The organism is Bradyrhizobium sp. USDA 327, assembly GCF_041262065.1.
Taxonomy (GTDB): Bacteria; Pseudomonadota; Alphaproteobacteria; order Rhizobiales; family Xanthobacteraceae; genus Bradyrhizobium; species Bradyrhizobium liaoningense.
The window spans coordinates 1,946,246-2,060,340 of sequence record NZ_JBGCCW010000001.1 but is presented as its reverse complement, the minus strand read 5'-3'; the positions used below and the strand labels follow the sequence as shown (position 1 = coordinate 2,060,340).

Annotated in this window: 104 protein-coding genes and 3 pseudogenes (2 of these 107 running past the window's edge); 39 read left to right on the top strand and 68 right to left on the bottom strand. The window is 64.6% G+C overall.

Annotation, left to right across the window (positions count from 1 at the left end; translation table 11 throughout):
- Positions 1-440: the 3' portion of a GntR family transcriptional regulator gene (locus ABIA42_RS09310; protein ID WP_370114074.1), read on the top strand. Its footprint begins 271 nt before the window's first position; only the last 440 of its 711 coding nucleotides appear in the window; its start codon lies off the left edge, out of view; it ends in the stop codon at positions 438-440.
- 3 nt (positions 441-443) lie between these two features.
- Complete coding sequence (locus tag ABIA42_RS09305; protein ID WP_370114076.1) at positions 444-1,193, top strand: aspartate/glutamate racemase family protein; 750 nt, start codon at positions 444-446, stop codon at positions 1,191-1,193.
- Here ABIA42_RS09305 and ABIA42_RS09300 read toward each other — a convergent pair whose 3' ends face one another.
- Entirely contained in the window at positions 1,194-2,573 is a 1,380-nt protein-coding gene (locus ABIA42_RS09300) for an amidase (RefSeq protein WP_370114078.1), read from the bottom strand.
- 88 nt (positions 2,574-2,661) lie between these two features.
- Between ABIA42_RS09300 and ABIA42_RS09295 the strand changes: the two genes are divergently transcribed.
- Genes ABIA42_RS09295 through ABIA42_RS09280 form a run of 4 tightly spaced genes read left to right on the top strand, consistent with a single transcriptional unit; the run spans position 2,662 to position 6,515 of the window.
- A complete protein-coding gene (locus tag ABIA42_RS09295) occupies positions 2,662-3,756 on the top strand; it encodes an ABC transporter ATP-binding protein (RefSeq protein ID WP_271526142.1) in 1,095 nt (364 codons plus the stop codon).
- Between the two features lie 30 nt (positions 3,757-3,786).
- Entirely contained in the window at positions 3,787-4,833 is a 1,047-nt protein-coding gene (locus ABIA42_RS09290; RefSeq protein ID WP_370114080.1) for an ABC transporter substrate-binding protein, read from the top strand.
- A 3-nt stretch (positions 4,834-4,836) separates the two neighbouring features.
- Positions 4,837-5,700: an ABC transporter permease gene (locus ABIA42_RS09285; RefSeq protein ID WP_370114082.1), complete on the top strand. Its 864-nt coding sequence runs from the start codon at positions 4,837-4,839 to the stop codon at positions 5,698-5,700.
- On the top strand, positions 5,700-6,515 hold the full coding sequence (locus ABIA42_RS09280; RefSeq protein WP_370114084.1) for an ABC transporter permease: 816 nt from the start codon (positions 5,700-5,702) through the stop codon (positions 6,513-6,515). The genes ABIA42_RS09285 and ABIA42_RS09280 overlap by 1 nt, the downstream gene beginning before the upstream one ends.
- Here ABIA42_RS09280 and ABIA42_RS09275 read toward each other — a convergent pair whose 3' ends face one another.
- Positions 6,516-6,851 (bottom strand): hydroxyisourate hydrolase, encoded by a 336-nt coding sequence (locus ABIA42_RS09275; protein ID WP_271526146.1) that lies wholly within the window; start codon positions 6,849-6,851, stop codon positions 6,516-6,518.
- 26 nt (positions 6,852-6,877) lie between these two features.
- Between ABIA42_RS09275 and ABIA42_RS09270 the strand changes: the two genes are divergently transcribed.
- Together ABIA42_RS09270 and ABIA42_RS09265 are read left to right on the top strand one after the other, a co-directional pair.
- On the top strand, positions 6,878-8,074 hold the full coding sequence (locus ABIA42_RS09270; protein WP_370114086.1) for an MFS transporter: 1,197 nt from the start codon (positions 6,878-6,880) through the stop codon (positions 8,072-8,074).
- Positions 8,055-9,422: an amidase gene (locus ABIA42_RS09265; RefSeq protein ID WP_370114088.1), complete on the top strand. Its 1,368-nt coding sequence runs from the start codon at positions 8,055-8,057 to the stop codon at positions 9,420-9,422. Before ABIA42_RS09270 ends, ABIA42_RS09265 begins: the two co-directional genes overlap by 20 nt.
- A gap of 129 nt (positions 9,423-9,551) precedes the next feature.
- On the opposite strand, the gene ABIA42_RS09260 is transcribed toward ABIA42_RS09265, so the two are convergent.
- Entirely contained in the window at positions 9,552-9,806 is a 255-nt protein-coding gene (locus ABIA42_RS09260; RefSeq protein ID WP_271526149.1) for a hypothetical protein, read from the bottom strand.
- Positions 9,803-10,357, bottom strand: coding sequence for a helix-turn-helix domain-containing protein (locus ABIA42_RS09255; protein WP_370157129.1), 555 nt, complete (start codon positions 10,355-10,357; stop codon positions 9,803-9,805). Before ABIA42_RS09255 ends, ABIA42_RS09260 begins: the two co-directional genes overlap by 4 nt.
- 712 nt (positions 10,358-11,069) lie before the next feature.
- Here ABIA42_RS09255 and ABIA42_RS09250 point away from each other — a divergent pair.
- The 6 genes and pseudogenes from ABIA42_RS09250 to ABIA42_RS09225 all read left to right on the top strand — a co-directional run.
- Positions 11,070-11,717: pseudogene (locus tag ABIA42_RS09250) on the top strand (PAS domain-containing protein); the annotation flags it as partial.
- 271 nt (positions 11,718-11,988) lie between these two features.
- Positions 11,989-12,981, top strand: a complete 993-nt coding sequence (locus ABIA42_RS09245) for an ATP-binding protein (protein ID WP_370157128.1) — start codon at positions 11,989-11,991, stop codon at positions 12,979-12,981.
- The gene (locus tag ABIA42_RS09240) at positions 12,978-13,649 is read left to right on the top strand and encodes a response regulator transcription factor (RefSeq protein WP_271526152.1); all 672 of its coding nucleotides are present in this window, start codon (positions 12,978-12,980) and stop codon (positions 13,647-13,649) included. Before ABIA42_RS09245 ends, ABIA42_RS09240 begins: the two co-directional genes overlap by 4 nt.
- A 106-nt stretch (positions 13,650-13,755) precedes the next feature.
- On the top strand, positions 13,756-14,133 hold the full coding sequence (locus tag ABIA42_RS09235) for a response regulator transcription factor (RefSeq protein WP_194388129.1): 378 nt from the start codon (positions 13,756-13,758) through the stop codon (positions 14,131-14,133).
- A 170-nt stretch (positions 14,134-14,303) separates the two neighbouring features.
- The gene (locus tag ABIA42_RS09230) at positions 14,304-14,906 is read left to right on the top strand and encodes an FUSC family protein (protein WP_370157127.1); all 603 of its coding nucleotides are present in this window, start codon (positions 14,304-14,306) and stop codon (positions 14,904-14,906) included.
- Positions 14,907-14,913: 7 nt separating this feature from the next.
- Positions 14,914-15,141: a hypothetical protein gene (locus tag ABIA42_RS09225; protein WP_370157125.1), complete on the top strand. Its 228-nt coding sequence runs from the start codon at positions 14,914-14,916 to the stop codon at positions 15,139-15,141.
- On the opposite strand, the pseudogene ABIA42_RS09220 reads toward ABIA42_RS09225, so the two are convergent.
- The 7 genes and pseudogenes from ABIA42_RS09220 to ABIA42_RS09190 form a co-directional block, all read right to left on the bottom strand.
- Positions 15,126-15,347 (bottom strand): annotated as a pseudogene (locus tag ABIA42_RS09220) (triphosphoribosyl-dephospho-CoA synthase); the annotation flags it as partial. The gene ABIA42_RS09225 and the pseudogene ABIA42_RS09220 overlap by 16 nt on opposite strands.
- A gap of 11 nt (positions 15,348-15,358) precedes the next feature.
- A complete protein-coding gene (gene mdcG / locus ABIA42_RS09215) occupies positions 15,359-16,039 on the bottom strand; it encodes a malonate decarboxylase holo-[acyl-carrier-protein] synthase (protein WP_271526158.1) in 681 nt (226 codons plus the stop codon).
- A complete protein-coding gene (mdcE, locus tag ABIA42_RS09210; protein ID WP_370114095.1) occupies positions 16,014-16,736 on the bottom strand; it encodes a biotin-independent malonate decarboxylase subunit gamma in 723 nt (240 codons plus the stop codon). The genes mdcG and mdcE overlap by 26 nt, the downstream gene beginning before the upstream one ends.
- The gene (locus ABIA42_RS09205; protein ID WP_271526160.1) at positions 16,723-17,661 is read right to left on the bottom strand and encodes a biotin-independent malonate decarboxylase subunit beta; all 939 of its coding nucleotides are present in this window, start codon (positions 17,659-17,661) and stop codon (positions 16,723-16,725) included. Before ABIA42_RS09205 ends, mdcE begins: the two co-directional genes overlap by 14 nt.
- Positions 17,658-17,975: a malonate decarboxylase acyl carrier protein gene (gene mdcC, locus ABIA42_RS09200; protein ID WP_370114097.1), complete on the bottom strand. Its 318-nt coding sequence runs from the start codon at positions 17,973-17,975 to the stop codon at positions 17,658-17,660. The genes ABIA42_RS09205 and mdcC overlap by 4 nt, the downstream gene beginning before the upstream one ends.
- A gap of 9 nt (positions 17,976-17,984) precedes the next feature.
- Positions 17,985-19,631, bottom strand: a complete 1,647-nt coding sequence (mdcA, locus tag ABIA42_RS09195) for a malonate decarboxylase subunit alpha (protein WP_370114099.1) — start codon at positions 19,629-19,631, stop codon at positions 17,985-17,987.
- 173 nt (positions 19,632-19,804) lie between these two features.
- Entirely contained in the window at positions 19,805-20,590 is a 786-nt protein-coding gene (locus ABIA42_RS09190) for an alpha/beta hydrolase (RefSeq protein WP_028179439.1), read from the bottom strand.
- A gap of 730 nt (positions 20,591-21,320) precedes the next feature.
- Between ABIA42_RS09190 and ABIA42_RS09185 the strand changes: the two genes are divergently transcribed.
- The 5 genes from ABIA42_RS09185 to ABIA42_RS09165 are packed head-to-tail and all read left to right on the top strand — an operon-like array spanning position 21,321 to position 28,165.
- Positions 21,321-21,848 (top strand): hypothetical protein, encoded by a 528-nt coding sequence (locus tag ABIA42_RS09185; protein WP_370114101.1) that lies wholly within the window; start codon positions 21,321-21,323, stop codon positions 21,846-21,848.
- 20 nt (positions 21,849-21,868) lie between these two features.
- Positions 21,869-23,041 carry an efflux RND transporter periplasmic adaptor subunit gene (locus ABIA42_RS09180; protein WP_370114103.1) on the top strand — a complete coding sequence of 391 codons (1,173 nt, stop codon included), beginning with the start codon at positions 21,869-21,871 and terminating at the stop codon, positions 23,039-23,041.
- Positions 23,038-26,181 (top strand): efflux RND transporter permease subunit, encoded by a 3,144-nt coding sequence (locus ABIA42_RS09175; RefSeq protein ID WP_370114105.1) that lies wholly within the window; start codon positions 23,038-23,040, stop codon positions 26,179-26,181. The genes ABIA42_RS09180 and ABIA42_RS09175 overlap by 4 nt, the downstream gene beginning before the upstream one ends.
- Positions 26,168-26,626, top strand: a complete 459-nt coding sequence (locus ABIA42_RS09170) for a thioesterase family protein (protein ID WP_370114107.1) — start codon at positions 26,168-26,170, stop codon at positions 26,624-26,626. Before ABIA42_RS09175 ends, ABIA42_RS09170 begins: the two co-directional genes overlap by 14 nt.
- 57 nt (positions 26,627-26,683) lie before the next feature.
- Positions 26,684-28,165, top strand: coding sequence for a sensor histidine kinase (locus ABIA42_RS09165; protein WP_370114109.1), 1,482 nt, complete (start codon positions 26,684-26,686; stop codon positions 28,163-28,165).
- A 23-nt stretch (positions 28,166-28,188) separates the two neighbouring features.
- Here the strand turns inward: ABIA42_RS09165 and ABIA42_RS09160 are convergent, their stop codons facing one another.
- A complete protein-coding gene (locus tag ABIA42_RS09160; RefSeq protein WP_370114111.1) occupies positions 28,189-30,474 on the bottom strand; it encodes an FdhF/YdeP family oxidoreductase in 2,286 nt (761 codons plus the stop codon).
- A 249-nt stretch (positions 30,475-30,723) separates the two neighbouring features.
- On the opposite strand from ABIA42_RS09160, the gene ABIA42_RS09155 reads away from it, so the two are divergent.
- Positions 30,724-31,971, top strand: a complete 1,248-nt coding sequence (locus tag ABIA42_RS09155) for an oxalate decarboxylase family bicupin (RefSeq protein WP_271526169.1) — start codon at positions 30,724-30,726, stop codon at positions 31,969-31,971.
- Positions 31,972-32,068: 97 nt separating this feature from the next.
- Here ABIA42_RS09155 and cydB read toward each other — a convergent pair whose 3' ends face one another.
- The 9 genes from cydB to ABIA42_RS09110 form a co-directional block, all read right to left on the bottom strand.
- Positions 32,069-33,055 (bottom strand): cytochrome d ubiquinol oxidase subunit II, encoded by a 987-nt coding sequence (gene cydB, locus ABIA42_RS09150; protein ID WP_370114113.1) that lies wholly within the window; start codon positions 33,053-33,055, stop codon positions 32,069-32,071.
- A 2-nt stretch (positions 33,056-33,057) separates the two neighbouring features.
- Positions 33,058-34,458 carry a cytochrome ubiquinol oxidase subunit I gene (locus ABIA42_RS09145; protein WP_271526171.1) on the bottom strand — a complete coding sequence of 467 codons (1,401 nt, stop codon included), beginning with the start codon at positions 34,456-34,458 and terminating at the stop codon, positions 33,058-33,060.
- A 28-nt stretch (positions 34,459-34,486) separates the two neighbouring features.
- Positions 34,487-35,422 carry a YoaK family protein gene (locus tag ABIA42_RS09140; RefSeq protein ID WP_370114115.1) on the bottom strand — a complete coding sequence of 312 codons (936 nt, stop codon included), beginning with the start codon at positions 35,420-35,422 and terminating at the stop codon, positions 34,487-34,489.
- Positions 35,346-36,182 (bottom strand): formate dehydrogenase accessory sulfurtransferase FdhD, encoded by an 837-nt coding sequence (gene fdhD / locus ABIA42_RS09135; RefSeq protein WP_370114117.1) that lies wholly within the window; start codon positions 36,180-36,182, stop codon positions 35,346-35,348. Before fdhD ends, ABIA42_RS09140 begins: the two co-directional genes overlap by 77 nt.
- A gap of 3 nt (positions 36,183-36,185) precedes the next feature.
- The gene (locus ABIA42_RS09130; protein ID WP_370123579.1) at positions 36,186-36,785 is read right to left on the bottom strand and encodes an HdeD family acid-resistance protein; all 600 of its coding nucleotides are present in this window, start codon (positions 36,783-36,785) and stop codon (positions 36,186-36,188) included.
- A 183-nt stretch (positions 36,786-36,968) separates the two neighbouring features.
- Positions 36,969-37,544: a histidine kinase dimerization/phosphoacceptor domain -containing protein gene (locus ABIA42_RS09125; protein WP_271526175.1), complete on the bottom strand. Its 576-nt coding sequence runs from the start codon at positions 37,542-37,544 to the stop codon at positions 36,969-36,971.
- Between the two features lie 86 nt (positions 37,545-37,630).
- Positions 37,631-38,131, bottom strand: a complete 501-nt coding sequence (locus ABIA42_RS09120; RefSeq protein ID WP_271526176.1) for a Dps family protein — start codon at positions 38,129-38,131, stop codon at positions 37,631-37,633.
- A gap of 109 nt (positions 38,132-38,240) precedes the next feature.
- The gene (locus tag ABIA42_RS09115) at positions 38,241-38,804 is read right to left on the bottom strand and encodes a cytochrome b (RefSeq protein WP_370114119.1); all 564 of its coding nucleotides are present in this window, start codon (positions 38,802-38,804) and stop codon (positions 38,241-38,243) included.
- The gene (locus ABIA42_RS09110; protein WP_271526178.1) at positions 38,801-39,853 is read right to left on the bottom strand and encodes a catalase family peroxidase; all 1,053 of its coding nucleotides are present in this window, start codon (positions 39,851-39,853) and stop codon (positions 38,801-38,803) included. Before ABIA42_RS09110 ends, ABIA42_RS09115 begins: the two co-directional genes overlap by 4 nt.
- Positions 39,854-40,688: 835 nt before the next feature.
- Between ABIA42_RS09110 and ABIA42_RS09105 the strand changes: the two genes are divergently transcribed.
- Together ABIA42_RS09105 and ABIA42_RS09100 are read left to right on the top strand one after the other, a co-directional pair.
- Positions 40,689-40,931, top strand: a complete 243-nt coding sequence (locus tag ABIA42_RS09105; protein ID WP_271526179.1) for a hypothetical protein — start codon at positions 40,689-40,691, stop codon at positions 40,929-40,931.
- A 232-nt stretch (positions 40,932-41,163) separates the two neighbouring features.
- Positions 41,164-41,397 carry a hypothetical protein gene (locus tag ABIA42_RS09100; protein ID WP_239622747.1) on the top strand — a complete coding sequence of 78 codons (234 nt, stop codon included), beginning with the start codon at positions 41,164-41,166 and terminating at the stop codon, positions 41,395-41,397.
- Positions 41,398-41,719: 322 nt separating this feature from the next.
- Here the strand turns inward: ABIA42_RS09100 and ABIA42_RS09095 are convergent, their stop codons facing one another.
- The 6 genes from ABIA42_RS09095 to ABIA42_RS09070 all read right to left on the bottom strand — a co-directional run bounded on the left by ABIA42_RS09095 (position 41,720) and on the right by ABIA42_RS09070 (position 50,256).
- On the bottom strand, positions 41,720-42,430 hold the full coding sequence (locus ABIA42_RS09095; protein ID WP_271526180.1) for a hypothetical protein: 711 nt from the start codon (positions 42,428-42,430) through the stop codon (positions 41,720-41,722).
- A complete protein-coding gene (locus ABIA42_RS09090) occupies positions 42,427-43,713 on the bottom strand; it encodes an efflux RND transporter periplasmic adaptor subunit (RefSeq protein ID WP_370114122.1) in 1,287 nt (428 codons plus the stop codon). The genes ABIA42_RS09095 and ABIA42_RS09090 overlap by 4 nt, the downstream gene beginning before the upstream one ends.
- On the bottom strand, positions 43,710-46,892 hold the full coding sequence (locus ABIA42_RS09085; RefSeq protein ID WP_370143759.1) for an efflux RND transporter permease subunit: 3,183 nt from the start codon (positions 46,890-46,892) through the stop codon (positions 43,710-43,712). Before ABIA42_RS09085 ends, ABIA42_RS09090 begins: the two co-directional genes overlap by 4 nt.
- Positions 46,893-46,952: 60 nt before the next feature.
- Positions 46,953-47,990 carry an RNA polymerase sigma factor RpoH gene (gene rpoH / locus ABIA42_RS09080; protein ID WP_370114124.1) on the bottom strand — a complete coding sequence of 346 codons (1,038 nt, stop codon included), beginning with the start codon at positions 47,988-47,990 and terminating at the stop codon, positions 46,953-46,955.
- Between the two features lie 147 nt (positions 47,991-48,137).
- Positions 48,138-49,562 carry an ATP-binding protein gene (locus ABIA42_RS09075; protein ID WP_271526183.1) on the bottom strand — a complete coding sequence of 475 codons (1,425 nt, stop codon included), beginning with the start codon at positions 49,560-49,562 and terminating at the stop codon, positions 48,138-48,140.
- A gap of 16 nt (positions 49,563-49,578) precedes the next feature.
- On the bottom strand, positions 49,579-50,256 hold the full coding sequence (locus ABIA42_RS09070; protein WP_271526184.1) for a response regulator transcription factor: 678 nt from the start codon (positions 50,254-50,256) through the stop codon (positions 49,579-49,581).
- A 485-nt stretch (positions 50,257-50,741) separates the two neighbouring features.
- On the opposite strand from ABIA42_RS09070, the gene ABIA42_RS09065 reads away from it, so the two are divergent.
- Both ABIA42_RS09065 and ABIA42_RS09060 read left to right on the top strand, forming a co-directional pair.
- Entirely contained in the window at positions 50,742-50,987 is a 246-nt protein-coding gene (locus ABIA42_RS09065) for a hypothetical protein (protein WP_271526185.1), read from the top strand.
- A 264-nt stretch (positions 50,988-51,251) separates the two neighbouring features.
- Entirely contained in the window at positions 51,252-51,638 is a 387-nt protein-coding gene (locus ABIA42_RS09060) for a hypothetical protein (protein WP_370114127.1), read from the top strand.
- A 156-nt stretch (positions 51,639-51,794) separates the two neighbouring features.
- Here ABIA42_RS09060 and ABIA42_RS09055 read toward each other — a convergent pair whose 3' ends face one another.
- From ABIA42_RS09055 to ABIA42_RS09030, 6 genes are all read right to left on the bottom strand, one after another.
- Positions 51,795-53,858 (bottom strand): acetoacetate--CoA ligase, encoded by a 2,064-nt coding sequence (locus ABIA42_RS09055; RefSeq protein WP_370114129.1) that lies wholly within the window; start codon positions 53,856-53,858, stop codon positions 51,795-51,797.
- A gap of 96 nt (positions 53,859-53,954) precedes the next feature.
- Entirely contained in the window at positions 53,955-54,650 is a 696-nt protein-coding gene (locus ABIA42_RS09050) for an ABC transporter ATP-binding protein (RefSeq protein ID WP_370114131.1), read from the bottom strand.
- The gene (locus ABIA42_RS09045) at positions 54,650-55,399 is read right to left on the bottom strand and encodes an ABC transporter ATP-binding protein (protein WP_271526188.1); all 750 of its coding nucleotides are present in this window, start codon (positions 55,397-55,399) and stop codon (positions 54,650-54,652) included. The genes ABIA42_RS09050 and ABIA42_RS09045 overlap by 1 nt, the downstream gene beginning before the upstream one ends.
- Positions 55,396-56,694 carry a branched-chain amino acid ABC transporter permease gene (locus tag ABIA42_RS09040; protein ID WP_370114133.1) on the bottom strand — a complete coding sequence of 433 codons (1,299 nt, stop codon included), beginning with the start codon at positions 56,692-56,694 and terminating at the stop codon, positions 55,396-55,398. Before ABIA42_RS09040 ends, ABIA42_RS09045 begins: the two co-directional genes overlap by 4 nt.
- Complete coding sequence (locus tag ABIA42_RS09035; protein WP_271526190.1) at positions 56,691-57,638, bottom strand: branched-chain amino acid ABC transporter permease; 948 nt, start codon at positions 57,636-57,638, stop codon at positions 56,691-56,693. The genes ABIA42_RS09040 and ABIA42_RS09035 overlap by 4 nt, the downstream gene beginning before the upstream one ends.
- Positions 57,639-57,746: 108 nt before the next feature.
- Positions 57,747-58,979 carry a branched-chain amino acid ABC transporter substrate-binding protein gene (locus ABIA42_RS09030; protein ID WP_271526191.1) on the bottom strand — a complete coding sequence of 411 codons (1,233 nt, stop codon included), beginning with the start codon at positions 58,977-58,979 and terminating at the stop codon, positions 57,747-57,749.
- Positions 58,980-59,424: 445 nt separating this feature from the next.
- Here ABIA42_RS09030 and ABIA42_RS09025 point away from each other — a divergent pair, with 445 nt between their 5' ends.
- Positions 59,425-60,285 carry an alpha/beta hydrolase gene (locus tag ABIA42_RS09025; RefSeq protein ID WP_370114135.1) on the top strand — a complete coding sequence of 287 codons (861 nt, stop codon included), beginning with the start codon at positions 59,425-59,427 and terminating at the stop codon, positions 60,283-60,285.
- Between the two features lie 120 nt (positions 60,286-60,405).
- Here ABIA42_RS09025 and ABIA42_RS09020 read toward each other — a convergent pair whose 3' ends face one another.
- The 10 genes from ABIA42_RS09020 to ABIA42_RS08975 all read right to left on the bottom strand — a co-directional run bounded on the left by ABIA42_RS09020 (position 60,406) and on the right by ABIA42_RS08975 (position 71,385).
- Positions 60,406-60,738, bottom strand: coding sequence for a Rieske (2Fe-2S) protein (locus tag ABIA42_RS09020; protein WP_370114137.1), 333 nt, complete (start codon positions 60,736-60,738; stop codon positions 60,406-60,408).
- Entirely contained in the window at positions 60,731-61,435 is a 705-nt protein-coding gene (locus tag ABIA42_RS09015) for an ABC transporter ATP-binding protein (RefSeq protein WP_165936011.1), read from the bottom strand. The genes ABIA42_RS09020 and ABIA42_RS09015 overlap by 8 nt, the downstream gene beginning before the upstream one ends.
- Positions 61,428-62,210, bottom strand: coding sequence for an ABC transporter ATP-binding protein (locus ABIA42_RS09010; RefSeq protein ID WP_370114139.1), 783 nt, complete (start codon positions 62,208-62,210; stop codon positions 61,428-61,430). The genes ABIA42_RS09015 and ABIA42_RS09010 overlap by 8 nt, the downstream gene beginning before the upstream one ends.
- Positions 62,210-63,256, bottom strand: a complete 1,047-nt coding sequence (locus tag ABIA42_RS09005; protein WP_271526195.1) for a branched-chain amino acid ABC transporter permease — start codon at positions 63,254-63,256, stop codon at positions 62,210-62,212. The genes ABIA42_RS09010 and ABIA42_RS09005 overlap by 1 nt, the downstream gene beginning before the upstream one ends.
- Positions 63,253-64,125, bottom strand: coding sequence for a branched-chain amino acid ABC transporter permease (locus ABIA42_RS09000; protein ID WP_319326176.1), 873 nt, complete (start codon positions 64,123-64,125; stop codon positions 63,253-63,255). The genes ABIA42_RS09005 and ABIA42_RS09000 overlap by 4 nt, the downstream gene beginning before the upstream one ends.
- A 332-nt stretch (positions 64,126-64,457) precedes the next feature.
- Positions 64,458-65,612 (bottom strand): ABC transporter substrate-binding protein, encoded by a 1,155-nt coding sequence (locus ABIA42_RS08995; RefSeq protein ID WP_271526197.1) that lies wholly within the window; start codon positions 65,610-65,612, stop codon positions 64,458-64,460.
- 75 nt (positions 65,613-65,687) lie between these two features.
- Complete coding sequence (locus ABIA42_RS08990; protein ID WP_370114142.1) at positions 65,688-66,875, bottom strand: 2Fe-2S iron-sulfur cluster-binding protein; 1,188 nt, start codon at positions 66,873-66,875, stop codon at positions 65,688-65,690.
- On the bottom strand, positions 66,872-67,708 hold the full coding sequence (locus ABIA42_RS08985; RefSeq protein WP_370114144.1) for a xanthine dehydrogenase family protein subunit M: 837 nt from the start codon (positions 67,706-67,708) through the stop codon (positions 66,872-66,874). The genes ABIA42_RS08990 and ABIA42_RS08985 overlap by 4 nt, the downstream gene beginning before the upstream one ends.
- Entirely contained in the window at positions 67,705-70,098 is a 2,394-nt protein-coding gene (locus ABIA42_RS08980) for a xanthine dehydrogenase family protein molybdopterin-binding subunit (RefSeq protein ID WP_370114145.1), read from the bottom strand. The genes ABIA42_RS08985 and ABIA42_RS08980 overlap by 4 nt, the downstream gene beginning before the upstream one ends.
- 9 nt (positions 70,099-70,107) lie before the next feature.
- Positions 70,108-71,385: an amidohydrolase/deacetylase family metallohydrolase gene (locus ABIA42_RS08975; protein WP_370114146.1), complete on the bottom strand. Its 1,278-nt coding sequence runs from the start codon at positions 71,383-71,385 to the stop codon at positions 70,108-70,110.
- A gap of 182 nt (positions 71,386-71,567) precedes the next feature.
- Between ABIA42_RS08975 and ABIA42_RS08970 the strand changes: the two genes are divergently transcribed.
- Both ABIA42_RS08970 and ABIA42_RS08965 read left to right on the top strand, forming a co-directional pair.
- Entirely contained in the window at positions 71,568-72,062 is a 495-nt protein-coding gene (locus ABIA42_RS08970) for a MarR family winged helix-turn-helix transcriptional regulator (protein WP_240538115.1), read from the top strand.
- Positions 72,063-72,328: 266 nt separating this feature from the next.
- Entirely contained in the window at positions 72,329-73,747 is a 1,419-nt protein-coding gene (locus ABIA42_RS08965; protein WP_370114147.1) for a cytosine permease, read from the top strand.
- A gap of 20 nt (positions 73,748-73,767) precedes the next feature.
- Here ABIA42_RS08965 and treZ read toward each other — a convergent pair whose 3' ends face one another.
- Positions 73,768-75,597 (bottom strand): malto-oligosyltrehalose trehalohydrolase, encoded by a 1,830-nt coding sequence (treZ, locus tag ABIA42_RS08960; RefSeq protein WP_370114149.1) that lies wholly within the window; start codon positions 75,595-75,597, stop codon positions 73,768-73,770.
- A 185-nt stretch (positions 75,598-75,782) separates the two neighbouring features.
- Here treZ and ABIA42_RS08955 point away from each other — a divergent pair, with 185 nt between their 5' ends.
- The 5 genes from ABIA42_RS08955 to ABIA42_RS08935 all read left to right on the top strand — a co-directional run bounded on the left by ABIA42_RS08955 (position 75,783) and on the right by ABIA42_RS08935 (position 79,660).
- The gene (locus ABIA42_RS08955) at positions 75,783-76,064 is read left to right on the top strand and encodes a DUF3606 domain-containing protein (RefSeq protein WP_028176789.1); all 282 of its coding nucleotides are present in this window, start codon (positions 75,783-75,785) and stop codon (positions 76,062-76,064) included.
- Positions 76,065-76,084: 20 nt separating this feature from the next.
- Entirely contained in the window at positions 76,085-78,322 is a 2,238-nt protein-coding gene (glgX, locus tag ABIA42_RS08950; RefSeq protein WP_370114151.1) for a glycogen debranching protein GlgX, read from the top strand.
- Positions 78,323-78,638: 316 nt separating this feature from the next.
- Complete coding sequence (locus ABIA42_RS08945) at positions 78,639-78,875, top strand: DUF3551 domain-containing protein (protein WP_319326160.1); 237 nt, start codon at positions 78,639-78,641, stop codon at positions 78,873-78,875.
- 39 nt (positions 78,876-78,914) lie between these two features.
- Positions 78,915-79,217 carry a patatin-like phospholipase family protein gene (locus ABIA42_RS08940; protein ID WP_370114153.1) on the top strand — a complete coding sequence of 101 codons (303 nt, stop codon included), beginning with the start codon at positions 78,915-78,917 and terminating at the stop codon, positions 79,215-79,217.
- Between the two features lie 239 nt (positions 79,218-79,456).
- Entirely contained in the window at positions 79,457-79,660 is a 204-nt protein-coding gene (locus ABIA42_RS08935; protein WP_271526206.1) for a hypothetical protein, read from the top strand.
- A gap of 154 nt (positions 79,661-79,814) precedes the next feature.
- On the opposite strand, the gene ABIA42_RS08930 is transcribed toward ABIA42_RS08935, so the two are convergent.
- The 10 genes and pseudogenes from ABIA42_RS08930 to ABIA42_RS08885 form a co-directional block, all read right to left on the bottom strand.
- Positions 79,815-80,816, bottom strand: coding sequence for a formate dehydrogenase subunit gamma (locus tag ABIA42_RS08930; protein WP_271526207.1), 1,002 nt, complete (start codon positions 80,814-80,816; stop codon positions 79,815-79,817).
- A gap of 40 nt (positions 80,817-80,856) precedes the next feature.
- Positions 80,857-81,453, bottom strand: a complete 597-nt coding sequence (gene fdh3B / locus ABIA42_RS08925) for a formate dehydrogenase FDH3 subunit beta (RefSeq protein ID WP_027571966.1) — start codon at positions 81,451-81,453, stop codon at positions 80,857-80,859.
- A gap of 13 nt (positions 81,454-81,466) precedes the next feature.
- On the bottom strand, positions 81,467-84,409 hold the full coding sequence (locus ABIA42_RS08920; protein ID WP_370114156.1) for a formate dehydrogenase subunit alpha: 2,943 nt from the start codon (positions 84,407-84,409) through the stop codon (positions 81,467-81,469).
- Between the two features lie 14 nt (positions 84,410-84,423).
- The gene (locus tag ABIA42_RS08915; RefSeq protein WP_370114158.1) at positions 84,424-84,633 is read right to left on the bottom strand and encodes a twin-arginine translocation signal domain-containing protein; all 210 of its coding nucleotides are present in this window, start codon (positions 84,631-84,633) and stop codon (positions 84,424-84,426) included.
- Positions 84,634-84,662: 29 nt separating this feature from the next.
- A complete protein-coding gene (locus tag ABIA42_RS08910; RefSeq protein WP_271526210.1) occupies positions 84,663-85,442 on the bottom strand; it encodes a molecular chaperone TorD family protein in 780 nt (259 codons plus the stop codon).
- 132 nt (positions 85,443-85,574) lie between these two features.
- Positions 85,575-86,186, bottom strand: a complete 612-nt coding sequence (locus ABIA42_RS08905; RefSeq protein ID WP_370114160.1) for a DUF3306 domain-containing protein — start codon at positions 86,184-86,186, stop codon at positions 85,575-85,577.
- A complete protein-coding gene (locus ABIA42_RS08900; protein WP_370114162.1) occupies positions 86,183-86,698 on the bottom strand; it encodes a DUF3305 domain-containing protein in 516 nt (171 codons plus the stop codon). The genes ABIA42_RS08905 and ABIA42_RS08900 overlap by 4 nt, the downstream gene beginning before the upstream one ends.
- Positions 86,695-87,703, bottom strand: a pseudogene (locus ABIA42_RS08895) (DUF6352 family protein). Before ABIA42_RS08895 ends, ABIA42_RS08900 begins: the two are co-directional and overlap by 4 nt.
- Positions 87,700-88,239 carry a DUF6505 family protein gene (locus ABIA42_RS08890; RefSeq protein ID WP_271526214.1) on the bottom strand — a complete coding sequence of 180 codons (540 nt, stop codon included), beginning with the start codon at positions 88,237-88,239 and terminating at the stop codon, positions 87,700-87,702. The pseudogene ABIA42_RS08895 and the gene ABIA42_RS08890 overlap by 4 nt, the downstream one beginning before the upstream one ends.
- On the bottom strand, positions 88,236-88,943 hold the full coding sequence (locus ABIA42_RS08885; RefSeq protein ID WP_271526215.1) for a biotin/lipoate--protein ligase family protein: 708 nt from the start codon (positions 88,941-88,943) through the stop codon (positions 88,236-88,238). The genes ABIA42_RS08890 and ABIA42_RS08885 overlap by 4 nt, the downstream gene beginning before the upstream one ends.
- Before the next feature lie 197 nt (positions 88,944-89,140).
- Here ABIA42_RS08885 and ABIA42_RS08880 point away from each other — a divergent pair, with 197 nt between their 5' ends.
- A complete protein-coding gene (locus ABIA42_RS08880) occupies positions 89,141-91,111 on the top strand; it encodes a 4Fe-4S binding protein (RefSeq protein ID WP_370114166.1) in 1,971 nt (656 codons plus the stop codon).
- A 248-nt stretch (positions 91,112-91,359) separates the two neighbouring features.
- Here the strand turns inward: ABIA42_RS08880 and ABIA42_RS08875 are convergent, their stop codons facing one another.
- A complete protein-coding gene (locus tag ABIA42_RS08875) occupies positions 91,360-92,628 on the bottom strand; it encodes a c-type cytochrome (RefSeq protein WP_370114168.1) in 1,269 nt (422 codons plus the stop codon).
- Positions 92,629-93,143: 515 nt separating this feature from the next.
- Between ABIA42_RS08875 and ABIA42_RS08870 the strand changes: the two genes are divergently transcribed.
- Positions 93,144-93,380 carry a hypothetical protein gene (locus tag ABIA42_RS08870; protein WP_370114170.1) on the top strand — a complete coding sequence of 79 codons (237 nt, stop codon included), beginning with the start codon at positions 93,144-93,146 and terminating at the stop codon, positions 93,378-93,380.
- Positions 93,381-93,602: 222 nt separating this feature from the next.
- On the opposite strand, the gene ABIA42_RS08865 is transcribed toward ABIA42_RS08870, so the two are convergent.
- The 11 genes from ABIA42_RS08865 to ABIA42_RS08815 all read right to left on the bottom strand — a co-directional run bounded on the left by ABIA42_RS08865 (position 93,603) and on the right by ABIA42_RS08815 (position 104,913).
- Positions 93,603-94,598 carry a Bug family tripartite tricarboxylate transporter substrate binding protein gene (locus ABIA42_RS08865; RefSeq protein WP_370114172.1) on the bottom strand — a complete coding sequence of 332 codons (996 nt, stop codon included), beginning with the start codon at positions 94,596-94,598 and terminating at the stop codon, positions 93,603-93,605.
- Between the two features lie 171 nt (positions 94,599-94,769).
- Entirely contained in the window at positions 94,770-95,531 is a 762-nt protein-coding gene (locus ABIA42_RS08860) for an SDR family NAD(P)-dependent oxidoreductase (RefSeq protein WP_370114174.1), read from the bottom strand.
- A 35-nt stretch (positions 95,532-95,566) separates the two neighbouring features.
- Positions 95,567-97,306 (bottom strand): nitrilase-related carbon-nitrogen hydrolase, encoded by a 1,740-nt coding sequence (locus ABIA42_RS08855; protein WP_370114176.1) that lies wholly within the window; start codon positions 97,304-97,306, stop codon positions 95,567-95,569.
- Between the two features lie 13 nt (positions 97,307-97,319).
- Positions 97,320-98,309, bottom strand: a complete 990-nt coding sequence (locus ABIA42_RS08850) for an acetamidase/formamidase family protein (RefSeq protein WP_271526220.1) — start codon at positions 98,307-98,309, stop codon at positions 97,320-97,322.
- Positions 98,310-98,342: 33 nt separating this feature from the next.
- Positions 98,343-99,071, bottom strand: a complete 729-nt coding sequence (locus tag ABIA42_RS08845; protein ID WP_370114179.1) for an ABC transporter ATP-binding protein — start codon at positions 99,069-99,071, stop codon at positions 98,343-98,345.
- Positions 99,064-99,780 carry an ABC transporter ATP-binding protein gene (locus ABIA42_RS08840; protein WP_370114181.1) on the bottom strand — a complete coding sequence of 239 codons (717 nt, stop codon included), beginning with the start codon at positions 99,778-99,780 and terminating at the stop codon, positions 99,064-99,066. The genes ABIA42_RS08845 and ABIA42_RS08840 overlap by 8 nt, the downstream gene beginning before the upstream one ends.
- A complete protein-coding gene (locus tag ABIA42_RS08835) occupies positions 99,780-100,826 on the bottom strand; it encodes a branched-chain amino acid ABC transporter permease (RefSeq protein ID WP_370123582.1) in 1,047 nt (348 codons plus the stop codon). The genes ABIA42_RS08840 and ABIA42_RS08835 overlap by 1 nt, the downstream gene beginning before the upstream one ends.
- Before the next feature lie 33 nt (positions 100,827-100,859).
- Complete coding sequence (locus ABIA42_RS08830) at positions 100,860-101,732, bottom strand: branched-chain amino acid ABC transporter permease (protein WP_025035503.1); 873 nt, start codon at positions 101,730-101,732, stop codon at positions 100,860-100,862.
- 94 nt (positions 101,733-101,826) lie between these two features.
- Positions 101,827-103,080 carry an urea ABC transporter substrate-binding protein gene (locus ABIA42_RS08825; RefSeq protein WP_271526224.1) on the bottom strand — a complete coding sequence of 418 codons (1,254 nt, stop codon included), beginning with the start codon at positions 103,078-103,080 and terminating at the stop codon, positions 101,827-101,829.
- A gap of 10 nt (positions 103,081-103,090) precedes the next feature.
- Positions 103,091-103,756, bottom strand: a complete 666-nt coding sequence (locus ABIA42_RS08820) for an ANTAR domain-containing response regulator (RefSeq protein ID WP_370114184.1) — start codon at positions 103,754-103,756, stop codon at positions 103,091-103,093.
- A complete protein-coding gene (locus ABIA42_RS08815) occupies positions 103,753-104,913 on the bottom strand; it encodes a transporter substrate-binding domain-containing protein (RefSeq protein ID WP_370114186.1) in 1,161 nt (386 codons plus the stop codon). Before ABIA42_RS08815 ends, ABIA42_RS08820 begins: the two co-directional genes overlap by 4 nt.
- 656 nt (positions 104,914-105,569) lie before the next feature.
- Between ABIA42_RS08815 and ABIA42_RS08810 the strand changes: the two genes are divergently transcribed.
- Entirely contained in the window at positions 105,570-106,706 is a 1,137-nt protein-coding gene (locus ABIA42_RS08810) for a GNAT family N-acetyltransferase (RefSeq protein WP_370114188.1), read from the top strand.
- A gap of 28 nt (positions 106,707-106,734) precedes the next feature.
- Here ABIA42_RS08810 and ABIA42_RS08805 read toward each other — a convergent pair whose 3' ends face one another.
- On the bottom strand, positions 106,735-107,958 hold the full coding sequence (locus ABIA42_RS08805; protein ID WP_370114190.1) for an FAD-dependent oxidoreductase: 1,224 nt from the start codon (positions 107,956-107,958) through the stop codon (positions 106,735-106,737).
- A gap of 461 nt (positions 107,959-108,419) precedes the next feature.
- Between ABIA42_RS08805 and ABIA42_RS08800 the strand changes: the two genes are divergently transcribed.
- The 3 genes from ABIA42_RS08800 (at position 108,420) to ABIA42_RS08790 (ending at position 112,745) form a co-directional block, all read left to right on the top strand.
- The gene (locus ABIA42_RS08800) at positions 108,420-109,766 is read left to right on the top strand and encodes a lipopolysaccharide biosynthesis protein (protein ID WP_370114192.1); all 1,347 of its coding nucleotides are present in this window, start codon (positions 108,420-108,422) and stop codon (positions 109,764-109,766) included.
- 238 nt (positions 109,767-110,004) lie between these two features.
- Positions 110,005-111,180 (top strand): glycosyltransferase family 4 protein, encoded by a 1,176-nt coding sequence (locus ABIA42_RS08795; RefSeq protein ID WP_370114194.1) that lies wholly within the window; start codon positions 110,005-110,007, stop codon positions 111,178-111,180.
- Between the two features lie 29 nt (positions 111,181-111,209).
- Positions 111,210-112,745: a hypothetical protein gene (locus tag ABIA42_RS08790; RefSeq protein ID WP_271526231.1), complete on the top strand. Its 1,536-nt coding sequence runs from the start codon at positions 111,210-111,212 to the stop codon at positions 112,743-112,745.
- A gap of 55 nt (positions 112,746-112,800) precedes the next feature.
- On the opposite strand, the gene ABIA42_RS08785 is transcribed toward ABIA42_RS08790, so the two are convergent.
- On the bottom strand, positions 112,801-113,724 hold the full coding sequence (locus ABIA42_RS08785; RefSeq protein WP_271526232.1) for a LysR family transcriptional regulator: 924 nt from the start codon (positions 113,722-113,724) through the stop codon (positions 112,801-112,803).
- Between the two features lie 107 nt (positions 113,725-113,831).
- Here ABIA42_RS08785 and ABIA42_RS08780 point away from each other — a divergent pair, with 107 nt between their 5' ends.
- Positions 113,832-114,095 carry the 5' portion of a Dabb family protein gene (locus ABIA42_RS08780; RefSeq protein WP_028176754.1) on the top strand. 60 nt of this gene lie beyond the right edge of the window, so 264 of the gene's 324 nt are visible here — the first part of the coding sequence; it begins with the start codon at positions 113,832-113,834; the stop codon falls past the right edge of the window.

The window sequence follows — 114,095 nt, the reverse complement described above, 5'->3', positions numbered from 1 at the left end:
TCTCGGAATTGTTCGAGGCGCTCGCCGGTATCGAGCGGCTCGCCGCCGAGCTCGCTGCGGAGCGCGCGACCGAGCGCGACCTCGCCCGCCTGCGCACGCTTCAGGCCCGCATGGAGGGTCATCACCGCAGCGGCAAGCTGGACGACTATTTCGCCATCAACGGCGAGATCCACAACGCCATCGTCCGCATGGCGCGCAACACGCCGTTGCGGGAAGCTCACGAAACGCTGATCTCCAGGGCCGAGCGTGCGCGATATCTCGCCCTCGGCGCCGACCGGCGCTGGAGCAATTCGGTCGACGAGCACGCCGATATCCTGGCCGCGCTCGAAGCGCGCGACGGCGAAGCGGCCGGCCGCCTGCTCGGCGCGCATGTCGCGCGTACCGGCACGGCCCTGCTCGAAGTCCTCGCCGCCTCTCAAGCCAAGCGGACGGCGGCCTGAGCCATGAAGCTGCTGTTGCTCAACCCGAACACCAGCGCCGAGGTCACACACCTGATGATGGGTGTCGGGCAGCGGGCGGTCTCGCCCGGGACGGAGCTGATCCCCTGCACCGCGACCCGCGGCGTGCCCTATATCGCGACGCGCACCGAGGCGCAGATCGGCGGGGCCATCGCGCTGGAGATGCTGGCCGAGCAGCACGGGACGGTCGATGCCGCGATCATCGCGGCCTTCGGCGATCCCGGCCTGTTCGCCGCGCGCGAGACCTTCGACATTCCCGTGGTCGGCATGGCGGAAGCGGCGATGCTGACCGCCTGCATGGCCGGGCGCCGCTTCGCCATTGTCACCTTCGCCCAGGCGCTTGGTCCCTGGTACGAGGAGTGCGTCCGCGCCCACGGGCTGTGGGAGCGCTGCGCCGGCATCCGCATGCTCGATACGCCTTTTCAGGCCATCTCCGAGGTCGGCACCGAGAAGGAGGACGTGCTGGTTGATCTCGCCCAGCGCGCCATCGTCGAGGACAAGGCCGATGTGCTGATCTTTGCCGGGGCCCCGCTCTCCGGCCTCGCCCAGCGAGTCGCCCACCGGATTCCCGTTCCCGTGGTCGATCAGGTCGTCGCCTCAGTGAAGCAGGCCGAGGCGCTGGTGGCCCTGTGTCTGCGCAAGGCAACGGCGGGCACGTTCCGCCGGCCCGCCGCCAAACCGACCCTTGGCCTCGCCGCTGCGCTCGCCGCCCGGGTCGAGCATCGCGACAGCTGATCAGAAAGGCGGCCGGCGATGCGAAAAACCCAGTTCGTTCTCGAGAATGCGGCCGAAGGCAAACAAGCGGGATTCGCCGCCTGGCGGCGCGATGATCTGGATGCCGAAGGGCAGTTCGCCCGCGTCTCGTCGTACCGGCATGGTCAGGACCGGAAAGCCGACCAGCGACACGATGAAGGTGACCGCGAGATAGTCGATCGGCGTCTCCAATGCCGCCCCGTCAATTGCGGTGACATCGCTGATCTCGTTCGGCCAGGGGAAGACGGACGCGGCTGGCGCAATCAAGAAATCGGTACGGATGAACAGCTCGCGAAAGCTGCGATAGATGGCGGTGCGACGCCGTTCGGCGTTGAGGTAATCCTGCGCGGACAGTTTCGTGCCGGCCTCGATATTCCATATCACCGTCGGAGTGAGTTCCGCACGCCGGGTCCTCAGCAACTCGCCATAGCTGTTGGCGATGTGCACAGCGCGCAGCATGCGGAAGGTTTCGACCGCGCCACTACAATCGGGCGAGGACGGCACGACGTCGGCAACCCGGGCCAGCGCCTCACACGCGGTGTTGAAGCGCGCGCGAACGTCGCGTGCGACCGGTGCAACACGGAAATCGGGTGTGACGGCGATCCGGGCACGTCCCGCGTTCGACCAATCGTCGCTGCCGAGACGGGTCGATACGGGGTCGCGCACATCGCTTCCCTCGCACACGGACAATGCAAGCGCGAGGTCATCGACACCGCGGGCCAGGAATCCGTGGGTGGCGAGCATGTCCCAGCCGAGCGGTCGGCGCGGCGACGGAATGCGGCCGGGCGTCGGCCGGATCGAGGCGACGTCGCAGAAGCTTGCGGGCGTGCGCACCGAGCCGCCGAAATCGGTGCCATGCGCCAGCGGCGCCATGCCGGCCGCGACCGCGACGGCAGAGCCGCCGGACGATCCGCCGGAGGTCAGCGCGAAATCGTAGGGATTGCGCGTCGGTCCGCACATTCTGTTGGTGCAGACCGCGCCGAAGCCGAACTCCGGCGTGTTGGTCTTTCCGAGAACAATCGCGCCGGCGCGACGCAGCCGCGCGACCACGAGATCGTCCTCGGCCGGAACGTAGTTGCGGAACAGGGCCGATCCATAGGTGGTCGTCAGCCCAGCGGTGTCCGTAAGGTCCTTGATCGCAATGGGCACGCCGTGCAACGGACCGGTCGGCGCAGGCGCTTCATCGCAGATTTGCGCGGCGCGACGGGCCCCCTCTGCGTCGATCGTGACGAATGCCGCCAATTGCACGTCACTGCGCGCAATCCGTTCGAGATGGGCATCGACCACCTCTCGCGAGGACAGTTCGCGCTTCGTGATGGCGCGAGCGATGGTTGTGGCGGAGAGATCGCAAATCGATGTCATCGAGCCACCATGCCAAAACCCACGCCGAAAAGCGACAGGCGCGGGCACGAGACTTGCTTTCTCCTCTGGGGCAACGGGAGGCAACACCATGGCTGATGCGCCAAGCGGACGTTCGCTCGTCGTCGACGCGGTCACCCACCGCTATCCGAGCGGCGCGCTTGCGGTCGAGAACATCAATCTCGACATCAAGGGTGGCGAGATCATCGCCTTGCTCGGCCCGTCCGGCTGCGGCAAGACAACGCTCTTGCGCATCATCGCCGGCTTCATCGCGCAGACGCAAGGGCGGATCATCATCGGCGACGACATCGTAGACACGCTGCCGCCGAACCGCCGCGCGGTCGGGATCGTGTTCCAGAACTACGCGCTGTTTCCGCACCTGTCGATCAGCGAGAACGTCGCTTACGGCCTCGCCGCCCGCGGCATCGACAAGGCGACGCGCCAGCGCGAGGCGCAGCGCCTGCTGGAGCTGGTGCAGCTGCCTGCAATGGCCCAGCGGCTGCCGCGGCAGCTCTCCGGCGGCCAGCAGCAGCGCGTCGCGCTGGCCCGGGCGCTCGCGATCAAGCCGTCGGTCCTGCTACTCGACGAGCCCTTTGCCGCGCTCGACAAGAATCTGCGGCTCGACATGCAGATCGAGGTCAAGCGGCTGCAACGCGTTTCCGGCATCACCACGCTCATCGTCACTCACGACCAGGAAGAGGCGCTGTCGATGGCGGACCGCGTCGCCGTGCTGAGCCACGGCAAGCTCGAGCAGTTCGGCACACCATCCGACGTCTACGACCGGCCGCAGACCTTGTTCGTCAACACCTTCGTCGGTTCGACCAACCGCATGCCCGGCGTGGTGGTCTCGGCGGACCGTACCGCCGCCAAGATACGCCTCGACGCCGGCACGGAGATCATCGCGCGGCCCGCCGGCGGCGCGCTCAGCGAAGGTGGCCGCGTCACCGTCTGCATCCGTCCCGAACATCTGCAATTCGTCGGCGACGAGACCGGCTTTGCCGGCGTCGTCGGCATGTCGCTGCCGCTGGGAGCCACTGTCGTGCACGAAGTCACCACTGCCGACGGCTCCGGCGTCAAGGTCTCCCAGGCGCGCATCGGCGAGACGCGCGCGCTGGAGAACGGTGCCGCGGTGCGCCTCGCACCGCTCGCGCCGTCGCTCGCCAACGCCTTTCCCGCAACGCTTTGAAATGCAGTCATAGTCCAAACGGAGTTCGACATGATCCTCAACCGCCGAAGCCTGCTGACCACCGCCCTCACACTCGGCGCCATGAAAGCGTTTCCCGGACTGAGCCTCGCCCAGGCCCGCCCACTGGTGTTTGCGACCTTCACCGGAAGCTGGGAGGAAGCCCACAAGGCCGTGCTGGTGCCAGCCTTTCGCAAGGCGAACGCGGACGCCGCGATCGTGCTCGACCCGATGCTCTCGGTCGACCAGATCGCGAAGGTCAACGCCGCCAAGGCCAATCCGCCGATCGATGTCATGCTGCATGATCCCGGCCCTGCACTCGTTGCCATCGGCCAGGACCTGGTCGAGCCCTATCCGGTCGAGAAAAGCGCCCATTACAAGGACCTGATCGCCGAGGCGCAGGAGCCGATGGGCCCCGCCCCGTTCTTCCAGGTCGTCGGCCTCACCTACAATCCGGAAGCCGTCAAGACGCCGCCGACGTCATGGGCCGATCTCTGGAAGCCCGAGTTCAAGGGCCGCGTCGGCATCACCAACCTCAACTCGACGCTCGGCACCGGATGGCTGGTCGAGATCGCCAAGATGCGGGGCGGCTCGGAAGCCAATGTCGATCCCGCCTTCAAGGCGCTGGAGGAGCTCAAGCCCAATCTCGCCGCGGTCGCCGCCAATCCCGGCGCACTCGCGACCCTGTTCCAGCAGGGCCAGATCGACATCTCGCCCGGCAACTTCAACGCCATCCAGATCCTGAAAGCGCGGGGCGTGCCGGTCGAGTTCGTGGCGCCCAAGGAAGGCGCCATCGCCTTCAAGACCACGATCCACATCGTCAAGAACTCGCCCAACCGCGAGCTTGCCTTCAAGCTGATCGAGGCCGCGCTGACGCCGGAGGTGCAGACCACGCTGATGAACCCGCCCTATCTGATCGTGCCGACCAATTCCAAGGTCACGAAGGGCGGCGAGATCGCGCGCGTGCTGGCCAAGGACACGGCCGAGCTGAAGAAGAAGTTCGTGTTCCAGGACTGGAGGAAGATCAACGAGCAGCGCTCGGCCTGGATCGAGCGCTTCAACCGCGAAATCAAGATCTAAGCCATGGGTGCAGCACCGGCATCACGCGATGTGACATCCTACGGGATGGGATTGGCAGCGCCGCTGGCGCTGTTCTTCCTCCTCTTCTTCGTCGCGCCGCTGCTGCAATTGTTCTGGCTCTCGCTGCACAACGACACGGCCGGGCCCCACTGGGGGCTCGGCCAGTACCTGCACTTTCTCACCGATCCATTCAGCCTGGGCGTGCTCGGCTCGACGCTGCTGCTGGGCGCCGAGGTAACTGCCGTCTGTCTCGTGCTCGGCTTTCCCATCGCGTGGCTCTATCAACGAGTCGGACCAAAGCTTCAGACCATCATCATCCTGATCGTGCTGTTGCCGCTTTTGACCAGCGTAGTCGTCCGCACCTTCGCCTGGATCGTCATCCTGGGCCGCCAGGGCATCATCAATGCGACACTGCAATCGCTCGGGATCATCGATACCCCGTTAAAATTGCTCTATACACAGTTCGGCGTGGTGATCGCGCTGGCGCAGGTGCAGATGCCGCTGATGACGCTGCCGCTGATCACCGCGCTCGGCCGCATCGACCCCAATCTCGACGATGCCTCCTGCTCGCTAGGCGCTGGAAGCTGGCGCACCTTCTTCCGTGTCGTGCTGCCATTGTCATTGCCCGGCGTAATCGCCGGCTGCACGCTGACCTATGCCGCCGCGATCACCGCCTTCATCACCCAGTCGCTGGTCGGCGGCGGGCAGATGCTGTTCATGCCGATGTATCTCTATCAGCAAGCCTCCACGCTCCAGAACTGGCCGTTTGCGGCGGCGATCTCGATCATCTTCCTGCTCGCCGTGCTCGCGGTCGTCTCGGTCTTCACCACGCTCGGCCGCCTGTCGCGCGGCTATGGAGGCGCGTGATGAGCGGCCGCAGGCGTACCCTGGAAGCCCTGAGCTTCGAGCTGGTCATGACCGTGACCGCGGTGATCGCGCTGATGATCATCATCGCGCCGTCGCTTGTCGTTCTGATCGTCTCCTTCACCAGCGGCTTCTCGCTGCGCTTCCCGCCGCCCGGCTATTCGCTGCGTTGGTACGCCGAATTGTGGAATGCCTGGCAGCTGCATTTCGCGGCGAAAAATAGCCTGATCGTGGCGTTATGGGCGACGGGCCTCTCCGTCGTGCTCGGCGTCGCGGCGGCGCTCGCAATCTCGCGGTCGCGGACGCTGTCCGCACGGCTGCTCGATTTCCTCTTCATGTCGCCGCTGGTCTTGCCGGCGCTCGCCTTCGGCCTTGCCGCCCTGATGCTGTTCTCGCTGGTCGGCCTGCCGGTGTCGCCGCTGACGCTGGTGATCGGACACACCGTGGTCTGCGTCCCCTATGTCGTGCGCAACACGGTCGCGGCCCTCGCCCAGCTCGAGCCGACCCTGCTCGAAAGCTCGGCCGTGCTGGGGGCAAGCCGTCTCTACACGTTCCGCCGCATCGTGCTGCCGCTGATCCGGCCCGGCATCATCGCCGGCGCCTTCATCGCCTTCATGTCGTCCTTCGACAACGTGCCGGTGTCGCTGTTCCTGCGCGATGCCGCGACCGACATGCTGCCGATCCGGATGTGGCAGGATCTCGAAGGCAAGCTCGACGTTACCATCGCCGCGCTCTCCGGCGTGCTGATCATCGCCACCATCGCGCTGGTTGCGATCATGGAGCGCGTCACCGGCCTGTCGCGGCGGCTGACGAACTGATCAGGCACCGCGAAACAGCGAGTAGCCCCAGCGCGTGAATTTCAGCGGCAGATGAAAATGCTCGTCAACGTTCTTGATGCGGAACCGGAACGGCGTCACGGTCAGGAAACCGTCGCTGTCGCCAAAGAACTCGCCGAGATGAAACAGCACCTCGTACTCGCCGGCCGTCACGCCAGCGCCTTGCGCGACGGGATGATCGAGCACGCCGTTGGCGCCGAGCCGCCCGTCGGCGATGCGCGCGGAGTCCGGATCGATCCGCCAGATCTCGACGCGCAGCCCCTGCGCCGGCCGCCCGCTCGCCACATCGACCGCGTGAATGGAAATGCCGCCTGCCACGTTGTTCCTCCCATGAGCAAGCCGCGATGGTAGACGGAAACGCGGCCGTTCGGCCAGCACCCGCATTGCTGCCGGCCCTTGGCGCGATGACCTTGCTGCAGGCCCTCGTTGCGTTTGCCTTGTTCGCGCCTGGCGTGGTCGCGCCGCGCGCCCATATCGAGGTCTGGCAGCTCTCGATGTTCTCCTGCGCTCTGTTCGCCGTTGGCATCCCGGCCTCGTTCTGGGGCGGCGGCTTCATCGCGCGGGCCGGCTCGCTGCGGATCGCGAGCCTGTGCGCGGCGGCCATCGTCGTCGCCATGGCGCTGGCCACGCTCGGATCGACCGCCGCCCTGCTGGCCGCGGGCATCTGTCTTGGCCTTGCGATGGGGCCCGAGACACCGGCGAGCGCGGCGCTGCTGGCGCGGCTCGTGACCGCCGAGCGGCGCACCTTCGTGTTTTCGGTGCGCCAGACCGGCAACCAGATTGGCGCTGTCTGCGGCTCGCTGGCCCTGCCCGCGATCGCCATCGCGTTCGGGCCGGCCTGGTGCTATGCTGTGGTGGGCCTCTGCGCGCTGCTGGCGATCGTTCTGTTTGAATGGTTGCGGCCGGCCTACGCCGTCAAGCTCGTCCCGCCCCCGAAGCTCGATCTCCGCGCGCGGCTGGCGCTGATGACCGCGGACCGGCGCATCGCGATGCTGGCGCTCGCCTCGATGCCGTTCAGCGCGATGCAGGTATCGCTCAACACGGTGTTCGTCACGCTTGGCACCCGTGAACTCGGCCTCAGCCATATCGAGGCCGGCATGGCGCTCGCCTGCGCGCAAGCCGGCGGCCTCGTCGGCAGGCTCGGCTGGGGATTTGTGGCGATGCGGCTCGATGCTCCGCGTATGGTGCTCATCGTCATCGGTCTCGGCATGGCCTTCTGCGCCGCGCTGCTCGGCCTCGACGGCGGATCGCTCAGTCGCACCTGGCAGTTCGCGATTGCGGCGCTGTTCGGCTTGACGGCGTCGGGCTGGAACGGCGTCTTCATTGCCGAGATCGCCCGCCTCGCCCCGCAAGACCGGATCGGCGAAACCACCGGCGCGGTGCTGACCGCATCCTATGCCGGCCTGCTGGCGGCGCCCGCGCTGGTTTCGATCCTGGATGGTGTCGCGAGCCTCGGCGTCGCTTTCTTCGCCTTGGCGTGCCTGGCCCTCTGCGGCACGGTGGCCCTGATCTGGGGAGGCCATGACAATGCCAGCACATAATGCCCGCGGGATCGCCGCCGATGTCGCGGCTGGACGGACGAGCGCCGTCGAGACTGCAAAGGCCGCTCTCGGGCGCATCGAGACAGCCAGGAAGTTGAACGCGGTCGTCACGATCGATCCCGCACGCACGCTGGCCGACGCTGCGACGGTCGACGAACGCCTGCGTGCCGGCGAGGCGATGCCGCTCGCCGGCGTCCCCGTCATCGTGAAAGACAACATCTGGGTCGGCGGCTGGCGTGCGACGCAGGGCTCGCGCCTGTTCTGCGATTTCATCGCACCGCACGATGCCATCGCGATCGAGCGCCTGCGCAGGGCCGGAGCGGTCGTCGTCGGCATCGGCGCAACGTCCGAGTTCGCCTGTAAGGGCGTCACCACCTCGCCGCTGTATGGGCCAACGCGGCATCCCCTCGATCCCGCGCTGACGCCCGGCGGCTCATCGGGCGGCCCGGCCGCGGCCGTCGCCGCCGGCCTCGTGCCGCTCGCGATCGGCACCGATGCGGGTGGCTCGAGCCGCAGGCCGCCAGCCCATGTCGGGGTCGCCGGCTTCAAGCCGTCCTATGGCGCGATCCCCTATGGGCCAGGTTTCGCCGAGCCCTTCTTTGGCCTCTCAGTCATCGCGCCGATCGCAGCTGATGCGGCCGATATCGCACTGGCGTTCGAAGCCATGGTCGGCGCCGATCCGCGCGATCCGGATTCTGCCGTCGTTGCGCTGCAGGCCGAAGACATCGGCGGTCGGCGCATCGCGTTCTCGCCGCGCCTTGGCCTCGATGTCGCGATTGATGACGTCGTCGCGAATGGGCTCGCCTCCGCCATCGACCGCCTTTCCGCGGCAGGTTTGTGCATCACGCAACGCGATCCCGTCTGGCCGGCAGGCGCCACGGAAGACGCCATCATGCCGCTTCAGCATGCGGGTCTCGCGGCACTCTATGGCGACTCCTTCCGCAAGGATCCCACCATCTTCGATCCCGACATCGCCAGGCAGATCGAGCGAGGTCTCTCCTGGTCGGGTGCTGAGGTTGCCGGAGCGCTGCTCGCGAGCGCTGCGATCGCCAATGCCTTCGCGGCTTTCTTCACCGAAGTTGACCTCTTGCTGACGCCGACGGTGCCATGCGTCGCGTGGCCGCTCACGCAGCTCGGCCCGGACATGATCGGCGGAAAAGCCGCGAGCCCGCGTACCCACGCGGTGTTCACGCCGTTTATCAATCATGCCCACCTGCCCGCGATTTCGATTCCGTGCGGAACGGATCGGTGCGGACTTCCATTTGGCCTTCAAGTCATCTCCGCGCGCGGACAAGACCGCTCGCTGCTTAGAGCAGCGCAAGAGATTGAGGCCATCCTGCGAGTGTAAATCCTGCCGTCACTGAGCGGCACATCGACCTCGAACACCTGCTCGCCATGCGCATCTCGGAGCGCTCGGCCATGATGGGCCCGTCGAGCCGACTGCGGAACCGCTCGTATCAGTCCAATGCCTTCTGTTTCAAGGCTGCGGGATCGCCTCCTCGATCGACCGGTCCATCAATGCATAGTGCGCGATGCCTCCGACAATAGTCCTGCAGAAGTTCAGAGTGAAGCGACCGTAAAGAGCGCCTAACCCGGATCCCGAGGATGCAAAGCGATAGGAGGCACCGAGGACACGAGCGATCTCGAACAATCCCATGAGCTCGTGGTACACCAGCGCCGACTGAATGCCGAGCAGCGGCAGCAACAGGGCCTGCATACCGATGCCGTTCATGACGCCCTCGCTTCGGGGCGCGGCAGCGGCAGAAATTGCGCAAGATGAGCACTCCTCCATTGATATGGCGTATTGCCAGCGAAGCGCTTGAAGACTGTCGTGAAATGAGCCTGGGTCTGGAACCCGACGGTCAAGGCGATGTCGACGAGCGAGATGTCCGGCCGCTGCAGCAATTCCTGAGCACGCTCGATCCGCCGCTTCAGCAAATATTCGTGCGGCCGCATGCCGACGGCCGCCCGGAACTGCGCGGCGAAGTGCATCCGGCTGAGGCCGGCAACGGCGGCCAGATGCTGCAAGGTAACCTTCGCCTCCAGATTGTCGTCGATGTATTGCATGACGCGCTTGAGGCGCCATTTTTGCAGCGACCGCACCGCCCGGCAGGCGTGCCCTGCGCGGTCACTCTCGGCCGGCTCGGACTGGCCTCGTCCGACCGTCGTCCCCCCGCTGGCCTTGCGGGTCAGAATGGCCAGGCGCAATGCGTCGACGAGAATGGCGGAATGGGGATTGTGCATGGCTTTGGTTGCCGCGAGGGCATCCGAGAGGCGCCGCATCACCGGGTCCCGCGCTTCCCTCCGCACCCGTCTCCCGATCAGACTCCGCGGACGCGTGCGCAAGGCGTTTTGCCGACACCCTGAAGCTCGGCCCGCCACTGGCAGATCCCTGCACATCCGGTGCTGGTGGCTCAATGGCCAGCGCAACATCCAGATGCACGAGAGAGAGCATCACCGCCTCCTCGCCGGAGCGCGGCGAACGTTTCGATGACCGCAGCTGCGGGCCGTCGATGGGCAAGACGTCCATTGCGGCGGCGACATGATCCTTGGCATTTTGCGAGTATGATATCTGCAGCGACATCGTCGAGGCTCCTTGTCCCATTTCGCACCAGCAATGCCTGGCCGGCTTGTCCGAATGCTATGGGAGCAGAGTAGTTCGGCGATCCGCGCGCTCCATTCTACGCGCGGGTGCATGGATAAGGTCTCGGGTTAATCGCGTCATACGTTGGTATGACCCCCGGGCGAGAGGGCGGGCGGAACACTCCGCCCCACGCTCGAGCCCTGAAGCTCCCCCTGCCTGCGGTAAGTTGACGCGTCCGCGATCGGCAAAATCGCCGATAAGCCTGGGAAATCTCCGTGTCGCCGCCCGCGCCGGATCGACTATCCACGGGGTCTTCCAAGAGGGCACGAAAATCGGCTGGCGGGATATTGTGGGCGCGATCAAATCGCGGCATCAACGCGGCTGCAATGAGAAGAAACCCCGCCTGCGACGATGACGAACCTTGATCGGCCCACGGGTTCATCCATGAGCCGCACCGGCCTGCGGTTCTGGTCCGCCGTCCTCGCCTTCGCGGTCTTCATGGTCGACGTGCTGACGCCGCTCGAAGGTGCGGTCGCGGTTCTCTACGTCGTTGCGATCCTGCTCGCGGCGAGGACGAACCGGCGCAACGACATCATCGTCGCCGCGATCGGCTGTGCCGCCCTGACGATCACCGCGTATCTGTTATCGCATGATCACGAGCCCATCGGCTCACCGGCCCTTCGTGCCCTGGTGAGCCTAGCGGCCATCGCAATCACCACGCTGCTCGCGCTCCAGAATCATGCCGCAACCAATCGCCTGGCGGCGCAGGCTCGCCTGCTCAACCTCTCGCATGACATGATCTTCGTCCGGGATCGCGCCGGCGTGATCAATTTCTGGAACAAGGCTGCGGAACAGACCTACGGCTGGACCACCGACGAGGCACTCGGGCAGATCGCCGACAAGCTTCTGCGAACCAGCTATCCCGACCGGAGGGAAGTCATCGAGGCCACCCTGCTCGATACCGGGCGATGGGAAGGCAGGGTTGAGCAGCGCACGAAGGACGGTGCCATACTCGCGGTCGATGCCCGCTGGGCCCTGCAACACGACCATCTCGGCAAACCCGTTGGCGTGCTTGAAACGCACACCGACGTCACGGACCACGTGGCGGCGCACAGCGCACTGGTGCAGAGCGAGCAGCGATACCGCCGAATGTTCGACGCAAGCCGTATCGGCGTCGTAGAGGAAGACTGGAGCGGACTACGGACCGCGCCTGCATTCGCTACCGACCCGAGGGGCGGACCTGCGCGAATATCTGGCACGACATCCCGATTTGGTCCGCCATGCCCGTGGGCTTGCCAGAATTACCGACGTCAATCCTGCCCTGCAGAAGATGGCGGGGGCAAGCAGCTCTGCGGCCTTCATCCAGAACGTGGACAAGCTGCTGGGCGAGAACGATCGCAGTTTCCTCGACGCGCTGGTGGCATTCGCGGAAGGAGAGCAGTTCCACGAAGGGGAGAGCGAGCTCGTGCGCCTCGACGGACGCAAGGTCCCCGTGCTGTTCACGATCACCTTTCCGCCTCAATCCGACGAAGATCATAACGTCCTCATCTTCGTCGTCGACATTACCGAGCGCCGGCAGGCGCAGGATGCGCTGCTCGCGGCGCAGGTCGAGCTCGCTCATGCTGCACGCGTTGCAACCCTCGGCGAGCTCAGCGCGTCAATTGCGCATGAGGTGAACCAGCCGCTGGCGGCGATCGTCACCAGCGGCGAGGCCGGCCTGCGGTGGCTGCGGCGCGACGTCCCCGATCTCAAGGAGGTTACGACGACGATCGGCCATGTCGTCGCTCAGGGCCGCCGCGCCAGCGAGATCGTGACCCGCATCCGCACCTTTCTGAAGAAGGCCCCGCCCCAGCGGGATATGCTGCAAATCGGCGAGATCATCGAGGAGGCGACTGCGCTGGTTGCGCGCGAACTCGCCAAGGACCAGGTCACCCTCACCGTCGAGTCGCAGCACGATCTGCCACCGATTCGCGGCGACCGGGTCCAGCTGCAACAGGTCCTGGTCAATCTTCTGATCAATGCCGGCCAGGCCATGGCAGGCCAGCCCGGTTCCCGCACCATCACGCTGCGCGCCGGCAGCGAGGACAGCGAAACCCTCGCCATCATGGTACAGGATAGCGGCCCGGGCATCCAACCTGAGGACCTGCCGCGCCTGTTTGATCCGTTCTTCACGACGAAGGATGGCGGAATGGGCATGGGGCTTGCGATCTGCCGAACCACGGTGGAAGCTCACGGCGGCCGGTTGTCGGTGGCGAGCACTCCGGGCTCGGGAACGACATTCCACCTGACATTGCCATTTAGCCAAGAACACGCCCTGCCATGACCCGACCCAACCAGGCGCAGCCGCCGGCCCAGCCCTCCAACGCAATCGTCATTGTCGTCGACGACGACGCCGGCATCCGCGCCTCGCTCGACAGCCTGTTCCGATCCGTTGGCCTCCAGACGCGCCTGTACGGCTCGCCCGCCGAATTGCTTGCCGGCTCGCTGCCCGACGGTCCCGGCTGCATCGTGCTGGACGTCCGCCTCCCGGGCGTGAGCGGGCTCGATCTGCAGAGCCAGTTCGTCCGGCAGGGCATCAGCTATCCGATCATCTTCATGACCGGCCACGGGGACATTCCGATGTCGGTGCGTGCCATGAAGGCCGGCGCCGTCGACTTTCTTTCCAAACCGTTTCGCGACCAGGACATGCTTGATGCCGTGACCGCGGCGCTCGAGCGCGATGCGCAGCACCGTGCCGAAGCCGCGGCCAAGGAGGACATCCGCGCCCAGTACGAGACCCTGACGGCGCGCGAACGCGAGGTGATGGGCCATGTCACCGCCGGCCTGATGAACAAGCAGGTGGCGGCCCTGATCGGCCTCAGCGAGATCACGGTCAAAATCCACCGCGGGAACGTCATGCGCAAGATGGGGGTTAGGTCATTGGCCGACCTCGTTCGCAAGGCCGAGGCGCTCGGAGTTTCCCAAACCCGCAGGACTACGGACCAAACCTGAGTATAATTTCGGCGGTCCGGCCCCCGGGTGCATAAGGCGTTATCGGCCGCGCAACGGGAGATATCCTCCTTGCCTTGCGGAACACCGCGGTCAGGATTGAGCGCAAATGGCCAAGACCCCTGTGATTGCAATTGTGGACGACGACGAAGGCGTTCGCGCTTCGCTTGCGAGCCTGGTGCGTTCGCTCGGCTACGAGGCCGATGCCTACGAGTCCGGGCTGGACTTCCTGCGGCATGCGCCGGGAGACGATCCCGCATGCATGATCGCCGACGTGCAGATGCCGGTCATCACGGGCGATGAGTTGCAGGCCCAGTTGATCGCCGCTGGCCGCCGTTTCCCGATCATCTTCATGACGGCTTTTCCAAGCGAATCCGTGCGCCAGCGCGTAATGGCCGCGGGCGCGCATTGCTTTCTCGGCAAGCCCTCCAGCGGCGATGAGATCATCCGCTGCCTCGAAGAGGCGCTGGCAGGCCACGCGCCGTAGCCTGTCTGTCCCTCCCTTGCGCAATGGCTCTCGTCCCCAACCAGACGTGCATTCCGGCAACTAGGTTGGTGGACCGGAAATACCGGCAGGAGCTGCAAACCTCATAGTCGTTTTCGACTTTCTCGACTTCGGCCGGGCGGCACGCTCTGCCGAAAAACGGATGAGGCGCGATGCCCGTGAACGCCACCAGTGCTGCCGCGCCGTCCCCGTTGGTCTTCGCCGGCTTCCCGGCAAGCTCCTGGACCTTTGCGCTGCGGATATGGCTGGCGATGCTGCTCGCACTCTATGCGAGCTTCTGGCTCGAGCTCGAATCCCCCTCGTCAGCGGCCTTGACCGTGGCGATCCTGGCTTTGCCGACACGCGGTCAGGGCATGGAAAAGGCCGGTTACCGGCTGCTCGCGACGGCGATTGGGGTCATGGCATCGATTGCGATCGCCGGCGTGTTTTCTCAGACCGACGGCCTCCTGCTCGCCGTGCTCGGCATCTGGGTCGGGCTCTGCGTCTATGTCGCCGCCATGCTGGACGGCAATCGTGCCTATGCGGCGGCGCTCTGCTGCATCACCGTCGCCCTGATCGCCATCCAGCAGATCGACACGCCGCTCCAGGTGTTTCCGACCGGCATCGCGCGCGGTGCCGCCATCGGCATCGGGGTGCTTGCGGTGGCGCTGGTCAACGAGGTGCTGGCCGCGCCGGACTATCATCCGGTACTGGCAGGTCGCATCGAGGCGCTGTACGAACCGGGTCAAGGCCCTCACGCACGGTACCGACCGTGACTCCGCGGTGGCTGCGGCGAGCCTGTTGCACGACATCGCTGCGATACGTCCGGAGATCGCCAGCCTTACGACGGAATCGAGCATCGGCACGGCACGGACCGCGGCCGCGCGTTCCGCGCTGGTCGACCTCGTCAGCGTCCTCTCCCTTGGGCGCATGCTCGCGGCGCTCCCGGTCACGTCCGCCCGCAGCCGCCCCATGCCGCAGCCGCGCGCGCCTGCTTCGGCCAGGCGCTGAAGATGGGGCTCGATCGCCGCGGCGCTGCGACGGAACGTGCCGGCATCCATATCATCGTGACTGCCATTGTCGATATGACTCACGAGCCCCGGCTTCGGCCAGGTTTCCAGCTCCTCGACGAGGCAGCGGGCGGCGATGGCGCCGATGGCGGAAACGTCGGGCCCGATGCGTGACCGACGCTGAACCGACCTTTCCAAACCTCGCATGGCCGCGGTGATCATGATCCCCTCGCTCCGGAAATGAATCGATCCCTGCCGAGCAGGATCACGCTCCCGATGCTTTTCACCAGAAGCTCGCTCCCGCCGCCGTGGAGCTCGCGCCAGTTCACTGCAGCACCATCCGCGCGCATCAGTTCGCCATCGATCCGCATCGGCGCTTCGTTCTCGATCGCAGCCACATCGGCAACGAAACGATCGACGTCGGTTTCGCCGCGAATCTCGAACAGCACATCGAGGTCCGATCGGTCTGTCACGTAGTCGAGCCCGGTCAGCGATTGCCAGGCCAGGCTGCCGAAGACGCGCGCGTCCACCGAGTGACGAAGCTCCAACCGGTCGAGCCGGTCGAGCGTCGGCCACCAGTTGCGCGGCGCGTAAGCGCGCGCCTGCCGCAGCGACGGCGGCCTCGCCACCGAGACGACGTGGTCGATATCAACCAGGAGCGAGATCCGCTTCTTGCCGGCCGAGGGCGGCAATGGCAGGCCCAGAGCAAGACCGGCTTCCTCGCATGGCAGAGCGCGCCGCCTGATCGCCGGCCAGCCCATTTTGGACCAACGTGCGACCAACGCATCGGTAGCGAGATCGCCGCGCGCTTCCAGCATCGCCCGCCACCCTGCCGGGCTGACGAAGACGAGGTCATGACGACCCGGTGAACGCTCACCGTGCTTGCAGGGCCAAGTCACGCACACGCTCCGCAATATCAGCGGCCTTCAGCCGGCCACCACGCGCCTTACCGAGCGCATCCCGCTGGTCTCGCGCGGCCGGCATGTCGGCCAGCAGCGCCTCCAGTTGATCGGCGAGCGAGGCATCTTTGCTCCATGTCATGTGAACCGCGCCCATCTGCACGAGATTGGACAGCCCCGGCGCGAACACCGGCGTCGACTTCGCCTTCTCCTCGAGCGCTTCCATCGACAGCTTGGTGACCTTCGCCATCGACGGCAGGTCCATCACTGCAGGCTGTGCACCGGGCAATCCGATCAGCACGCGGGTTGCAAGTCCCGTCGCGAGCAGAGCGCCCGCCGCCGAGTGACCGTAGAGAAGGCCGATGGTGGGGCGGCCGTTCATGTCCGCGTGGATCAACACTTTCGCCAGATGCGCGAGGAATTCGTTCAGCCCGAGCAACTCGTCGCGCTTGCTCATGCGCTGGCTGTCGCTATCGACGAGCACCAGGATCGGGCCAGAGTCCCGGCCGATCGACGCCAGGACATGGCCGGACAATCTGATCGCCTCGTCGACGCCCAGTGCGGTTCGATCCGCGACACCGAGGACGAGCATTTTGTCGCCGCGTCGCAGCGTCGCCGAGCCGAGACGGACGCCTTTGTCGTTCCTGATCTCATGGCCCTTTGGAAAGAGCGAGGCGAGAATGTCATCGAGCGTCACGGCTGGTCCTCCCCATCCTGTCGGCGAGCGCAATGAACTGATCGGCCGGCAGCTCCGGAACCGTTTCGGCATGCGCGATGCCTTGCGCCGTCCAGATGTCGACGGCATCGAGGCAGGCGCCGTAGCGGCTTAGCCGGTCGGCAAGCCGCTCCTGCTCTGCCTTCAAGCTGTCGAGGCCGAACGGTCCGATCAGACCCAGCAGTTCCAGCGCGGCCTCGCGGAACTCCTGCACATTGTCATCGGCAAAGACGTCGGCGGCGCCGAGCAGGCGGCGATGCTTGCCGCCCATGGTGCGCCAGACCAGCGCGCGGTCGCGGGAGTCGAACTCCTCGACGCCGCGATTGGTCTCGATGACTTCGGGGCCGGACACCGCAATGCGCCCAGGTTCAGACACGGCGAGTGCCGAGCAGCAGCCCGCGATCAACCCACCGCCGCCGTAGCATCCGGACCGGCCGCCGATCAGGCCGACCACCTTCACGCCGGCGCTGCGCGCCTCCATCACCGCCCGCATGATCTCGGCAATGGCGAGCTCGCCGGCATTGGCTTCCTGCAACCGGACGCCGCCGGTGTCGAACAGGATCAGGACGGGGATCGATGCGATCTGGCGCGCCGCGCGGAGTAACCCGATCAGCTTGGCGCCATGCACCTCGCCGAAGGCGCCGCCCATGAAACGGCCCTCCTGTGCGGCGACGAACACCGGCGAGTCATCGAGGCGGCCATGGCCGACGACGATGCCGTCGTCGAACTGCTCGGGCAGATCAAAGATCTTCAGATGCGGACTGACCTCGCGCTGCTCCGGACCGATGAACTCGACGAAGCTGCCGGCGTCGAGCAGCAACTCCAGCCGCGTGCGGGCCGACGCCTCGTAGAAGCTGGTGCTGCGGGCGCGCTCGGCCGGTGTGACGTCCTTGAGTGGTGCGGTCATTGGCCGTTCTCCGTGATCAATCGCACTGCCTGCGCCAACCGAAGCGAGACCGTATCGGGGCGCGCGCCACCGTCATTGATCGAGAATCTCAGCCCGCCGGGCGAATAGCGCTCGACGAAATCGCCGATTACGGCGGTCCAGACCTCGCCGAAGCCAACCGCCGCGGTCTTGATCTCGATGGCGCATTCCGCATCCGGCAGGACGCGTTCCACCAGCACCTCCAGATTGCCCGAGGCGACAACGCCGACGATCGCGCTCTGCCTGGTGCCGCCGGCCCTGGTGTGAACGCTGTGCTCAAACCTAAGATCTTCCATGACCTCTCCTCACCAGTTCCTGAATTTCGACGGCGGCGCGTAGAGCCCGCCTGACCAGCGCACGAGATCCTTGATCGAGCGCGCCGCGAGCAGGCTGCGATCCGCATCGAGCGGATTGATGCCGAGATCCTCCGGGCGCCGGATCACCCCGCGTTCGCGCAAGTGCGCGACCATGCCGTGATCCCGCCGACGGCCGACGTCGGTGTAGCCGGCAACGCCGCGAATGGCCTGCTCACGCTCCTCCGCGGTACGGCACAGCAGGAGGTTGGCGACGCCCTCCTCGGTGACGATGTGCGTGACGTCGTCGCCATAGATCATGATCGGCGCGAGCTCGAGCTCCAGCTTCTCCGCGAGCTCGATGGCATCGAGCTTCTCGACGAACAGCGGCACGTTCTTGTCGCCGAACGTCTCGCCGATCTGCACCACCAGCTTGCGGCCGCGGCGCATCAGGGAGGAGCCATCAGGATCAGCCTCCGCCCCGGCCTTCAGCCAGGGCTCGCTCGGATGACGCCGGCCGCGCGCATCTGCTCCCATGTTCGGCGCGCCGCCGAACCCGGCGATGCGGGAGGTGGTGACGGTCGACGAATTTCCCTGCAGATCGATCTGCAACGTTGAACCGATGAACATGTCGCAGGCATAGAGCCCGGCGGTCTGGCAAAAGGCGCGGTTCGAGCGCAGCGAGCCGTCGGGGCCGGTGAAGTAGACGTCGGACCGGGCGCGGATGTAGTCGTCCATGCCGACCTCCGAACCGAACGAGTGAATCTGCCGGATCCAGCCGGATTCGATCGCGGGAATGAGTGCGGGATGCGGGTTCAGAGCAAAATGGGTCGCGATTTTGCCCTTGAGGCCAAGCCGCTCGCCGAAGGTCGGCAACAGGAGCTCGATCGCCGCCGTGCTGAAGCCGATACCGTGATTGAGCCGCTGCACGCCATAGGGAGCATAGATACCCTTGATCGCGAGCATCGCGGTCAGGATTTGTCCCTCGGTGATCGCGGCCGGATCGCGCGTGAACAGCGGCTCGACGAAGAACGGCTTGTCGGACTTGACGACGAAGTGGACGCGATCCGCCGGGATGTCGACCCGCGGAACCTGCTCGACGATCTCGTTGACCTGGGCGATCACGATGCCGTCCTTGAAGGCCGTTGCCTCCACCACGGTCGGCGTATCCTCGGTGTTCGGACCGGTGTAGAGATTTCCGTCATGGTCGGCGCTGACGGCAGCGATCAGCGCGACGTGCGGCGTCAAGTCGATGAAGTAGCGTGCGAACAGTTCGAGATAGGTGTGGACCGCGCCCAGCTCGATCTTGCCGCCGAACAGCATGCGCGCGATGCGGGCCGATTGCGGCCCGGAATAGGCATAGTCCAGCCGCTTCGCGACGCCGCGGTCGAACAGATCCAGATGTTCTGGAAGAACGACGCCCGACTGCACCATGTGCAGATCGTTGACCCTGGAGAGATCGACCGCGAGCAGCGCGCGACTGAGCAGGTCGGCCTGTTTCTGGTTGTCGCCTTCCAGGCAGATCCGGTCGCCCGGCCGGATCACAGCCTCGAGCAGGCGCGTGGCATTGTCCGCTTCCACGACTTTGCCGTGGGCAAGCGCGGCACCTGCAGCGATGCGGGCATCACGCGTGGCGCGGTTGTTCTGCCAGCTCGTCATGGCCTTTGCTCCTTGACGCGCGTCAGGTCGCGAACCGGTCCTCGACTTGCGCTGGTCTTCTCGATCACGCTCATGGAATTCTCCGAGGGTGGGCAGTCAGGCCGGCGGGAGTGCTGCCTCTCCCGCCGGCCCTCCGTTCACCGGCCGTGCGTCAGGACCGGCAAAATGCGGCGTCAGCGGGTGACCGGTTGATCGATGCTGCGCGCTGCGCGCGTGATGACCGCCGCCACTTCCTTGGGATGCGACTCGTAGACCGAGTGGCTCGCGCCCGGGATCACCGTGGTGTGGCTCTTGGCACGCTCGTAGTACCAGCGCTCCAGATCGGGATTGATGATTTGGTCGTCGCCGGCAACGATGCCCCAACTCGGCTTGGTCTTCCACGCAGCCGCCGTCAGTGGGGTGCTGAACACCTGTGCCGCGGCCAGGACCTGGGAGCGTGCCACGAACTCGGCGCGCTCACGCGGCAGATCGGGCGCGAACAGTTTCGGGAATTGCACGGGATCGAGATAGGTGAACTTGTCCGGCGTGACCTTGATGACGCCCTCGGTCTTTCCAAGCACACTCGGCGTCTTCTTGCCGAGCGCCGATTCATCCTCGCCGACGTCGGGGGCGTGCGCGGCGACGTAGACGAGGCCGGCGACTTTGGGATGGACGCCGGCCTCGGTGATGATCGAGCCGCCATAGCTGTGGCCGACGAGGAGTGTCGGACCATCCTGGAGATCGAGAATCCGCTTCGCCGCCGTGACGTCGTCGGCGAACGACGTTTCCGGCTCCTGCACCATGGTCACGCGGAAGCCTTCCTTGCTCAGGATTTCGTAGACCGGCTTCCAGCCGGACGCATCCACCCAGGCGCCGTGGACCAGGACGATGTTCTTAACGGGTTCCGCACGCGCCGGGGCGACGCTCGCGAACAGGGAAAGGGCTGCAGCAAAGGCGAGACCTGCGTTGAGGTGTTTCATGTCGGGATCACTCCGGGTTGGAACGATGCGACACTACGTTGGCCGCTTGCCTGCGTATTTCGGCAAACACCGGCCCTTGCCACTTCGCACGCCGGGAATTATCGGCCCCAGCGCTGACCCAGCTCACTTTCCAGTTTCTCTGATGGCACGATCTCGTGCGCGTGCAAAGCAGCCGACGTTCACAAGCGAAAGACGGCGCGTATCGGTCCTGTCATTCGAGGCAGACGTTCGCTAGCGACACGAAGGATCGACAATGACATCGAATTCACTCATCCGGATTGCAGCTGCCACTATAATCCTCCTGCAGGCGGCATCCCCGGCTCGTGCTGCGTCCTGCGAAGATTCGATCGGGCGTGTCCAGGCACAGCTGGACGCCGCGATTGAGAAGAATGCCGGCGCACATGGCTGGAGCCCGGAGAGCCTCGATGCACTGCGCGGTCATCAGCCCACGCCACGATCGCTGGCGCAAGCGGAAGGCGCGAGCGGAGTTTACCTTCGACTCGCGCTCGATGCCCTCGACCGCGCACGCGCCGCGGACAGCTCCAGCGACATCGCCACGTGCCGCCGGGAGCTGTCCGAAGCAAAGCGACTGCTTCGGAAGGGGCCCCAATGATCCCGGGGTGGATGGCTTTCGATCGTGCGGCCAGACAGCAGGACGTGCATTCAGGGAATACCGGCACGCCGGCCGCTCCCTATCGTTCCGCACACATGAAAGAATCCGGAGCAGCCCATGCGAGAACAGCTCTCATTGAACAGGTTCGGATGCCGCCGATTTGCATCGATGCATCTGGGCGTGGCGCTCGCAACCAGCCTGATTTGGCTGATCCCGGCCGCGGTGAATGCGCAGATGACGCTGCCGACGACGCTGCCCCCTGTCGGCATGTCTGCAACCTCGCCGCTCAACCTCGGATCCACGCGGCCTGAAGGCATTCCGCTGGGCTCGACCGAAATCGCCACGCCCGGCGTATCCCCGATCACCCCTTCGCAAGCAATGACGAACTGCCCCCTTTCAGGGAATACCGGATCGTCGGGAGCCCTGTTTGACGGCGGCGGGCTCTCCGGAAGCCAGTCACTCGGCTGCTCCGACGGCACGACAACCCAATCGGCCTTGCCTCCCTCGACATCGACGGTCGGACGCGTCGGGATTCCGCTCGGATCCACCGAACTCGGCGGCGCCGGAATCAGTCCGTCCCTGCCGGTGCCCGGCCCTGCCCCCATGGGCAACACGAATTCAATCAACGGTTCCGGCAATCCCTGAGATCAAGAAGGACCATCACCGTGAAACGCAACCTCACCCTCGCACTGGTTGCTCTCGCCGCGATCCTGATCGGCGCAGGCCTCTGGTTCTACGGCACCGACCACAGGCCGGCGGTGGCGGCCGCGCCGGTGCCCGCTGCCGTGCCGGTCGTCGCAGCCACCGTCACCGGCAAGGACGTTCCGATCTACCTGCGCGGCATCGGCACCGTGATCGCCTACAACACCGACGTCGTGCGCAGCCAGATTCAGGGGCAGATCGTCAAGATCGCCTTCACCGAGGGACAGACCGTCAAGGCCGGCGACCTGCTCGCCCAGATCGATCCGCGTCCCTACGAGGCACAGATCGAGCAGCTGACGGCCAACCGCGACAGGGATCAGGCGCAGCTCGTGAACGCCGAGGCCAATCTCTCACGCTACAATCAGCTCGGCGACAAGGGCTACGCGACCCCGCAACTGATCGAGACGCAGACGGCGCAGGTGGCGCAGCTCAAAGCCGCCGTGAAGGCCGACCAGGCGCAGATCGATCAGGCCAACGTCCAGCTCAGCTACACGCGCCTGACCTCGGCCATCCCCGGCATCACCGGCGTGCGCCAGATCGATGTCGGCAACGTGATTCACCCGACCGACCCCAACGGTCTCGTCGTCGTCACCCAGATCGAGCCGATCTCGCTGCTGTTCACCCTGCCGCAGACCGACCTGCCCGTAATCCAGGAGCACGCTGCAAAGGAATCGCTGAAGGTCATTGCCTACAGCCAGGACAACAAGATGAAGCTCGACGAAGGCACGCTGTTGCTGGTCAACAACGAGATCGCAGGGACGACCGGCACCGTTCAGCTCAAGGCGGTGTTCCCGAATCGTGAGCACCGGCTGTGGCCGGGCCAGCTTGTGAATGCCCGCCTGCTGCTCGAAATTCGGAAGGACGCGCTCACTGTCGCGGGCTCGGCCGTGCAGCAGGGACCGAACGGCGGCTATGTCTATGTCGTGACCGACGGCCAGACCGCGGCCTTGCGCCCCGTTCACGTCGCACAGATCAGTGATGGGCAAGCTCTGATCGACCAGGGGCTGAAGTCAGGTGACGTGGTCGTGGTCGACGGCCAGTATCGGCTGACGGAAGGCAGCCGCGTCCGGGAACTGCATGGCAAAGCTGCGCGGGAAGCCGACCTGCAGAGCGCCGTGCAGGACGCGATCCCATGAACCTCTCGGCGCCCTTCATCCTGCGGCCGATCGCAACCGCCCTGCTGATGGCCGGCTTGCTGCTGTGCGGCCTTGCGGCCTATCCACTGCTGCCGGTCGGTGCGCTGCCGAACGTCAATTACCCGACGATCCAGATCTCGGCGCAATTGCCCGGCGCCGATCCGGGCACCATTGCCTCGTCGCTCGCCACACCGCTCGAGCAGCAGCTCAGCCAGATCCCCGGCATCACCCAGCTCACCTCGTCCAGTGCACTCGGCGTGGCCCAGCTCACGGTGCAATTCGAGCTGTCGCGGACGGTGGACAGCGCGGCCGTGGACGTGCTGGCCGCGATCAATGCCGCCAGCCCCTTCCTGCCGCCGAACATCCCCTACCCGCCGACGATCAGGAAGGTAAATCCGGCGGAGACGCCGATCATGCTGATCGCGCTGACGTCGGACTCGCTGCCGCTGACCACGGTCGATGCCTATGCGGAAAATATCCTGTTGCCGAAGATTTCGCAGGTGCCCGGTGTCGGGCTCGTCGGCATCGGCGGCCAGCAGAAGCCGGCGATCCGTGTTCGCGTCAACCCGCAGGCGCTTGCTGCCCGCGGCATCGGTCTCGAAGACGTCCGCAACGTCATCGCCGGCGCCAATGTCGACTTGCCCAAGGGCACGCTCAACAGCCCGCGCGTCACCTATACGCTGAACACCAATGATCAGTTGCTGAAGCCCTCTGCTTACGAAGACCTCATCATCGCCTATCGCAACGGCTCGCCGGTACGAATCCGCGACGTCGGCACGGCGATCGAGGCCCCCGAAAACGATCTTCTGGCCGGCTGGTACGGCAAAGAGCGCGCCATTATTCTGGCAGTCCAGCGCGTGCCCGGCGCCAACGTGATCGAGACCGTCGACCGGATCAAGAAGCTGCTGCCGCAGTTGCAGGCTTCCGTTCCACCGGCGATCAAGGTGACGATCGCCGCCGATCGCACCGCCACCATTCGCGCCGCGGTTTCCGACGTTCAATTCACGCTGCTGCTGACGGTCGCCCTGGTCGTGATGGTCATTTTCCTCTTCCTGCGAAATTTCTGGGCCACCGTCATCCCGGCGATCACTGTTCCCCTGGCGCTGATCGGGACGTTCGCGGTGCTCTATGTGCTCGGCTACAGCCTCGACAACCTCTCGCTGATGGCACTGTCGATCGCGGTCGGCTTCGTGGTCGACGATGCCGTCGTGGTCATCGAGAACATCGTGCGCCATCTCGAACAGGGCATGACGCCACTGGAGGCCGCACTCAAGGGCTCCGCCGAAATCGGCTTCACGATCGTCTCCATCACGCTTTCGCTGATCGCAGTGTTCATCCCGCTCTTCCTGATGGGCGGCTACGTCGGCAAGCTGTTCCAGGAATTCGCCGTCACCATCACCGCCGCGCTGCTGCTGTCGTTGATCATCTCGCTCACCCTGACGCCCATGATGTGCGCGCGCCTTCTGAAGGACGATTCGCGAAGGAAGCACGGCCGGATCTATCTCCTGTTCGAACGCGGCTTCGATGCCCTGCTTGCGCTCTACGCGCGGGGCTTGCGCGTGGTGCTGCGGCATCGCTTCGCGACGCTGCTCGTCATGCTCTCGACCATCGCGTTGACCGGCTACCTCTACGTGATCATCCCGAAGGGTTTCTTTCCGCAACAGGACACTGGACAGATCGTCGGCATCACCGAGGCTGCCCAGGACATCTCCTTCCCCGCGATGTCGGAACGACAGCAGGCGATCGTGGACATCCTCTCAAAGGATCCCGCGATCCAGTCAGTGGCGAGCTATATCGGTCCGGGCGGACCGACCGCGACGCTCAACCAGGGGCGCATCTTCATCGTGCTGAAGCCGAAGCCGGAGCGCAAGGCGAGCGCCGACCAGGTGATCAACCGGCTGCGCCCGCGACTGGCCCACATCCAGGGCATCACGCTCTACATGCAGGCGGCGCAGGACATCACGATCGGCGCACGCTTGTCGAAGACACAATATCAGTACACCCTGACGGATGCCGATTCCAACGAGCTGACCCACTGGTCGGCGATCTTCCTGGAGAAGCTTCGCGCGCTCGACGTCATCAGCGACGTCGCAAGCGACCAGGCCAATGCCGGCCCACGGCTGGAGGTCACCGTCAATCGCGAGGTCGCCTCGAGCTTCGGCATCCTGCCCACGACGATCGACAATGCGCTTGACGACGCTTTCGGCCAGCGCATCGTCTCCACCATGTTCACCTCGCTGAACCAGTACCACGTCGTGATGGAAGTCGATCCGCGATTCCAGTACGGGCCCGAAGCGCTCAAGGACATCTACCTGAACTCGGCCTCCGGCCAGCAGGTCCCGCTCAGCACGCTGGTCCATGCCGTCATCAAGCCTGCGCCCATCCTGATCAACCACCAGAGCCTGTTTCCCTCGGTGACGATCTCGTTCAACCTGCGGCCAGGCGTCGCGCTGGGCGATGCGGTGACGGCGATCCAGAAGATCGAGAAGGATACGGGAAAGCCCGCCTCGCTGTCGACCTCGTTCCAGGGCAACGCCCAGGCCTTCCAGTCCTCCCTGTCCGGCACACCGCTGTTGATCGGGGCCGCGTTGATCGTGATCTACATCATTCTCGGCGTCCTCTATGAGAGCCTGATCCATCCGATTACGATCCTGTCGACGCTACCTTCGGCGGGTATCGGCGCGCTGCTGCTGCTGCTGGCTGTCCACATGGATCTCAGCGTGATTGCCATCATCGGAATCATCCTGCTGATCGGCATCGTCAAAAAGAACGGCATCATGCTGGTCGATTTCGCGCTCGAGGTGGAGCGCCGGCATGGGCTCAGCCCTGAAGAGGCGATCTACCAGGCCTGCACGCTGCGCTTCCGCCCGATCCTGATGACGACCATGGCTGCGCTGCTCGGCGGCGTGCCGCTGATGATCGGCTCCGGCACCGGTGCGGAGCTGCGCCAGCCGCTCGGCTACACGATCGTCGGCGGCCTGATGCTGTCGCAGATCCTGACGCTCTACACCACGCCCGTCGTCTATCTCTATCTCGATCGGCTCGGCAACTGGCTCACCGGGCGCAAGCCGCAGGCCGCTAAGACATCCACCCCATCCACGACCGAGGCACAGACGGAATTGAGCCATGAATCCGCTTGAGAAAGTGACGACCGGCATGACCGCCGAAAAACTGGTGACCGTCACGCCCGAGATGACCGTCGGCCATGTGGTGCCGGGCATGCCTGAAGTCTACGGCACGCCGATGATGATCCTGCACATGGAAATGGCTGCCGGATCGGCGGTTCAGCCGTTCCTTCCCGCAGGTCATGTCAGCGTCGGGATGATGGTCAATATCCGCCATCTGGCCGCGACGCCGGTCGGTCGCACGGTGCGGGCGACGGCACGGGTGGTCGCGATCGACGCCAGAAGCATCCTGTTCGAGGTCGAGGCCTGGGAGGGCGACCGCAAGATCGGCGACGGCACCCACCGCCGTGGCGTCGTCAATGTCGCCGAGTTCGAGCAGCGATTCGGCGTCACGAGGCCAACCGCCGAGATGGCCCAGGATCGCATCCAGCAAGCCCGATCGCAGTTTCGTGCGTTTTGACAAGACGCCTGCGAAAACGCAAAAGACCTTCCGTCGGCGGCGCGCTAGACCTTCCGCATGATGCTCGAACGCCTGGATGGCTCAACCCCGGTACAGCCCCAGCGATGGTGGCGGCGTTTGCTGCCGATCCAGACAATACAGGATCGGATTCTGCTGTGGGCTTGGGGTAGCCTTGTTCTGACCCTGCTGTCCTTCACCTGTTCACTGCTTGGAGACAATTTCACCGCGATCGCTTTCGCTGCTTTCCTAGCCGCTTCGCTGACGCTCGTCGGCGCGATCATGGATATCACGGCCCTGAAGAAGACCAATGCCGAGCTGGAGCGGAGCGAGCAGCGCTACCGCCAGCTGTTCAGCCGCATGCCGATCGCATTCCGGCAGCTCGACGCCAGCAGGCTCGTCGCGCTGTTCCGAAAACTGCGCGCCGAGGGTGTCAAGGACCTCGGCGCCTATTTCGACAGCCATCCCGAATTCCTCCGCACCTGCATGGATGCGCTCACGTTTCAGGAGGCCAACGAACGAGCCATCCAGATGTTCGGGGGAGGCGTCGAAGGCTTCGTAGGACGTTCCATGGCGGACACCTGGAGGGAACGGCCCGATACGTTCCGCCGGGCGATGGAGTCCCGCTATCGCGGCGAGACCAACTTCGAGGAGGAGACCAAGATGGTCACGTGGGACGGTCGCATCGTCGACGTTCTCTTCACGACCGCGCGCGTCGGCCCTATCAATGATCTCGAAATAAGCCTGGTCGGCACGATCGACATCTCACAGCGTCTTCGCGCCCAGCAGAAGCTCCAGCAGGTACGGGCCGAGTTCGCGCACGCCGCGCGGGTCTCGATGCTCGGCGAACTCACCGCATCCATCGCCCACGAAGTCAACCAGCCGCTCGCAGCCATTGCCACCAATGGCGCCGCCGGACTGCGATGGCTGAATAGGCCCACTCCCGATATCGTCGAGATCCGCAAGACCATCGAAAACATCGTCGTAGATGCGCAGCGGGCGGCGAACATCGTGGCGCGCGTTCACGGAATGGCTTCCCGGAGGGCCCCGGAACAGGCATCCCTGTCATTTGACGAAGTCATTCGCGAAGCGCTTCTCTTCCTCCGGCATGAACTCGAATCCCGCGCGGTGACGATTGTGCACCGGCCCGACCCGAGCGCGCCCCAGGTGCTCGGTGATCGCACCCAGCTCCAGCAGGTGATCGTGAATCTGGCCATCAACGCGGTGCAGGCGATGACCCAGGCCGGATATGACGATCGCCGGATCGTTATCAGCACGGTCACGCCAGACCCATCGACACTGTGCTGCTCTGTTGAGGACAACGGGCCCGGCATCGCTGCCGAACACGTCGATCGGCTCTTCGACAGCTTCTTTACGACCAAGGAGACCGGGATGGGCATGGGACTGCCCATCTGCCGGTCGATCGTCGAAGCGCATGGGGGCCGGATCGGCGCGGAAGGCAATGGCGCGCACGGCGGAGCCCGCTTCTGGTTCACGCTGCCGGTCTCCGTCCGGGCGGATGCGCCGCGCTGCGATGCATGACCGCAACGCGCCCGGCGCTGGCTCTATTCCCCGGCTGCCGAGCGCACCAGGCGAATCGGAATACCCTTGTATGACGGCGTGAAGCTGAGGGGATCCCGGGCATAGAGCGGGACCAGCGGATTGGTCTCCGGATAGTATGCGGCACAGCAGCCGGTCGGGAACGAATAGGCCACGACGCGGAAGTTACGCACGATCCGCTCGGCGCCATCGGTCGATGCGGTTATCAGGTCGACGCGGTCGCCGTCGACCAGTCCCCGCTTCTTCAGCTCATACTCGTTGAGGAAGACCACGTCGCGCTGGCCGAACACACCGCGGTAGCGGTCGGACATCGAGTAGAGCGTGGTGTTGTACTGGTCGTGGCTGCGTATGGTGGTGAGCCAGAGGGAATCGGCATCGCTCTGTGGGTCTTCGCCACACCCCGGGAACACCAGGAAGTTCGCCTTGCCCGACGGCGTCGCCCAGATCCGCTCGCGCGCCGTCGACGTGAGGTGGAAGCCGCCGGGGACACGAATACGGGCATTGTAGCCCTGGAAGATCGGGAACACCGCCTCGATCGCATCGCGGATCCTGTCGTAGTCGGCAACGAAACCGTCCCAGTCGACCACCGTGCGCTCGCCCAGCGTCGCCTTGGCGACGCCGGCAATGATCGCGACCTCGCTGCGCAGATGCTCCGACGCAGGCTTGTTGCGGCCGCCGGACGCATGCACCATCGACATCGAGTCCTCCACCGTGATCGACTGTGGCCCCGACGCCTGGACATCGATCTCGGTGCGTCCGAGGCATGGCAGGATCAGAGCGGCGCGGCCATGGATCAAGTGGCTGCGGTTGAGCTTGGTCGAGACGTGGACGGTGAGATCGAGCCTGCCAAGTGCCGCCTGCGTCGCCTGCCAGTCCGGAATGGCCGCGGCGAAATTGCCGCCCATCGCGAAGAAGGCCTTCACCTCGCCGCGGATCATCGCCTCCAGCGCGGTCACGACGTTGTGCCCCGGCGCGGCCGGCGGCTTGAAGCCGAAGCGTTGTTCTAGGCGCTCGAGGAAGTCTGCCTTGGGAACTTCGGTGATCCCCACGGTGCGATCGCCCTGCACGTTGGAATGGCCTCGAACCGGGCAGACGCCGGCGCCTTCACGCCCGACATTGCCGCGCAACAGCGCGAGGTTGGCGATCTGCTGCACGTTGTGCGCGCCGCGCCAGTGCTGGGTAATGCCCATGCCGTAGACAATGATGGCACGTTCTGCCTTCATGTACGCGCCGGCGGCGTATTCCATGTCCTCGCGCGTCAGGCCGGACTGACGTTCGATGTCGGGCCATTGCGTGCGCTTGAGGTCATCGATCAACGCCTCAACGCCGACGGTGTGACCGCGAATGAAATCCCAGTCCAGGATCTCCGGCTGCTCGGCGGCGCGGGCGGCCTCGTCCGCCTCGACCAGGATCTTCATGATCCCTTTGAGGACAGCGACGTCGCCGCCGACCCGCACCTGGAAGAGCTTCGAGCTGATCGTCGTCGAGCTCAGCGTGATCATCTCGATCGGGCTCTGCGGCGCCTGAAATCGCTCCAGCGCACGTTCGCGAAACGGGTTGAACGAGATGATCGATGCGCCGCGGCGCGCCGCATTGCGCAGGCTGGTCATCATCCGCGGGCTGTTGGTGCCCGGATTCTGGCCGAAAATGAAGATGCAATCGGCCTTGTCGAAGTCCTCCAGCAGCACGGTGCCCTTGCCGACCCCGAGCGAGTACGGCAGACCGACGCTGGTCGCCTCATGGCACATGTTCGAGCAGTCGGGGAAATTGTTGGTACCGTATTCGCGCACAAAGAGCTGGTAGAGGAAAGCTGCTTCGTTCGAGGTCCGCCCGGAAGTGTAGAACTCCGCCATATTCGGATCCGGCAGTGCCCTGAGCTCCCGTCCGATCATGTCGAACGCATCGCTCCATTCCACCGGGAGATAGCGGTCGGATGTGGCATCATAGGCCATCGGATGCGTGAGCCGCCCGACCATTTCGAGATCATAATCATTCCAGCTAGCGAGCTCGGTGACGGTATGCTCCGCGAAGAATTCTGGCGTGCAGCGCTTTGACGTTGCCTCCCAGGCGATCGCCTTGCCGCCGTTCTCGCAGAATTCGAACGACGAAGTGTGCTTCGGATCGGGCCATGCGCAGCCGGGACAATCAAACCCCTGCGGCTGATTCATCCGGCTCAGCGTCGCCGCGCCCTTCAGCGGCACCCGCTGCACCAGAAGCGCCTCGCTGAGCGCCTTGAGTGCACCCCAGCCGCCGGCAGGTTCACGGTAGGGACGAACCGATTTCGTGGTCATTTCGATGTCTCTCGATCTCGCGCTTCTGCGGGTCAGTTAAGGATCACGCGGGCGGAGCCGTCTTTTCAAAACGAAGCCGAATTTCTCAATTGCACACGCTCGAACCCGGCCGGCTTGCCGCAACAGCCCGTGCATTCCGGCAAGAAGAGCGCCCTTCGCGGAAGCTGAAACGGCAAGCGGAAACTAGGCTGGGCGATTGAAGCCCCGTCGTGACAGAGGGCTTTGGACAATCTTCAGGAGCGACCCAACATGTTTTCACGACGTGATCTGCTGGCTATGTCCGCGGCAGGCGCCGCCATGGTCGGCACAAGTGCGCAGGCCGCAAGCTTCGGCAATCCGGACGAGCCACCGCAAGGTGCCGTAAACGCCAAGAGTCCGGGAAGCCTGACCGATCCCGGTCCGCAAAATCCCGCGCTGGCCAAGCAATTCCCATCGGCACAGACCCCGCCCGCGACCGACGTCGGCGGCCTGCCGATGGATTGGGCCTCGTTCAACAACGCGCCGAGACGCATCCAGAATGGCGGCTGGGCCCGTCAGGTCACTGTCGAGGACTTCGCCATCTCCAAGGAGATCTCCGGCGTCAACATGCGGCTGTCCGCCGGCGGCATCCGCGAGCTGCATTGGCATCAGGCCGCCGAATGGGCGATCATGACCTACGGCACCTGCCGCATCACGGTGCTCGACACCCAGGGACGCCCCTACGTCGCCGACGTCAAAGCCGGCGACCTCTGGTATTTCCCATCGGGTGCGCCTCATTCGCTGCAGGGATTGGGTCCCGACGGCTGCGAGTTCGTGATCTGCTTCGATGATGGCCATGCCAATGAATTCAACACGCTGCTGGTGACGGATTGGCTCGCCCATACCCCGCCCGAGGTCCTGGCGAAGAATTTCGGCGTCCCAGCCGAGGCCTTCGCGAAGATCCCGCTGCACAATCTCTGGATCTTCCAGGGGACCGTGCCCGGCGATCTCGCCGCCGATCGCGCCGCAGTCGCCAGGCACGCCGAAGCGCCACCCTACCCCTTCGTCCACTCGCTCGGCAGCTCGACCCCGGTCAAGGAGAGCTCCGCCGGAAGCATCCGCGTCGCCGACAGCAACAACTTCAAGGTGTCCACGACCATCGCTGCGGCGCTGGTGACGATGCCGCCGGGCGCGGTCCGGGAAATGCACTGGCACCCGAACGCCGACGAGTGGCAGTACTACATCAAGGGCAAGGCGCGGATGACGGTGTTCGACACCGGTCCGAACGCGCTGACGACGGATTTCGCGGCCGGCGACATCGGCTATGTCCGGCGTAATCTCGGCCATTATGTCGAGAATGTCGGCGACACCGAGCTGCAGTTCATCGGCGTGTTCCGTGCGCCGCGCTACGAGGAGGTCTCGCTCTCCAACTGGCTGACGCACACGCCGCCCAAGCTCGTCGCCCAGCATTTCAACATCGACGAGAAGCTGATCGCGCAATGGCCGGACAACAGTCCTGGCGTCATGCCCAAATCCTGAAGCCGCTCAACGAGAGCGGTTCAGCGAAAAAGGCGCCGGAAACGGCGCCTTTCTTCTTGTCCGCCGTAATTCGCGGCAAGTTCGAGCCGTGCAGCCGTCAGTAGTGGTCGACGGCCGGGGCAGACTTGCCGCGGAAGACACGATAGCCGACCGCGAGATAGAGCAGCATCAGCGGAAAGACGAACAGGCCGGCGCCCCAGAACATGAATGCGAGACTTGCATGAGGCGCCGCGGCCTCGTCGATCGTCACGACGAACGGGATCATGTAGGGCCAGAACGACAGGGCGAGCGTGCCGAACGCCGCCGCGAAGATCAGCGCGACCATGTGAAATGGCCAGTAATCGTCGTGGCGCAGGACACTCGTGGCGAGCACGGCAGCGGCACAGGCGCCGACGAGCGGAAACAGGAACAGATAGGGCCGGTCGGTCCAGCGCTGCAGGATCGGCAGATGTTCGGCAAGCGCATAGGCGAAGACGACGATCAGGAAGATCAGGACGCCGATCGCCAGCGGCGGGATCTGGCGCCGCGCGGCGTCGCGAACGAGACCATCGCACTTCCTCACCAGCCAGCAGGCGCCGAGCAGCGAATATCCGAAGCAGAGTCCAATCCCGCACAGGGTAGAAAAGACGGTGAGCCAGCCGAACGTCCCGCCGGCGTAGTCGCCGTTGGAGAATTGAAGTCCTTCCACGAGCGCGCCCACCATCGCGCCCTGCATGAAGCTGGCGGCAAACGAGCCCGCGACGAAGCTGACGTCCCAAACCCAGCGCGAACGAAGCGCCTTGCCGCGAAACTCGAACGCAACGCCGCGAAGGATCAATCCGAGCAGCATCACGATGACAGGGATATAGAAGGCTGACATCACCGTTGCGTATGCCAGCGGAAACGCGCCCCACATGATCACGCCGGTGACGACCAGCCAGGTCTCGTTGCCATCCCAGACCGGAGCAACCGTGTGCAGCATCGTCTCCCGCTTCGCCTCGCTGCGTGCGAGGCCGCACAGCATCCCGACCCCGAGGTCGAAGCCGTCCAGAAGGAGATAGATCAGGATGCTGGTGGCAAGAAGCGCAACCCAGAACGTCACCATGGCTATTCTCCCGCCTCGACGATTGTCGGCATTTTGTCGGCGAGCGACATCGGCCGGTTGGGCACGGGAACGTGCAGCGGCTTGCCGCCGAGTCCCGCCGGTCCGGCGCGCAAGAGCCGATAGATGTAATAGGTTCCGAACGAGAAGATGAAGGCGTAGACCGCGACGAAGAGGATCAGCGAAGCCGTGGCGGCCGACGCGGTCAGGAACGGCGTCGCGGCATCTGCCGTGCGTAGCACCCCATAGACCGTCCATGGCTGGCGGCCGACTTCCGCGGTATACCAGCCCGTGAGGATGGCGATCCAGGGCAATGGAAAGCTGAGGAAGATGCCCCACAGCAGCAGGCGGCTGCGCTCGAGCCGATGCTTGAGCCCGAGCCAGGTCCCGAGCCAGGCAAGCCCCAGCATCACGAAGCCGCAGCCGACCATGATGCGAAAGGCAAAGAACGGGATTGCCACCGGCGGGCGGTCCTGCGGCGCGAAGCTGCTCAGGCCGACCTCCTTCGAGTTCAGGCTCATGCTTGCGATGATGCTGCCGAGCACCGGGATCGAGATGGCATATCTGTTCGATTCGGTGCTCGAGTCCGGGATCGCGATCAGCACCTCCGAGGCCGGTTGCTCGTCATGCCAGCGCGCTTCGATCGCGGCGAACTTGGCCGGCTGGTAATCGTGAACGTAATCGCCGACGAGATGCCCGATGAACAGCTGGACTGGAAGCAATACGGCCGCGAGCGCAAGGCCCATGCGCAACATGACATGTGCCTCGGGCCGATAGGTCCGCCGCAGCACGTACCACGCGCCGGTCGCCGCCACGCAGAACGCGCCCGTCAGATAAGAGGCGAGCAGCATGTGCGGAAACCTGACCCAGACCACCCGGTTGAAGATGATCTGCGCCCAATCGTCAGGCACGAACTGGCCGTTTTGCAGGACATAGCCGGTCGGCACCTGCATCCAGCTGTTGTTGACCATGATCCAGAACGCCGACAGCGTGGTTCCGAGCGCGACCATCGCGGTCGAGAACAGATAGAACCAGGGCGGCACCCGAGGCCGTCCGAAGATGAGGATACCGAAGAAACCCGCCTCCAGCATGAAGGCGGTGAAGGTCTCGTAGGCCAGCAGCGGGCCCTGGATCGGCCCCGACATCTTGGACAGCACGCTCCAGTTCGTTCCGAACTGGAACGCCATCACGACGCCCGATACGACGCCCATGCCGAAGGCGACGCCGAAGATCTTGAGCCAGAACTCGAACAACGTCCGGTACACTGGCCTGCCACTGTACTGGTGCATGGCTTCGAGCACGGTGAGCCAGGCCGCAAGTCCGATCGTGAATGCCGGGAAAATGATGTGGAACGAGATGGTGAAAGCAAACTGCAGCCGGGACAGGAGAAGCGCCGTTGGATCCATGGGTAAGCCCCCTCTTTTCTCACGCTCGCTACGCGAGCTTGTCCGCGGAAACGGACACTTCACCGAGCCTGACTGTCTCTTTGCGGAGGTCGTTCATCCCTGGCTCTCGCGGCGGTTGATCTCGGAAAGTGTCATCAAGGCACGTGCTGGAAATGATACGTTGCGCGCGGCAGGCCTGCTTTCGCGAACGAACGCCCCTTTGCCGAATGGCATGGCTCCGCAAGCACAGCAGCAGAGCGCACGCCGACAATGCGATCGGCACCGCAATACTGGACGCCCCGAGCCGCGTCGTCGCATAGCCCCCGAAGGCCGCACCGCAGAGGAATATCAGGCAGAGCACGAGCATGGCCACGCCACCACGCAAGGCGTCACGATCGGAGGTCGACACGAACTGATCGATAGCGCGCAACATGTTGCCGGTCACGGTGACGGAGAGATAGCTCCAGCGACCGACACGCCTGAAGCTGGCCGACTCCAGCGCGATGCCAAAGGAGATTCCGAGAATGGCGATCGGATCAGGGATCCGATGCAGCAACAGCATCGCTGCCACGAGGCAGAAGATATGCGCAAAGAGACAACGCAACGGCGCCCGCACGCGGATCGCCACCCAGGCACCGAGAAGAAAGCCGACGATCGGCAACAGATGGTGCGCCGCTTGCTGCCACCGCCCGGACATGGCATCGATGCCAAGGAAAACGACATTGCCGGTCTGCGAGCTCGCGAACACACCACCGAGCGAGAGCCAGGTGAAGGCATCGAGAAAGCCGCCCGAAAACGTCAGCAGAGCCGCAACGAGGAGCGATCGTTCCGGAGCATAAGCGACGGCGCGCAGCTCGGCCGCGGCGTCCGGAGATGCGGCTTGCATTGCCATGCTGATGGGCCCAGTGTCAGCCCTCCGCGCGCGGAGCAGCCTCGTCAGGCAGCAGAACGCGTCGCGGGTGTGTGAACACGCCGTATCCGTCATCGCGGGCAATCGCCACCAGCGTGATGCCCGCTTCCTTCGCAGTCTGGATGGCGAGCGCGGTCGGAGCGGATACGGCCACGACGACCGGAACGCCCATCATCGCCGCCTTCTGCACCATCTCGACCGAGACGCGGCTCGTCAGGAGCACGGCGCCCTCGCCGGCCGAACCGCCGTCGCGGAGGATCGCACCCGCGAGCTTGTCGAGAGCATTGTGCCGGCCGACGTCCTCCCTGACCGGACCGATGCCGGTGCGAGGCGTCCAGAAGGCCGCCGCATGAACGGATCGCGTCTGCCGATTCAAGGTCTGGAGCGGAGACAGGGCCTGCATCGCGTTCAGCAGATCCCCTGCGCGGAAGACAATGCTACGATCCCGCACCCGCGAGGGCGCGCGGCGCGCCTGTTCAAGGCTTTCGATGCCGCATAGCCCACAGCCGACCGGACCGCTGATGGCTCGGCGTCGGGCGGCCAGAGAGGCCGCGCGGTCACCATCGAGCCACATCCGCACCTCGACGCCGAGATCGTTTGGGATCAGATCGATGCTCCTGATCTCGCTCCTTCGTCTGACGATGGCTTCGGTGAGGCTGAACCCGATACCGAAATCCTCGAGATCAGCGGGCGTTCCCATCATCACGGCATGGGTCGAGCCGTTATAGGTGAGCGCGATGGCCGTCTCCTCGGCGATCAGCCGCGAGGTCGACCGCGTCTGGCCGCCGCGCCAGGCAATCTCCGAGTGCCGCGTGAAGGTCGATCCCGTCATCATGGCTCACACCGTCGCCGGCTGGGCCGAGTGGCGGGACGCCCTGCTTCTGAGCGCCAGCCCGAATGCAATGAAACCCCAGCCCTGGAAGATCAGGTCGACCACCAGCATCGCACCGAGCAGCCACAGGCCGATCGCGGGCCAAGCCGCCACCAGCATGACGCCGACGCAGAATGTCAAAATACCGGCGGCGACGATCCAGCGCCAACCCGCAGCCGGTCGCATATGAAAGCCTGCCCAGATCCGCATCCCACCGGCGACGACGAGGAAGGCACACACCGCGAGAGACAGCGTGAACGAGGCGAGCACCGGATCATAGAGGATGATGATCCCGGCCGCGCCGTAAACAACGCCCGCGAGCAGCCAGAACAGGAATCCCCGCATGGCGCGCACCGAGAAGGCATGCACAATCTGGAAGATGCCCGCGACAGCCATGGTGGCGCCAATGACCAGCACGGAGGCGAGACTGGCGGCCACCAGGTTTGCGGACGCAATGCCACCGAGGACCAATTCGCCTGCGCCCAGCGCAACGAACCAGCCCCATTTTCCGCTGATCGCGTGGATGGCCCTTCCAAGCGACGCCTTCGAGTTCGACATATCTGCCATGGCTTGACCCTTGCACGTATGACCGCTCTCCCGGTCATGAATGGGAGCAAGGGTACAAGCGGGCCCGCGCACCATCTTTCGCAAAAACGACGATATTGTTGATCTGCACGATGCGGAGCGTTGGCGCGGTGAGCTTGCGGGGCACGAACGGGAAGCTTCCCGTCGTCGCGCGTCGAGACCGCGCTAGGCCCGACGCGGGATCTCGACGACGGTCCTGGTCCCATCGGGTCCGAAGCGGATATCCATCGTTCCATTCAGACGCGCAACGAGCATATCGACGGTGGAACGGTCGAGCCCGGGCCGGCCTTCGGCGGTTGTCCCATTGTCGATGATACAGCACGTGACCGAATTTGCCGTTCCCCAGACTTCGAGCCGGATGGCGCCGGCCCCATCGAGGGAGAGGTGACGCGCCGAGGCGGTGATCAGTTCGAAGACGATCATGCCCAGCAGCCAGCAACGCTCGGAGCTTACCTTGAGCGGCTGGAGCAGGAGCGAAAGCGCGATGCCCTCATACTCGAGCCGCGAGCGGCTGATCGACCTGCACAGTTGCTGGAGATAGGAGGCCAGATCGATGGTCGTGGCGAACTGGGGCATCTGCAATGCGTGGTGGAGGCACACATGGCTTTCTAGTCGATCCTGCACGGAAGCGAGTATCGCTCTCGCCTCCGTGCCTTCGCAACGACCGGCAGCCTCCGAGAGCAACTCGATCACGGACTCGAGCTCGCCCTCGATCTGATGGGCCAGCTCGCGCAGCAACATGCGCTCCGCGTTGGTGCCGCTATCCGACGATAGCTCCGAGAGACTGCTCATCCTTCACCCGCCTCCCGGCCGAACAGCTTGCCTTCCTACGAATTCGCACCGCTCCGCCCGGTCTCGTACAGGAACCAGATCCGCCGTTCCGTCTCGTCGATCCAGTTCTCCAGCAGGCTTGCGGTGGCGACATCGCCATATTCGTCGCAGAGCTCGTGGACCCGGCGCATTTCCCGTGTCAGCTGCTGATTGTCGCTGCGCAGCTCGGCCAGCATATCCTGCGGATCAACATAATCCGCGTCGTTGTCGAGAAGGCGCTGCTCGCGGGCGATGTGACCGATCGATCGCAGCGTGGTGCCGCCGATCTTGCGCGCGCGCTCGGCGATATCGTCGGTCATGGCGAAGATCTGCTCGGCCTGCTCATCGAGCATGAGATGGTAGTCGCGAAAATGACTGCCAGATACGTGCCAATGGAAGTTCTTCGTCTTCATGTACAGCGCGAAAACGTCGGCCAGCAGCGCTCTCAACGCGGCGGGAACGTCACGGTTCGCATTGGCTCCCAGATCCGTTGGGCTTTGCAGGTCTGCTTTGGTCATGGTTGGCTCCTTGTTGGAAAGTGGACAATTTCTAGCCAGAGGGCGGGCAGCCGGTCTTTCCGTGCTGAAGCATCGTTCCCGGATTGCACGCCCACAGGTGCGCGGTGACTCATTCGGTCGGCTTCATCCGCTGCCGCTGCGGCAGAGGCGACATCGTCGCGAACACGCCATCGCGACGGATCAGGGCGTGGAACAGCGCGGCTGCCAGATGCAGCAGCACGAGGGCGAAGAACGTGAGCCCCAGATAGACATGCGCATTCCAAAACAGCGTGTGCGCGTGGTCGCTCTGCGGCAGCAACGCCGGAATCCGAATCCCGCCGTACAGGACAACCGGATAGGCCGCGGCCCAGAGCATGCCGAGACCAAGCAACGGCATGACGATCATGAAGCCATAGAGCAAAAGATGCGACAATCGCGCTCCCAGCTTCATCGCCGGCGGAAGGTCGGCCGGCAATGGCGGCGCGCCGAAATGAAGCCGCAACGCCAGCCTGACCAGGACGAGCACGAGGAGTGCAACGCCGAGCGTCTTGTGGATCAGGATGAGCGGGAGGTATTTCTGAGCCACGGTGGACACCATGCCTACACCGATGAAGAGCATGGCGATGATGCAGATCGCCATCAGCCAGTGCAGCAGCCGCTGGATCGGGGCGAAGCGTTGCGGGACACTGGTCATGGCTTGGCAACCTCGGTTCTCGGATAGTCGCCGGCTTCGGCTGCGCGAAGATCGTAGGATTTGCGGTAGACGGACGAGCGCGCCGCCGGGAACGGATCGTCCGACACCCGGACGCCCTGCGGCAGCACAGTCGGATCGAAGTTGATGTCGCGGCAGGGCCCATCCCGCTCAGGTTCAATTCGCTGCACCACCAGCGTTCCGACCTGGGCCTTGCGCCGGTTGTCCGGCCAGGCTTTGCTCGGATCAGCGGTCGGATCGCCCGGCTCGGCCACAGTGGTGACCATGGTCCACCGTTGCGGCGCGGACTTCACCCTGTTCGTGATCTCCTGCTCGAGAAAATCCGGGCCGCGTTTCTCAAGCTCCGCCTGGGCGATGGAAGCAGGCTCTGCCGTGGGCACCAGCGACCACCGCACGGTGTGCTCATCGCCCTTCGCGTTCGTGAAGACGAAGCTGTTGAGACTGTTATACGAGTCCTCCGCGTAGCTTCCGGTCCAGGGCGCCGCCTTGGCCCAGGCTGCGAAAGCGGCGAACTCCGGATTTGCGCTGATGAACGTCTTCATCGCCTCCGGATCCTTCTTGCCGGCCGCAACCAGCAGATCGTGAAACGCGTCAGGCGTGGACACCGCAAAGAATGGCGGGTTGATCATCGCCATTCGCCACTCCTCTCCGTCCGCCGCCGATATCTGGAGCCCCATGCCGCGCACGCGCACGGTCGCGTCCACCGCGTTCGGATCGGCCGTACCGAGATTGAAACGGCCCAGAACCGGATAGCGGCCCTGCACGAACACCTTGGCGCGGGACAGCTCGACACCATTTCCGTTCGCTTCGAACATGCCGGTGAAGCAGATTCCCTTGGCATGATTCCGCCGGTGCCCCAGCGGCGGGCCGCTCGGAGGCGTCAACGCTGCAATCATGCGATCCGGCGTAAGACGCCCCGGCGTGAGCCACCCCGCGGTATACGCAAAGGCGGCGGCGCTGCCGCCGACCACGGCGGCAATCAGAACGAGCCATCCAAGGCTCGAACGCTCTACTCTACCTGGCTGATTCATCAAGTCCTCTCGCAACGCGGCGGCCGCCCGGCGCTCGAAAGCGCGCAGCTCTCCGCTTGATGACATGAGTGGAACTTAGCGGACCGCCGCTATGCCGATCTTCCCAAACGCACCGTCAATTTCGTGAAGGCACGCACTTTCTGAATGCCGTGAGGCCCTGCCCCGCCCAATCACGAGGGCTGCGCGGTCGCGTGCAATCCCGATACAAGCGCGCGGAATGGCAAGATCGCCTCAATTCGTCATGGCATCCTGATCCGGCAATGAGGCGTCGAAACCATCCGCGCACTTCTCCGTGACGGAGTGCTGAGCGGCGAGCGCATTGCGGAACGTTCCGGAGCACGGGGGATGCGGTGCTTGCCAAGGCCGCAATGTATCCGATCGGTGGATCGGATGACGCCCCCGGGGCATCCACTGCTGCTTGAACAGAGCCCACCACTCTGACGATGGAGGCGCCGTACCGAGTGAATTCTTCGGATACGGCCCCGAGAGCACAATCCAGGCAACGACGCAGAAACGAGATTGACCTCATGGCTCGCAGTCCAGCTGCTGCGTCTAGAACCGGGCACCGCGCGCGATCTGACCATCGCACGATGGCGCGATCGATTCTGACATCGCTGACGGAATTCTGTTCGACGACGTATGAGGTATTCGTCGAAAGCCTGGGCTCCATGTCTTGCACTCGGCCATCTTCTCGCAACAGTGATGCACAATCACGGGCCTTGCGGACGAGGCTGCCTATATATCTCGACATAGAATACAATTCTGGAAACGCCGTCAGCCGAGCAGCGATCCCCACAAAGCGACTCTCCGCACGAGAAAGCAATGGAGACTCGCTATGAATGCATTCAAGATCCTGATCGCCTCGGTGCTGATCTCAACTGCGACAGTATCGTCGGCCTCCGCCGCCTGGTCCTTCGCCGACCAGGAGCCCGCAACCTTTGCCTCGATGTATCCCGACCGCGACGTGCTGAATGGTGGTGCGTTGACCCCGGCAGGACGAATGGGGCTCGAGCGCCCCGGTGGCGCGGCTCCCGTGTTTGGCGCGGTTCAGGTTCGCAACCACCACTGGCGCCGATGACAAGCCGAACGAGCAAACAAGTACAACTACCAGATTCAGGTGACCATCGTTCACGCCTCAAACGGAGTACGACCGCGCGATGCGGCGTACCCGCGGCGTGGATGTGCATGCATCCCTTCGTGCAACGACGAAAATGATCGTTCAATTGATACTGCCGATCCGGTGCACGCATGCACATGTCTGATGCGCGAGCCGAGGCGTTCCCGGCGTCGCTTTGTCAAGGAGATGTACGATGACTACACTGAAGCTGTTCTCGGCCGGGTTGATCGCTGCGGCCATGGTTGCTTCCCCGGCGATGGCGCGTGAAGGCAATACGAACGCGCGGCGGACGAATGTCGATGCCTACGCGTCGGCTCAACGTGTTCCGGTTACCTCCAAGCGCGGTTGCACGCGGGCTCCGGACGTCGGCGCCTATGCATCTGCCCCGTGGCGTCGCCCGCCCTGCGAGCCCAAGTCCGGCTATTGAGCGCACCGGCCGGACAACGCTGCCCCGGCAGAACGCAATTGCGCGTGCTGAACTGAAGCGGGTCGTTGCGCGTCTCGGGGCCTTTTGGCTTACGCGGAAAAGAGGAATGGCAGCTCCTCATGCTGTCATTCCTCCAATTCGATCGACAACTCTCGAGTCGTCCGCTCTGTCACCGCCGCTGCACGGGCGATGGAGGTGCCGACATCAGGAATGATTGCCGCCGCCCGGCAGAGCGGCGACGACCGTTTCGGGTGACGCATCCATCCGTCTGTCGCGATGGTCGCGACATGGCGATAAGGCGGTTGCGCTGCACGGCTGTCCCTCAGCACCCCGGCGGCAAGATCGGCGAGACTCCGGGCGTCGGCGCCGCACCTGACGCGTTGGCCGGCAGCACTGTCGCAGGAGATGCCAGATTCATCGTCATGCTTTCCGCACAGGTCGAGGTGTTGGGGCTGGGCGCGACGACAGCACTCGGATCAATGCCCGTTCCGACGTCGCCGCTGATCGCGACCGGGATCGTACCCGGCGGCGGCCCGGCCTGCACTTGCGGGATCGAGAGCGGCAAACTGGCCGCGCTCGCCACCGTCCCGCCCGGCGTTGAGCTGCACGCCACCGTCACTCCTGTCCCTGACGGCGCGGCCGCGGAAATTGTCCCGATCGAGCTCCCATTCTGTCCCATGACCGGTACGATTGGAGCCACATTCCCCGCCGTCGGCGATCCCGTGCTCGATGTGGTCGGCATTGTGGGCATCGACGTCGGAGACATCGGAGACGTCGATGGTGGCGCACAGACGACGACCGTACCCGGGGTCGTCGGATCCGAGGCGAGCGGAACGGGTGCCAGCGTGGTGTCGGGCGCGCCCTGCACGGTCGTTGCGGAGAACGGACCCGGGCTATTGAGCGGTGAGGTGACGATCGCGCCCGGTACGGTCGGCAGGCTCATCGCCGTGCTGCCGGTCGTCGCGACCTGGGCTTCGCCCGCAGAGCAGCCGAGCAGCAGGATGGCGAGCGCGGCGCAACCGATCCGGATCATGTCTGTCCCCCCTGGCTGGCCTCATTCTTGCGAATGGTGACCTGGCTGCCCTCCGCCAGATTGACCGCCGGATTGAGCACGACTTGCTCACCGGGCCGCACGCCCTCGCGCACTTCCACCGACGTGCCGAAATCCCGCGCGATCGAGACCTTCTGCAAATGAACGGTGCCGTTGCGCACGACCGCGACATGAAGGCCGTTCTGGTCGAAGACCAGCGCATCGGCCGGAATCGACATCGACGGCGTCTTGCGCGGGATCGACAGTTCGACCGTGCAGTAGATGCCGGGGTTCAAGGCGCCATCGGGATTGGGCACGTCGATCTCGGTCAGCAGCGTTCGGCTTCCCGGCTGCAACGCGGTCGCGATGCGCGTGACCTTCCCTGGAAATGCCCGGTCCGGGATCTCGGGAACGTGAATCTCGGCCTCGACGCCCGGCGCGACGCCGAAGGCCTCGTCCTGCGGCACGAAAACTTGCGTTCGGATCACGTTCGAATGCATCAGCGTGAACATGAAGGTCGATCCCGCCTGAACGAGGCTGCCATTGTCCACGTTGCGTTGCGTGATCACACCGTCGAACGGTGCCACCACGCGCTGGTAGGCCTTTTCCTGTTGAAGCACGCGAATCTGCGCCTCTTGTGCCGTGATGTTCGATTGGGCGACGCTCACGGCCGCCTGCTGGGCGCGCAGGGTAAGACGGTCGTTGTCGCCCTGCTGGGCCGTCAACCAGCCCTGCTTGACCAGATTGCTGTCCCGCGTATTGGTGACGTCGGCAAGCTCCCGACTCGCCTGTGCCTGCTGCAACGCCGCCTGGTTCTGCGCCAGCGTCGCCTGTGCCTGCGCGATCTGCTGGTCGAGTTCCGGCGCGGTGATCTCCGCCAGGAGATCGCCCTTCTTCACATGATCGCCGATATCGACGTAGCGCTTCTCGATGTAGCCGCTGGCCCGTGCGAAAATGTTCGCCGCCTCGAATGCCGTCGTCGTCGCCGGCAGGGTGACCTTCATGAACTCGCCGCTGGCGCGGACCGTGGCCACCCGAACCTCCGGAACGGCAGTCCTGATCTGCTCTGCCGATACAGCCAGATCGCGTGCGGCCTGATAATGCCGCCAGCCGCCCACGCCGAGTCCGCCGGCAAGGAGCAGGAACATGGCGCCGCCGAGCCATGCGCCGCCGTACCGGCGGCGCGGTCGCGCGCTCTTGCCTGGGAGCTCCACGATGCGGCCGCTTTCCGCATCCGGCGGCTCGCTCAGGTCGTGGCTGTTGGTCCGCACGCGAACATCGCTCATTCCGGTAACTCCTCGAACACGCCCTGGTGAGGCTTGCCGTCGTTGCGCTTGCGCAGCCAGGCGAAAAGATAGGGCACGATCAGCAATGTCGTCGGCGTTGCGAACAGCAGCCCGCCGATGACGGCACGGGCGAGCGCCGCGTTCTGCTCCTCGCCCGGCCCTCCTATCGCCATCGGGATCATGCCCACGATCATCGCGGCAGCCGTCATCAGCACGGGGCGGATTCGCGTACGGCCCGCGCTCAGCGCAGCCTCGAACGCGGTGTGCCCATTCAGTTGCGCGTCACGCGCGAACGTCACGAGCAGGATGGAATTGGCCGATGCGACGCCCACGGCCATGATCGCACCCATCAGCGAAGGCACGTTCAGCGTCGTCCCCGTGATGAACAGCATCGTCATGATACCGCAGAAGGTCGCGGGCAACGCCATGATGACGACAAGGGGGTCGCCGAAGTTCTGGTAATTCACGACCATCAACAGATAGACCAGGATGGCGGCAAACAGCAGCCCGATCCCGAGATCGCGGAACGATTGATGCATGCTCTGGATCTGCCCCAGGACCTCAATCGAATTTCCCGGCTGGAGCTGCTTTTGAAGCGTCGACGTGACCTTGCCGATATCGGCCGAGACGCCGCCGAGATCGCGCCCCTGCACGCTCGCATAGACGTCATACACCGGCTGAACGTTTGCCTGGTTCAAATTGGTGGGTACAGTCCCGCGCTTGAAGGTCGCAACATTGCTGAGCAGCCCAGGCACCGTCTGTCCGCTTGCAGCCGACGAGGCCGAAACCGGCGTGTTTCCCAGTGCGTTGAGCGAGTTGGCCCTGTACTCCGGCGTCTGAACGGCAAGATAATAGGGGATGCCCGACGTCGGGTCGGTCCAGAAATTCGGCGAGACCTGGGCGGACGAACTGAGGCTGACATTGATGTTGGTCGCCACCGTGCTGGCGTTGAGCCCCAGCTGTGCGGCCCTTGTGCGGTCGATGTCGGCGTAGAATGCGGGAGCGTCGACCTCCTGTTGAAGATGCGCGTCGACGACTCCCGGAATGGCCGCCAGGCGCTTTTGCAGCTCCTTCGCCACGGACAGATTGTTGGCGCCGTAGCCGACGGTACGGACGTCGATTTGCGCCGGCAGGCCGAAATTCAGGATCTGGGTGACGATGTCCGCCGCCTGGAAATAGAAGACGTCCTCGGGGAATGCCGCTGGCAGGACCTGGCGCAGCTTCTTGACGTAATCCGCAGTCGGCCTGTGGCCGTCCTTGAGCGATACCAGGATCGTGCCGTCGTTCACTCCTATCGTCGATCCGTCGGTGAAGGCCAGATTGTAGGGACGCGCCGGCAAGCCGATATTGTCGACGATCAGCCCGCGATCCCGATCCGGAATGACTTCGCGGATCTTGTCCTCGACCGCCTGGAAGATGGCCTCGGTGCGCTCGATCCGGGTCCCGGCGGGCGCACGAACATGGAGCTGGATCTGACCGCCGTCGATCAGGGGATAGAAGTCCCTGCCCACGTAGACGAACATGACGGCCCCAAGCGCCAGCACGAGCACGGCAGCGATCGGCACGATGCTGCGGCTCCGGAGCAGGGTCGTCAGGAGTTCGGAATATCCGTCGCGCAGGCGCTCGAAGCTGCGCTCGAACGCGGCGGATGCGCGCGAAAACATGCCGGACGAACTCTCGCCCTCGCCATGGCGCCGCTCGCCCTTCAGCAGCAGACCGATCGTGATCGGCGTGAGAGTCCGCGACAGCGCGTACGACGCCAGCATGGCAAACACCACCGCAAGGCCGAGCGGCGTGAAGAGGTATTGCGCCGGTCCTTCGAGGAATATGACCGAGGTGAAGACGCAGCTGATGGCGAGCGTGGAGACGAGCGTCGGTACGGCGATCTCGGCCGCACCGTGCAGTGTCGCTTCCGACAGCGGCATCCCCTCCTCGGTCCAGAGCCGATGCGTGTTCTCGATCGTCACCGTCGAATCGTCGACCAGAATGCCCACTGCGAGCGCCAGCCCACCCAGCGTCATCGTGTTGAGGGTCTCGCCGAGAAAATGGAGCACGATGAGCGAGGACAGCATCGCGAGCGGGATGGAGATCAGGACGACGAGCGTCGACCGCCACGATCCCAGAAATACCAGGATCATCAGCGCCGTGAGACCGGCCGCGATCGCTCCTTCGCGCAGCACGCCGTCGACGGAGTGGGTGACGAAGACCGATTGGTCGAACAATTCGCTGATCTTCAGCCCGGCCGGCGCCGACGCCCGAATCGACTTCAAGGCCTGCTTGACCCCGTTGACGACGGCAAGCGTCGAGGCGTTGCCATTCTTGATCACGCTGAGCAGAACCGCACGGTGACCATCCTCGCGCACGATATTCTGCTGGACCTGCGATCCGTCCCGAACCTGGGCGACATCCTTCAGCAAGATCGTCGCGCCGTTCGCGAACTTGACCGGGATCATGTTGAGATCCTTGATCGAGGCCGGCGTCGCGTTGGTTCGCACGGTGTACTGGGTATCGCCGATCTTCGCCGTTCCGGTCGGCAGCGTCAGGTTCTGGGTGTTCACCGCATTGACGATGTCGAGCGGCGTCAATCCGCGCGACGAGAGTTTGTTCGGGTCGATGTCGACCATGATCTGGCGATATTTGCCACCGGCAGGCGTCGGCAGCGTCACCCCCGGAACGGGAGCCAGTTGTTGCCGGATCCGATAGATGCCGAAATCGTATAGTTGCTGCTCGTTCAGTTTGTCGGACTGGAGGCTGAGCTGCAGCACCGGCACGCTCGACGCATTGAACTGCACGATCACGGGCGGCTGAATGCCCGGCGGCATCAGCGCGCGGATGGCGTTCGTTGCCGATACGATTTGCGAGATCGCGAGATCGAGATTGACGTCCGGCTGGAAGTAGATCTTTTGAACCGACAGACCATTGAGCGTCTGCGCTTCGATGTTCTTGATGCCGCTGACATTGGCGCTGATCGAATACTGGCTGTACGTGGAGACGCGCTGCTCCATCTCCGGCGTCGAGAGGCCGGTATAGCTCCAGATAACGGTGACGACGGGGATGCGGATCTCGGGAAAGATATCCGTCGGCATCGACCAGACCGAGATGCCGCCGAGAAACAGGATCAGCGCCGCGAGCACATAGAATGTGTGCGGAAACCGGAGCGCAAAGCGGACAATTCCCATGGAGACGACTACTTCGAGAAGGTTGCGGGAACTTTTCAGATGGCGACGATGCTTGACCGTTCAAATGAAATCGAGTTCAGCATCGCGACCTCTCGATCGCTCACGTAGATGCGAACGCCTCACGCTCGAGATAGTGTCGGGACAGGTGGGTGGCGACAGAGACGACGCCGCGCGCCGCCCCTGTCCCCGGGCGGTGGCCGCGGGCTCCAGGGTGGCACGGATGGCGGCACGCCTGACCTTTGCAAAGGCGCGAATCTCGATCTGCCGAACGCGCTCGCTGGAGATCGAAAGCTCGCGGGCGAGCTGATCGAGCGTCGGGGGATGCTCCGCCAGCCGCCTAGCCTCCAGCACGCGCCGCTCGCGTCCCGTGAGGCCATTCAACGCAATGCGCAGGGCATCGGTCCGATGTTCCATCTGATCCTGATCGGCAAGGACGGTCTCGGCGTCGCTCGCCTCGTCCACAAGCAAGGCCTCCCACTCGGTACCTTGCTCGTCGCCGCCAACCCGTGCATTCAGCGATAGGTCGCCGTGCAGGCGGCAATCCATCTCCATCACATCGCGCGCCGAAACTTCGAGCTTGGTGGCGATCGCCTCGGCGACATCGGGGGTAAGCCGTGCCATCCCGCCCTGGCCGGCCTTTCTCATCTCGCCGCGAAGCCGGAAGAACAGCTTCTTTTGCGCGGCCGTTGTTCCGATCTTGACCAGCGACCAGGAGCGCAGGATGTATTCGTGGATGGCGGCCTTGATCCACCACGTCGCATAGGTGGAAAATCGCGAGTTTCGGTCGGGCTCGAACCGCGACGCGGCAATCACCAGCCCGAGATTGGCCTCGGCCATGAGATCTGCGAATGGAAGGCCGTATCCCCTGTAGCTCCGCGCGACCTTGGCGGCGAGCCGGAGGTGGCTCGTGACGAGCGCGTTCGCGGCGTCGCCGTCCCTCGTCTGCTGCCAGCGACGCGCAAGCTGCTGCTCCTGCTCGCGTTCGAGCAGGTCGTACCGGCCGATGACGGAGGAATACGCATTGAACACAGCAGCCGCCGTACGCCTGCCCGGCTCAGCCGTCTCGATCCTGCTCAAACCCGCATGTCGCATTGGCATCTTTTGCTCCCACATTCGAACCGGCAAGTCGAACGTAAGAAGCCTCCGACTGACGGCGCCAGTAAACTGCACTTAACAAGCCTGAATTCGCTTTCAGAGATCCCGCCGCTCTTTCCGCTTCGCACGGGTCGCACGTGGCATCGGCGGTCACATCGGCGCGAGGCTCGCGTGAAGCGAACGATCCGGCGCCGATGCCGCGGGTTCGCGTGATGTCGCGCCCGTCGTGGCGAGGATCTCCACCCGTCCGCCGGGTGCCGGGCAAATGGTCAGGCAGAAGCCGTGCAGCTTCAGAATCGCAGCGACGAGGCTCAGTCCCAGTCCCACTCCCGGCGTGTTGCGCATCTTGTCGGAGCGATAGAACCGACGCAGCACCGCCTCGCGCTCCGACTCGCCGATGCCGGGGCCGGTATCGCTCACGCGCACGAGCACGGCCCTGTCGTCCGACACCAGCTCGAGCGTCACTCTTCCGCCCGCGGGGGTGAACTTGACGGCATTGTCCACGAGATTGGCAACCGCCTCGAACAGCAGGTCCCGATCACCCCGCACCTGCACTTTGCGGTCGATCTCGACATCGATGTCGATATCCTTGTCTTCGGCAATGGGTTCGTACACGTCGCACACCTGTCGCAGGATCTCGTCGAGCGCGACATCGCCGAAGCCGGCCGTACGGCTGCTGCTCTCGATTTCGGCCAGGCGCAGCAGCGCGGTGACGATTGCGAGCGATTGGTCGATTCCGGCCATTGCCTTGTCCACGATGTCCTGAAGGTCCTCCAGCGTGGCCGCATGCGTGCGCCCGCGCTCCAGAGCCAGGCGGACTCGCGTGAGCGGTGTCCTGAGATCGTGAGCGATATCGTTGCCGACACCCGCCAACGCGTTGATCGTGGTCTCCATTTCATCGAGCATGCCGTTGACGATCCTGGCCAGCCGCGCGAACGGATCGTCCGCGTTGGTCTCCGGGAGTCGCTCGCGGAGATCGCCGGCCACGATGCGCTGGACCCTCTGGTTCACCTGCTCGACTCGCCTCTGGGCGCGGACGCTCAGCCAGGCCCCGGCCAGTAGGCAGAGGCAGAATGCCGGCAGCAGACCGAGCAGCAGCGCCTGCCCGACGACGATCGATATCTCGCGCGTCTCGTCGACGTTCCTTCCAATCACAAGGATATGGCCGTTGCCCAGCCGCCTGCCGGCGGCCTTGACAACGGCATCGCGAACCGCCGACGGCCCGGCCCGTGCGAGCCGCACGCTCCGGACCGGCCCGCCGAGATCGAGCTGTGATGGCAATCGCCCGATGTTGCCGGCAAGCGGAGTCCCTACGGCATCAAACAGGCCGGCATATTGCACGCCCCTGGAATCCTGCTTGAGATGATCGGAGATCGCGTCGATGAGACGGCCGGGCGGCAGCTCGGCCATGAAGTTGAGCTGCGTTGCAATCATGCGGTCGGATCGCATGATCAGGTAGTCGTCGATCTTCCAGTAGATGAAGGCGAACAGGGCGGCGACGAACAACGCCAGCGTGGCTGCTATCGCCGCGGCCCACAGGAACGTGTTCGAACGAATGAACTGAATCTGGCGCATCGATCCGCCGAACCTGTTAACGAGTGCGCAGCACGAAGCCGGAGCCGCGAACGTTGTGGATCAACTGCGTCTCGCCGGGGCCGTCGACCTTGTGACGAAGGCGGCCCATGTGCACATCGATGAGATTGGTGGTTGCCGGGACGAATTTGTAGTTCCAGACCTCCTCGAGCAGCATCGCACGGGTCAGCAGCTGATCGCTCCGGCGCATCATGTATTCGAGCAGACGGAATTCGCGCGGCAGCAGATCGATCTCGCGCTCGCCTCGCCGCACGGTCCGCTCGATCAGGTCGAGCTCCAGCGGTCCGGCATGCAACGTGGTCTCTCGGCTGTCGATCGGACGCCGCAGCAACGCCTCCACCCGGGCGACGAGCTCGATCAGCGCGAACGGCTTGGTGAGATAGTCGTCTCCGCCGACGCGCAACCCGCGCACCCTGTCGTCGACCGCGCCGAGCGCACTCAGCACCAGGACGGGCGTCCTGACCTGGTCCTTGCGCAAGGCCTCAATGACGGTCAGCCCGTCCATTCCGGGCAGCATGCGATCGACGATCAGGGCATCGGGAGACGATTCGCGCGCCCGATCGAGACCGTCGATCCCGTCGGGCGCCCATCGCACCTCGAACCCGCGCTCGGTAAGTTCGGCCACGATCGCGTCGGCGGTCTCGGCATCATCCTCGATCAGGAGTATCCGCGTCATTGTGCTGGTCCCACGTCCTGCGAGGCCTCGAGGCCGGCGGCGAAGCATGGGCTCGGTGATCCGCGACGACATGTTCAATGCCCGCCCGGGCCGAACACGCGAGGCAAGACCCGCATGCGACGCACCGCTGTCTCGCAACAGAAGTAATCCTGCGTGGAATGAAGCACCATTAAATTGCATTTCAGAGCGCCCGGGAACACGGCCACTGCTAACGTCGGCGCGAAGGCGATCGAATGTGCTGTCGCAGTGATCATCTCTCATCTCCATGCAGCAGGACGTTCCAGCAGATATGTCCTCAGCGAGGCTGCTGTTACGCGCCAAGATCGAAAGCGTTGCGGGTTTGCACGATCGTGCTTGCCGGCAAGGCCGGGATCACGGTCCATTGAACGCGGGTGAGCAATTCGTGCGTTTTGTCGACGCGCGTTCGTCCGCACCTCCTGCGCAGGCCGGCTTGGACTGCCAGCTGTCATCAAAGGAGAAGCCAAATGACCACTCTCAAGCTCTTGTCGACCGGACTGATCGCAGTCGCCATGCTCGGGGGACCCGTCATGGCGCGGGAGCACCATGACGGCGCCCGGCCATCCGTCATGCAAGCCGATCCGGTTGCATCGTACGGGCCGGTCTATCAGGTCGGCCGCGCCTGCGTTCCAGCGCCGCGTGTCGGCGCGTTTGCGACGGCGCCGTGGACCGGCAACAACGTCCCCTGTGAGCCGGGCACCGGCAGCTTCTGATCCGACGACGTCGCGGCCGGCCGGGCACCTCGCTCGGCCGCCGCCTTTCGACGATGGGGACGAGCCTGACGTTAACCCGCCCACGCTGGGTCGTCGCGCCAGCGGATCACCTCGCCGATACGCAGCGCCCCGTCCCTGAAATCGAATTCAGTGGGATTGCCGCACGAGCTTCCTATCTTCCCTTCAAGACGGGAATTTGCTGGCGGCACGAGGCTGAAGCGACGGCATCGGCCGCCGGGCATCCCCACACGAAAGGAGTCCCTCATGAAACGAGCATTGATGATCATGGCGGCAGCGGCGCTTGCCTCAGCGCTGGCGGTCGGAACGGCCGAGGCACATGGCGGCGGTGGTGGTGGCCACGGCGGCGGTGGCTTCGGTGGCGGACATATGGGCTTTGGCGGCGGCCACATGGGCTTCGGTGGCGGCGCGCATTTCGGCGGCATGGGACATGCCGGCGGATTCGGCGGCGGAGCCCGATTCGGCGGCGAGCGCCTCGGCTTCGGCGATCACGTCGCAACCCGCAGCCTCCGGCAGCACGCGTTTCACCGTTTTGACCGCTTCCGGTCCGGATATGGATTCTACGGCTATCCGGATTGCTACGACTGGTATGAGCTGCATCCGGGCCAACCCTTGCCGCTGAGCTGCAGCTAGCTCCGCGCGCACCGCGCCGATCGGTCCGGACCACGCAAGCTCGCGGCCCGGATCGCTCGAACTGTGCGCGCGAAGACCACACAGCAGCCTACGGGTGGAGCCACTCCTCGGCATGCCTGCGCAGTGGTCGGACGGCAGATGCCGTGCCCATCGCGGTCAAGCCGTTCCTGCGACCTTCTTCAGGTGCATCGCTGCGAAATCGAGATACCAATCCAGACAGCCGGGATTGGCCATCGCCTCCCTGTTGATGACCTTCTCCACGGACTGGCCGAGCAGCAGCTTCTTGATCGGCAGCTCCTGCTTCTTGCCGGACAGCGTCCGCGGAATCTCGGCGACGGCGAAAATCTCGTTCGGCAGAAAGCGCCGTGACAGGCTAGACTCGATTGCCTTGTTGATCTTCGCCTGCATCGCCGCATCGAGCGCAATGCCGTCTCGCAACACGACGAACAGCGGCATGTAGCTGTCGCGGCCGAGATATTCGAGATCCACGACGAGGGAGTCGAGCACCTCGGGCAGCGACTCGATTGCGGAATAAAGCTCGCTCGTACCCATGCGCAGGCCGTGCCGGTTGATGGTGGCATCACTGCGGCCATAGATGATACAGGAGCCATCCGGATTGACCTTGAGCCAGTCGCCGTGCCGCCACGCCGGACCGCGCCCGCTGCGGTCGAAATCGTCCGGATAGGTTTCGAAATAGCTCGCGCGATAGCGCGCCCCACCCTCGTCGTACCAGAAATAGAGCGGCATCGACGGCATCGGCTCAGTACAGACGAGCTCGCCGACCTCGTCGATGACGGCGTGCCCCTGTTCGTTGAAAGCTTCCACGGCCGCGCCCAGCAGCCGGCACTGCATGGCGCCCGGCGTCTGCGGCAGCTCGCGGTTGCCGCCGATGAAGGCGCCGGCGAAATCGGTCCCGCCGGAAATGTTCGCCCACCAGATGTCGGCCTGCGCCTTGCTGCCGTTCGTCTTCGACAACGCAGCGAAGCGCGCGTTGAACCAAGTCTGCGTGTCGGCGCTGAGGGGCGAGCCGGTCGAGCCGAGGCAACGCAGCTGCGAAAGATCGCCGGCGGCAGCAAGGTCGATCTCGGCCTTGGCGCAGTTCGCGAAGAACGCCGCGCCCGCCCCGAAAAAGGTCGACTTCGATTGCGCGACGAAGCGCCACAGCGTGGTCCAGTCCGGCTTGTCCTTCGCGCCGGCCGGGCTGCCGTCGAAGATGCAGCAGGTGGTCCCGCTGAGCAGGCCACCGACCTGGCTGTTCCACATGATCCAGCCGGTCGAGCTGTACCAGTGATAGCGCTCGCCGAAGGAATTTTGATCATAGGAACAGCCGATGTCGTTGTGCAGCCCCAGAAGCGCGAGCGCCACGATGATGATGCCGCCATGGCCGTGTACGATCGGCTTCGGCAGGCCGGTCGTGCCGCTGGAATAGACGATCCAGAGCGGATGATCGAACGGCAGCCAGATCGGCTCGAAGGCATCGATTGCCGCGCCCGTTCTGGCGAGAATGTCGGAGAGCAGCGCGTCCGGTGCCGCAGCTGCGCCGGCTTCGCTGTGCAGGATGACGTGCTCGACGGTCGGCAGGGACCGCCTGAGCTCGCCGACGACGTCACGACGGTCATGCCGCCGGCCGGCATAAGTGACGGCGTCGCAGGCGATCAGCACCTTCGGTTCGATCTGCTTGAAGCGGTCGATCACCGCAGGCGCCGCCATGTCGGGCGCACAGACGCTCCAGATTGCACCGATGCTGGCTGTCGCCAGGAACGCAACGATGGTCTCGGGGATGTTCGGCAGATAGGCCGCGACGCGGTCGCCGGGGCGCACGCCCTTGTCCTTCAGATCCAGCGCGAGCGCCGCTGCCTTGCGCTGCAGCTCCGGCCAGCTCGTCTCCGTGAGCCTGCCGTCCTCACCGCCGCTGACGATTGCGGGCAGCCCGGCTGCGTCTGCCGCCGCGACATGCCGGAACACCTGCCTGGCGTAATTTACCTGCGCGCCGGGAAACCACACCGCATTCGGCATTCTGCGCTCGGCAATCACGGCGGCAAACGGCATCGGCGATTGCAGATCGTAATAGTCCCAAATGCTGCGCCAGAACCCGTCGAGATCGCGCACCGACCATTGCCGCATTTCTTCGTAGCTAGAGAAGAAAAGGCCGCGCGTATTCCCGAGCCATTGACGATACAGGGCCATTTGAGGGACGTAGGGAGCTGCCGGAGCTGCCATCATCAAATTCCGAAGGTTTATGGATTGCGAGAGGTGCAGCCGAACTCGGGACGTGTGCCCTGTTGCAGCCGTTGAACGGTCCGTCTCACAATAAGTTCAAACCTCGAGCCACTCCTGGCGAACCGCCGCGTTCGCCCTGAGTTGGTCTGGCGTGCCTTCAAAAACCACGCGACCGTGTCCCATGATGTAGACGCGCTTCGAGATGCGCATCGCGATCGATAATTTCTGCTCGACGAGCAGGATCGCGACCCCGGCTTGCGCGATGCGGACGATGAGATCTCCCACCTGCTGCACGATCAGCGGCGCGAGACCCTCCGTCGGCTCGTCGATCATGATGAGATCAGGATCGCCCATCAACGTGCGGCACGTCGTCAACATCTGTTTCTCGCCGCCGGAGAGGACCCCAGCAGGCGCGTCGGCGCGTGCGGCGAGGTTGGGAAACATGTCGAGCATGTCCTGCAGCCGCCATTTGCCCGGCCGTCGCGTGTCCTTGATGCCGAGCAGAAGATTCTGTCGCACCGTCAAGCTCGGGAAAATATCGCGATGTTCGGGAACGTAGCCGAGCCCGAGGCGTGCGATCTTGTAGCTCGGCAGGCCCGCAATGTCCTTGCCCTTGAAGCGGATCGTGCCCCGCGGAACGACCTCGCCCATGATCGCCTTGACCGTGGTCGAACGCCCGACACCGTTGCGGCCGAGCAGGCTCACCACTTCGCCGGCGGCGACATCGAGATCAACGCCCTGGAGAATGTGGCTCTTGCCGTAATAGGCGTGGAGGTTCCTGACTTCGAGCATCAGTGTGCCTCCTCCCCGAGATAGGCTTCCCTGACCTTCGGATCGCGCCGGATCTCCTCGGGAGTGCCCGAGGCGATGATATGACCGTAAACCAGCACCGAGATGCGGTCGGCAAGGCCAAACACGACGCTCATGTCGTGTTCGACGATGACCAGCGTTCGCCCTTCGGTCAGGCGCCGGATCAGCGACACCGCGCGCTCCGTCTCGGCGTGGCTCATTCCAGCGGTCGGCTCGTCGAGCATGACGACGGTAGCGCCCCCTGCGATCGTGATGCCGATCTCCAGCTCGCGCTGCTCGGCATATGTCAACAGACCGGCCGGGACGTCGCGGCGGTGCGTGAGGTGAATGTCTTCGAGAATCCGGGCGGTCCGCTCGCGCACCTCAGGCAGATTGTCCACGTTCTTCCAGAACGCGTAGCGATGCCCCGTGGCCCACAGCACCGCGCAACGGACATTTTCCCAGACCGTCATGCGGGCGAACACGTTGGTGACCTGGAACGAGCGCGATAGCCCCCGCCGGTTGATCTCGAACGGCTGCAGGCCGGAGATCACGTCGCCATTGAGCCGGACCTCGCCCGAAGTCGGCTTGATATGCCCACTGATCAGATTGAACGTCGTCGACTTCCCCGCGCCGTTCGGACCGATGATGGCGTGCCGTTCGCCCTGCGCGATGCTGAGGTTCAGGTCGCGAATGATGCCAACGTTGCCGAAGCGCTTCTCGACGGCGCGGACTTCGATGGCTGCAGTCATGCCAGATACCCCCGATCACGCGCGACCGTGGCCGCCCGATCCCATGCTTCGCCAACCCGCCGCCACGTCAATCGCGCGATGACGAAACCACCGGCCACCAGAACCGCTGCGGCAATCCAGGTGGCCGGCGACTTGGGATTGAAGGCAATGCCGAACAGGTTGATCGCATTGGCCTCCCCGCCGGAATGACGCGCAATCGTCTCGATCACCAGAATGACGCCGCAACCGAGCGCCACGGTCGGCACGATCGCGACGAGATAAGACGGAATCACCGTCCATAACGCTCCGGCGCGAAGGAGCGGCCGGTGCATCATCACGAGGCCGGCGATGCCGCCGGGCGAGAACATCACGATGCCGATGAAGATGATGCCAAAATAGAGCTGCCAGACGCTGGTGACGCTGGTCAGCCCGAGCTGCAGATAGGTCACCAGGATCGCGCCGAGAATGGGTCCGAAGAAATAGGCGGTACCGCCGATGAAGGTTGCGAACAGCACCAGGCCGGATTGGATCGCGCCGAGATAGGCCGAATTCGCGATCTCGAAGCTGATCGCGGCAAGCCCCCCGGCGATGCCGGCGAAGAACCCAGCAAAGCAGAAGGCAAGATAGCGGACCACGTGAGGATCGTAGCCGATGAACTGGACGCGTTCGGGATTGTCACGGACGGCATTGCTGATCCGCCCCAACGGGGTTCGGGTCAGTGCGTACATCGCGATCGCCGATACCACCAGCCAGAACGCGATCAGATAATAGACCTGGATCTGCGGCCCGAAGGTCCAGCCGAACATGCGCGGCAGCGCCGTGCGGTCCGTCGTGATGCCGGCTTCGCCGCCGAAGACCGACCGGAGGATCAGAGACGAAGACGCCACCAGCTCGCCGATGCCCAGCGAGATCATGGCGAACACGGTGCCGGCACGCTTGGTCATGAGCCAGCCGACGAGGATGGCGAACCCGAGGCCACCGAGGCCGCCGAACAATGGGATGAACGGAAGCGGGATCGGCCAGCCGTGGGCGACGACGGCGTTCATCACATGGCAGGCCGTGAAGCCGCCGAGGCCGTAGTGCACGGCATGGCCGAAAGACAACAATCCGGTCTGTCCAAGCAGGATGTTGTAAGAGAGCGCGAACACGATCGCGATCCCGATCAGGCTGAAGGACGTGAGGGAGCCGCCCGACGAGAACACCAGGGGCAGCACGATAAGGACGATCACGCCGACCAGCCAGACACCGTAGAAGCGCATGTTCTCGCGGGCCGCGTTCGCCGCGGGTTCCGATACCGATGTCGTTGCCGTAGTCATGATTCGCGCGTCCCCATCAGGCCCATGGGGCGAACGATCAGGATGATGACCAGCAGAAGATAAGGAATGATCGGCGCGACCTGTGCGATTGTGACGTTCCAGATGTCGGAAAGAGCGGAAGGTCCCCCCGATGAATCGAGCGGACCGAAGACGCTGGCCAACGAGCCATTCAACGCCACTGCAAAAGTCTGCACCAGGCCAATGACGAGCGAGGCGACGAAGGCGCCGGGCAAGGAGCCGAGGCCGCCGAACACGATGACCACGAACAGGATCGGCCCGAGCGCGGCCGCCATGTCGGACTGCGTCACCAGCGCCGGTCCCGCAATGACACCGGCAAGGCCGGCCAGCGCGCTGCCCACGCCAAACACCACCATGAACACGCGCCCCACATTGTGGCCGAGGTGTCCGACCATGTGAGGATGCGTCAGCGCCGCCTGCACGATCAGGCCGACCCTGGTACGCCGCAGCACCAGCAGGAGCGCGACGAAGATGACCACCGATACCGCGAGCATGAAGATCTTGTAGGCGGGATAATTGGTGGAGAAGATCGTGAAGGCTGGAAAGTCAAGCAGCGCCGGCACGCGATAGTCGACCGGGCTCCTGCCCCAGATCATTGCGACGATCTCTTCGATCGCGAATGCGAGGCCAAAGGTCAGCAGCAATTCCGCGACATGGCCATGCTTGTGGGTGTTGCGTAGGCCATAGCGCTCGACCGCCATCCCGATCGCGCCGACCAGGAGCGGGGCGAGCACGAAAGCCGGCCAGAACCCGATCCATTTCGTCAATTGAAAGCCGAAGAAGGCGCCGAGCATGTAGAAGCTGGCATGGGCGAAGTTGAGCACGCCCATCATGCTGAAGATCACCGTCAGCCCGCTCGACAGCAGAAACAGCAGCATGCCGAACAGCACACCGTTCAGGGTCGAAATAACAATGAGTTCAAGCACAGCGCACTCGTGAACCATCCGAGGCAGGGCCCCGGTTTCCATCCAGGAAGCATTCGGCCGCCACCTGCCCGCAGCGAGAATGCCGCGGGCCGGCGGCGTGTATGGCCCTTACGGCCGTGTCATCTTGCAGGTCGTCGAGACCATGGCCTGTGGGGTATCGACCTTGGTGACCAGATGCCAGCCCCAGCCGGTGTTCTCCTCGTCGAACGGCTCGTTCGCGGCAAGCTTACCGAAGGAGGAGATGTAGATTGGCTGGAAGAACTGATGGTCGTCCTTGCGCATGAAGCCGGTACCGCCATCCAGGACCTCGAACTTCAGGTCCTCGAGCGCCGCCGCCACCTTCACGGGCTCAACCGAGTTGGCCTTCTCGGCCGCGGCCTTGAACATGCGCATCTCGTTGACCGCACGCGGATACCAAAGCGACATGTTGACCTTGGCACGGAAGGCCTTCTCGTAATCCATCGCGGGCTGGTGGCCCGAATTGGCAAAACCTTCCGTCAGCTGGAATACCTGATGGTCGAGACCCGTCTGCTTGATCGCGGTCGGCCCACCGGCGCCACCGGCATAGTAGGTGTACCAATTGACCTTCAGACCAGCATCAGCGGCGGCCTTGAGCAGCAGCGCGATGTCCTGACCCCAGTTGCCCGTAATGACGCTGTCGGCACCGGAAGCCTTGATCTTGGCGATGTAGGGCGAGAAATCCGTGACCTTCAGCAGCGGATGCAGTTCGTCGCCGACAATCTGGACATCAGGCCGCTTCGCCGTCAACATCTTGCGCGCATCGCTGCGTACCGACTGACCAAACGAATAGTCCTGGTTGATCAGGTACACCTTCTTGATCGAAGCGACGTCCTTGATGTAGTTCGTCAGCGCCTCCATCTTGATGTCGGAGCTGGCATCCCAGCGGAAGTGCCAGTAGCTGCACTTTTCGTTGGTCATGGCCGGATCGACGGCAGCGTAGTTGAAGTAGAGCACTTCCTTGCCGGGATTGCGCGTGTTGTACTTCGTGACGAAATCCTCGAGCGCCAGGCCGACGGACGAGCCATTGCCCTGTGTGATGTAGCGAACCCCGGCGTCGATCGCCTTCTGGGCCTGCACCAGGGCCTCCTGCGGATTGGTCTTGTTGTCGAAGGGCACGATCTCGACCTTGCGGCCCAGGATGCCGCCCTTGGCGTTGAGCTCGTCAGCCAGGTACTGGAATGTCTTCAGGCCCCCCTCACCCACGCTGGCGCCGCCACCGGAGAGTGGATCGATGTAGCCGATCTTGACGGTATCCTCCGCCCGTGCCGCATGGCCGAGCATCGGGGCAATCACGGCGGCGGCCAAAATCAGTCTACGCATAATGTTTCCTCACTGATTGTCGACTTTAGTCGGTGCATGCGTGGATCGCATGCACGGTTTGGACGGACACTGAGCAGAATAAACTCGAGCTGACAAGCTCGCTCCGACATAGCTGCGGCCGCAGGTACGGCAAAATGTAAAAGCACGGGGTAACCCCATGACCAAATGTTCCCGGGCGTTGCGCGCCCAAGCTGCGCCTCAACGACGACGCGGCGGGAGGAGGGACGGCGCAATGGGCTGCGCCTGCGCCTTCGCTCAATCTCGTGACGCTCACGGCTGACGCTTGATCCTCGTGCCCACATACTACGCATGAGCGCGCCGGACGCGGCCGGCTGGCCGAGCCGTCTTGTCCAAGGCTGGACACGGTTGATCCAACAGCTCAATAGAGGGGGACTGGCCGGTCCAAACCGAGAAGGTGTCGTCCAGGGCGGCAACGGAGAGTTTTATGGCTGAGAACGCTCGTTCGACAATTCGGTCGCACGACCCCCGTGGCAAATGGTCCGAGCTGTCGCAGACAGAACGCGACGCCGCCTATGACAACAACGCGGCGGTCAAGAACAGCGCGGCCCTGATCGCCGAGCGCAACGAGGCCTCCAGCCGGCTGCGGGGCACTCTGAAGTCCCACCTCGACCTGCCCTACGGCGAGCGGGCCAACAACAAGATCGACCTCTACCCCGCCGCCAGGCCGGATGCGCCCTGCCTGGTGTTCCTGCACGGCGGCTATTGGCAGCGCAATTCGCGCGAATTGTTCGCCATGCTGGTCGAAGGCGTTGCCGCGCATGGCTGGTCGGTTGCCATACCCGGCTATTCGCTGGCGCCCGAGGTGTCCCTGACCGACATCGTCGGCGAAATCCCGCGCGCACTCGACTGGCTCGCCGCGCATGGCGCTTCCCATGGCATCGCCGGGCCGGTCGTGCTGTCGGGCTGGTCCGCCGGTGCCCATCTCGTTGCGATGGCGCTCGATCATCCGCGTGTCCAGGCGGGGCTGGCGATATCAGGCGTCTACGAGCTCGCGCCGATCCGCGATACCGGGCTGAACAACGCGCTGAAGCTGACGGATGAGGAAATCGCCACGCTGTCGCCGCTTCGCCTGCCCGTGACACAGAAGCGGCTCGACATTGCCTATGGCAGCAGCGAGCTGCCGGCCCTCGTGAACGATTCAATCGATTTCCACGAGAAGCGCGCGGCGGCCGGAGCGCCGGGCAAGCTCATCTCGGTCGAAGGCGCCGACCATTTCACCATTCTCGAGGCGCTGCGCCGGCCGGACGGCATGCTGGTCGACGCCGCTCGGCGGTTGCTGGACTAAAAAGTGCGAAAACAACCCCATACACAGTAGAGATGCCGTTGTTTTCAAATGCAAATTTTTGAAGGCAGAACGACGCCGCCACTGCTTTGACTTGTCGGGCAAAACAGGGGCATGATGCCATCATCGCCCCGGCTGCTGCTCCTGCATCTCAATCCAGACCTGCTCGCCCGTGATCCGCACCGGATAGAGCCGCAGTGGCGGGCTCGGCCATCCCGCGGTGATTGCGCCGTCGCGCAAATCGAATGATGCCGCATGGCGGGGGCAACGGAGCCGCCCCGCCGCCACCTGTCCCAGAGCCAAATCCGCCTGTTCGTGCGGGCACGCACGTTCGCAGGCGACAACGTTGCCCTCGTTCCAGATCACGATCAGGTCGCGCGCGGCGACGCGGACGATCGCTTCTGCCTTCAGCCGGTCGAGATCGCAGACCGGAGTCCACCCGGCCCCATCACCCACCGAGATAGGCCTTGCGCACATGCTCGTTCGCGATCAGCTCGGAGCCGGCTCCGGACAGCACGATACGGCCGTTCTCGAGCAGATAGGCGTGGTCGCACATCTCGAGCGCGGCGAAGGCGTTCTGCTCGACCAGCAGCACCGTGGTGCCGGCATCGCGGATGCCGCGGATGATGGCAAAGGTGCGCTCGACGATGTTGGGCGCGAGCCCGAGCGATGGCTCGTCGAACATGATCAGCCGCGGTCGCGACATCAGCGCGCGCCCGATCGCAAGCATCTGCTGCTCGCCACCGGACAATGTCCCCGCCGCCTGCCGGCGCCGCTCGGCGAGTCGCGGGAATTCCGCGTAGATGCGGTCGCGGTCGGCCGCAATCTCGCCCGATCCACGACGGAGGTAAGCCCCCATGTCGAGATTCTCCTCGACGCTCATGTGCGGAAATACGCGCCGCCCTTCCGGACAATGCGCGATTCCGCTCGCCAGCACGCGCGGGGGCCTCGCCCCGGTGATGTCGATGCCCTCGAACCGCATCTGGCCCGAGCGTGGCGGCACGAGGCCGGAGATCGCGCGCAGCGTCGTGCTCTTGCCGGCGCCGTTGGCCCCGATCAGCGCAACCAGCTGGCCGGCCTTCACGTCCAGCGAGATGCCGCGCAGCGCGGTGACGCCGCCATAGCCGCAAACCATCTCGCGGATCTCAAGCATGTCCCGCTCCATGTCCGAGATAGGCCTCGATCACCGCCGGATCGTTGCGGATCACGTCGGGGGTCCCTTCCGCGATGATGCGGCCGTAATTGAGCACCACGATGCGATCAGAGACGGTCATCACCATCGGCATGTCGTGCTCGACCAGGAGGATCGTGATGCCGCGGTCGCGGATGCTGCGGATCAGCTCGACGAAGCGGTGCGTTTCCGAGGCGTTCATGCCGGACACCGGCTCGTCGAGCAGCAGCATCGATGGTTCGGCCGCGAGCGCCAGCGCGACACCGACGAGACGTTGCTCGCCGTAGGACAGTGAGCCCGCGGCATCGTGCGCGCGGCGTTCGAGCCCAACCCATTCCAGCAGCTCACCCGCCCGCTGCCGGAGTCGGCGCTCCGAGGCGCGCGCGCCTGGCAGGCCGAGAATGGCGTCGATCAGCCGGACGCGGCCCTGTCGATGCAGGCCGATCAGGAGATTGTCGTAGACCGTGTCGTTCGGGAATACGCTGGTGCGCTGGAAGGTGCGGATCAGGCCGAGATCGGCGATCTGATGCGGCTTCAAGCCGGCGAGCGCAGTGTTGCGATAGGTCACGCGGCCGGCGCTCGGCGTCAGGAAGCCGGTCATGACGTTGAAGGCGGTGGTCTTGCCGGCGCCGTTCGGCCCGATGAGGCTGACGATCTCGCCCTCCCCGACCGTAAAACTCATGTCGGAGATTGCGACCAGGCCGCCGAAGCGGACCGCCACCTGATCGATCGTCATGGCGATGCTGCGCGCCGTCATCACGCCGGCTCCTTGGCAGCGGTCTCGGCCAGAGCGACGGGCGGCAGCGCCGTCCTCCCGCTCCGTCGCCGGCCAAATCGCTGCGCGAGCGACGGCACGATGCCACGCGGGAGCACGAACAGGATGGCGATCAGCACGCCACCATAAGCGATCCATTGCGCTTCCGGCGCCATGACCGGCCGCAGCGCGACCGGAAGCAGCCCGAAAATCAAGCCGCCGAGGACAGGCCCGGCCAGCGAGCCCTTGCCGCCGCTGATCACCATGATCACCATGGTAACGGTGTTGATGAAGGCGAACACTTCGGGATCGATGATCCGGATGTAGTGCGCATAGAGGCTGCCGGCCGCTCCCGCGATTGCCGCGGAGATCACCGCCGCGATCGTCAGCGTCCTGGTCACGTCGATGCCGACGGAGACCGCCAGCGTCTCGTTCTCCATCAACCCGCGCATCGCGCGGCCGAAATGCGAATGAACGAGGCGCGCGATCAGGAGATAGGCGATGAGCGCGACGACCAGCACGAGATAGTAGTTCTGCATCTTCGTGCGCAGCGTCAGCTCGCCGAAGCCTGGCAAAGGCAGCGCGATAGAGGGAATGTTGGTCAGCGCCAACGGCCCCTGCGTCAGCTCGACCCAGTTCAGCGCGACCAGCCGGACAACCTCGGCGAAGGAGATCGTCACGATGACGAAATAGGCACCGCGAACGCGGAACGAGAGCAGCCCGACGAAATAGCCGCACAATCCGGCGACCAGGATTGCAAGCACGAAGCCGGCGATCGGCGGCCAGGGCGCGTGGACCAAGCGGACGTCTCCGGGCAGACCGACGTCGAAACCGAGCGATGTCAGCGCGCTGACATAGGCGCCGATGCCGAAGAAGGCGATGTGACCGAGGCTCAGCTGGCCGGTGAAGCCGAGCAGCAGGTTGAGGCTCATTGCGCCGATGACGAAGATCCCGGTCGTGATCAGCGCATTCAGGAGGTAGGGATCGCGCAGCCAGAGCGGGACCGAGGCAAGTGCCGCGACGGCGAGAATGGTGATGGCGGTCCTCATCCGACGCGCTCCGCGCGCGCGAACAGGCCGGTCGGCCGAAAAATCAGCACCGCGATGATGATGATGAAGCCCATGGCATCGCGGTAGCCGGACGAGACGTAGCCGGCGCCGAGTTCCTCGGCGAGCGCCAGGATGAAGCCGCCGATCACGGCGCCCGTGATGTTGCCGAGGCCGCCGAGGATGACGATGGCGAAGGCCTTCACCGCGGCGAGATCGCCCATTTGCGGGAAGATCACGTAGACCGGCCCGAGCAACGCGCCCGCGGCGGCGGCCAGGCTGGAGCCGATCGCGAAGGTCGAGGTGTAGATCATGTCGACATTGACGCCCATCAGCGAAGCCGTGTCGTGATCCTGGAACGTCGCCCGCATGGCGCGGCCGAGGCTGGTCTTGTTGATCAGGAGATACGTCACGAGGATCAAGAGGGCCGCGGCGGCGAGAACGAACAGCCGCAGCCAGGAGACCGACACCGGACCGAGCACCAGCGGCGCCTCCGGAAACGGCGTTGCCACTGATTTGGCGACGCCGCCCCAGATCCACAGCGTTCCGGACTGCATTGCGATCCAGGCACCGATCATGACCAGCATCGTGGTGTCGATGTCGGAGCCGCGCAGCGGTCGCAGCAATGTCAGCTCGATGGCCGCCCCGAGCAGCCATCCGGCCAGCACGGCCACCGGCAGCGCGAGAAAGAAGTTCAGCCCGAGCTGCTGCACCACGATGAACATGATGTAGGCCCCGAACGTGTAGAGCACACCATGCGTGAAGTTGACCACGTTCATGATGCCGAAGATCAAGGTGAGCCCGATGCCCAGCAGCGCATAGGTGCCGCCGAGCACGAGCATGTTGATCAGATGCTGGAGGAATTCGCTCAAGACCGTTCCCGTCTGTTCTGGATGGCGGCGAGGGCCGCAACGTGCCGCCCTCGCCCGGGATTGACTGATGCTAAAGCGGAATGGCTTTAGGTTGGATCGATGACCGTGGCGGCTCGTTCACCTCTCCCGCTTGCGGGAGAGGCGTAGGCCGCCTTCGGCGGCCGTCTTGGGAACGCCGAGGCGACGCCTCGGCTGTGGCGGAGCGCCGGGTGAGGGCTTTCTCCTCTTGGCGACTATCCCATTGCGGAGACACCCTCTCCCCACCCTCTCCCGCAAGCGGGCGAGGGAGCGTACCTCCTTCGTTGCTGCATCGAACCCAATCTCATCGCGCTTTAAAGCGTCTTCATCTCGACCTTGCCGTTGTTGATCTCGATGAGATAGACGTTCGGCTGGCTCTGCCCGCTCTCCTTGCCCTCGGGGCCGGACTTGCGGAACACGATGTCGCCGTTGAGCCCCTTGATGTTGATCTGCCAGAGCGCGGCCTTGATCGCTGCGGGCTCGGCCTTGCCGGCCTTCTCGATCGCGGCCGCCGCGGTGCGGATGCCGTCATAGCCGCGAAAACTCTCGGTGCAGCCGGCGAAGTCGAATCCGCGCTTCTTCCATTCCGTGATGAAGTAATTGGTCGCTTCCGGATTCGGCGTCTTGTCCGGGAACCAGGGCAGGAAGGTCGTCAGATGCATGGTGCCGTTGGCTGCAGCACCAGCCTGGGCGATGATCTGGTCCGGATTTTGCGAGCCGCCGGTGGTGATGATCCGCTTCTTCAGGCCCAGCGCCGCGGCCTGCTTGAAGATCAGCGTGAGCTGGTCGACCGCGGTGGTCACGATGACCGTCTCGGAATCCGAGCTCTTGATCTTGGAGAGCTGCGCACTCATGTCCTGCGCGCCCTGGTCCATGGTCTCGACCAGGCCGATGCTGATCCCCTTGTCCTTCATCATCTTGCTGAAATCCTCGGCGGTGCCGCGACCCCAGTCGTTGTTGATGACGAGGAAATCGACCTTCTTCAGCGCGAGCTTGTCGACGATGCCCTTGAACGCCGCGGCCTCCACCGCCGAGGGCGGCGAGATGCGGAAGATGAAGGGATTGCCCGTCGTCGTGATCTTGCCCGAGGACGAGGTCTCGACCACCATCGGGGTCTCGTATTCCATCAGCTTCGGCATCACCGCGAGCGTCAGGCTCGAGCCCCAGGCGCCCATCAGCACGGGTACCTTGTCGCTGGTGATCAGCTTTTCGGCGACGGCGGCAGCTTCCGTCGGGTTGCTCTTGTTGTCCTCGATCACGAGCTCGATCTTCTTGCCCAGTATGCCGCCCTTGGCGTTGATCTCGTCGGCGGCGATCTTGGCGCCGTTGACGACGTAAGTGCCCGAGGCCGCGAACGCGCCGGTGAGTGGCTCGTTGACGCCGATCTTGATCGTCTGCGCCCCCGCGGCGCCGCCGAACAAGGCCGTCGCCAGCGCGATGGCAGGAACCAGTCCGAGTGCTCGTGTCATATTGTCTCTCCAAATCCCACGCTGTTGATGTCTAGTCTGTCCAGGCTTCGTCACTTCCGGTGTGCGAGCACACCGTCACCCCGCCTCGCTCCGGCGGCCAAAGATGCGGGCGATCCGCACGCGCAAGACGTCCGACGCAATCGACCAGAAGCTCAGCTCCGCCGGGGCTATCTGCTCCGATGATGCACCGGACATCTGGCGATCGAGATTTCCCGCAAACTCCGCGATCAGGCGCCGGGCGAGATCCCGCACCAGGCCGGGCCGACCGATTTGGGCCAGCATTCCCGTGAGCGTGTAGCCGATCGACAGTTCGACCGCGGTCGCCGCACCGCCTTCGAGCGGAAGCAGGCGATAACGGATCTCGCCTTGCGTCGCCGAATGGCTGCGGTGGTCGGTGCCGATGCCGACGATGCGCCCGGAGAGCGTCGCGGGGTCGCGCTCGACGCGCGCGGCACCCTCGAAGGCCGCGGCGATCGGCCCGAGCTTCACGCGGATCGAGCCTTCCACGCGCTCCGGCCTTGCCGGCGATGTCAGCGACACGCCGGGAAGGCAGGCGGCAATGCCCGCGATATCATCGAACATCGCGAACACCTTCGCCGGCGCATGCGGCAGCGTGAAGCGCTGGTCGAGAACGGTCGCCGGGGTGAAATCGGGAATGGTGCCAGGCGCGACGCTCTCGGACGCCGGAGCCGCCACCGTGCGCGCAGGCTGCGGGTCGTATCGGCCGGATTCAGCTCGCCCCGAGCCGGCCGGACCAAGGACGGTCCTGCCGCCATCGGCCAGCGGCGCGATCTTGCGCGCACGCCTCGCCTCGATCACGGACTGCACCGCGCGCACGATGCCGACATAGCCGGTGCAGCGGCAGAGATTGCCGCTGAGACCGACGCGAATGCGCAGCTCGTCGGCATCGGGCAGACGCAGCACGAGGTCCCGCGCCGAGACCAGCATGCCGGGCGTGCAATAGCCGCATTGCAGCGCATGCTCGCGGGTGAAGGCGGCGCGCAGCTCGGTCGTGACCTCGTCCTCGTCGAGGCCCTCGATCGTGGTGACGTCGGCGCCCTCGCAGGCCGCCGCATAGGTGATGCAGGAGCGCGCCGGCACACCGTCGAGCAGCACGGTGCAGGCGCCGCAGACACCGTGCTCGCAGCCGAGATGCGTGCCGGTCAGATCGAGCTTGTCGCGAACGAAATCGGCAAGGCTGGTGCGCGGCTCGGCCGACAGCTCCACCGCGCGGCGATTGACGTGAAGCGCGATCGTGCTCATGCCGCGGCCTCCTGGACGGCGCGTTTCAACACGCTGGCATGGATATGGCGCTGCGCGGCATCGTCGATGCCGGCCTTTGCCAGGAGAGCGTCTGCAACGCGGGAGTCGAAGCGCTGCTTGTAGTCGGCTGCAATCCGGCCGCCGAACAGCTCGGCGGCGTCGGTGATGACGATGGGAGTCGTGTCGATCGCGCCGATCACGATGCGCGCCGAGGCCGCGGCGGCATCGATCAGGACCGCGCCGATGGCGTGGGCGAACTCGCCGGTCTTGCGGCAGCTCTTGGCATAGCCCCAATGCGCCGAGGCCGATCGCACCGGCACATGGACCGCCTCGACGATCTCGCCCGTGTGCAGCGCAGATTCCAGGGCACCCACCACGAACGTTTCGACGGGCATCGTGCGCGCACCGGCAAGACTGCGCAACGTCACCCGCGCACCCAAGGCGGCAAGTGCCGAGATCCAGTCCGCGGCGGGATCGGCATGGCTGAGCGAACCGCCGATCGTGCCGCGGTTGCGCACGGCGCGATAGGCGATGTTGGCCGCCACGCCGCGCATGGCGCCGCGGGTCGCGTCGGCCGCGCGCCCGTCTTCGATATCGGCATGGGTGACCAGGGCCCCGAGCACGAGCTCGCCGCCGGAAATCTCCGCGCGCTTGAGTTCGGCCAGGCCGGAAATATCCACGATCAGCTCCGGCTGCACCAGCCGCAGATTGAGCATCGGCCCGAGCGACTGGCCGCCGGCGATGATTTTCGCCGAGCCGCTGCCGGCTTCCAGCATCGAGAGCGCTGCCGTGAGATCGCGTGGGCGTTCATAGGCGAAGGGAGCGGGCTTCATGCCGCACTCCTTTCGGCCGCGCGCGCGGCCAGCACGGCCGCGACGATCCGGTGCGGCGTGATCGGCGACTGCATCAGCTCGACGCCGAGCGGGCGCAGCGCGTCGTTGACGGCGTTGGCGATCGCGGCAGGCGGCGCGATCGCACCGCCCTCGCCGATGCCCTTGACGCCGAACTGCGTATAAGGGGATGGCGTCTCCATGTGGTCGAGGCGCGCGGCGGGAACCTCGGTCGGCCCGGGCAGCAGATAGTCGGCGAGCGTCGTCGCCAGCGGCTGGCCGGAGGCGTCGAACGGCATCTCCTCGTAGAGTGCGGTGCCGATGCCTTGCGCGAGGCCGCCATAGATCTGGCCGTCGACGACGAGCGGATTGACCAGCACGCCGCCGTCCTCGACGATCACGTAATCGAGGATCTCGACCTCACCGAGATCAGGATCGACCGCGACCACCGCCGCATGCGCGGCGTAGCTGAAGGTGCCGCTGTCGCGCACCGGCTTGTAGCCTTGCGTCACTTCCAGCCCGCCGGGATCGACGTCGGTCGGCAGATCCTGCGGGCGGCGGTACCAGGTGTGGGCGATCGCCTTCAGGCTGACGCTGCCATTGACGCCGCGCACCTCGCCGTTCTGCAAGACCACCGAAGCAGGATCATGCTGCAACAGTTTGGCGCCGATGCGCCGGGCGCGTTCGCCGAGCTCGCGGCACGCGGTCGCGACCGCACCGCCCGCCATCACCATCGAGCGCGAGCCCCAGGTGCCGGTCGAATAGGGCGTCATCGCAGTGTCGCCGAGGATGATGCGGATCTTCGCGACATCCACGCCGAGGATCTCATGCGCGACCTGGGCGAGCGTGGTCTCCATGCCTTGGCCGTGCGAATGCACGCCGACTCGCAATTCGAGGCCGCCGTCCGGCGTCAATCGTGCGGATGCCTGCTCATGGCCCGGCACCATCGGGATGCCCCAGCCGGAATAGACGGATGTGCCGTGGGCGGCCTGCTCGCAATAGATCGAGACGCCGACGCCGATCCGGCGGCCGTCGGCCTCGCCCTTGCGCTGGCGGCCGCGAATGGCATCGATATCGATCTGTGCCAGCGCGCGGCGCATCGCCTCCGGATAGTCGCCGCTATCGAAATGCTTCCTGGTGATATTGTCGAACGGCATCTGCTCCGGCCGTACCAGATTGCGCAGCCGGACCTCGCCGGGCTCGAGCCCGGCCTCCGCCGCCACGAGATCGAGCATCAATTCCAGCGCGAAGCAGACGCCGGTGCGCGCCACGCCGCGATAGGGCAGGATCGGACATTTGTTGGTGGCGACCGAGAAGGTGCGGCAGCGATAGGCCGGCATCTTGTAAGGACCTGGCAGGATGCTCGCGACCTGCGCGGCTTCGAGGCAGGCCGAGAACGGATAGGACGAGTAGGCGCCGGAATCCACGGTCGCTTCGCAGTCGATGCCGCGCAAGGTGCCGTCGCTGTCAGCATAGACCGTGATCCTGTAATGGTGCTCGCGGCAATTGGAGCTGGCGACCAGATGCTCGCGGCGATCCTCGATCCAGCGCACCGGGTGGCCGCAGCGCATCGTCAGCCAGGACAGGCAGACCTCTTCGGGCAGCAGAATGCCCTTGTGACCGAAACCGCCGCCGACGTCGGGCGAGATGACGCGGATCTGGCCCTCCTCCATGCCGAGACATTCGGCAAGGCCGCTGCGCGTGATGTGCGGCATCTGCGCTGCGGAATGCAGCGTGAGCTGGTCTAGCCGCCGGTCGAACGTCGCGACCACGCCGCGGCCTTCGAGCGGCGACATGCACTGCCGCGCGGTCGAGATCTCGCGCGTCACCTTGATCGGCGCGTCCAGCGCGGCTGAGATGTCGACCTCGTAATTGGTCTCCAGGAAGACATTGTCGCCCCAATGCTCGTGCACCAGCGCCGAGCCGGGCTCGCGCGCCTTCAGCATGTCGTAGACCGCCGGCAGCTCTTCGAGATCCAACGTCACGGAGGCCGCGATGTCCTCCGCTTCGGCGCGTGTCGGCGCAAGGCACATCGCGACGAGCTCGCCGACCTGCCGGATCTTGCCGGAGGCGAGCACCGGCTGCTCGGAAATCTTGAAGCCGGGAAGCCCCGAGACCGCACGGATGGGCTTGATGCCGTCGAGATCGGCCGCCGTGAACACGCTGCCGCGATGGCGTTCAGGCACATGAATCCCGCGAATGCGGGCATGCGCCAGCGGGCTGCGCACGAAGGCGACATCCTGGAGGCCCGCGAGCCTGATGTCGCCGACATACTGGCCGCGGCCGCGCATCAGGCGATCGTCCTCCTTCCGAGGCAGCCGCGCACCCACGCCCTGCCCGGACTTCCCAGAAGGAAATTCTCGCTCGTTGCGCACGCCGGCGTTCTCCTTCACCGCCCGCCCTTATGCCGCGACAGCTTGCGGCAGGATCGGCGCGACCGCCTCGAAGCGCGTGCCGGCGCGCAGGCAGAAGGCCGGCTGCAGCAGGCGCTCGGCGATCACCTCGTTCTTCTCATTGTCCTTGAGGACGAAGCGGCCGTTCTGCTCCGAGAGCACAGAGACGTCGGCATCCATGCCGACCCTGAGCGCGCCGATCTCCCCGCTGCGGCCGAGCATCTTGGCGGGATTGGAGGTGACCATCGGCACCACCTGCTCCAGCGACAGGCCGAGCGCCATCATCGAGCTCATCGCCTGGACCAGGCTGAACTTGGCCTGGCCCGCGAACGGATGATTCTCCTCGTCCTCATGCTGGTCGGGCGTCCCGGCCGGCGCGGGCACGTGGGTGTTGTAGCCATGGATGTCGGCGCCGAGCGTCGTCGGAATGATGCCGGCCGCGATCGCCTTCTTCGCCAAACGGTACGAGAAATGGCTGCCGTGACCGACGTCGACCTTCAGGCCGCGGTCGAGCGCGGCCTGGATCACCGGGTGCACCTCGCCTTCGCGATTGACGAAACCGCCGGGATGGCGCGTGAAGGGATGGGCGAGAATGTCGCCCTCGCGCAAGAGCGGAATGACACGCGTCAGGATCGTGTCGGCATCCTCGCCATTAGCGCCGCTCTCGGGCAGGCCCCAGAGCTGGCCGAAATGCACGTAGACCGGCAGATCGGCGCGCTTGCCGATCTCCGCCGCCATCTCGATGACGCGGATGCCCCAGCGCGCGAAGCCGCCGATCTCCGCGTGAGCCTTGATGCCGCGCACGATGTCGAGATTGGCGGTCGCCGCCTTAACGGTCGCGTCGACGTCGACGCCGTCGGGGCTGTAGAGCTGCGGATAGAAATGCCCCTCGAGTCCGCCGACGAGATAGGCGGACAGGAACGCGTAGACGCGCGAGGCGGCGGGCTCCGCGATGAAGTGACGGAAGCCGGGCAGCGTCATGCAGGACGGACCGCCCTGGTCGACCAGCGTCGTCACACCCGACTGCACGCCGACCATGTCGGGATTCATGCCGAAGCGTCCGGAGACGTATTGATAGACATGGGCGTGCGTGTCGATCAGCCCGGGCAGCACCAGCTTGCCGCTGACGTCGACGACCTCCCTGGCGCTGGTCGGCAGAATGTCGGACGCAACCGCTGCAATCTTGCCGTTGCGGATCGCGACATCCTTGATGCCATCGACGCCGGAGGCCGGACAGATCACGCGACCGCCTCGCAGCAGAAGGTCGAAGCTGGCAGTGACGGACATGGTGCTCTCCTCTTCTTGGACGGCGACGGCTTCGCCCGAATTACGAAGCATGCTTCGTATTTCGACATTACGAAGCATGCTTCGTATTTTGACAAAAGCAAGCATCGTGCCATGATCCTGATGTGGCAGGCGCACTCGAATCGAGCTAAGCGCGGCAGGGTTTCGGCTTGGGAGAGTGTGCATTGCGGCAGGCGAAGACACGTCGCGGCGGGACGAGGCATCGTCCCTGGCCCTTGTCGGAACGGCCCGGATATCTGATCCGCCGGCTGCATCAGATTCACGTCGCGCTGTTTCAGGAAGCCTGCGGCGAATTCGAGGTCACGCCGCTGCAATACAGCCTGCTCTCGGCGCTGGCGGTGCGTGAAACCGCCGATCAGACCACTTTGGCGGCCGATATCGCCCTCGATCGCACCACGACGACCGGCGCCTTGAAGCGGCTCGCCGCCCGAAATCTGGTCGAGCGCGCGGTGAACAAGGACGATCGCCGGGCCCGGCTATGCCGACTGACACCGGCCGGAGCCGCGCTGCTGGTCAAGATCGAGGGCGCGGCGCGGCGGGCGCATCGTGCGACGCTCGGCGATTTGAGCCAGCGGGAACAGGCGCTTTTCATCGAGATGATGCAGCGCATCGTGGCCGGCAACCCCAGTCGCGACAGCGCCGCTGCCCTATTCGATTAGGAGCCACTGCTGCGCTTTTGAGTTGGGCTGCTCAATTTATCATCGTACCGCTGCCCGGCCGAGCAACATCGCCCGCCTCTCGCCGGCGCGCCAGACGTACCGAAGCGTACTCACGCGCAAGATCGGCCTGCGCTTGAAAACGCAGTCGCATCCGGCGCGACGCGCATGACCTCCGGCATCGACGCCCGCCCGCTCGGCCGTTCCGCAATTCCATGGCACGATTTATGCTGCGATGATGCGAAGCGTGCTTCGTATTGGGGGATGTCATGACGGATTCCGAACTTCGCGCTGATATTCACAGCATCGAGCCGATTCCCGACGCGGACCGGGACTCCACCGGGCCGCAGCAGATGTGGATCTGGGCCGGCGCCAACATCGCGCCGGTCAACTGGGCGCTCGGCGCGCTCGGCATCATTCTCAAGCTCGGCCTGATGGAGACCATCGCGGTCATCGTGCTCGGCAACATCGTCGGCTGCGCGATCTTCGCGACCTTCACGGTGATGGGGCACAAGACCGGCGTCAACCAGATGGTGCTGAGCCGGTCCGCGTTCGGCGTGCGCGGCGCCTATCTGCCGAGCATCCTGATGTTCCTGATGACGCTGGGCTGGATCGGCGTGAACACCTACTTCCCGGTGAAGGTCTCGATGGGCATCCTCGGCCAGTTCGGCATTCCCGACACATGGCTGGTCCAGCTCGTCGTCATCACGCTGGTGATGGCGGTGCAGGTGCTGATCGGCGTCTACGGCTTCTACGCGATCCGCACCTTCGAGAAATACACGGTGCCGCCGACCATCGCCATCATGGTGCTGATGAGCGTGCTGGCCTGGACGCAGCCCGGCGTCGTCAACTGGAACCTCACGACCTCGCTGCCGCCCGGCGCGCATCTCGCGATGCTGACGATGCTCATGACCGCAATCGGCGTCGGCTGGGGCATCTCCTGGGTCACCTGGGCCTCCGACTATTCGCGCTTCGTGCCGAGAAGCGTGCCGTCGAAATCCGTGTTCTGGTACAGCTATGTCGGCATGTTCGTGCCGACGGTCTGGCTCGGTATTCTCGGCGCGACGATCGCCTCGACGACGCTGGACACGGACCCCGCCAAGATGGTCAGCGCGGTGTTCGGCGGTCCCGTCAGCATCCTGGTCCTGCTGATGGTGCTGCACGGCCCGATCGCCACCAACATCCTCAACGTCTATTCGGCGGCGCTGGCGGCGCTGAGCGCGGGGCTGAAACTCTCGCGCTTCTGGCTCACCGTCATCGTCGGCGTCGCCGGCTATCTGGTTACCCTCTACTTCATCTTCGCGCCGTCGTTCGCGAAGGCGTTCGACCATTGGATGATCAGCCTGCTGTTGTGGATGAGCCCGTGGGCCGGCGTGGTGCTCGCCGACTTCTTCATCAAGCGCAAGGGCAGGATCGAGGTGGCCGAGCTCTATCGCTCGCCAGAGAGCAGCGCCTATGGCGACATCAACTGGGCCGGCATGATTGCGTTCGTCGCCGGCCTCGTCGCCGGCTGGCTGGTGCAGGACGGCCTCGTCAGTGCGCTGCAGGGGCCGATCTCGATCAATCTTCTCGGCGGTGCCGATCTGAGCTGGCTGTTCGGAATTGGAGTAGCAGGCCTCGTCTATCTTGCGCTCGGCAGGTTCGCGACCTCACCCTCATCGGTCGTCGCGAGCCGTGCCGGCGGCTAACCCCGCGGACCTCGTCTGAGTCAGCGCTTCCGGCCAAGCCTCACCATCATGTCGCCGGGCCCGAGGGCTTCGGCGACATGAGGGCGCAATCGCCACAAGCTCTCGCCATCGACCAGCGAGGGCATCGGGAGTTCGTGGTCGGCGAAATTTGCGACGATCTGCAGAACCTCGCCACTCCCCGTCTGCCAGCGCACATCCAGGCCGCCCGTGCGGGGATCCGCGCCCAATAATTGCCGCTGCGCCGAAACGAAACCCCGTTTGATGAGCGGCACGATCTTCTCACGCCGTATCGTCAACAACCGCGCTGTCAGCGCTCGAAACCTCGCGCCGGCGGGAGATTGGTCGATGCTCGTCCAGTCCAGCCTGGAGGCCAGGAAGGTTCTTTCGTCGCACGGGTCCGGAATTCTGGCGCGCGTTTCGGGAGTTGCGAAAGCCTTGAAGTGCGAAAACTCCCTGCGGCGGCCGTCCCGTGTCAGCTCGGCCGCTTCGCCGGTCCAGTCTGCAAAGAAAAGGAACGGTGTGTCGGCGGCGGCTTCCTCACCCATGAACAGCATCGGAATATGCGGGCTCAGCAGAACCAGCGCCAGGGCGAGCTCCAGCTTTTCCGGGCCGACCAATCGGGAAAGCCGCTCCCCGAATGCGCGGTTGCCGACCTGGTCGTGGTTCTGGGCGAAGAAGATGGTCGCTTCGGGCGGCAGATGAGCACTCGGCTCGCCGCGCGGCTCCTGGTGCAGAGGAAAGACTTCGCCCTGATAGGCAAAGCCCTCAGTCAGGGATCGCGCGAGATGTTCGAGCGGCTTGTCTGCGAAGGCCCGGTAATAGCCTTCGCCCTCGCCCGTGAGCAGCACGTGGAGCGCGTTGTGAAAATCGTCGCCCCACTGCGCGTCGTAATACCTCGCGCGTCCCTGCGAACGCGCGAGCAGGTGCGCCTGATTGGCCTCGTTCTCCAACATCAGATGGACATGCCGGCCCACCAGCTGACTGCGCACGGTCTCGGCAAGCTCGATCAGGAAATGACGCTCGGAATCGTCCTTCAGCGCGTGGACCGCGTCGAAGCGCAGTCCGTCGAACCCATAGTCGCGCAGCCACATCAGGGCATTCTCGATCAGGAACCCGCGCACGAACGCGCCGTCGTGACCTTCGAGGTTGACGGCAGGCCCCCAGCCCGTGGTGTGGCGCGCGGTGAAGAAATTTTCCGCATAGAGGTGCAGATAGTTCAGCTGCGGCCCGAAATGATTGTAGACGACATCGAGATAGACCATGATGTCGAGAGCGTGCGCGGCCTTGAGCAGCCGCTTGAGATCCTCCGGCCGGCCATAGCGGGCATTCGGCGCGTTCAGGAGCACGCCGTCATAGCCCCAATTGTGCCGGCCGGGGACATCGTTGAGCGGCATCAGCTCGATGGCGGTGATGCCGAGATCGCGCAGATAAGGCAGCCTCTTCTCGACGCCGGCATAGGTGCCCTCCTCGCTGAAGGTGCCAACATGCAGCTCGTAAATCACGGCCTCCGCCCAGGGACGGCCCGGATAGAGAACCGGGTCCCTCAGCGCGGCCGTATCGATCACCTCGCTTGGCGCGCCGACGTCGTCCGGCTGGAAGAACGAGGCGGGATCAGGAACGACGAGGCCTTCGTTGATCCTGAACTGATAGCGCGTGCCGGCGCGCGCGGTCGGGCTCAGCAGCTGGTACCAGCCGTCGTCATCGCGCGGCATCCTGCGGGGCGGCTGGCTGGCTTCGAGCAATTCGACCGAACGGGCCGTGGGCGCCCATAGGTTGAACGAGACCCCATGATCGACGATCTGAGGACCATGGCGCCGACTGTGCTCGGCCGTTCCCAATCTGTGCCTCAAACCCGTCCCCTTTCACCCGCATGCCCCGTGCTCGGCATACTTCGAGATCGCTTGCACCCGTCCGGACCACAAAGCGGAGCTGAGTGCGTTCGTTCCTCCACGGCGTCGACGCCGGACATTTGCAGCACGTGGAGGAACGGAATCAGCGGCGCGACGGTTACCCTCGTACACAGGAGCTGTTCGCCATGCGCCGCCCGAAGCCGCAAGCCATCCGTAACAAACTGGACCTGACCGACCGCAGCCAGGTGCGTCTCCTCAGGAAGCGCCTCGGACTGTCGGACGCGGAGCTGACCGTGATCGTCGGGCGGATGGGCAACTCGATTCCGGCCATCAGCAAGGAAGCAGCTCAGCAAAGAGCCAACGCGCTGCCCAAGCCGGCGGACGTGGCGCCCGCCGCCGTGATCGCTTCGGCGACCGCCGGCGAGCAGACCACGGCCGAGGTCGCAGCGACTGCGCCGTCATCCTGACGGACTATTCGGGGGGAAGGATGGACCAAACAGTACATTCGGACGACGCCCTGACGCGGGCGGCCTCGAGCCTGCGCCGCACCCGGATCACCGAGGGCAGACCGTTTCCGCTCGGCGCCACCTGGGATGGACTCGGCGTCAACTTCGCGCTGTTTTCGGCCCATGCCACCAAGGTTGAGCTGTGCCTGTTCGATGATACCGGCGAAACCGAGCTCGAGCGCATCGAGCTTCCCGAATACACCGACGAAGTCTGGCACGGCTATCTGCCCTCCGCCCGCCCGGGTACCGTCTACGGCTACCGCGTCCATGGCCCTTACGAACCCGACGCCGGCCACCGCTTCAATCCCAACAAGCTCGTGCTCGATCCCTACGCCAGGCAGCTGGTCGGCCAGCTCCGCTGGGGACCGGAGCTGTTCGGCTACCAGCTCGACCATGCCGACAAGGATCTCTCCTACGACGAACGCGACAGCGCGCCCTTGATGCAGAAATGCCGCGTGATCGATCCCGCCTTCACCTGGGGCGCGGCACGCAAGCCGGAAGTGCCTTGGGAGCGAACGATCGTCTACGAGATGCACGTCAAGGGTTTTACCCAGCTGCATCCGCTGGTGCCGGAAGCCGACCGCGGCACGTTCTCGGGCCTGGCACATTCCGAAGTCCCGGCCTATCTACGCTCGCTCGGCATCACCAGCGCCGAGCTGCTGCCGATCCATGCCTTCGTCGACGACAGCTATCTGGTCGAGAAAGGCCTGCGCAACTACTGGGGCTACAATTCCATCGCCTTCTTCGCGCCTGATCCGCGTTACCTCAAGACGCCGTCCGCGAACGAGTTCAAGGCCATGGTCAACCAGTTTCACGCCCATGGCATCGAGATGATTCTCGACGTCGTCTACAATCACACCGCGGAAGGCAACGAGCTCGGCCCGACCCTGTCGTTCAAGGGCATCGACAATGCCAGCTATTACCGCCTGCTGCCGGACAAGAAACGCTACTACATCAACGACACCGGCACGGGGAACACCGTCAATCTTTCGCATCAGCGCGTGCTGCAACTCGTCGCCGATTCGTTGCGCTACTGGGCGACCGAGATGCGGGTCGACGGCTTCCGTTTCGACCTCGCCACCATTCTGGCGCGCGAACCATACGGCTTCGATGAGGGCGGCGGCTTCCTCGACGCCTGCCGCCAGGATCCCGTGCTCTCCAGCGTCAAGCTGATCGCAGAGCCCTGGGATATCGGACCCGGTGGCTACCAGGTCGGTCGGTTTCCGCCCGGTTGGGCCGAGTGGAACGACAAGTTCAGGGACACGGTGCGCGCCTTCTGGAAGGGCGTCCCGGGCACGCTGGCCGACTTTGCCAAGCGCGTATCGGGATCCGGCGACCTCTTCAACAAGCGCGGACGGCGGCCCTGGGCCAGCGTCAACTTCGTCACGGCCCATGACGGCTTCAACCTGAACGATCTCGTCTCCTACAACGACAAGCACAACGAGGCGAATGGCGAGGACAATCGCGACGGTCACAGCAACAACCATTCCTGGAACTGTGGCGCCGAGGGGCCGACCGACGACCCCGAGATCACCGCGCTGCGCGAGCGCCAGAAGCGGAATCTGCTGGCGACGATGCTGCTCTCCCACGGCACGCCGATGCTGCTCGCCGGCGACGAGTTCGGGCACACCCAGAATGGCAACAACAACGCCTACGCCCAGGACAACGAGACCACCTGGCTCGACTGGATGGGTATCACCGCGAACGGCCGCAGCCTTCGCGAATTCGCCCGCAAGCTGATTGCGACCCGCAAGGCGTTTCCGATCCTCTACCGCAGCCGCTTCCTGGTCGGCTCGCACAACGAGGAACTCGACGTCAAGGACGTGACCTGGCTGTCGCCATCCGGCGAGGAGATGACGACCGAGCAATGGCAGGATGGCAATGCCAAATGCTTCGGGATGCTGCTCGACGGCCGCGCGCAGGAGACCGGGATCAAGCGTCGGGGCTCGGATGCGACCATGCTGCTGGTCTACAACGCGCATCATGATGTCGTGAACTTTACCCTGCCGGAGGTCACCGACGGGCGCAGCTGGCTGAGCCTGATCGACACCAATCGGCCTGACGCGCCCATGGCCGAGTTCGAGTTCGGGCACGCCTACGCAGTGACCGCCCGCTCGCTCGTGATGTTTGGCCTCGCGAATGATACCATCGGGACGCGACGCCTTCGCCACGGGCTCGGCGCACTGCTGGACGTCGCCGATACCCCTCTACCGGGCTAGCTAGACCATGATCCGGAAAAGTGGGCAGCGGTTTTCCGAAAAGATCATGCTCGAACAATAACCTGAAACGCGATGACGATTGATCCTGATCTCATCGCGCTTTAGGCTATCCGCCGCCTACTCGCGATCGGCGATCATCTCGCCGAACACGATGCCCGGCGAGCGCACCTTAGCCGCGATGCGCACCGAGCGACGTTACATGGGTTGACGTTACATAGGTTGATGGCTCGCCTCAAATGACGAGCATGCGCGCCGCGCGCGCCATTGGAACCCCCGCATAACGAGCCGCGTTCAATGTCGGAATTGGAGACCCAAGATGAAACATCTATTGCTCACGGCGACCGCCGCTCTCGCGATCATGGGCAGCTTCGCCTCCTCGACCGCCGCGGTGGCGCAAGATCGCTACTGCCTCCAGGGCCGGATCTGGGGCTATCCAGGCAATTGCCAGTTCGCCAGTTACGCTCAATGCATGGCAACCGCATCGGGAACGAACGCCTATTGCGGCATCAATCCCCGTTACGCCTATGCGCGCCGTTACAGAGGATACCGGTGATCAACCTGACTTCCAGGCTGGCAAGCGGCGGAGCCGGCTTTGCCTGATCGCGCTGAGCCGAGCGGCGCGATAGCAGCTGAGCTCCCGCTCACCGCTGTCGTCTTCTCCGGCGGTCTCGGCCTCGGTGCATATCATGCCGGTGTGTTTGAAGCGCTCAGCTCTCTTCGCTCACCGATCGACTGGGTGACCGGTTCATCGGCAGGCGCCATCACGGCCGCACTGATCGCGGGGAGCCGGGTCGCGTGCCTGCGATATCAGACGCCAGCCGCCATCTCTGCGCCTAGCTCAGCTCGGTCAATACCCGCCTGCTCGGTCTCCTTCGCATTGCTGATCATCGTGTAGGGTTTTTTCAGGACATCGAAGGCGGTTTCGAGGGCCGGCAGGGGATCACGGACATGCCCGCCGCACGACGTCATCCAATCTGAGGATGGATTGCATGTTGATGCCGCAAGTGCTGGCCATTTCCAGAACAGGCTCCGTTTCAACGGTCTTGGAACCGATCGCTGTGAAGTGGCTCACATGCGGCCGGACAATCTGGATGTATTCGTCATGCCGGGTGGAGATGGCAAACGGAGATGCGCATGAAACCCCTCATGCTCTCGCTCATTGCAGCCATGCTTCTCGCTGGTGTAGCCAGCAACGTGTTCAGGTCGCATACAGTGTTCCATTTCGGTGAGCACGGCATGGCGTCAATTCAAGACATGCAGACAGGCCAGGCGAACAAGCTCCCCGAGCAGGAGCTGCAGGATCGCTCCGTCCTGTTTGCGAAAGAGCCGGCTCACTAAAGCGCGGTGCGATTGGGATGAATCGTCATCGCGCTTTAGGTTGTTGCTTAAGCATGATCTCCGCGCAAACGCGTTCCGCGTTTGTCGCGAGGGAAAACCGCTGCGCACCTTTCCGGATCATGCTTTAGGCCGGAGCGCCCGCGTCGGGCTCCGCTTATTCGGCCGCGGCCGTTGCGGGTCGCGGTTGTCCGTCGTTCGGTCCTGTTCGCGCCTTCTGCTCGTCGAGCCAGAGGCTATGGTGCTCGCGAGCCCAGTTGACGTCGACTTCGCCCGAGCCCATGGCCTCGAACGCACCTTCCATCCCGATGGTGCCGATATAGATGTGCGCGATCATCGCCGCGACGAACAGGACCGCCACGATCGAGTGGACGATCTGGGCCATTTGCATGCCCTCGATCCCGGTGCCGTAGAACGGGAACATCAGCGCATAGCCGGACGCTGCGACGAGTCCGCCGCCAATCACGACGATCCAGTAGATCATCTTCTGGCCACCATTGAAGCGGTAGGCCGGCGGATGGTCATGTCCGATCAGGCCGCCGCCGCGCTTCGCCCATTCGATATCCACCTTGCTCGGGATATTGCCGCCGATCCACATCAGGAAGATCAGGACGACGCCGATGGTGAACGGGAAGCTCAGATAGTTGTGAGCGTACTTGGCCCATTGCGACCATTCCGAGAAAGCCTCGAAGCCGATCAGCGGCAACAGCAACGGCCGGCCAAACGTGATGTTCAGCCCGGAAATGGCCAGGACGATGAAGCAGCTTGCCGTCATCCAGTGCACGAACCGCTCGAACCCGTTGAAGCGCACGATGGTGCGGCCCGACCGTCCGGCTTCGAGGCGCACCATCCCGACGGTAAGATAGAAGATCACGATGGCCGCGGTCATGCCGAGGATCGCAATGCCGCCGATCCAGGGCAGCGTCACATTGCGGAATTCCCGCCATTCCCGTCCCTGCGGCTGCTCGAGAACGCCGGAGCGCTGATCGGGAATGCTGACGCGGCCCTGAATCCGGTTGAGCTCCTGCAGAAGCTGCTGCTCCTTGACCGCGCTCGCGGTCGGGTTGACCTGCTGAGCACTCGCGGGCACCACCGTCATCAAGAGAAGCAGCGCCCAGGCGCCCAACGCCAGACGAATGAACCTTCCAAACGACGCCATCACGTCCTCCCCGGTCTTGCGCGCCCTTCGGCTGCCCACGTCAGGACTCAATTGTCTCGCGATATGCAGTCTTCCAGCCCCATGCGCCCGAGCCATAGCCGCGCTTCATGACGCGCTCCTTGTAGATCTGCGCAATGATCTCGCCGTCGCCTGCAAGCAACGACTTGGTCGAGCACATTTCGGCACATAGCGGCAGCTTGCCTTCGGCCAGCCGGTTCGCACCGTATTTCTCGTACTCCTCCTTGCTGCCGTCGGCCTCCGGACCGCCGGCGCAATAGGTGCATTTGTCCATCTTGCCGCGTGAGCCGAAGTTCCCGACCTTCGGGTATTGCGGCGCGCCGAACGGGCAGGCGTAGAAGCAATAGCCGCAACCGATGCAGAGGTCCTTGGAATGCAGCACCACGGCATCGGCGGTGGTGTAGAAGCAGTTTACCGGGCACACGGCCGCACAGGGCGCGTCCGTGCAATGCATGCAGGCCATCGAGATCGATCGCTCGCCCGGCTTGCCGTCGTTGATGGTGACGACGCGCCGGCGGTTGATGCCCCAGGGCACCTCATGCTCGTTCTTGCAGGCGGTGACGCAAGCGTTGCACTCGATGCAGCGATCAGCGTCGCAGAGAAATTTCATCCGAGCCATGTGCGTGCTCCTCTCAGGCTGCGACGATCTGACAAAGCGTGACCTTCGGCTCCTGCATGCCGGTTGCAGGATCGTAGCCGTAGCTCGTGATCGTGTTGGCGCTCTCGCCCAGCACGATCGGGTCGGTGCCGGCGGGATAGTTCTTGCGCAGGTCGGCACCGCCCAACCAGCCGCCGAAATGGAACGGCATCCAGGCGACCCCCTTGCCGACGCGTTCGGTCACCAGCGCCTTCATCCTGGCACGTGAATTGTTCTCGGCACCGCTCACCCAGACCCAGCCGCCGTCCTTGATGCCGCGATCGGCGGCATCGGCCGGGCTGATCTCGATGAACATGTCCTGCTGCAATTCGGCGAGCCATGGATTGGTGCGGGTTTCCTCGCCGCCGCCTTCGTATTCGACCAGACGTCCCGAGGAAAGGATCAGCGGAAACTGCTTTGCGATCCCCTTTTCCACCGCCGCCTTCTGCACCGAGAAGCCGATATTGGGCAGGCGGAACTGCTTGGCGTCGGGCAAGGTCGGATATTTCTCAACGAGATCGACGCGCGGCGTGTAGATCGGTTCGCGGTGCACCGGGATCGGGTCCGGCAGGCCGAACGCATTCATGCGCGCCTTGCCGTTGCCGAAGGGCACGCAACCGTGCTTCAGCGCAACGCGCTGGATGCCGCCGGAAAGGTCCACCGCCCAGGACACCGCGTCCGGATTGGCCGGGTTGACCCTCTGGATCGTCGCCATCTCAGCCTCGGTGAGATCCTTGTCCCAGCCGAGCTTCTTCAGGCTTGCCAGCGTGAATTCGGGATAGCCGTCCTCGATCTCCGATCCCCTGGAGAAGGATTTGTCGGCGAGCAGGCTCACCTTCCGCGTGGTGCCGTCCGGCAGCTTCTCCTCGCGTTCGATGCCGAAGCGTGGGCGGAACGCGCCGCCGCCGTCCATCACGTGCAGATTGTTGTTGTAGAGCAGCGGCGAGCCGGGATGCTTCACCTCGGGCGAGCCCCAGCACGGCCAGGGCAGGCCGTAATAGTCGCCGCCGACCTCCGGATCGTCCTTGGGCGCACGCAACGTCACCAGGTCGAACTTGTGCTGGTTCTTCATGTGCGCCTTGATGCGCTCCGGCGACTGCCCGCAGTAGCCGGTCGACCAGCTTCCGCGGTTGATCTCGCGCAGCACGTCCTCGGCGACCGGAAGGTCGTTCTCGACCTTGATGTTCTTGAACATCTTGTCGGCGAAGCCGAACTTCTTCGCCAGCAAATAGATGATCTCGAGGTCATCCTTGGATTCGAAGATCGGCTTGACGATCTGCTCGCCCCACTGCATCGAGCGATTGGAGGCGACGCGCGATCCCGTGCATTCGAACTGCGTGGCCACGGGCAGGATGTAGACGCCATCCTTGCGTCCCGCCTCGACCGCCAGAGACGCCCAGGTGGTCGGGTGCGGGTCGGCGATCACCAACAGCTCCAGCGCCTTCAGGCCCTTCAGCGACTCCGGAATGCGCGTGATGCTGTTGCTGGCGTGGCCTTGCACGAATACGGCCTTGACGTTGTCCTTCTGTGCGACATCGGCCTTCGGCAACAGCGCAGCATCGAACCACCGCGTCAGCGGGATGCCTGGCGTCTCCATCTGCTTCTTCTCGTCGAAGCGGGAGACGAGATAGTCGTACTCGACCTCCCAGACCCGAGACCAGTGCTTCCAGGCGCCTTCCGCAAGGCCGTAGTAGAACGGCAGCGTCACGATATCGAGGCCGACGTCGGTCGCGCCCTGCACGTTGTCATGGCCGCGCAGGATGTTGGCGCCGGCTCCGGCCTTGCCGACGTTGCCGGTCATCAGCAGCGCGATGCAGCTCGCCCGCACGTTGGCGGTGCCGACCGTGTGCTGGGTCTGGCCCATGCACCAGATGATGGTCGCGGGCTTGACCGTCGCGAACATCTTGGCGACGCGCTCGAGCTGCGCGGCGGGCACACCGGTGACGCGCTCGACCTCTTGCGGGTTCCACTTCTCGACCTCCTTGCGCAGGTCGTCGAAACCGTAGACGCGCTGGGCGATGAATTCCTTGTCCTCCCAACCGTTCTTCAGGATGTGCCACATCATGCCGTAGAGCACGGGAATGTCGGTGCCGGGACGGATCCGGACATATTCGGTGGCATGCGCCGCGGTGCGGGTCAGGCGCGGATCGAAAACGACGAAGTTCGCCTTGTTGAGCTCCTTGGATTCCAGTAGGTGCTGCATGCTGACGGGATGCGCTTCCGCGGCGTTGCTGCCGATGAACAGCATCGTCTTGGAGTTGCGCATGTCGTTGATGCTGTTCGTCATCGCGCCATAGCCCCAGGTGTTGGCGACGCCGGTGACGGTGGTGGAGTGGCAGATCCGCGCCTGGTGATCGGTGTTGTTGGTGCCCCAGAATGCACCGAGCTTACGGAACAGGTAGGCTCCCTCGTTGGTCATCTTGGCCGAGCCGAGCCAGTAGACGGAATCGCTGCCCGACTTCTCGCGAACCTGGAGCAGCTTGTCGCCGATCTCGTTCACTGCCGTGTCCCACGACACACGCGTCCACTGCCCGTTCACCAGCTTCATCGGATAGCGCAGGCGACGATCGCTGTGCACGAGCTCGCGCACCGAAGCGCCCTTGGCGCAATGCGAGCCGCGGTTGATCGGCGAATCCCAGCTCGGCTCCTGCCCGATCCAGACTCCATTGAGCACTTCCGCCGTCACGGTGCAGCCCACGGCGCAATGCGTGCAGACGCTCTTCTTCACGGTGGCGCCGGCCGCGAGCGGGCCGGCAGCGGCCGCTTCCGCCCTGCGCACGTTGACGACGGGCATGGCCCCCAACGCTGCGAGAGCGCCACCGGCCAGGCCGGACTTGCGCAGGAATGTGCGGCGATCAAGTCCCCCGCTCTGGCCCGCAAGGGATTCGGCGACGGAACCTCGGCGATCGGAACGCTGGTGTGTTCGCTTGATAAGCACGGGCAGCCTCCCTCTCAGGCCGGATAACGATTGACGCGGTAGAACGTCTTTACGTCATCGGATTCCCTGTAGCGCGCCTTGCGCTTCTCATCGTTGCTTTCGCTGTCCGCCTGCGCGGACCCGACCAGCGGTGTCGCAAGCGTCGCGCCGACACCAGCCGTGCCCAAGCCGACCTTGCGAAGGAAATCGCGGCGTCCGACCTTTGCTTTCGTCTCGTCACTCATCGCATCTCTCCCGGACCAAGGCGCCTCGGTCAGTTGGCGAATGTGAATGCTTCCGTCTCGATCTCGATGAAGGTGCGGCCGAGCGCGCCGACCGCTCGATAGAAACGGGCGTCCCCGGCGCTCTCGATGTCGGCGAACAGCCGCCCCATCCAGGGCGACACATGTTTTTCGAAGAAGGCGCGCTGCGCCTCGGGCGAGGCATCGAAACGGCCGTCGGCAAGGCCGGACATGATCTCGCACAGGATGGCGGCGTGATCTTCGGGTTCCGAATTGTTGGCGACCCGCACGATGCCGAGCGCCGTCAGGTCGCCGCGCAGGCGCGACAACGGCCGTTCGTTGAGAAAGCCGGTGAGATAATAGGAGGCATAGGGCAGCAATTCGCCGCGGCCGAGCCCGACGAACAGATCGAAATACTCCCGCTCGACTTTCGCTGCGACGGCGCTCGAGGCGGCATCGGCCAGCGCCGCATGCGCGCGCCCGAGGGGCGTCGCGTCACCGCTCAACGCGGCGAGCTGATCGAGCAGGTGTTTCGACGGAGGCGCCGACAGCAGCGTTGCCAGCAGCGCGTATTCCTGTGCGCGCGCCGCATCGATGGGATCGACGAACTCGGCGGAGCCGGCTTGTTCGCCGTAGAGATCGGGCCGCAGATCGTTCCGGGAAACGCCGGTGGCGGTTTCGACTGCAATCACCCGTTGTACGGGCACGCGAGTCCAATTCGACACGGAGGGCTGGCTGATGCCTATTTTGCGCGCAAGCTGAGCGATGCCGCCCGCGGCATCGATCGCGCGATCAAGCCCGTCATCACGCACGTGGACCTCCCATCCAAGTCCCGTCTGCTGATTATTGCCTTTTCTTACAAGGCACTAGGGGGAGCGTAATCCCGGCTCCAAGGACCGTCAATCATTGCCATAGCCTCGGACTATAGCCTTTGGTCGTGCTCCTCAGCGCGGCAGTGCACCGCCGTGCGTACGAGGCCTGATGGGCTCGGCATCATCCGCAGATATGTCGGACGCCATCGGTTGCACTGCAACAGGAATTGCCAGGTGCTCCGTCTCATCCGGCGGCTCAACGACATTGGAAATTACTGTCACATCTGCTTGATGCAATTCGACCGAAGGATCCGCTGTCTCGATCGCCGCCTCGGCGAGAGATTGGGCTGCCTCGCGCACTCCGCCGACGATGCGATCGACCAGTGCGGCCAGTTCCTCCGACGAGTAATCCAATGGTCCAAAACCCGGCATCGCGGTCGGGTCGTTGAAGTCCCATGCATTCTCCGCAAGTCCGACGAAGTCGCGAATGGCGGGATCGGTCGCCCAGGCGCGGCGAAGAGCCGCATGGCTCAACTCCCGAGGAATACCCTTGCTGAGGAAGGCCGTGATGTCGGTCGCAGCATTGATCTCGTCGATCGACGGCAGACTCGAGAGGTCGAACTCGCCCTCGTCGTCCTTGACCTCGGACGGCGGCGCGGGTTGCGCCGCAGCAGGCTTCGCCGGCTCCGCTTGCGATTCGCGCTTGCGGCGGGACCAACGCGCAAGGAACTCCTCCTCACTCATTCCTGTCCGCCTTCATGCTCGCGCCGTGCCAGCGCCTCCGGGTCGGCGCGGCGCCGCTTGCGCTTGACGAATTCCCGCTCGACATGGTGCTCGGCCACGAAGCTTTCAATCGCTTCGCGCAGCACCTCCGGCATCGGCACGGCCTCGACGAGATTGTCGGCGGCTTCGGTAAAGCCTTCGCCCTCGGCGGGGTCGGCGGTCACCGCGGTGACGGCATAGGGCCAGGCGCCGTCCGAGGGCGACAGCACAGTCCAGATGCTCGGATTGCCGGAGGCGAGATTGTCGCGATAGCGCGCCGTCTCGGACGGATAGAGATCGACGGTCGCGCTTCCGGCATAGAACAGGGTCGTGCCGTCCTGCTCGCGAAGCACGGTCCACGGCTGTGTCACCGGCTCGTCCGGCAGGACGGCAATTCCGCGCCAGATGAAATCGACCCACGGCGAGTCAGCCTTGCGCCGCTCGACCACGACGCCGACGGCAATCGAGAGGGTGGGCAACGCCGCAGGGCTCATGTCGCCATCTCCAGGTGCTTCACCGGCAGCCCGGTCAGCAGATTCTGTGGCTTCATCCGGAGCTTCTGATCCGCCGTCATCGACAGGATCAGGTAGACCGGTTCACCCCCGACATCGTCAAGAGCGCGGTCTGAATCCGCAAACGTCAGGCGGAACAGCGCGAGCACACGGGTCGCCGTCGCGCTCGCCGAGTTCTTCGCCGTGCCACAGCCGGTCGCCGAGCCTCGTGGCGTCGGCATCGAGCCCGACATACCAGGTGAGCCGTGCCTCGTGCAGCGCGCGCAGCGGCTCGATCATGACGTCGATGCCGAGCAGATGGGAGAGCCAGCGCGTCATCGCCTGCGCCAGGGCAACCGGCCCGCGGCCGCCGGCCGTAAGGTCGAGGGCCATGTCGAACTGGTCGCTGCGCTGCCAATAGGCCGCGGCATTCTCCTCGCTCAACACCTCGACCACGGCATCGGTGGTGGCGCCCAGCATCGACATCAGGGAGAGCACCGGGGTCGGGCTCCGGCCGCCGACGACCTCCTCGTCCCCGAGCAACAGGGCCTGCTCATGCGGCAGGATGCGCTGGGTCCGGAAGAACAATTCGGCCGCGCGCAGCACGAACGGGTCGTCGCAGTCATCGAGCGCGTTCCGCAGGATGACGTGCACGAGCTGGTTGACGAACAGCGGCGGCAAATCGTTCGCGCCTGATCGCACCGATGCAAGATAGGCGGCTTCGAGCGTCGGATGCCGCAACAGAAGATCGCGGAACGCCAGCACCAACTGCCAATTCTCCCGGGCATCGGCATCGACGATCCCGGCGATTTCGCCGGCGCTGACCGCCTGGCGCGGGTCGGCGAGCAATTCGCGGTGCAGCCGGCGTTCGACCGGGCACGCGTCGTCCGGCGGCATCAGCTCGGGGCGGGCAAAATAGGCCTTGAGGAATTCGTCCGTGACACGGAGCCCACCGCCCTCGTCGCGATCGAGCAGGTGATGACCACAGGCGATCCAGAAATCGTTCATCGGACGGGCGGCTCCCGGCCCAGATCCGCAAGCCTGAGATCGCCGTCAGGCTGGACCTCGTCCTCGATTTCCATGAACGAGAACGCCTTGCTGTGCCCCTGCCCTTGCCGGAGTTGCAGCCGGCGGAACGACTCGCGGACTTCGCCGTCGCTCGAGGTGCGGTGCACTGCAATGAGAGAGCTGATCGGATGGCTGCAGAGCGACTGCGCGAAAGCGACCTCCTCTTCCGCGGCCGTTTTCGCTGTCGTCATGTCCGGCGCGCCGAAACGATCGACGAGTTGCCTCGCCAGGAGATCGACCACGCTGCGACAATCGTCTTCGGTTGCCGGAACGATCTGCGCCAGCGTCGACCAGCCCCAGGACTGCACCCCGAGGAAACCGCCGCGAAACGCCGCGCGCGCCTTGCCCTCAAGCCTGGCAGCGTCGTGATCCCAGAAGCGGAAAGCGCCTGAGACGGCCCATTCGCCCGGTTCCGCCGCCACGTCGAACACGAAGGTGTCGGAGGGATCGAGCGCGATGGTGCGCAGGAGCTTCACAGGCGCGGTCCTCCGAGGGCCGGATCGAGCCAGGACGGCGTCGCGAGCGCCTGCACGAGGTCACTTCGCTGGACCCGATCCGTCCCGATGCGGCGCGTCAGGACATCGCCGCGATCGTCAATGCGCTGAACTGTCTGCCTTTCACGCGGCATCCGAGCGAGATAGTCGCGCGCGACGCTGTCAAAGCCGTCGACCCGCCAGCCATCCAGCGCCAGCATCAGGTGCCGGGCAAAGCTTTCCGTGATCTGCGCCGCGCCAGCCTCGCCAAAACCTTCCTGGTCGAGTGCCGAGGCCAGCGGGTGGACGCCCGGATCGTCATCGTTCATGGCAACCGTCCGGATCATGGCCCCGAACACCAGCCAGGGCGGCGGCGCATCCTCGTCAGCTGCGAAAGGCCAACCCATCCGTCCGCCGCCGACCAGCCCCCCGTCGATCCTGACAGCGTCCGGCCAATTGATCGTGATCGGCTTGCTCGGCGGCGCATAGGCGCTGAGGGCATCGGCAAGCGCGACCATGCCGGCGTAAAAGGCGCGGCGCGCGCTCCGCAACGGCTCGGCCGGCTCCAGCACCACGGCGAACTCTGCGAGGTCGAAGCGGCCGACATAGACCAGCGTGCCGGCACCGGCCTCCGGTGCGATGCGGCATGCATGGGCAAAGGCATCTCCGCTCTCGCGCAATCGCACCAATGTGAACGGCGGCGGCAAGTGAATAGGTTCCGCCAGGGAAACATGGTTGACTGGGGTCGACGACAGGCCGTCCTCCGCTTTCCTTTTCTTCCCGATGGATAATGTCTATACGAGGCGAAGGGCCGGCGCGAGTCCGTCGTCGGCGTCCGAATGGCGGAGGGGTTAACCTGGAGCAGCCGTCGAAGACCGTCCTGATCTGCTCGTGCGAAGACACGATGCCCCTCGACGTGGCTGCGATCCGGCGCGGATGCCCGAACAGCGAGGTCAAGAGCTTTCGCCACCTCTGCGGTGCGGAGCTCGACCACTTCCGCAAGCTTGCCGCGGCAGACGGCGTGTTGACGGTCGCCTGCACGCAGCAGGCTGCGCAGTTTTCGGACGAGGCCGGCGAACGGGCCGATGCGATCAGCTTCGTCAACATCCGCGAAACGGCCGGCTGGTCCCGCGACGGCGCGCGCGCCGGTGCGAAAATGGCCGCCCTGCTCGCATCCGCCTCCATCCCTGCCCCGGACTATCCGCTCGTCACCTTGTCGAGCGAGGGCGTGATCCTGATCTACGGGCGCGATGAGGCCGCGATCGAAGCCGGCCGCCTGCTTGCCGATCACCTCGACGTCACGGTGATGCTCAAGCAGCTCGATGACAAGGTGCCGCCAGCTGCAACGGTCTTTCCGATCGTGAAGGGCACGATCCGCTCCGCAAACGGACATTTCGGCGCGTTCGAGCTTGCAATCGACGACTATGCGCGTCCCCGCCCCTCCTCGCGCGATCGTTTCGTGCTGGACCCGCCGCGAAGCGGGGTCACCTCGCGCTGCGATGTCATCCTCGATCTTTCCGGCGATATGCCGCTGTTTCCTGCTCACGACCTGCGCGACGGCTATCTGCGCGCCGACACGAAGGATCCCGCTGCGGTGCTGCGCGCCGTGCTGACCGCGCGCGATCTCGTCGGCAGCTTCGACAAGCCGAAATATGTCGACGTCGCGCCCGCGCTTTGCGCCCATTCGCGCTCGAAGCGCACCGGCTGCCATCGCTGCCTCGATCTCTGCCCAACCGGGGCGATCACGCCCGTCGGCGATCATGTCGCAATCGATCCGAACATCTGCGCGGGCTGCGGCCAATGCGCAGCTGCCTGCCCCACCAGTGCGGTATCCTACACGCTGCCGCCCGCCGATGCGCAGCTCCAGAGAATCCGCGCCATGCTGCTCGCCTACCGCGAGGCCGGCGGCGCGAATGCGGTGCTGCTCTTTCATGACAGCCCGCACGGCACGCCTCTGATCGACGCCCTCGCGCGGCATGGCGACGGCCTGCCGGCGAACGTGCTTCCCTTTGCCGTCAACGAGCTCACGCAGCTGGGGCTGGAAGCGATTGTCGGCGCCTTCGCCCATGGCGTATCCGCTGTGCGCTTCCTGCTGCGTGCCAAGCCGCGCCACGATGTGACCGGACTGTCGCAGACGATCGCGATGGCCGAAGCGATCCTCGGCGGCCTTGGATTTGCGGGCCGTCGCCTCGCCACCATCGAAACCGACGACCCCGATGCGTTGGGCGAGCATTTGACCGACATCGGCACGCTCTCTGCGGTCGCGACGCCCGCGACCTTCAGGACCGTCGGCAAGCGGCGCGACCTCTTGCGGTTCGCCCTGAGCGAGCTGCATCGACTGGCGCCGCAGCCGGTCGACGTGATCGCCTTGCCGCAGGGTGCGCCGATCGGCGCAATCACCGTCGACACCAATGGCTGCACGCTGTGCCTCTCCTGCGTCTCGGCCTGCCCGACCGGCGCGCTGCGGGACGATCCCGAGCGGCCCGTGCTGAAATTCATCGAGGATGCCTGCGTGCAATGCGGCCTGTGCGAGAGCACCTGTCCGGAAAAAGTCATCAGCCTCAAGCCGCAGATCGATTTCCGCGCGGCGCGCGCTCCCGCGACGATCATCAAGGAAGAGGAGCCCGCACTCTGCGTCCGCTGCGGCACGGCCTTCGGCGTTAAGAGCACGATCGACCGCATCGCAGCCAAGCTCGAGGGCCGGCACTGGATGTATCCGGCCGGCGACCGGCGGATCGAGGCACTGAGGATGTGCGCGGACTGCCGCGTCATCGTCATGAGCGAGCAGCAATTCGATCCGTTCAAAGGCGTCCCGGAACGAACGCCGCCGCGGACGACGGATGACTATCTGCGCCAGCGCGAGGGCAAGGACTAAAGCGGAATGGCTTTAGGTAGAATCGATTGCCGCGGCTCCCTTCACCTCGCCCGCTTGCGGGAGAGGTCGACGCGAAGCGCCGGGTGAGGGCATTCTCCTCTTGGGGATTGTCCCATTGCGGAATTACCCTCTCCCCGACCCTCTCCCGCGAGCGGGAGAGGGAGTGCACCTCCGTCGTTGCAGCGATCAAGCCTCATCTCATCACGCTGTAGACGAAGCAAACATCTTCGCGGGGGCAGAAAGGGCCGCTATCGCGACGTGGCGCGGCCTAGAAACTCGGTGAGCGCGCGCCGGTCCTCGGCCGAGCCGATGCGCTGCTCCGGCATCTTGGTGCCGGGCGTGTAGGCATTCGGCCCGATTTCGAACAATCTTGCGACCGTTTCCGGTGTCCAGACGATGTCCATCGTCTTCAGCGCATCGGAGAAGCGATATCCCGGGAGCGAAGCGATCCTGCGGCCGTATAGTCCCGCAAGTGTCGGACCCGCACGCTGCACCTCCTTGTCCGACAGCGTGTGACAGGCAACACACGCCCGAAAGACATCGGCGCCATGATCGCCGGCATAGGCGGCGAGCGGATCGGCGGGTGTGCCGATCAGACCCGAGCCGATGGGATCGCCGGTGCGCGCATTCCAGCGCCTGATCCTGCCGTCCGCACCACCCGTCATCAATGTCTCGCGATCTGGAAGGAAGACGGCCGACCACACCGGCAGCCCGGGCCCGACCAGCGTGCGTAGCAGGTTGCGCGACTTTCGATCGATGATCGCGACTGTTCCGCCGGTGCCGGCGGCAGCGATCAACGCGCCGTCCGCCGACATCGTCAAGGCCACCACCGGTGTCGGGCTGGCCGCGACCTCGCCGCTGACCTTGCCGTCCGTCGTCAGCATGCGCAGCCTGCCGTCGACCGCGCCCGTGACGATTTCACCATCCGGCGCCACGGCCACCGCGTTCAGCGGCGCCGGCAACGTCACGATCTCAGGCTGGCCATCCGGCAAACGCCAGATGCGCAGCGCGAGATCGTAGCCGACACTGACGAGCCTGCCGTCCGGCAGGAAAGCGACGCCGTTGACGTTCTGCGTATGCCCTTCGAGCACGCGGGACGTGCCGTCCGACAGCGACCAGAGCCGCACCGTCCGGTCCCATGACGCCGATGCGAGCAGCGCCCCATCGGGCGACACAGCAAGCGCCGAAATCGGAGCGATATGTCCCTCCAGCACCCGGTCCGGCTCCAGCCGGCCCGCCGTCCACACCGCAATTCGTGCGTCGGCGCCGGCCGTGATCATGCGGCGGTCCGTCAGAAAGGCAACGGCATTGACGCCACCGGCATGATACCGCAGCACTTGCTCTGCGGTATCCGTCTTGAGCGACCAGCGGATGACCGCCGTGTCGAAGCTGCCGGACAGAAGGTCCTCCCCATCCGGGGAAACGGCAAGAGCCCGAATCGGGCCACCGTGTCCGACCATGTCGGCGTGCACGGATGATCCGGCAAGGATGGCCCACAGCGCTACGGCCACCTTCATGCACAAAGGTGATCTGTTCATTTCCGGACGGCCCCGCTTGACGTTCGCATTGTCAAGATTGCCAGAACAGGCGGCCGAAATGAACATTCGGGACCGGTCTACTTGGCCGGTGCCGTGGTGGTCTTGGAGGATCCCTCCGGCGCGGCCTGCATTCCAGGCGGACTCTGGCCTTGGGGACTTTCGGCCGGCGCACCACCCGAACCTGTATTGATTGGGCCCGTCCAACCCTGCGGCTGTGCCTGCCCCTTCTCTTCAGGAGGGGTTTGCGTTGCCGACGGGTTGGTTTGCGCGGGCTGGGCCAGGGCACTCTCAACAAAACAGAATGCTGCGAAGCACAAGATCGTTCTCGGTAATATCACGCAAGGCCTCCGATGCGCTCACTGGGCTTGCAAGCAACCTGCGAGGCCTGCTTCCGTTCCGAATCGTGCAGCGCAACAGCCTAACTCGCGCATCCGCCGCTTGAATGCCGATAGCCCGGACACTAGATTCTGCCTGCTCACGTCGAGGAAAACCGCATGCAGGGTCGATCGGGGCCGATTATGCGGATGATTGCGCGGCTACGGGTTCTTGGCGCCATTGATGGCCTGCAAGATCCCGCCGCGCGAGAAGCCTCCCCTTTCCTCTTCCTCGTTGCCGTCGTGCTCGCGCTGCTGCTCGCAATCCTGGAAGTCGATTTGAACAGCGCCGGGCTTCAGTCCCTTGGCTTGATGGGCAATGCGTTTTCCGCGGATCCCGTGTTCAAGAGCCCATAGGACCGCGGATGCCGTGACGGGATCGACGAGCTTGCTCGCGATACGTCGTGTCGTATAGATGGCTTGATGTTCCAAATCGGGGGAGGCTGAGGATGAAGGCTTTTTTACTTGGCTGCGTCGCGGCCCTGGTCATCGCGATTGCGGGAATGGTGATCCTGAATCGAGTCCAGGAGCCGGTCGCTCAAGCGTTTGCTACGTCCGCGGTACGACTCTGAGAAGCGCTCAGTCGCGCTTGAGCCCGATCGACTTGACGATGGGAGCCAGGCGGACGAGCTCGTCCTCGACGAGGCGCTGGAATTTATCGGGGCCTGAATCGATGTCCGGCTCCAGACCCTGCGAACGATAGCTTTCCTGCAACTGAGGATCAGCCATCGCCGTGCGGGTCGCCGCAGCGATCCGCACCACGATCGCGTCCGGGGTTGCTTTTGGAGCAAACAGGCCAAACCAGCCGGCGTATCTGAGGCCCGGCATGCCGGATTCGATGACCGTCGGAATCTCCGGCGCGCCGCTCAGCCGCCGGTCGCTCGTCACGGCGATCAGCCGCAGCTTGCCGGCAAAGTGCAATTGCAGGAGCTGGCTCGAGACCACCGCAATGACCGCGTTGATCTCGCCATTGACGAGGTCGTTGGTAGCGGCCGCCATGCCCCGGTAAGGGACGTGGATCAAATCTGCCGCAAGACCCGATTGCTGCCTGAACATCTCTCCGACGAGATGATTGCCGGTGCCGACCCCCGGAGTGCCATAGGAAAGCCCGCCCGGATTCGCCTTCGCAAAGGCTGCCAGCTCCCGCAGGTCCTTCACCGGCAAGGACGGATGAACCGCGAATGCGAGCGTGCTCGTAATCAGCCGATAGATGGCACGGAAATCGCGAATCGTGTCGTAGGCAGGCTGCGCCGAGGACAATGGAATCGTCACTTTCGTGCTGCCATTGCCGAGCAGAAGCGAATAGCCGTCGGGAGCGCTCTGCGCCACCGCTGCGGAGCCGATCGCACCACCGGCGCCCCCGATATTCTCGACATGGACCGGCCCGAGCAGCGGCGCGACCTTGTCGGCCCAGGGACGGCCGATCAGATCACCCGCGGCGCCAGCCGTATAGGGAATGACCAGCTTGATGGAGCGGGAGGGATAATCGTCGGCGGTCGCACCGCCGGGCCAAGCAGCCAGCGCCGTGAGGCGCGCCGCCGTATCAAGCAGTTCTCGCCGTGAGAGAAGGGACATCGTCTGCGTATTCGGGACCGAGCTGATTATCTGGCACGAATAAGGGCGCCCGAAAATCCGCGCGGGGAGATCGCTGCCCTGCACAATGCGGGCAGCAGTGGCTGCACTGGCCCTGCGCGACCACACGGTCAATCATGACGCGGGTGACAGATTTGCGTCAGCGTTCGCGCCTCAGAATTGCACACCGCGCGTCAGGGCACCGTCGACGACGAGGTTCGTTCCTGTGATGAAGCTGGCGGCGCCACTTGCGAGAAATACGACTGCGTTCGCCATCTCCTGCGGCGTACCCATCCGGCCCGTGGGATTGAGCGCAAGCGCCGCCTTGTAGAGCTCGGGATTGTTGTCCTTGATGCTGTTCCAGACACCGCCTTCGAAATAGGTGTTGCCCGGCGAAACCGTGTTGGCGCGGATGCCCTTGTGTGCGAGCTGATTGGCGAGACCCTGCGTGTAGTGGATGATGGCGGCCTTGAAGGTGCCGTAGGGGCCGGCCGCGAAATCGACCTCGCGCCCGGAGACGCTGGAGATGGCGACGATCGCACCGGCACGGCTCTTCTCCAGATAAGGCATGGCCGCATTCACCAGCCGGACCGTGCCCATCATGTCGGTCGAGAATTCCTTGGCCCAGCTTTCATCGTCCTGCCCGATGGCGAGCGCGCTCACATTGGCCACGACGACGTCGATTCCGTCCAGCTTGGTCGCCATGTCGACCACCCAGGCCTTGAGTGCCGCACCATCGGACACGTCGACCGCAGCGCCGAAGGCCGCGACGCCTTTGCTCTTGAGCGCTGCAACGGTGCTGTCGACGTCCGCCTGATTGCGCGCGCAGATGCCGAGATTTGCGCCCTCGGCGGCAAAGGTCTCCGCGATCGCACGGCCTATCCCCTTGGTGCTGCCAGTGACGAGAACCTTGGCGCCCGCAAGTCCTAGATCCATGATCGGCTCCTTTTCTTCCCTGTAGATTTACACGTTCAGTGGTTATTTGCCATTGCCCTGACCAACCCTCGATAGCTGTGTGGCATCCGCATCGAAACGAGGTCCTTTCGTCGCACGACGTTGGTCGGGTACACGCTATCCAGATTGGTGGTGTCGACGACAGCTGTAGCAAGGCTCGTGCCGTCCGCTGCAATCGCTTCGCGGCGGGGGAATTCGAACGTATCGGGGCCGAACACACCGCTCAGGCCGGGATAGCCGTGTTCGGGATCGAAGACATTGGCAAACGCCAGGAATACGTTGTTCTCGCCGGCGCGGACGCGGAAGTGATGCCAATGATGCGGATCGGCGCCGGTCGGGATCGGGGCCGGCTGCACAACGGATGTCCCCGGATGCGGCGAACCGAAGGGGCCCTTGACCGCCGCGCAGCACGCGATGATGTCGCAGCCGCGAAGTGCGAGCACCCTCCCCGCCTCCGGAAACGCCGCATCGTGGCCGATCAACAGGCCTACTCGCCCGATCGGCGTGTCGACGACGGCCCAGTCGTCGCCCGCTGTGGCCCAGCTCCGCTCCTCTTCGATCAAATGCGTCTTGCGATAGGGCGTGATCTTTCCATCCGGAGCGATCAGGCAGGCGCTGTTATAGACGGCATCGCCCGCGCGCTCGGCCATCCCACAGACGATGTGGATCTGGAGCTGCGCAGCGAGCGCGTGCAGGCTCTCCGTGGCCGGGCCCGGTATCGGCTGCGCCGATCTCGCCGGATCTGCGAGGCCGGTGACCGCAAGTTCTGGAAATACGACGAGCGCCGCGCCGTCGGCCTTGGCCTGCCGCGCAAGATTCGCGATCGCCTCGAGATTTCGCGCAACATCGGCACTGGGTGCGAATTGGGCCGCGGCAATGCGCGAGCGGACTCCTTCCGGCCAGGGCTCGTGGCCGTAAAGGCCGAAGAAATCGCGCGGATTCCAGCTGAAGGTGTCGGTGAGCAGCTCCGGATAAAGCTCGGGCCGGCGTTGACGGAAGACAGGCTCGCCCAGCACGCGGCGCGCACGCGCAATATCGAGATCGATCTCGGCCAGCGCGACCCCGTCGCCCTTGTCGAGGACCGTGATCACCTGGCCATCCGGCGCGATCACACAGCTCCCGCCGCTGAACTGGACGGTGCGCTCGAGACCCCAGCGGTTGCTCTCGATCACGTAGCAGCCGTTCTCGAAGGCACGGCTGATCCAGTAAGGCGCCGGCGTTCGCTCCGCGAGCCAGTTGGAGATATGGCAGATGACGTCCGCGCCCCCCAGCGCCATCAGCCGCGCGGTCTCCACAAAATGGATGTCCATGCATATGAGGAGCGCGATCCGTCCGATCGGCGTGTCGAAAACCTGGTTGTGCAGGTCGCCCGCCGCCGCCCATTTCGGTTCGGAGATATAGGGATGCGTCTTGCGATGGCGGCCGACGATGCCATCGGGCCCGACGAGCACGGCCGAGTTGAAATAGATGTCGTCCTCGTCGACTTCAGGCATGCCGACCACGATGTAGCAGTCATGCTTGCGTGCCAGCGCCGCAAACCGGTCGGTGGTCGGCCCCGGAATCCGCTCGACATAGGGCCGAACCTCGGCGCGGTCGAACCAGCAATAGCCCGTGGTTCCCATTTCCGGCGTGACGATGAGCTTCGCGCCGGCCGCCGCCGCCTGCTCACAGAGTTCGAGCAGGCGCGCGATGTTGCGCTCCTTCTCGAACATGATCGGCTCGAACTGGACGGTGGCGACCTTGTGCACGGTGGACATGAGCTGGCTGGCCTCAACCGAGATAGGACTTCTTGATGGAAGCGCCGAGCGTATACTTCGGATCGACCATGTTGCCGAGACGCACCCGACCGGCCTGGGTCAGCAGCATGTAGGCATCGATCTCGTCGAAACCGTAGTCCGCCGCCATCCAGCGGCAGAGCTCGCGATAGGCGATGCGGGCTGCATCCTCCATGGGACGCGCCGAGCCGATCGTCATGATGAAGTCCTTGGTCTCGAGCCGCGGCCAGGCGATGGTCCAGCCCTTGATCAGGTCGACCTGCACCGTGGTCACGGTCGGATGCTCGATGGCGACGCCGCAGAGCTCGCCGTCGCCCTGCGCGGCGTGGCAGTCGCCGAGATAGAGCAGCGCGCCCTTGGTGTTGACGGGCAGATAGATGATGGCGCCGACGCCGACGTCGGGCAGATCCATGTTGCCGCCATAGTAGTCCGGGACCAGCGACGAGATCGCCTCGATCTCCGGCGAGGTGCCGATGGTGCCGATGAACGGCTCATAGGGCAGCGTGATCTTGTCGTTCCATTTGGTTCCGGTCTTGGCGTCGATCTCCAGCTTCTTGACGCGCTCGGGCAGCGCCGGATTGAGCAGCGCCGTGTTGCCCGTACTGACCAGGCCACCGAATTCCGGCATGATCACCGTGGTGCCACGCGGCTGCGGCCCGCGCGGCACGATGCTCTCGATATAGACCGCCAGCGTATCGCCCTTCTCGGCACCGTTGACATGGATCGGCCCGTTCTGCGGATTGAGAAACGGGAAGTTGAGAATCTTCGACGGGCTGTCGGTCTCGTTCTTGATGGCGCCCTCGAACGCGTCATGTGTTTCGGCGGCCACCACCGCGCCCGGATCGACCGTCAGCACCGGCTTCACATAGGGGCCGTAGACATAGTGGTACTTGCCCTGCTCGCTTTCCGTGATCGTGTAGCTGGTGCCGCGCTCGCCCTTGGCGACGCCCTTGCGGGCCATGATGGAGTCTTGCTGCCAGGACATTTGCTTTTCTCCTTCTGTCGTTGGCGTAGGTCTTCAAACCGCGAGATGACGGCGCATCTCGGCCGCGTCGTCGAGCGCCGCGCGATCGAGGTTTGCGACGATGCGTCCCTTGTCCATGACGTAGCAGCGCTGCGCCATGGCGCGGATCATGTCGAGATTCTGCTCGACCAGGATGATGGTCACCCCGGTCCTGTGGTTGAGCTCGACCATGTTGCGCGCGATGTCCTGGACGATGTTGGGCTGGATGCCCTCGGAGGGCTCGTCGAGCAGGATGAGGCTCGGGTCCGCGATCAGGACCCGTCCGATCGCGAGTTGTTGCTGTTGGCCGCCGGACATGGTGCCGGCGCGTTGATGCCAACGCTCTTCGAGGATCGGAAAGGCTTCGACGATCTTGCGCCGGCCCGCTTCGGGAATGCCGCCGCCCTTGATCGCTGCGCCGACCGCGACGTTCTCGCCGACGGTCAGCCGCGGAAACACGTCGCGCCCCTGCGGCACATAGCCCATGCCGAGGCGCGCCCGCTTGTGCGCGGGAAGAAGCTCCACCGCCTCGCCGCGATAGACGATCGAGCCGCTCATCGCCGGCACCAGTCCGATCAGGCTCTTCATCAGCGTGGATTTGCCGACGCCGTTGCGACCGATGACGGCGACGATCTCCCCTTCCCGCACCTCGATCTCGAGGCCCTGGAGCACCGGCTTGCCGCCATAGCCGGCGCGCAAGCCCAGGGTCGACAGGATCACTTCCTTGCGCGCCTGATCAAGCATGGGCCTGCCCCAGATAGATCGCCGCCACGCGTTCGTCGGCCACGATCTCGTCGATCGAGCCTTGCGCGAAGACCTGCCCGAGATGCAGCACGGTGACGCGGTGCGCGACCTGCCGCACGAAGGCCATGTCGTGCTCGATCGCCAGCACCGTCATGCCGTCGGCATTGAGCCGCTGCACCATCTCGCCGGTCATGTGGGTTTCCTCGGGCGACATGCCGGCGGTGGGCTCGTCCAGCAGCAGAAGGCGCGGCTTCAGGCTGACCGCCATGCCGATCTCGAGCCATTGCTTCTGGCCATGGCTGAGATTGCCTGCGATCTGTGCCTGCTCCGATTCCAGCCCGAGGAAAGTCAGTAGCCGGCCGATCTCCGCTTCGAGCTCAGCGCCGCGATGCCGGCTCTGCAGGGCGATCTCGAGGTTCTGGCGGACCGACAGGCCCTTGAAGACGCCGGGCACCTGGAACTTGACCGAAAGGCCGCGGTGAATCCGCGCAAAGGATTTCAGCGCCGTGATGTTCTCTCCGGCGAAGAGGATGTCGCCGCTGCCGGGATGATGCTCGCCGAGGATCAGGCGGAACAGCGTACTCTTGCCGGCGCCGTTCGGGCCGATCAGGCAGTGGATCTCGCCGGCCTGCAGCGTGAGATCCACGGAATTGGTGACGTGCAGACCACCGAAATGCTTGTTCAGCTGACGCAGTTCGAGCAGCGACATCAGCCGGCCCTCTGCGTGAAGCGGGCGGCGATGCGGCCGAGCCAGTTCATCACCCCCAGCACGAGACCGTTCGGGGCGATCAGGACCGTGAGCACCAGCAGCACACCCATGAAGACCAGCGCGTACTGGCTGCCATAGATCGTGAGCGCCTGGAACGCGGCGAGCACCACCAGCGTGCCGATCACGGTCGACGTCAGGTCGCTGCGACCGCCGACTGCGACCCAGATCAGCGGCAGCGCCGCGGCCGTCATGCCCATGCTCGACGGCGTGATGTACTGGCCCCACACCGTGTAGAGCACGCCGGAGAGCCCTGCGAGCGCAGCGCCGATGACGAAGGTGATGAGCTGGTACTTGCGGATGTCGTAACCAAGCATCTCCGCCCTCTCCGGGTTCTCACGGATCGCGACGATGACGTTGCCGAAAGACGAGTTCATCAGGATGCGCAAGGCCAGATAGACGAAGACGAGAAGGCCGAGCACGAGGTAGTAGAGCCCGACATCGGCGAACAGCACGATCGGCTCGCCCGGCCAGGGGATGGTCAGCGGCGGCATCGCGCTCATGCCGTTGAAGCCGTTGAGCCGCGCGCTGCCGATGTGCCATTCCGGCCCCGCAGTCTGTGCCATGAAGCGTTCCAGCATCAGGGTCACTGCGAGCGTGACGATGCCGAGGAACACGCCGGCGATGCGGCCGAAGAACATGAAGTAGCCGAGCAGAACCGCGAACAGTGCCGCGATCCCAACCGCCATCACCAGCGCCAGCAGCGTGAAGCCGTAGGCGGAGCCGAAATTGATGGTGAGGATGCCATAGCCATAGCCCGCGATCCCGAAGAAGGCGGTCTGGCCGAAGGAGAGCGAGCCGCCATAGCCCCAGATCACGCACAGGCTGAGCGCGATGAAGACCCAGACGAAGAAGTAGACGGTGTTGCCGACCGTGTAGCCGTCGCTGAACAGCGGATAGGCGAGCGCGGCAGCGAGCACGAGGGCGAAGAGGCCCCAGAAGGCCGGACCGCGACCGACGGTCTGCGGGCCTTCGAGACGGCGGAACATTGCAAGGAGACCGGTCACGACGCCATCACTCCGTCAGGTGCGCTCGCGCAGCACGAACCCGGAAATGCCTTTCGGCAACACCCGGACGACGATGATGACGGCGACCAGCAGACCGATCTGGCCGAACAGCTGTCCCTGCCAGGACGTCATCACCGACTTCACCACCGCAAGCACGCCGCCGGCCGGTGCCGTGCCGAGGAAGACGTCGGCGCCGCCGATCACCACGGTGACGAAGGCCTCCATGATGAAGGTCGCGCCCATGGTCGGCACCAGCGTCATGGTCGGCGCATAGAGACCACCGGCAAGACCGGCGAGCCCTGCCCCGCAGGCGAAAGTGAGGCTGTAGATCAGGCGCGTGTCGACGCCGAGCGCAGCCGCCATATGCGGCACCTGGATGGTGGCGCGTGCCAGCACGCCGAACCGCGTCCAGTTGAACAGCGCGTAGAGCGCGGCGAGCACGCCGAGTGCGGCGCAGAACAGCACGATGCGATAGATCGAATAGGAATAGTCGCCGACCTGGAAACTGCCGAACGGCGTGCCGACGCCTGCCATGGTCGAGCCGACCATGATCAGCGTGCCCTGCGTGGCGATCAGGCTCAGCCCCCAGGTGGCGACGATGGTGTCGAGCGGCCGGTCGTAGAGATGACGGATGACCGCGAGCTCCACCACGACGCCGACCAGCGCCGACACGAGCGTGCCGGCCAGTATTCCCAGCGGCAGCGGGAGGCCGGCATGCACGGTCGCGGCGGTGACGTAGGCGCCGCACATGATGAACTCGCCATGGGCGAGATTGATCACGCCCATCATGCCGAAGATCACCGCGAGCCCGCAGGCCGAGAGCACCAGGAATGCGAAGGCGTCGCCGAATTGATAGAGCGCCGAGAATACGTGGGTCGCGATGTCCATGAATCAACCAGGATGTGGGAGGATGCGGCGTCGCCGCCGCAGATGTCCGTGATCGCCCCGGCGCGCCGCAAGCGCCGGGGCGATCAGCCGCCGGTCAGGGCTTCGGCGGCGGATTCGACGGCGTGTATTGGGCCATCGGATCCTTCTTGGTGAGATCGCAGCCGGCTTCACCCAGCCAGTACGGCTTGATGTCCTCCCAGACCTTCGGGAAGGAGATCGAGTGATCGGCGCCGACCTTGGCGAGATAGATCGTGTGCGACATGTGCTGGCTCTTCGGGTCGATGCAGACCTTGCCCTCCGGCGCGTCCATGCAGACGTCGCCCAGCGCGATCACCTTGCGGATCTCCTCGCGCTTGGTCGACTTCGCGCGCTCCACCATCTGCTTGTAGAGATAGACCGCGAGATAGGAGTTCTCCGCCTCCTGGTTCACATAAGGCTCGCTCGGGAACTTGGCCTTGAACTTGGCGTAGAACGCCTTGCTCTTGGGCGAGTCGATCTCCTCGATGTAATTGGTGGTGACGTACATGTCCTTGAGGCTCGGCGGCTTGAAGCGCTTGTGCTCGTAGCCCTGGCCGACATTGACCGAGGAGGCCATCGGCAGGTTGACGTTGGCGGAGGCCGCCTGCTCGTAGTAGGAGGCCTGCGCGGTGCCGACCAGCAGCGTCACCACGAAGTCCGGCTTGGCCTTCTGGATGTTCTGGATGCTCTGCGAGAACTGCGACACGCCGAGCGGGATGAACTCCTCGCCGGCCATCTTGCCGCCGTTCTCCTTGACGATCTTGCGGACCCACTCCGCCGAGATCTGGCCGAAATTGTAGTCGGCTGCGAGCGTGTAGACGTTCTTGCCGTACTTCTCCATCATGTACGGAATGAGCGTCGAGAACTGCTGCTCGGGCACGGCACCGGTGACGATCATGTGGCCGTCGCAGACACCGCCTTCGTACTGGTTGTTGTAGAACGCGAAGCCGTTGAACTGATCGACGATCGGGCGGTACGCCTCGCGCGAGGCCGAAGAGAAGCCTGCGAACACGACATCGACCTTGTCGCGCTGGAGCACGCGCCGCATGAACTCCTGGTAGCGGGTGTTGTCGGACTGCGTGTCGTAAGTGACGAGCTCCAGCGGCCTGCCCATGATGCCGCCGGCCTTGTTGATCTCGTCGGCGGCGAGCTGGATGGCGTGAACCTTGCCGATCGTGGCCGCCGCGAAATCGCCGGACTGATCCTCCAGCACGCCGAGCTTGATCGGGTTTTCCGCCGCGAGCGCCAAGTGTGATCCAAGGGGTGATCCGAGGACAAGCGTCCCCGTGAGGGCTGCGGCGCGCAGCCCCCGCAATACAGACTTGCTCATTTTGCTTCTCCTAGATGGCCTGCTTGTTGCCGCCTTGCAGCGTGATGCCGATCGTGCGGCTGGACGTGTCGGGCGGCTTAGCCCGCTTGCTCAGAAACTCCTCGCAATAGAGTTCCATGTTCTGCCGCGCGCGCATGCTCTCGCGGCGGAGCTGGGAATAGGCACCTTCCTCGTCGAGGCCCTCCTGCCGCATCAGCAGGATGACGGCCCGGATCACCGCGCGGCGGCCGCGGCGGCGCTCCTCGAGACCCTGCAGGCGCTCATACATCTCGGCGCGCAGCAGGAACTGGTTGATGCCCATGAACAGGGACGTGTAGACCGCGCCGCCATGCACCGGCTTGCGCAGGAATGAGGTCGCGCCCAGATTGACCAGCGCCTTGAGCCGGCTCGGCGCTTCGACGCCAACGAGACCGATCACCGGCGCCGGCGGCAATCGCGAGGCAGGATTGACCTCGATGGCGACGGCGCCTTCGAGATCGCCGTCGATGAACAGGATGTCACGGTCGGCCTGCAGACTCGCAACATCGATCTGGGCGCGACCGTCGATGATCTCCGGGTACTCCGTGGAAACGCCGAGCTTGGCCAGCGTCGTTTCGAGCGCGCTCTCCCACCCTCCTCGCCTGGTGACGACGATGGCACGGCCGCCCTTGAAGTTCTGCAGCAGTCGGGAGCTCATGATTGCACCACCTTCAAATGTGGAGAGCGCATTGCGCTGGCAAAGCGCGGCGACGACTGAACGAGATAGGGATCCGGCGCGATCGGCTCGCGCGATTCCAGCAGCACTTCGAACTGCCCGTTGGCGGTCGACCGGCCGATCCGAGGCGTGAGCCAGGCGTGGAAGGTCTGGCGGTCGATGCGGACCTCGCCTTGCGGCGCGTGCAGCCGCTGGTCTGCCACGGCGGCGCGGACCGTCCGTGCGTCGTCGGTGCCGGCCTGCGACAAGGCCGCTCCGAGCAGCTTGACGGCGATGTAGGACGCTTCGGCATCCGCCGACGAGACCGGTCCGTCCGGAAAGGACGCCGTATAGGCGCGAATGAAGGCGCCGTTTTCCGCCGAGTTCAGCGAAGAAAAATAGACACTCGAGGATAGATGTCCATCGATCGCATCCGGGCCGATCTCCGGCAATTCCGGCTCCGACAGCGTGCAGCTCGCAACCGGGATTTCCGCGGCCTGATCGATGCCGCGCGCGCGGCAGGCGGCCCGGAACGCCCGGAAGAACGCGTAGGCGCTGGTGCCGATCAGATTGTTGAAGACGAAGTCGGGGCGTTGGTCGATGATTGCCGCGATCACCTGATCGACCTCGGTGTCGCCGACGGAGAGATACCGCTCGGCGAGCACGGTGCCACCGCGCGCAGTCAGTGCCTCCCGGAAGATGCGGTTGTTTTCCCAAGCCCAGATGTAATTAGAGCCGACGCAAAAGGCCCGCGAACCGAGGCGGGATGCCAGGTAGTCGACGAGTGGCAGCACGTGCTGGTTCGGCGCGGCGCCGGTGTAGATGACGTTATCGGAGCTCTCGAATCCCTCGTAGTGAGAGGGATACCACAGCAGTCCGTCGAGCTTCTCGAAGCACGGGATCACCTCCTTGCGGCTCGACGAGGTGTAGCAGCCGACCACATGCCGGACGCCGGAACCGAGCAGCTCGAGGCTGAGCGAGCGATAGCTCGCGAGGTCGCCGGACGGATTCACGACCACCGGCTCGAGCGCAATATCACCACCGCTCGCATTGATCTCGCGAAAGGCGAGCAGCGCCCCATTCAGCATTGATCGCGCGACGACGCTATAGGACCCCGTCGTCGAGAGCATTACGCCGATCCGGTATGTCGTCCGCGCCATCACTCGTCCCGAAATGAAAAAGGCGCCCATCGGCTCGTTAAGCCGAGGGCGCCCTCGCCGCCAACCGAGCACGCGAAATCCGCGCGATGTTGGAAATGGTTGAAACTCGCTGCGTTGACGGGCTGAACTGCCCAACGCTTGCCCAGCACGGTCGTTGAGATCAGTTACGAAGTCAAGCGCGTTATTGCAGCGAAAGCTGCCACGATTCGTATCGTGGTGCAGCAAAACTGTGCAGCCGATCCGAGCCACTGCGTCGATGCGCCGTAGACATGACGGCACGCCCGAAGTCCTGCTTTCGGGCCTGTCGTGCGCTATCGAAGGTTGCGCGGTCGAACCTGCCGATGGATCCGTGCCAAGCCAAGTCGTCAGCACTTCCCGCTACGAGCGACAGGCATCTCTGCCGGCGCCCGAATTCGCCGAGTGTGAATTCCGGCCGGCTGAGCATCATCTGGCATCGAGCCGGCCGCGCACGATCTCATCCTCAGCCCTGGGTCCATGCACCTCCGACATTTTAAGAATTTGGTAACGATACGAACGTCGCTGAACGCATTAATGCAAATCGCACGCTGCCGGTGTCTGCCCCGTAACGACCTTGCTATAAGCCCAGCCAGGCGCGATCGACGCTCGCGAAATCGACCTGGTTTCACTGATTGCTCATGAACAAGCTTAGCAATACGTTCGACATCGTCATCGAGCAGTCGTTCGACTTTCTGTCTCCTGACTATGCAGAGTTGTTTGATCGCTCGGCCGCCACTGCGTTCCAGCATCCGGTCTGGCTGCATAGCCTCTACACCAGGCTCGCGCCGGAAGCGGGCGCAACCCCTCTGGTCGTCGTGGTCCGCCACCGCGCGACGGGGGCCCTTGCGATGGTGCTGCCCCTGCTCCGGATCCGGCGCGGTCCGATACGAACCGTCGAGTTCGCCGACCTCCGCGTTTCTGACTACCTGGCGCCGGTTTGCAGCCCGAATGTGTTCTCGCAATTGCTCGATGACGCGGCTGCGTGCGCGCAGATTCGGCGCCTTGTCCGTCCTTTCGATCTGCTCCGAATGGTCAAGCTGCCCGACGGACGGCTTCCGATCGAAGACCTCCTGGCTGCGTCCCGCCGCGTAGCGATGGACACCAATGCCTACGCGACGGTTCTCGTCGCGCCGTTCGAGCAATGGCGGGCCAGCACGCTCGATCGCTCCTATCAGAAGGAGCTCGCAAAGAAACGTCGTCAGCTCGAGAAGAAGGGCGCGCTGAGCTTCTCGTGCTGCGGCGACAGCGCGTCCGCGCTCGAGGCGCTGGACGTCATGAGGAAGTTCCGGGGGCCGCGCTTTCACGCACAGGGCGACGGAGACCTGCTGCAGCGCCCCGAATATTACGGCTTCTATTCCGCCGTCGCGCTTGGCGGCCTCGGTTCCTTTGTCCGCCTCTATGCCATGAAGATGGACGGCGAGGTGATCGCCGCCGTGCTCGGACTGTGCCACCAGAGCAGCTTCCTCATCATCATGAGCGCCTTCGACATCGCCGGCTACAAGAGCCAGTCCCTTGGCGCGCTGATGTTCGAGCAGGTGGCGCGGGACTGTATCGAGCGCGGAGATCGGATGCTCGATTTCACCATTGGCGACGAGCCATACAAGAAATTGTTCGGCGGGCAGCCTTCGCCGATGTGGGCGGTCACGCAGGCCGGCAGCACCGCAGGCGCCATCGCCCTCTTCGCGCTGAAGCAGGCTCCCTGGCTCAAGCTGGCGGCCAAGCGGCTATCGGATTTGAGACTCCAGCCCGCGCGCACCCCAACTCCCACGCGCTGACCGACGGCACGCGAAGGAGGAGCAAAACTCAGGCGCGCAACGCGCCGCGGACACGCCCGAGCCAACCCGGGTGCATCTGATCGACGCGATGTGTCAGACTGCGCCGCAGGAAGTGCAACCGTCGTCGTACATCCCAGCCGATGTCGTTGCGGGACGTCAGGGCCTCGCGGAAGCGCGCCATCTTCAGCGACTGCTGGTCCGCCGCGATCTTGTCGCGATCAGAATAGAACTGCGAGATCTTCTCTCGGCCCATGCCTGGGGTCATGAGCCACCGCGGCGCGTATTCGGTGCAAAGACGGTCGACGTCCACCAGCAGGCGGGCGACACCCGTGCCGGCAGCGGGGCAGTTGGTCTGGAACGCATCGCCGATGAGCACGACGCCGGGCTGGAGATGCCCCTCGACGACAGTCAGATCCATCACCCAGTTCCGGACCCGGTCGATCACGCGGAAATCGCCGAGGTAGTCCCGCAATCCCGGCAGCAGGCGCAAGACCGTCGCCTCCGGCTCGCGACGCAACTCGCGCATGATCGGGTCGGTCGGATCGCGGAACATGAAGAGATTGGCCCGCATGCCGGCACGGACGGGAAACAGGCTGAGATAGTCGATGCCATCCGCCGTGCGTTCGCCATAGCAGGTCAGCGCCTCGAAATCGAACGGGGTACCGTCCTGGCGGGCGATGGTGAATCCGAATGAAACCGAATGGCGCTCGGCCAGCACGCGCCGTCTGATGCCGAGCTTGTAACCGAGGACTCCCGCCATGCCCGTGGCCAGAACAACGAGGCGTGCGGCGACGCGCCGTCCGGAGGCCAGCTCGAGATGCTGGACATCGTCGCTGCTGCTGATCGCCGTGACCTCGTCGACGATCAGGTGGGATGGATCGGGGATCTGGCGACGCGCCATGGCGACAAGATCGGCATAGGGGAATCCGTAAGCCTGGCCGACGCTGACATCGACCACTTTGCCCTCCCGGATGTTGAGCACCTGGTCATATCGGCAAGCGATGTCCTCGAGCGCGTTGAGAAAGCCCAGCTTGCGAAACAACTCCAGCTGATGGCCGCCGATCTTTTCGACCCGGAATTCGTCCGGATAGATCGCGCGCTTGTCGACGAGAGCAACGCGATGCCCCGCCCGCGCCAGCACGGCCGCCGCCAGCGATCCCGCAAGGCCGCCGCCGACAACGGCGATGTCGGAGACGATCGTTGCCGTCTCGCCCTCATCAATCGGCTCGGTCACGGCTCCATCCGTCGTCATGGCTTCGGCTCCAGGTTCACGGAGGTTCCAGTGCAACTCTCCCGCCTGATGTCGCATCGCAGAGCCAAGTGCGATCATTTCCGAAGATTGAGGTTAATGACCGGAAGCGGCGGGCGCGCTGCCGCCGTTCCGGCACGCGTCTTGCTCGAGATGCTCCGTAGATTCCGGGTTCCGACATCCCGGCGACCGATCCCGCGCCATTCCGCACTCGAACCGCCGATCTCGCCTTCTTCGGTCGTCGATGCGGCGCTAGGCCGTCAGTCGGTCGAGCTGAACTTTGCACCAACCGGGACAATGAGGACGCCGATGTTCCAGAGTGAAGCAGCCGACGTAGCCGCGATATCGTCGCGGCCGGCGAGATCCTGCATCTCGTCCATTAACACTCGCGCCGTTGCAGCATGCTAGGTTGTCGCCGGTATCGGAACACGTCTCTTCAGGGGAACGCAGCCCCTTAACCCTCCATGATCGAAGTCATCCTCCAGTTCATGCGGCGCGATGTCACGCGCGGTGTTGCCGGGACCATCCTCCTCAAGGTTGGCAGCGGCGTGCTCGCGTTTGCATTGTTCTCGCTGGCGGCACGAACGATGTCGCCCGATGGCTTCGGCATCTTTGCGACCTGGCTCTCGGTCGCCCAGATCGCAGCCGTCCTGGGACTGGTCGGCCAGGAATCCCTGCTGGTGCGATTCCTCAACGAGTATCAGGTCAGTGAGAGGCCGGACCTCACCAAAGGCGTCCTCCTGTCCAGCTTCAAGATCGCCTCGGTCGCAATGCTGATCGTGATTGCCGGGATCGCCATCGTGGCAAGCATGAGAGGCGACTGGTGGCTGCTGATCCTCGTGGTGTCGGCCTACACGGCCGTCAACGCCGCAGTGATGCTTGGGAGCCAGATCGCTCGCTCGCTGGTCAGCATTCTCATGGGCGAAGGAAATCGCGAGTTCTTCTGGCGGGTCATCGTCGTCCTGTTCCTGCTCGCCATGCTGCTCAGCCATCGGCAACTCGATCCCACCGAGCTGATCGCGGTGATGACGATGGCCATGTCGGTGGGCCTGATGGCGCAGATCATTTCGATCGCGCGAGTGCTGCCGGACTTGCGCGGTACGCCGGCGCGCACCGAGACGTCCCGCTGGCGATCGAGCGCCCTTCACTTCTGGCTCGCATCCATCCTTGAAGCCGCCAACCAGTATTTCGACGTCATTCTGGTCTACTGGATGCTGGATCCGACGACCGCCGGAATCTACTTTGCCGCCTCGCGCCTTGCCAACATCTTCGCCATGCTGTCCGCAGCGCTGTACACTTTCGGCGCGCGCCGGCTTCCGTCGCTGTATTTCAGCAAAAACCACCGGGAGTTCGAGCGGACGTTGCGGTTGATGGCGGAAGTGACCGCACTTTGCGTGATCGCCGGACTCGTCACCATCTGGATCGGCGGTCCCTATCTCCTCAACCTGTTCGGACCTCATTTCACCGCACAGCACTCGGTCTTGATCGTGCTCGCGATCGGAACCGCCATCCAGGCGGCAGGCGGCCCGTCTGCCGCGATCCTGCAGCTGACCGGCCATGAACGAATCTATGTACCGGTCGTTGCGGCCAACGTCGCGCTGCGGCTCGTGGGGTTTATCGTCCTCATTCCCTGGCTCGGCGTGCTTGGCGCGGCGATTTCGGCGACGGTGTCGCTCGCGCTCGCGACCATTGCCCTGAATATCCTCTGCCGCCGGCGATCCGGGGTGGATCCTTCGGTCCTCGTGCTCTTGCGCTTCTCTGCTTCGAGGCGCGGCAACTATGCAGTTCGCGGCGCGGACTCGAGCGACTAGATGTCATCAGGTCGCTGCTCGAGGAATCCGCAGTCACGCGCTGGCAGCGTGCAAGACCGATTGGTTAACGCACTCGCCGCGCACCGTCGGGGAAACAGCGGAAATACCGCGCGAATGATGTCCTTGCAAAGGCATCGCATTAACTCCGTTTGTTGCTAGCCGATGTCCGGGCGATACCCGCATGATAGGTACGGAGTTAAGAAGGTGAAGATTTCGTTTCTTTAGCGGGTCGGGGTCCGTGCTCCACTATCAGCCGAACAAGGAATTGGGCGAGACGAGCGCGATGGCTTTGGCGCGGCCGGACAACGGCGGGCCGAAACTGCACGTGCTTCTCGCGCAAACCCAGGCCGAGAACGCCGGTGCGCAGGAAATCTCGCGGCTTCTCGGCGCCGGGCTCACCGCTCGCGGCTACCGGGTCACCAATCTATTCTTCTTCCGCAAATCGGACTCTTTCGATGAGCCGCCGGATACGCTCTACTGCGCGCCGAGCCGGCCGGGCAATCCGGTAGCGCTGCTGCGGATGCTGCGGACGCTCGGCCGCCATATCAGGGCCACGAGGCCCGACGCCGTCCTGACTTTCCAACATTTCGGCAATGTCATCGGCGGTGGCGTGACGCGCCTCGTCAGCCGTGCACCGGTTGTCGCAAATCAGGTTTCATCCGCAATGTCGATGAGTTGGCCGGTCCGAACCGCCGACATCGTCATGGGCAGCCTCGGCTTCTTCGACTGCATCACGCTCAATTCGAAGGACATGCAGCGCGAATATTCGCGCTACCCCGCGGCCTACCGCTCGCGCATGGTGCATGTGCCTCACGGCTTCGACGACAAGGCCCTAACGCTGTCGAAGGAGGCTGCACGACATAGGTTCAACCTGCCGCCGGGCTGCGTCCTGCTCGGCTGCGCAGCAAGGCTGCATCCGCACAAGCGGCTCGATTTGGCGATACGTCTGTTGCCGGATCAGCCATCCTGGCGCCTCGCCCTCGCCGGCCAGGGCGCCGACGAGGCCCGACTGAGACAGCTCGCGAACGACTTGAACGTCTCGGACCGACTGCATTGGCTCGGGGAGATTCCTCCCAGCCGGATGGCGGACTTCCTGGCCTGCCCGGACGTGTTCGTCTTTCCGACACAGGCCGAAACCTTCGGTCTGGCCGCTGTCGAGGCTGCGAACGCCGGTGTTCCCTCGGTCGTGACGGATCTTCCCGTCCTGCGCGAAGTGTTGTCCTACGAAGGAAGACCGACTGCGCTTTTCGTCGATGCCTCCGATCATGCGAAGCTCTCCGCAGCCGTCTCCACGCTGTTGACGGACAAGCACCTGAGCGACGAACTGCGACAAAACGCCAAAGGCCTGAGATTGCGCTATTCGGTAGATGCGATGGTTGACGAATACGTTCGTATTCTCGAGCAGGTCATTTGACATGATCCGTTGAAACAGATTGGCTCGACATGATCATCGAGTTTCGCTGTGAACGCGACTACGCGCGGCAGTGGATGGCGCGCGAGACGCTGTCGATCGACGGCCGGGACGTGCCAGTTCGAATCGTATGGGCGCCAACGGCGGAGCCGCGGCCCGCAGGTCTCGACGCCCTGTTCGAGCTCGAACGCGTGGTGCTGCGCAAAGGCAAACATGGCGGCGCAGACAGGCTGAAGATCGTTCCGGAAGGGGCGCAGGCCTGCGGCGGCACCGCCGATATGATCGTCGATTTTACGGGCGCCGCGCGGGATCCGGACTGCTCTGCCCGGCTGTATCTGCGTCCGCTGTTCAACGGAGCTGCGGGCGAAAATGCCGCCCTCGCCGCCATTCTCGCCGGCGACCTGCCCGTGATCGACATCGTCAACGAGGTCGACGGTTCGGTCCTCGACCGCGGCCATCCATCCGGAGAAATTGCCGCGGGCCTCAGCGGCGCGCTCGAAACCGTCATGGCGCGAACCCTGACCATGGTGGCGGCGGTCCTGTCGGGAAGGCCGCGAATTGTGCCGCAACTGGCGCGCCCCGCCGGGAATGGCTTGCGCCGCGAACCCGTCGGCTATGTCGCTCGCGGCCTTGCCGTTTCGATCGCCAAGGAGATCTATCGCCTCTGCTGCTATGCCCCGCATTGGCATATCGGATGGCGCTTCAATGACGGCGGGGGCGTCTGGCAGACCGGAGATCTATCCGGCCCCAGCTGGAACGTTCTGGGAGATCCTGGAAACCACTTCTACGCCGATCCCTTTCCGATCACGTGGCAGGGACGCACATTCGTCTTCTTTGAGGATCTCGATCACCGCGTCGGAAAAGGCATCATTTCGGCGATCGAGTTCAGTGACGCGGGGCCGGTCGGCGAGGTGATGCCGGTGCTGGAGGAGCCCTGGCACCTCTCCTATCCGTTTCTGATCGAAGACGATGGCGAGCTGTGGATGATCCCGGAGAGCTCGACGCGCGGGGACGTCGCCCTCTACAAATGCGTTCGGTTTCCGGACAAATGGGCGCGATATGCGACGCTCCTTTCCGGCTTCGAGCTGGCCGACGCCACGATCACGCGGCACAACGGCCTGCACTATCTATTTGGCGCCTGGCGCGACGGCACGGGTGGCTATTCGGATTCGCTGGCGATCTACTACGCCGACCGCCTCTTGGGACCCTGGTTGCCCCACGCCAGCAATCCGGTCTTGATCGACCGCGCAAGCACGCGGCCGGCGGGGAATTTCGTCACCCTCAATGACAAATTGTGGCGACCGGTCCAGGATTGTGCCGACGGATACGGCGCGGCGCTCGCCCTGGCGGAGGTGGTCGAACTGTCGCCGACGGCGTTCAAGCAGATCGTTCGCCACTCTCTGAAACCCGGACCGCTATGGCCCGGCAGGAAATTGCATACCTTGAACCGCTGCGGCCGGCTCGAGCTGATCGACGGATCGCGCGTCCAACCCAAGACGCCTGCATTCGCGAGTCAATTTCCGTCGACCGTCTCGTCTGCACGAACCAACCCGAGTTCCGCTGCTTGATCTGCGTTTCGCGCGCCGACCCGCTCACGGCGATCAGAATTCTCAGGCGGGCCGTTCATTTCGCCGCTTCGATCCAGATGCCGGGCTGGGAATGCTCGCGGATGTGGCTGACCAGGAAGTCCGAGAACACCCTGATCTTCGCGGGCAGCCTGACGCGGTTCTGATAGGCGATGTTCATGGTGAGCAGAGGCAGCTCCCAGCCCATCAGGACCGGCACCAGCCGGCCGGCCGCGATATCACCCTGCACGATATAGAGCGGCTGGATCAGGATGCCCAGCCCTGCACGCGCTGCGCCACAGATGATCTGGCCGTCATTGCTATCGAGCGTCGGCGCGATGCGGATGGTCTGCGTCGTGCTGCCCTGGCTCAGCCGCAGCGAATAGGGATCGTTGGCGAGGTTGTAGATCAGCATATTGTGGCGGGCGAGATCGGCGGGATGCTCCGGCCAGCCGTGCTTCTCCAGGTAGGAGGGAGCCGCAGCCAGCACGCGGTGCATCTGGCCGATCCGGCGGACGATGATGTTGGAGTCCGGTTCGTGCTCCCGCGTGCGGATCGCGACGTCAATGCCAGCTTCGATGAAGTCGGGATACCGGTTTGCGCTGATGATCTGCACGCTGAGATTGGGATAGAGCGCGCGGAAGGCGGGCAGCATCGGCGCGAGATAGATCATCGCGAACGACAACGAGCTCGTCACGCGCAGCATGCCCTTGGGCGACAGCGCGCGGTCGGAGACGGCATCCTCAGCCTCAGCCAATTCGTTCAAGAGCGTGCCGCAGCGCTGCAGCAGCTCCTGTCCTGCCTCGGTCAGCCATTGCCGGCGCGTGTTGCGCTCGATCAGCCGGACCGCAAGCCGCTCCTCCAGCGCGCTGAGATGACGGCTGACAGCCGCGTTCGACATCCGCAGCGCTTCGGCAGCTTTGGACAGGCTGCCGAGTTCAGCGGTTTTGGAGAAGACCTCGAGTTGGAGAAGCCGGTCCATTTTTGCAGAAACAGGAAAAGAGACTTACAATTTTTGACCTTTATTTCCGATTTCTGCAAGGCAAAATAGCGCCAACAAAGCACTATCGCAGGCGAGGAAACTGGGAAATGTCGGGCCCGATCAGGCACATCGTGATGTGGCGGCTGCGCGGGGACACCCCCGAGGAGCGCTCAGCCGCCCGGGTCAAGGTCAAGACCCTGTTCGAGGGCCTCAAGGGCCGGATCGACGGCCTCACCCATATCGAGGTCGGCCTCGACGTCAGCGCTGTCGACTATGCCTGCGACGTCGTCCTGTTCTCCGAATTCACCGACCAGGCGGCGCTTGCCGCCTACGCCAACCATCCGGAACATCTGCGCGTCCGCGAGGCGTTG

Bases quoted from the DNA above. Each gene is read 5' to 3' on its own strand.
- ABIA42_RS09045 (WP_271526188.1), bottom strand. From the start codon at position 55,399: ATGACTGCAGCCATCGAAGTCCGCGCCGTCGAGAAGCGCTTCGGCAAC.
- ABIA42_RS09105 (WP_271526179.1), top strand. From the start codon at position 40,689: ATGAATGCATTCAAGATCCTGATCGCCTCGGTGCTGATCTCAACTGCG.
- ABIA42_RS09230 (WP_370157127.1), top strand. From the start codon at position 14,304: ATGCCCGTGAACGCCACCAGTGCTGCCGCGCCGTCCCCGTTGGTCTTC.
- ABIA42_RS09025 (WP_370114135.1), top strand. From the start codon at position 59,425: ATGGCTGAGAACGCTCGTTCGACAATTCGGTCGCACGACCCCCGTGGC.
- ABIA42_RS09100 (WP_239622747.1), top strand. From the start codon at position 41,164: ATGACTACACTGAAGCTGTTCTCGGCCGGGTTGATCGCTGCGGCCATG.
- ABIA42_RS09270 (WP_370114086.1), top strand. From the start codon at position 6,878: ATGGTAGACGGAAACGCGGCCGTTCGGCCAGCACCCGCATTGCTGCCG.
- ABIA42_RS09260 (WP_271526149.1), bottom strand. From the start codon at position 9,806: ATGAACGGCATCGGTATGCAGGCCCTGTTGCTGCCGCTGCTCGGCATT.
- ABIA42_RS08915 (WP_370114158.1), bottom strand. From the start codon at position 84,633: ATGAGTGACGAGACGAAAGCAAAGGTCGGACGCCGCGATTTCCTTCGC.
- ABIA42_RS09145 (WP_271526171.1), bottom strand. From the start codon at position 34,458: ATGGATCCAACGGCGCTTCTCCTGTCCCGGCTGCAGTTTGCTTTCACC.
- ABIA42_RS08790 (WP_271526231.1), top strand. From the start codon at position 111,210: ATGATCATCGAGTTTCGCTGTGAACGCGACTACGCGCGGCAGTGGATG.
- ABIA42_RS09050 (WP_370114131.1), bottom strand. From the start codon at position 54,650: ATGCTCGAAGTCAGGAACCTCCACGCCTATTACGGCAAGAGCCACATT.
- ABIA42_RS08975 (WP_370114146.1), bottom strand. From the start codon at position 71,385: ATGTCCGTCACTGCCAGCTTCGACCTTCTGCTGCGAGGCGGTCGCGTG.
- ABIA42_RS09075 (WP_271526183.1), bottom strand. From the start codon at position 49,562: ATGCGCCAGATTCAGTTCATTCGTTCGAACACGTTCCTGTGGGCCGCG.
- ABIA42_RS08990 (WP_370114142.1), bottom strand. From the start codon at position 66,875: ATGAGCACGATCGCGCTTCACGTCAATCGCCGCGCGGTGGAGCTGTCG.
- ABIA42_RS09175 (WP_370114105.1), top strand. From the start codon at position 23,038: ATGAACCTCTCGGCGCCCTTCATCCTGCGGCCGATCGCAACCGCCCTG.
- ABIA42_RS09285 (WP_370114082.1), top strand. From the start codon at position 4,837: ATGGGTGCAGCACCGGCATCACGCGATGTGACATCCTACGGGATGGGA.
- ABIA42_RS09205 (WP_271526160.1), bottom strand. From the start codon at position 17,661: ATGACCGCACCACTCAAGGACGTCACACCGGCCGAGCGCGCCCGCAGC.
- ABIA42_RS08810 (WP_370114188.1), top strand. From the start codon at position 105,570: ATGAACAAGCTTAGCAATACGTTCGACATCGTCATCGAGCAGTCGTTC.
- ABIA42_RS08995 (WP_271526197.1), bottom strand. From the start codon at position 65,612: ATGACACGAGCACTCGGACTGGTTCCTGCCATCGCGCTGGCGACGGCC.
- ABIA42_RS08945 (WP_319326160.1), top strand. From the start codon at position 78,639: ATGAAACATCTATTGCTCACGGCGACCGCCGCTCTCGCGATCATGGGC.
- ABIA42_RS09245 (WP_370157128.1), top strand. From the start codon at position 11,989: ATGGCGGGGGCAAGCAGCTCTGCGGCCTTCATCCAGAACGTGGACAAG.
- ABIA42_RS09085 (WP_370143759.1), bottom strand. From the start codon at position 46,892: ATGGGAATTGTCCGCTTTGCGCTCCGGTTTCCGCACACATTCTATGTG.
- ABIA42_RS08825 (WP_271526224.1), bottom strand. From the start codon at position 103,080: ATGAGCAAGTCTGTATTGCGGGGGCTGCGCGCCGCAGCCCTCACGGGG.
- ABIA42_RS09065 (WP_271526185.1), top strand. From the start codon at position 50,742: ATGACCACTCTCAAGCTCTTGTCGACCGGACTGATCGCAGTCGCCATG.
- mdcA (WP_370114099.1), bottom strand. From the start codon at position 19,631: ATGACGAGCTGGCAGAACAACCGCGCCACGCGTGATGCCCGCATCGCT.
- ABIA42_RS08870 (WP_370114170.1), top strand. From the start codon at position 93,144: ATGCAGGGTCGATCGGGGCCGATTATGCGGATGATTGCGCGGCTACGG.
- ABIA42_RS08955 (WP_028176789.1), top strand. From the start codon at position 75,783: ATGCGCCGCCCGAAGCCGCAAGCCATCCGTAACAAACTGGACCTGACC.
- ABIA42_RS08855 (WP_370114176.1), bottom strand. From the start codon at position 97,306: ATGTCCACCGTGCACAAGGTCGCCACCGTCCAGTTCGAGCCGATCATG.
- ABIA42_RS09235 (WP_194388129.1), top strand. From the start codon at position 13,756: ATGGCCAAGACCCCTGTGATTGCAATTGTGGACGACGACGAAGGCGTT.
- fdhD (WP_370114117.1), bottom strand. From the start codon at position 36,182: ATGATGACGGGATCGACCTTCACGCGGCACTCGGAGATTGCCTGGCGC.
- ABIA42_RS08800 (WP_370114192.1), top strand. From the start codon at position 108,420: ATGATCGAAGTCATCCTCCAGTTCATGCGGCGCGATGTCACGCGCGGT.
- ABIA42_RS09185 (WP_370114101.1), top strand. From the start codon at position 21,321: ATGCGAGAACAGCTCTCATTGAACAGGTTCGGATGCCGCCGATTTGCA.
- ABIA42_RS08860 (WP_370114174.1), bottom strand. From the start codon at position 95,531: ATGGATCTAGGACTTGCGGGCGCCAAGGTTCTCGTCACTGGCAGCACC.
- ABIA42_RS09140 (WP_370114115.1), bottom strand. From the start codon at position 35,422: ATGACGGATACGGCGTGTTCACACACCCGCGACGCGTTCTGCTGCCTG.
- ABIA42_RS08905 (WP_370114160.1), bottom strand. From the start codon at position 86,186: ATGAGTGAGGAGGAGTTCCTTGCGCGTTGGTCCCGCCGCAAGCGCGAA.
- ABIA42_RS09055 (WP_370114129.1), bottom strand. From the start codon at position 53,858: ATGGCAGCTCCGGCAGCTCCCTACGTCCCTCAAATGGCCCTGTATCGT.
- ABIA42_RS09305 (WP_370114076.1), top strand. From the start codon at position 444: ATGAAGCTGCTGTTGCTCAACCCGAACACCAGCGCCGAGGTCACACAC.
- ABIA42_RS09130 (WP_370123579.1), bottom strand. From the start codon at position 36,785: ATGGCAGATATGTCGAACTCGAAGGCGTCGCTTGGAAGGGCCATCCAC.
- fdh3B (WP_027571966.1), bottom strand. From the start codon at position 81,453: ATGGCTCGGATGAAATTTCTCTGCGACGCTGATCGCTGCATCGAGTGC.
- ABIA42_RS08880 (WP_370114166.1), top strand. From the start codon at position 89,141: ATGCCCCTCGACGTGGCTGCGATCCGGCGCGGATGCCCGAACAGCGAG.
- ABIA42_RS08900 (WP_370114162.1), bottom strand. From the start codon at position 86,698: ATGAGCCCTGCGGCGTTGCCCACCCTCTCGATTGCCGTCGGCGTCGTG.
- ABIA42_RS09300 (WP_370114078.1), bottom strand. From the start codon at position 2,573: ATGACATCGATTTGCGATCTCTCCGCCACAACCATCGCTCGCGCCATC.
- ABIA42_RS08850 (WP_271526220.1), bottom strand. From the start codon at position 98,309: ATGTCCTGGCAGCAAGACTCCATCATGGCCCGCAAGGGCGTCGCCAAG.
- ABIA42_RS09010 (WP_370114139.1), bottom strand. From the start codon at position 62,210: ATGACGGCGCGCAGCATCGCCATGACGATCGATCAGGTGGCGGTCCGC.
- ABIA42_RS09255 (WP_370157129.1), bottom strand. From the start codon at position 10,357: ATGCGGCGCCTCTCGGATGCCCTCGCGGCAACCAAAGCCATGCACAAT.
- ABIA42_RS09280 (WP_370114084.1), top strand. From the start codon at position 5,700: ATGAGCGGCCGCAGGCGTACCCTGGAAGCCCTGAGCTTCGAGCTGGTC.
- ABIA42_RS08865 (WP_370114172.1), bottom strand. From the start codon at position 94,598: ATGTCCCTTCTCTCACGGCGAGAACTGCTTGATACGGCGGCGCGCCTC.
- ABIA42_RS08785 (WP_271526232.1), bottom strand. From the start codon at position 113,724: ATGGACCGGCTTCTCCAACTCGAGGTCTTCTCCAAAACCGCTGAACTC.
- ABIA42_RS09115 (WP_370114119.1), bottom strand. From the start codon at position 38,804: ATGACCAGTGTCCCGCAACGCTTCGCCCCGATCCAGCGGCTGCTGCAC.
- ABIA42_RS09240 (WP_271526152.1), top strand. From the start codon at position 12,978: ATGACCCGACCCAACCAGGCGCAGCCGCCGGCCCAGCCCTCCAACGCA.
- ABIA42_RS09040 (WP_370114133.1), bottom strand. From the start codon at position 56,694: ATGACTACGGCAACGACATCGGTATCGGAACCCGCGGCGAACGCGGCC.
- ABIA42_RS09120 (WP_271526176.1), bottom strand. From the start codon at position 38,131: ATGACCAAAGCAGACCTGCAAAGCCCAACGGATCTGGGAGCCAATGCG.
- ABIA42_RS08820 (WP_370114184.1), bottom strand. From the start codon at position 103,756: ATGAGCTCCCGACTGCTGCAGAACTTCAAGGGCGGCCGTGCCATCGTC.
- ABIA42_RS09090 (WP_370114122.1), bottom strand. From the start codon at position 43,713: ATGAGCGATGTTCGCGTGCGGACCAACAGCCACGACCTGAGCGAGCCG.
- ABIA42_RS08835 (WP_370123582.1), bottom strand. From the start codon at position 100,826: ATGTTCCGCCGTCTCGAAGGCCCGCAGACCGTCGGTCGCGGTCCGGCC.
- cydB (WP_370114113.1), bottom strand. From the start codon at position 33,055: ATGGTGACGTTCTGGGTTGCGCTTCTTGCCACCAGCATCCTGATCTAT.
- ABIA42_RS08875 (WP_370114168.1), bottom strand. From the start codon at position 92,628: ATGAAGGTGGCCGTAGCGCTGTGGGCCATCCTTGCCGGATCATCCGTG.
- ABIA42_RS09060 (WP_370114127.1), top strand. From the start codon at position 51,252: ATGAAACGAGCATTGATGATCATGGCGGCAGCGGCGCTTGCCTCAGCG.
- ABIA42_RS09265 (WP_370114088.1), top strand. From the start codon at position 8,055: ATGACAATGCCAGCACATAATGCCCGCGGGATCGCCGCCGATGTCGCG.
- ABIA42_RS08805 (WP_370114190.1), bottom strand. From the start codon at position 107,958: ATGACGACGGATGGAGCCGTGACCGAGCCGATTGATGAGGGCGAGACG.
- ABIA42_RS08815 (WP_370114186.1), bottom strand. From the start codon at position 104,913: ATGGCGCGGACGACATACCGGATCGGCGTAATGCTCTCGACGACGGGG.
- ABIA42_RS08930 (WP_271526207.1), bottom strand. From the start codon at position 80,816: ATGGCGTCGTTTGGAAGGTTCATTCGTCTGGCGTTGGGCGCCTGGGCG.
- ABIA42_RS09015 (WP_165936011.1), bottom strand. From the start codon at position 61,435: ATGCTTGAGATCCGCGAGATGGTTTGCGGCTATGGCGGCGTCACCGCG.
- ABIA42_RS09190 (WP_028179439.1), bottom strand. From the start codon at position 20,590: ATGAAACACCTCAACGCAGGTCTCGCCTTTGCTGCAGCCCTTTCCCTG.
- ABIA42_RS09095 (WP_271526180.1), bottom strand. From the start codon at position 42,430: ATGATCCGGATCGGTTGCGCCGCGCTCGCCATCCTGCTGCTCGGCTGC.
- ABIA42_RS09030 (WP_271526191.1), bottom strand. From the start codon at position 58,979: ATGCGTAGACTGATTTTGGCCGCCGCCGTGATTGCCCCGATGCTCGGC.
- mdcC (WP_370114097.1), bottom strand. From the start codon at position 17,975: ATGGAAGATCTTAGGTTTGAGCACAGCGTTCACACCAGGGCCGGCGGC.
- ABIA42_RS08935 (WP_271526206.1), top strand. From the start codon at position 79,457: ATGAAACCCCTCATGCTCTCGCTCATTGCAGCCATGCTTCTCGCTGGT.
- glgX (WP_370114151.1), top strand. From the start codon at position 76,085: ATGGACCAAACAGTACATTCGGACGACGCCCTGACGCGGGCGGCCTCG.
- ABIA42_RS09295 (WP_271526142.1), top strand. From the start codon at position 2,662: ATGGCTGATGCGCCAAGCGGACGTTCGCTCGTCGTCGACGCGGTCACC.
- ABIA42_RS08845 (WP_370114179.1), bottom strand. From the start codon at position 99,071: ATGCTTGATCAGGCGCGCAAGGAAGTGATCCTGTCGACCCTGGGCTTG.
- rpoH (WP_370114124.1), bottom strand. From the start codon at position 47,990: ATGCCAATGCGACATGCGGGTTTGAGCAGGATCGAGACGGCTGAGCCG.
- ABIA42_RS09290 (WP_370114080.1), top strand. From the start codon at position 3,787: ATGATCCTCAACCGCCGAAGCCTGCTGACCACCGCCCTCACACTCGGC.
- ABIA42_RS09165 (WP_370114109.1), top strand. From the start codon at position 26,684: ATGATGCTCGAACGCCTGGATGGCTCAACCCCGGTACAGCCCCAGCGA.
- ABIA42_RS09110 (WP_271526178.1), bottom strand. From the start codon at position 39,853: ATGAATCAGCCAGGTAGAGTAGAGCGTTCGAGCCTTGGATGGCTCGTT.
- ABIA42_RS09160 (WP_370114111.1), bottom strand. From the start codon at position 30,474: ATGACCACGAAATCGGTTCGTCCCTACCGTGAACCTGCCGGCGGCTGG.
- ABIA42_RS09005 (WP_271526195.1), bottom strand. From the start codon at position 63,256: ATGAGGACCGCCATCACCATTCTCGCCGTCGCGGCACTTGCCTCGGTC.
- ABIA42_RS09125 (WP_271526175.1), bottom strand. From the start codon at position 37,544: ATGTTGCTGCGCGAGCTGGCCCATCAGATCGAGGGCGAGCTCGAGTCC.
- ABIA42_RS08965 (WP_370114147.1), top strand. From the start codon at position 72,329: ATGACGGATTCCGAACTTCGCGCTGATATTCACAGCATCGAGCCGATT.
- ABIA42_RS08840 (WP_370114181.1), bottom strand. From the start codon at position 99,780: ATGTCGCTGCTCGAACTGCGTCAGCTGAACAAGCATTTCGGTGGTCTG.
- ABIA42_RS09070 (WP_271526184.1), bottom strand. From the start codon at position 50,256: ATGACGCGGATACTCCTGATCGAGGATGATGCCGAGACCGCCGACGCG.
- ABIA42_RS08985 (WP_370114144.1), bottom strand. From the start codon at position 67,708: ATGAAGCCCGCTCCCTTCGCCTATGAACGCCCACGCGATCTCACGGCA.
- ABIA42_RS09155 (WP_271526169.1), top strand. From the start codon at position 30,724: ATGTTTTCACGACGTGATCTGCTGGCTATGTCCGCGGCAGGCGCCGCC.
- ABIA42_RS09170 (WP_370114107.1), top strand. From the start codon at position 26,168: ATGAATCCGCTTGAGAAAGTGACGACCGGCATGACCGCCGAAAAACTG.
- ABIA42_RS08830 (WP_025035503.1), bottom strand. From the start codon at position 101,732: ATGGACATCGCGACCCACGTATTCTCGGCGCTCTATCAATTCGGCGAC.